Source organism: Calothrix anomala FACHB-343, from assembly GCF_014696435.1.
Lineage (GTDB): Bacteria > Cyanobacteriota > Cyanobacteriia > Cyanobacteriales > Nostocaceae > Aulosira > Aulosira anomala_A.
Genome location: NZ_JACJQG010000028.1, coordinates 1 through 101,991, shown reverse-complemented (window position 1 = coordinate 101,991; position 101,991 = coordinate 1). Strand labels below are relative to the sequence as shown.

General features: G+C 40.8%; 79 protein-coding genes. 53 read left to right on the top strand and 26 right to left on the bottom strand.

Annotated elements, in window-relative coordinates; genetic code table 11:
* Positions 1-453 precede the first annotated feature (453 nt).
* Together H6G08_RS17590 and tilS are read left to right on the top strand one after the other, a co-directional pair.
* Complete coding sequence (locus H6G08_RS17590) at positions 454-762, top strand: hypothetical protein (protein ID WP_190545197.1); 309 nt, start codon at positions 454-456, stop codon at positions 760-762.
* Between the two features lie 107 nt (positions 763-869).
* A complete protein-coding gene (gene tilS / locus H6G08_RS17585) occupies positions 870-1,856 on the top strand; it encodes a tRNA lysidine(34) synthetase TilS (RefSeq protein WP_190545195.1) in 987 nt (328 codons plus the stop codon).
* A 29-nt stretch (positions 1,857-1,885) separates the two neighbouring features.
* Here tilS and hmpF read toward each other — a convergent pair whose 3' ends face one another.
* A complete protein-coding gene (hmpF, locus tag H6G08_RS17580; protein WP_190545193.1) occupies positions 1,886-3,658 on the bottom strand; it encodes a pilus motility taxis protein HmpF in 1,773 nt (590 codons plus the stop codon).
* 679 nt (positions 3,659-4,337) lie between these two features.
* Here hmpF and H6G08_RS17575 point away from each other — a divergent pair.
* From H6G08_RS17575 to H6G08_RS17545, 7 genes are all read left to right on the top strand, one after another.
* Positions 4,338-5,522: a response regulator gene (locus H6G08_RS17575; protein ID WP_190545209.1), complete on the top strand. Its 1,185-nt coding sequence runs from the start codon at positions 4,338-4,340 to the stop codon at positions 5,520-5,522.
* Between the two features lie 223 nt (positions 5,523-5,745).
* Positions 5,746-6,111 (top strand): response regulator transcription factor, encoded by a 366-nt coding sequence (locus H6G08_RS17570; RefSeq protein WP_096642543.1) that lies wholly within the window; start codon positions 5,746-5,748, stop codon positions 6,109-6,111.
* 13 nt (positions 6,112-6,124) lie between these two features.
* Entirely contained in the window at positions 6,125-6,655 is a 531-nt protein-coding gene (locus H6G08_RS17565) for a chemotaxis protein CheW (protein ID WP_190545192.1), read from the top strand.
* Positions 6,656-6,671: 16 nt separating this feature from the next.
* A complete protein-coding gene (locus H6G08_RS17560; RefSeq protein ID WP_190545189.1) occupies positions 6,672-9,545 on the top strand; it encodes a methyl-accepting chemotaxis protein in 2,874 nt (957 codons plus the stop codon).
* Between the two features lie 76 nt (positions 9,546-9,621).
* Positions 9,622-17,376, top strand: a complete 7,755-nt coding sequence (locus H6G08_RS17555) for a hybrid sensor histidine kinase/response regulator (RefSeq protein ID WP_190545210.1) — start codon at positions 9,622-9,624, stop codon at positions 17,374-17,376.
* A gap of 502 nt (positions 17,377-17,878) precedes the next feature.
* Entirely contained in the window at positions 17,879-19,999 is a 2,121-nt protein-coding gene (locus tag H6G08_RS17550; RefSeq protein WP_190545207.1) for a prolyl oligopeptidase family serine peptidase, read from the top strand.
* A 204-nt stretch (positions 20,000-20,203) separates the two neighbouring features.
* Positions 20,204-22,417, top strand: a complete 2,214-nt coding sequence (locus tag H6G08_RS17545; RefSeq protein ID WP_190545187.1) for a phosphoketolase family protein — start codon at positions 20,204-20,206, stop codon at positions 22,415-22,417.
* Positions 22,418-22,919: 502 nt separating this feature from the next.
* On the opposite strand, the gene H6G08_RS17540 is transcribed toward H6G08_RS17545, so the two are convergent.
* The gene (locus H6G08_RS17540; protein ID WP_190545184.1) at positions 22,920-23,315 is read right to left on the bottom strand and encodes a lecithin retinol acyltransferase family protein; all 396 of its coding nucleotides are present in this window, start codon (positions 23,313-23,315) and stop codon (positions 22,920-22,922) included.
* A 510-nt stretch (positions 23,316-23,825) separates the two neighbouring features.
* On the opposite strand from H6G08_RS17540, the gene H6G08_RS17535 reads away from it, so the two are divergent.
* The 8 genes from H6G08_RS17535 (at position 23,826) to mltA (ending at position 30,686) form a co-directional block, all read left to right on the top strand.
* Entirely contained in the window at positions 23,826-24,089 is a 264-nt protein-coding gene (locus tag H6G08_RS17535; protein WP_190545182.1) for a type II toxin-antitoxin system ParD family antitoxin, read from the top strand.
* Between the two features lie 5 nt (positions 24,090-24,094).
* Positions 24,095-24,418: a type II toxin-antitoxin system RelE/ParE family toxin gene (locus H6G08_RS17530; protein ID WP_190545206.1), complete on the top strand. Its 324-nt coding sequence runs from the start codon at positions 24,095-24,097 to the stop codon at positions 24,416-24,418.
* A gap of 205 nt (positions 24,419-24,623) precedes the next feature.
* Positions 24,624-25,016, top strand: coding sequence for a hypothetical protein (locus H6G08_RS17525; protein WP_190545180.1), 393 nt, complete (start codon positions 24,624-24,626; stop codon positions 25,014-25,016).
* A 156-nt stretch (positions 25,017-25,172) separates the two neighbouring features.
* Complete coding sequence (locus tag H6G08_RS17520; RefSeq protein WP_190545178.1) at positions 25,173-25,766, top strand: Uma2 family endonuclease; 594 nt, start codon at positions 25,173-25,175, stop codon at positions 25,764-25,766.
* A gap of 473 nt (positions 25,767-26,239) precedes the next feature.
* Complete coding sequence (locus tag H6G08_RS17515) at positions 26,240-26,830, top strand: LemA family protein (protein ID WP_242046179.1); 591 nt, start codon at positions 26,240-26,242, stop codon at positions 26,828-26,830.
* A 6-nt stretch (positions 26,831-26,836) separates the two neighbouring features.
* A complete protein-coding gene (locus tag H6G08_RS17510; protein WP_190545176.1) occupies positions 26,837-28,744 on the top strand; it encodes a M48 family metalloprotease in 1,908 nt (635 codons plus the stop codon).
* Between the two features lie 430 nt (positions 28,745-29,174).
* Entirely contained in the window at positions 29,175-29,429 is a 255-nt protein-coding gene (locus H6G08_RS17505; protein WP_190545174.1) for a hypothetical protein, read from the top strand.
* Positions 29,430-29,432: 3 nt separating this feature from the next.
* Complete coding sequence (gene mltA / locus H6G08_RS17500; protein WP_190545202.1) at positions 29,433-30,686, top strand: murein transglycosylase A; 1,254 nt, start codon at positions 29,433-29,435, stop codon at positions 30,684-30,686.
* A 169-nt stretch (positions 30,687-30,855) separates the two neighbouring features.
* Here the strand turns inward: mltA and H6G08_RS17495 are convergent, their stop codons facing one another.
* Positions 30,856-31,725 (bottom strand): DUF5895 domain-containing protein, encoded by an 870-nt coding sequence (locus H6G08_RS17495; protein ID WP_190545172.1) that lies wholly within the window; start codon positions 31,723-31,725, stop codon positions 30,856-30,858.
* A 436-nt stretch (positions 31,726-32,161) separates the two neighbouring features.
* On the opposite strand from H6G08_RS17495, the gene H6G08_RS17490 reads away from it, so the two are divergent.
* The 4 genes from H6G08_RS17490 to H6G08_RS17475 all read left to right on the top strand — a co-directional run bounded on the left by H6G08_RS17490 (position 32,162) and on the right by H6G08_RS17475 (position 37,271).
* Positions 32,162-32,644: a nucleotide exchange factor GrpE gene (locus tag H6G08_RS17490; protein ID WP_190545170.1), complete on the top strand. Its 483-nt coding sequence runs from the start codon at positions 32,162-32,164 to the stop codon at positions 32,642-32,644.
* A 92-nt stretch (positions 32,645-32,736) separates the two neighbouring features.
* A complete protein-coding gene (locus H6G08_RS17485) occupies positions 32,737-33,510 on the top strand; it encodes an ABC transporter permease (protein ID WP_190545167.1) in 774 nt (257 codons plus the stop codon).
* 232 nt (positions 33,511-33,742) lie between these two features.
* The gene (gene ccmA, locus H6G08_RS17480) at positions 33,743-34,636 is read left to right on the top strand and encodes a heme ABC exporter ATP-binding protein CcmA (protein ID WP_190545165.1); all 894 of its coding nucleotides are present in this window, start codon (positions 33,743-33,745) and stop codon (positions 34,634-34,636) included.
* A gap of 679 nt (positions 34,637-35,315) precedes the next feature.
* Entirely contained in the window at positions 35,316-37,271 is a 1,956-nt protein-coding gene (locus H6G08_RS17475) for a choice-of-anchor Q domain-containing protein (RefSeq protein WP_190545163.1), read from the top strand.
* A 468-nt stretch (positions 37,272-37,739) separates the two neighbouring features.
* Here H6G08_RS17475 and H6G08_RS17470 read toward each other — a convergent pair whose 3' ends face one another.
* The gene (locus H6G08_RS17470) at positions 37,740-37,994 is read right to left on the bottom strand and encodes a hypothetical protein (RefSeq protein WP_190545161.1); all 255 of its coding nucleotides are present in this window, start codon (positions 37,992-37,994) and stop codon (positions 37,740-37,742) included.
* Between H6G08_RS17470 and H6G08_RS17465 the strand changes: the two genes are divergently transcribed.
* Positions 37,984-38,667, top strand: a complete 684-nt coding sequence (locus H6G08_RS17465; protein WP_190545159.1) for a phosphoribosyltransferase — start codon at positions 37,984-37,986, stop codon at positions 38,665-38,667. The two genes, H6G08_RS17470 and H6G08_RS17465, sit on opposite strands and share 11 nt — an antisense overlap.
* A 25-nt stretch (positions 38,668-38,692) precedes the next feature.
* Here H6G08_RS17465 and msrB read toward each other — a convergent pair whose 3' ends face one another.
* Positions 38,693-39,190: a peptide-methionine (R)-S-oxide reductase MsrB gene (gene msrB, locus H6G08_RS17460; RefSeq protein WP_190545157.1), complete on the bottom strand. Its 498-nt coding sequence runs from the start codon at positions 39,188-39,190 to the stop codon at positions 38,693-38,695.
* A 316-nt stretch (positions 39,191-39,506) separates the two neighbouring features.
* Here msrB and H6G08_RS17455 point away from each other — a divergent pair, with 316 nt between their 5' ends.
* Positions 39,507-40,730 carry a serine hydrolase gene (locus H6G08_RS17455; protein WP_190545154.1) on the top strand — a complete coding sequence of 408 codons (1,224 nt, stop codon included), beginning with the start codon at positions 39,507-39,509 and terminating at the stop codon, positions 40,728-40,730.
* Between the two features lie 110 nt (positions 40,731-40,840).
* Here H6G08_RS17455 and H6G08_RS17450 read toward each other — a convergent pair whose 3' ends face one another.
* From H6G08_RS17450 to H6G08_RS17430, 5 genes are all read right to left on the bottom strand, one after another.
* On the bottom strand, positions 40,841-41,758 hold the full coding sequence (locus H6G08_RS17450; RefSeq protein ID WP_190545152.1) for a hypothetical protein: 918 nt from the start codon (positions 41,756-41,758) through the stop codon (positions 40,841-40,843).
* A 30-nt stretch (positions 41,759-41,788) separates the two neighbouring features.
* Entirely contained in the window at positions 41,789-42,727 is a 939-nt protein-coding gene (locus tag H6G08_RS17445; protein ID WP_190545150.1) for a nuclease A inhibitor family protein, read from the bottom strand.
* 171 nt (positions 42,728-42,898) lie between these two features.
* The gene (locus H6G08_RS17440; protein WP_190545148.1) at positions 42,899-46,903 is read right to left on the bottom strand and encodes a hypothetical protein; all 4,005 of its coding nucleotides are present in this window, start codon (positions 46,901-46,903) and stop codon (positions 42,899-42,901) included.
* 141 nt (positions 46,904-47,044) lie between these two features.
* The gene (locus H6G08_RS17435; RefSeq protein WP_190545146.1) at positions 47,045-47,989 is read right to left on the bottom strand and encodes a hypothetical protein; all 945 of its coding nucleotides are present in this window, start codon (positions 47,987-47,989) and stop codon (positions 47,045-47,047) included.
* Positions 47,990-48,123: 134 nt separating this feature from the next.
* On the bottom strand, positions 48,124-52,188 hold the full coding sequence (locus H6G08_RS17430; protein WP_190545144.1) for a hypothetical protein: 4,065 nt from the start codon (positions 52,186-52,188) through the stop codon (positions 48,124-48,126).
* Positions 52,189-52,544: 356 nt separating this feature from the next.
* Here H6G08_RS17430 and ptsP point away from each other — a divergent pair, with 356 nt between their 5' ends.
* The 3 genes from ptsP to H6G08_RS17415 all read left to right on the top strand — a co-directional run bounded on the left by ptsP (position 52,545) and on the right by H6G08_RS17415 (position 59,912).
* Entirely contained in the window at positions 52,545-55,025 is a 2,481-nt protein-coding gene (ptsP, locus tag H6G08_RS17425; protein WP_190545142.1) for a phosphoenolpyruvate--protein phosphotransferase, read from the top strand.
* Positions 55,026-55,436: 411 nt separating this feature from the next.
* Positions 55,437-57,362, top strand: a complete 1,926-nt coding sequence (locus H6G08_RS17420) for a transglycosylase domain-containing protein (RefSeq protein ID WP_190545140.1) — start codon at positions 55,437-55,439, stop codon at positions 57,360-57,362.
* A gap of 1,176 nt (positions 57,363-58,538) precedes the next feature.
* Positions 58,539-59,912 (top strand): cytochrome P450, encoded by a 1,374-nt coding sequence (locus tag H6G08_RS17415; RefSeq protein WP_190545138.1) that lies wholly within the window; start codon positions 58,539-58,541, stop codon positions 59,910-59,912.
* 46 nt (positions 59,913-59,958) lie between these two features.
* Here the strand turns inward: H6G08_RS17415 and H6G08_RS17410 are convergent, their stop codons facing one another.
* Positions 59,959-60,114 carry a hypothetical protein gene (locus H6G08_RS17410; RefSeq protein ID WP_190545136.1) on the bottom strand — a complete coding sequence of 52 codons (156 nt, stop codon included), beginning with the start codon at positions 60,112-60,114 and terminating at the stop codon, positions 59,959-59,961.
* A gap of 323 nt (positions 60,115-60,437) precedes the next feature.
* On the opposite strand from H6G08_RS17410, the gene H6G08_RS17405 reads away from it, so the two are divergent.
* Positions 60,438-60,704: a hypothetical protein gene (locus H6G08_RS17405; protein WP_190545134.1), complete on the top strand. Its 267-nt coding sequence runs from the start codon at positions 60,438-60,440 to the stop codon at positions 60,702-60,704.
* 272 nt (positions 60,705-60,976) lie between these two features.
* On the opposite strand, the gene hetL is transcribed toward H6G08_RS17405, so the two are convergent.
* From hetL to H6G08_RS17390, 3 genes are all read right to left on the bottom strand, one after another.
* Positions 60,977-61,690: a heterocyst differentiation pentapeptide repeat protein HetL gene (hetL, locus tag H6G08_RS17400; RefSeq protein WP_190545132.1), complete on the bottom strand. Its 714-nt coding sequence runs from the start codon at positions 61,688-61,690 to the stop codon at positions 60,977-60,979.
* Between the two features lie 67 nt (positions 61,691-61,757).
* Positions 61,758-62,852, bottom strand: coding sequence for an NAD(P)H-dependent flavin oxidoreductase (locus H6G08_RS17395; RefSeq protein WP_190545130.1), 1,095 nt, complete (start codon positions 62,850-62,852; stop codon positions 61,758-61,760).
* A 131-nt stretch (positions 62,853-62,983) separates the two neighbouring features.
* Positions 62,984-63,361, bottom strand: coding sequence for an ArsR/SmtB family transcription factor (locus H6G08_RS17390; RefSeq protein ID WP_190545201.1), 378 nt, complete (start codon positions 63,359-63,361; stop codon positions 62,984-62,986).
* 420 nt (positions 63,362-63,781) lie between these two features.
* On the opposite strand from H6G08_RS17390, the gene H6G08_RS17385 reads away from it, so the two are divergent.
* The 14 genes from H6G08_RS17385 (at position 63,782) to crtO (ending at position 78,494) form a co-directional block, all read left to right on the top strand.
* Positions 63,782-64,621, top strand: coding sequence for a Pvc16 family protein (locus tag H6G08_RS17385; RefSeq protein WP_190545128.1), 840 nt, complete (start codon positions 63,782-63,784; stop codon positions 64,619-64,621).
* Between the two features lie 146 nt (positions 64,622-64,767).
* A complete protein-coding gene (locus tag H6G08_RS17380; RefSeq protein ID WP_190545126.1) occupies positions 64,768-66,429 on the top strand; it encodes a phage tail sheath family protein in 1,662 nt (553 codons plus the stop codon).
* 183 nt (positions 66,430-66,612) lie between these two features.
* Entirely contained in the window at positions 66,613-67,074 is a 462-nt protein-coding gene (locus H6G08_RS17375) for a phage tail protein (RefSeq protein ID WP_190545124.1), read from the top strand.
* 265 nt (positions 67,075-67,339) lie between these two features.
* The gene (locus H6G08_RS17370; protein WP_190545121.1) at positions 67,340-67,834 is read left to right on the top strand and encodes a phage tail protein; all 495 of its coding nucleotides are present in this window, start codon (positions 67,340-67,342) and stop codon (positions 67,832-67,834) included.
* Positions 67,835-67,850: 16 nt separating this feature from the next.
* On the top strand, positions 67,851-68,177 hold the full coding sequence (locus tag H6G08_RS17365; RefSeq protein ID WP_096643395.1) for a hypothetical protein: 327 nt from the start codon (positions 67,851-67,853) through the stop codon (positions 68,175-68,177).
* Between the two features lie 206 nt (positions 68,178-68,383).
* On the top strand, positions 68,384-68,764 hold the full coding sequence (locus H6G08_RS17360; RefSeq protein WP_190545119.1) for a phage tail assembly protein: 381 nt from the start codon (positions 68,384-68,386) through the stop codon (positions 68,762-68,764).
* A complete protein-coding gene (locus H6G08_RS38525; protein WP_096643393.1) occupies positions 68,710-68,913 on the top strand; it encodes a DUF6760 family protein in 204 nt (67 codons plus the stop codon). Before H6G08_RS17360 ends, H6G08_RS38525 begins: the two co-directional genes overlap by 55 nt.
* Complete coding sequence (locus tag H6G08_RS17355; protein WP_190545117.1) at positions 68,910-71,267, top strand: FHA domain-containing protein; 2,358 nt, start codon at positions 68,910-68,912, stop codon at positions 71,265-71,267. Before H6G08_RS38525 ends, H6G08_RS17355 begins: the two co-directional genes overlap by 4 nt.
* A gap of 483 nt (positions 71,268-71,750) precedes the next feature.
* On the top strand, positions 71,751-72,674 hold the full coding sequence (gene thrB / locus H6G08_RS17350; RefSeq protein ID WP_190545114.1) for a homoserine kinase: 924 nt from the start codon (positions 71,751-71,753) through the stop codon (positions 72,672-72,674).
* 9 nt (positions 72,675-72,683) lie between these two features.
* Positions 72,684-73,193, top strand: coding sequence for a hypothetical protein (locus H6G08_RS17345; RefSeq protein ID WP_190545112.1), 510 nt, complete (start codon positions 72,684-72,686; stop codon positions 73,191-73,193).
* Between the two features lie 57 nt (positions 73,194-73,250).
* Positions 73,251-73,403: a hypothetical protein gene (locus H6G08_RS17340; protein WP_190545110.1), complete on the top strand. Its 153-nt coding sequence runs from the start codon at positions 73,251-73,253 to the stop codon at positions 73,401-73,403.
* Positions 73,404-73,776: 373 nt separating this feature from the next.
* On the top strand, positions 73,777-75,390 hold the full coding sequence (locus H6G08_RS17335; protein ID WP_190545107.1) for an NAD(P)H-quinone oxidoreductase subunit 4: 1,614 nt from the start codon (positions 73,777-73,779) through the stop codon (positions 75,388-75,390).
* 574 nt (positions 75,391-75,964) lie between these two features.
* On the top strand, positions 75,965-76,726 hold the full coding sequence (locus tag H6G08_RS17330; protein ID WP_190545105.1) for an LmeA family phospholipid-binding protein: 762 nt from the start codon (positions 75,965-75,967) through the stop codon (positions 76,724-76,726).
* A 73-nt stretch (positions 76,727-76,799) separates the two neighbouring features.
* Positions 76,800-78,494, top strand: a complete 1,695-nt coding sequence (gene crtO, locus H6G08_RS17325) for a beta-carotene ketolase CrtO (protein ID WP_190545103.1) — start codon at positions 76,800-76,802, stop codon at positions 78,492-78,494.
* Between the two features lie 56 nt (positions 78,495-78,550).
* Here crtO and H6G08_RS17320 read toward each other — a convergent pair whose 3' ends face one another.
* A complete protein-coding gene (locus H6G08_RS17320) occupies positions 78,551-80,032 on the bottom strand; it encodes a site-2 protease family protein (protein WP_190545101.1) in 1,482 nt (493 codons plus the stop codon).
* A 188-nt stretch (positions 80,033-80,220) separates the two neighbouring features.
* Here H6G08_RS17320 and H6G08_RS17315 point away from each other — a divergent pair, with 188 nt between their 5' ends.
* Complete coding sequence (locus H6G08_RS17315) at positions 80,221-80,883, top strand: MBL fold metallo-hydrolase (protein ID WP_190545099.1); 663 nt, start codon at positions 80,221-80,223, stop codon at positions 80,881-80,883.
* A 108-nt stretch (positions 80,884-80,991) separates the two neighbouring features.
* Here H6G08_RS17315 and ctpA read toward each other — a convergent pair whose 3' ends face one another.
* Positions 80,992-82,248, bottom strand: a complete 1,257-nt coding sequence (gene ctpA / locus H6G08_RS17310) for a carboxyl-terminal processing protease CtpA (protein ID WP_190545098.1) — start codon at positions 82,246-82,248, stop codon at positions 80,992-80,994.
* Positions 82,249-82,614: 366 nt separating this feature from the next.
* Between ctpA and petB the strand changes: the two genes are divergently transcribed.
* From petB to H6G08_RS17295, 3 genes are all read left to right on the top strand, one after another.
* Positions 82,615-83,262, top strand: coding sequence for a cytochrome b6 (gene petB / locus H6G08_RS17305; protein WP_045867444.1), 648 nt, complete (start codon positions 82,615-82,617; stop codon positions 83,260-83,262).
* A 218-nt stretch (positions 83,263-83,480) separates the two neighbouring features.
* Positions 83,481-83,963 (top strand): cytochrome b6-f complex subunit IV, encoded by a 483-nt coding sequence (petD, locus tag H6G08_RS17300; RefSeq protein ID WP_096643383.1) that lies wholly within the window; start codon positions 83,481-83,483, stop codon positions 83,961-83,963.
* Positions 83,964-84,411: 448 nt separating this feature from the next.
* Positions 84,412-84,849, top strand: coding sequence for an ATP-binding protein (locus H6G08_RS17295; protein WP_190545095.1), 438 nt, complete (start codon positions 84,412-84,414; stop codon positions 84,847-84,849).
* A 56-nt stretch (positions 84,850-84,905) separates the two neighbouring features.
* Here the strand turns inward: H6G08_RS17295 and tsaB are convergent, their stop codons facing one another.
* Positions 84,906-85,571, bottom strand: a complete 666-nt coding sequence (tsaB, locus tag H6G08_RS17290) for a tRNA (adenosine(37)-N6)-threonylcarbamoyltransferase complex dimerization subunit type 1 TsaB (RefSeq protein ID WP_190545093.1) — start codon at positions 85,569-85,571, stop codon at positions 84,906-84,908.
* 171 nt (positions 85,572-85,742) lie between these two features.
* A complete protein-coding gene (locus H6G08_RS17285) occupies positions 85,743-85,991 on the bottom strand; it encodes a Ycf34 family protein (RefSeq protein ID WP_096602505.1) in 249 nt (82 codons plus the stop codon).
* Between the two features lie 86 nt (positions 85,992-86,077).
* On the opposite strand from H6G08_RS17285, the gene H6G08_RS17280 reads away from it, so the two are divergent.
* Complete coding sequence (locus tag H6G08_RS17280) at positions 86,078-87,346, top strand: tRNA nucleotidyltransferase/poly(A) polymerase-related protein (protein ID WP_190545091.1); 1,269 nt, start codon at positions 86,078-86,080, stop codon at positions 87,344-87,346.
* Between the two features lie 28 nt (positions 87,347-87,374).
* On the opposite strand, the gene H6G08_RS17275 is transcribed toward H6G08_RS17280, so the two are convergent.
* The 5 genes from H6G08_RS17275 to H6G08_RS17255 form a co-directional block, all read right to left on the bottom strand.
* A complete protein-coding gene (locus H6G08_RS17275; RefSeq protein ID WP_242046178.1) occupies positions 87,375-87,575 on the bottom strand; it encodes a type II toxin-antitoxin system HicA family toxin in 201 nt (66 codons plus the stop codon).
* Positions 87,576-87,578: 3 nt separating this feature from the next.
* Complete coding sequence (locus H6G08_RS17270) at positions 87,579-87,788, bottom strand: type II toxin-antitoxin system HicB family antitoxin (RefSeq protein ID WP_190545089.1); 210 nt, start codon at positions 87,786-87,788, stop codon at positions 87,579-87,581.
* A gap of 41 nt (positions 87,789-87,829) precedes the next feature.
* On the bottom strand, positions 87,830-88,855 hold the full coding sequence (locus H6G08_RS17265) for an ABC transporter permease (protein WP_096643379.1): 1,026 nt from the start codon (positions 88,853-88,855) through the stop codon (positions 87,830-87,832).
* Between the two features lie 256 nt (positions 88,856-89,111).
* Positions 89,112-90,767 (bottom strand): ABC transporter substrate-binding protein, encoded by a 1,656-nt coding sequence (locus H6G08_RS17260; protein ID WP_190545087.1) that lies wholly within the window; start codon positions 90,765-90,767, stop codon positions 89,112-89,114.
* 10 nt (positions 90,768-90,777) lie between these two features.
* On the bottom strand, positions 90,778-90,921 hold the full coding sequence (locus tag H6G08_RS17255; RefSeq protein WP_190545085.1) for a hypothetical protein: 144 nt from the start codon (positions 90,919-90,921) through the stop codon (positions 90,778-90,780).
* A gap of 504 nt (positions 90,922-91,425) precedes the next feature.
* Here H6G08_RS17255 and H6G08_RS17250 point away from each other — a divergent pair.
* Complete coding sequence (locus H6G08_RS17250) at positions 91,426-91,752, top strand: hypothetical protein (RefSeq protein WP_190545083.1); 327 nt, start codon at positions 91,426-91,428, stop codon at positions 91,750-91,752.
* Positions 91,753-91,817: 65 nt separating this feature from the next.
* Here H6G08_RS17250 and H6G08_RS17245 read toward each other — a convergent pair whose 3' ends face one another.
* Positions 91,818-92,006 (bottom strand): hypothetical protein, encoded by a 189-nt coding sequence (locus tag H6G08_RS17245; RefSeq protein ID WP_190545081.1) that lies wholly within the window; start codon positions 92,004-92,006, stop codon positions 91,818-91,820.
* Positions 92,007-92,323: 317 nt separating this feature from the next.
* Between H6G08_RS17245 and psbB the strand changes: the two genes are divergently transcribed.
* From psbB to H6G08_RS17215, 6 genes are all read left to right on the top strand, one after another.
* The gene (gene psbB / locus H6G08_RS17240) at positions 92,324-93,853 is read left to right on the top strand and encodes a photosystem II chlorophyll-binding protein CP47 (protein ID WP_190545079.1); all 1,530 of its coding nucleotides are present in this window, start codon (positions 92,324-92,326) and stop codon (positions 93,851-93,853) included.
* 133 nt (positions 93,854-93,986) lie between these two features.
* The gene (locus H6G08_RS17235; protein WP_071989499.1) at positions 93,987-94,091 is read left to right on the top strand and encodes a photosystem II reaction center protein T; all 105 of its coding nucleotides are present in this window, start codon (positions 93,987-93,989) and stop codon (positions 94,089-94,091) included.
* Between the two features lie 461 nt (positions 94,092-94,552).
* Positions 94,553-95,569 (top strand): 30S ribosomal protein S1, encoded by a 1,017-nt coding sequence (locus H6G08_RS17230; protein ID WP_190545077.1) that lies wholly within the window; start codon positions 94,553-94,555, stop codon positions 95,567-95,569.
* 137 nt (positions 95,570-95,706) lie between these two features.
* Positions 95,707-96,441 (top strand): HAD family hydrolase, encoded by a 735-nt coding sequence (locus tag H6G08_RS17225; protein WP_190545075.1) that lies wholly within the window; start codon positions 95,707-95,709, stop codon positions 96,439-96,441.
* Between the two features lie 132 nt (positions 96,442-96,573).
* Positions 96,574-97,155 (top strand): Uma2 family endonuclease, encoded by a 582-nt coding sequence (locus H6G08_RS17220; protein WP_190545198.1) that lies wholly within the window; start codon positions 96,574-96,576, stop codon positions 97,153-97,155.
* Positions 97,156-97,195: 40 nt separating this feature from the next.
* On the top strand, positions 97,196-97,780 hold the full coding sequence (locus H6G08_RS17215) for a Uma2 family endonuclease (protein ID WP_190545072.1): 585 nt from the start codon (positions 97,196-97,198) through the stop codon (positions 97,778-97,780).
* A gap of 240 nt (positions 97,781-98,020) precedes the next feature.
* Here H6G08_RS17215 and H6G08_RS17210 read toward each other — a convergent pair whose 3' ends face one another.
* Positions 98,021-100,198, bottom strand: coding sequence for a WD40 domain-containing protein (locus tag H6G08_RS17210; RefSeq protein WP_190545070.1), 2,178 nt, complete (start codon positions 100,196-100,198; stop codon positions 98,021-98,023).
* Positions 100,199-100,542: 344 nt separating this feature from the next.
* Positions 100,543-101,559, bottom strand: a complete 1,017-nt coding sequence (locus H6G08_RS17205) for a sulfate/molybdate ABC transporter ATP-binding protein (RefSeq protein ID WP_190545068.1) — start codon at positions 101,557-101,559, stop codon at positions 100,543-100,545.
* Positions 101,560-101,991: the final 432 nt, after the last annotated feature.

The window sequence follows — 101,991 nt, the reverse complement described above, 5'->3', positions numbered from 1 at the left end:
AGCCTGCCTTCGCAGGCTAAAAGTTTGATAGCCTGCGAAGGCAGGCTTCGTATTTCTAGCCCCACCCTTATAGGGTGAGGGCGTTTTTGCACATTTGGGATGCTCCCTGTCGCTGAGTTTCGACTATGCGGTTCGAGCGAAGTCGAGATTCAACTGTCGCAAAGCCGAGGCGCTGCTCCCACTACTTTTTTCATCCGGATGCTTTTGATGAATTTCTCTAAAGTATTTATAAATTGTTGATTAAGTATTTATTTTATTTTTTGAGATTTTTCAGCAAAAAACCTTATTTTTTTGATGTTTGTTTTGTATATTTATAATAAATAATCATAAATAATCAAAAACTTAAAAAATAGAAGCAGTAATCTCATCATAGTTAATAACGCTTTTAATTCCATACAATAGGACTATCCGCTAAGGATGGAAACTAAGTAGATATTTGTTCAGGTTTATATTGTGTTATCAAATTTCAAAGCTAAGAAAAAAAATCAGCGGTTCCCAACAGATAAACCATTTTGGACTTTCAATAAAATTGTCCTAGGATTGGCTTTGTTCTTAGGTCTGCCAATTTCTACCTTTATTATCATTTATTCCTTATTCTATCCTGCAAGCTCTTCTGCCTTATTCTCTTCCTTGACATCGAACAAACAATCACCTTACGCAACATCAATACCTTGGATTGATAATGCTGCCGAATGCCAAGATACTCAAAGAGAATGGCATGATAATAAATGTTGGGATAAAGAACATAGTCCTTCTTTCTAAGCAAGATTAGAGCAGAAAATCATCAAATCCCCAGATTGCAGCGATCAAACATCGAGAAGCCACAGATAAAATAGACAACGATATGCATTCTGGGGCGCAAAATATCAATGGTATGGACTCATCTACATGCAAAAATACATCGCACAATCCGAATGCGCTGCTTATTTGAGCGGAATCAACGCCTATTAGTCGCTGTCTCTGGCGGACAAGATTCTTTATGCTTAATAAAATTACTGTTAGATTTACAAGCAAAATGGGGATGGGATTTAGCTATTGCTCACTGCGATCATCGCTGGCGTACTGACTCCCAAGCGAATGCTATTCATGTACAACAACTGGCGAAAAGCTGGGATATATTATTTTATTTAGAAACTGCTGACAAAGAGTTAACTACTGAAGCAGCAGCAAGGGATTGGCGGTACCAAGTTTTAAGCGCGATCGCTCAGAAAAATAATTACCATTGTATCGTCACCGGACACACAGCTAGCGATCGCGCCGAAACTCTTTTATATAATTTAATTCGCGGTACAGGCGCTGATGGTTTACAGGCGCTAACTTGGAAACGTCCCCTCACGGAAAACATTACCCTAGTGCGTCCACTGTTAGAAATTACCCGTACCCAAACAAAACAATTTTGTGATGAATTCCATCTGCCAATATGGGAAGATTCCACCAATCAAAATTTACAATACGCCCGCAACCGCATTCGCCAAGAGTTAATTCCATATCTGCAAACAAATTTTAACCCCAAAGTTGAATCAGCTTTAGCCCAAACAGCCGAACTCCTCCAAGGCGAAGTGGAATATTTAGAGAATGTCGCCCAGGAGTTGCGAGAAGCAGCCACAATCGGCTTAACTCCTGTAGCAATTGTTCCTGTAAGCCTCAATCGTCGCATCTTGCAAGCAGCACCCCTAGCACTGCAACGGCGTGTTATGCGTCAAGTCTTACAACAAATACTTCCAGATGCACCCAGTTTTGAACATATCGAGAAATTAACTAATTTAATTACAGCGCCTAATCGGACACAAACAGATCCTTTTCCCGGTGGTGCGATCGCTCAAGTGCAAGGTGATTTAATTTACATTTTTACTTAAATGTAAATGTCGGTAAATGTTGCCTCAATTTAAGATGCAAGCAATTCTGGTTGAGACATTAACTCACGCAGTGTCTCGCGCATTTGGGCAATAGCCTGGAGTTGATAATCACCAGTTTCTTGAACTTCAGCTAAAGATTCAACCATTGCTTGTAACTTCTGGCGTAAACCATCCAAGCAGTCTTGAATAGGTTGTAAAGACTCTTGATAAATATTCACCCGACTCCAGCATTCAGTAGTTTCTGCCCGCAGGGATTGTAGGTTTTCTTCGAGTTTTTTCAGTTCTTGACGCTGTTCTTCCCAATCATGAGTTTGATTGTCAACCATTCCTTGGGCTAAGTCAATCCCAGCTTGCATTTGTTCAATCTCGCGTTCCAATTTTTGCAACTCTTGAGACTGTTGTTGACGCTGGTTTTCAGTTTGTAACAGAATCGGCTGCAAATCAATGGAATTGTCTTGTGCTTCATTAGCAACAGTATGTCCTTGCTTTTTTAAAAGTATTGTTTGATGTTGCTTAAGTAACTTCTGACGTTGGAGCAAATTCCGGCGTTGTCCCACCAAACTTTGGTTGAGCATTTGGTAGAGGTCTTTTTCATCTGCCAGTTCCATTTCCAGATTGATCGCATCTTGGTCAGAGGCTTGATGAATCTTCTTTTCTAATGCATCGATCGCTTCTTGTTTGTATTTTAGTTCTTGTTCTTGGTCTTGAACAAAACTAGAGTCGATATCATACTTCTCCTGCAAATCTTGCACCACTTTTTGCAGTTCGTCTAAAGCCATGTTTTCTAAAGCTTTCACATCGACTTGCGCCAGCATTCCACCGCTACAGCTTCCAGAAACAGACTCGATATGTTGACATAAATCTTCTAAATTGCGTAATTGCGTCTTCAAAATTCCCGCATATTCCTGCTTGCTAGCCAGAATTGCCATATTCACTTTTAACTCAGCCTTTTGCTGGTAGAGAGAATTTTGTCCCTCTTCCCAGCTATTTTGGCGATCGCTAAAGCTTTGCACCAGGCGATCGAGTTCCTCTTGCTTTTGCGCCGCTACAGTTTTCTGTTGCTCTAATTTTTCCCAGTGTTGATTTAAAGTATCTTGCTGCTTTTCAACTAACTCAAAGGCAAAATTCAATTGTTCCCGCACTGTTTCTGTGGGTGCAACCCGACTAGAAAGGCGATCGATTAACTCCCGCAATACTCGACTTTGCTCTTCATCTAAAGTCTTCCCTTTTTGAGCCTCTGCTTGAGATTCTTCTAAACGGCGCTGTTCGCCCCGCAAATGCTCCCAAGCTCCTTCCAGTTCTTGACGATTGCGCTCAATTTCTTGTTGTAACTTTGCAATCTCTCCACGAGAGCTTTCACATTCCTGTTTTTGCGCCTCTAGTTGCTGAAAATCATTTTCCATATTTTGCAACTGTTCTAAGCGCACTTCCATTTCCATTTCCCGCCGATTCAATTCTTGTGCCTGAAATGTCAATGATTGCTTCCACTGATCGATTTCTTCTTCTTTCGACTTGAATTTTTCTAACTGCCGAGAAAAATTCTGCAAAATATTCACTAGTGGACGCCCAGCTTCTTGAATGCGTTGTACCTGGCGATTAGGAGTCAGTTCTACCAATACCAGTGCGCCATCATTTAATTTGCTGGCTTCCTCTGCCGCAATCACATCCTCTGACACAGTAGTCCAATTCTGATCGGTTCGCTGACAAGCCAGGAGTTTCAATTCAGTTTTGGAATTACTACTGAGTAAATTGGTAGTGAGTAAGTTGCCTTTTTGCTTTTGTACTTCTGCTAAATACAGCACACCGTTAGTCCTTTTGTGTACTTGATGTCCGTGATTTGAGTTATATCTTAGATATTTTTGTGAGTTTGCCTGATTTCATCCGGCAACAGAGAACCAGACAAACAAAATATACAAAACTATTTATAGAGATGACATGTCACATCTGGTTACATATTTGCTAAATATAGATGTGTGGATCGCGCCTTTATATTTTGTGCTGATGGCAATAATGATGGCTACCGTGCGATCACTAGCTTTGTCAAAGTGTATTACGAAAAATTAAGGAAAATTGCTGACCGTCCTTAATGATGGGAAATGCAGCACCAATGGTAGTTTTTCTGATTTTTGCTAGATATTTCTCTAGTCGCAATTCGCAAAAATCATATTTAGTACTCGTGGGTGTAAATCAATTACCCCGGCGAAATATCCCAAACCATGCGCAGTGCGGTTTTAAAACTGGGTAGAAGGAATTACGAATTCCGCACATTGGTACTAGTGGCACAAGTTTAAAAATTTGATGAAGCTATCCTGCTATTCCCCACAATAGGTAAATTCAGGTCGCTGCCAGCATGGAAGTTATGTTTTCCAGTCAAAAGTCAGTTAGTCAGTTAAACTTGTCAGACAAGTTAATCATAAAAACATTACTGGGCAAAATTAATAAAGTATGTAAATAGAATTACAAGGAGTACCTTTGACCTCAATGCAGGGAGATTTAAATGAAATTGATATTCCTAGTATCCTGCAATTGATTGAGTGGGGACAGCGAACTGGTCAATTGTTGGTAACAACCCATAATAGTTGCCCCTGCCAAAAATTTAGTGCAGAGGTAAACAGACACCATCATTGCTTCAGCTGCAAACCACAACAGTATTGGTTTATCTTTTTTGTCAACGGCCAGATTATCTATTGCCAACAAGGTGATGGTAGTTTATCTAGGATTGACGATTATCTCCGACATTACCGAGTCAAGCTACAGCTAAAAGACCTCAAATTAGCTTCCCTAGACTCAGTCAATGTGGCTGAGTATAGCTATCTGTGGGAACTGCTGGAGCGGAATCTGATTCAACCCAAGGTTGCTCGTGAGATTTTGTACGGTCTGGTATGTGAAACTTTGTTTGATTTGCTGAGTTTGCATGCTGGTTGCTTCAGTTTTCATCACGGGCCAGCGCTTACCCCCCAATTAACAACCTGGGAGATTAGTCCGCTCATCAAGAAAATTGTCAAGCAATTGCAAAATTGGCAGCAGATGTATCCACATATTCAGTCTCCCAATCAAGTGCCAGTAATTTCTGAAGAAGTTCAATTCCACAGTGGTTTACCAGTAGCAACAATTAATAAGCTCACATATTGGGCAGATGGTAAAACCTCTCTGCGACAGCTAGCTCGTTGTCTCAACCGCGATGTTTACACAGTCGCCAAGGCTATATATCCTTATGTGCTGCAAGGTTGGCTGCAATTAGTATATTCAAACACTTGTAATTTTGACCCCTATAGAGAAAATTCTGAGGTAGAGGTAAAGAGCAAAGTACGTATACTTAGTATCCAAGAAGCTCACAGTAGCAGTGAGACGATTAAATCTATTTTGCAACCACAAGGATATGAAGTGTTAACTTTAACAAATCCCCTAGAGTCTCTCAGTCTGATTTTTCAACTCAAGCCAGATATGATTTTTTGTGACATGGCGATGCCGGAATTAGATGGGTATGAGATTTGTGCAATGCTGCGACAGTCAACCGCATTTCGGCTATTGCCCATTATTCTACTGAGCGATCGCGATCGCTTTCTCGACCGCGTTAAAGCAAAGATGGTAGGAACTACTGATTATTTAGTAAAGCCTTTGAGAGATACTGAGTTACTGACACTCATAGAGACTTATCTGAAATAGACTATTACATGGCTATAGAAAAAAGAGACTAAACTTGTTGATCCGCTAAAAGATGGGGTAAAAAATGTTATCACAGAAACAGCCAGCCCAATCTAAGTAGTACAAATTTATTATTTAGTAAATTAGTGAAGGAATAAGGTTAATTAATACACTAAATGCTTGCGGAAAAATCAGGGAATGTTCCAAATCGGGAACGTCTACATCAGGAGGTAGATAGGCATTTATGAGTACAGTTCTGATTGTGGAAGACAGTATCGCACAAAGGGAGATGATCACAGACCTCCTGAAAGCAAGTGGCTTAAAAGTCACCCATGCTAGTGACGGAGTCGAAGCTTTGGAATCCATTCAAAGCGCACCCCCCGACTTGGTGGTCTTGGATATTGTCATGCCCCGGATGAACGGCTATGAAGTTTGTCGGCGGTTAAAATCCGACCCGAAAACCCAAAATGTCCCGGTAGTGATGTGTTCTTCCAAAGGGGAAGAATTCGATCGCTACTGGGGCATGAAACAGGGTGCAGACGCTTACATAGCCAAACCGTTTCAACCAACTGAGTTGGTAGGAACAGTCAAACAACTGCTGCGAGGATAAGGATGAAAATAACATGGTCAGCAAACCGGACTTTTTAAGTGGTGGTAGTCAAGACCACTTCCGTCCTGAATTACAAGTAGAAAGTCCTGAAGGTGAATTACATTTGCGGTTTTACATTCCTTCGCACCAGGAGTTTGCACTACCTGCAACTGGAATTCGAGAGGTTATGGAACTTAGTCCCGATAGAATCACGCCGATTCCTAATGCTTCTCCTTTACTTTTGGGTACTCTAAATTTACGAGGTCGAGTAATTTGGGTGGCTGATTTGGGTCAATTTCTCGGGGAAGCAACCGCGCTAAACACAGATCGAGCAGAAATTCCGGTAATTGCTATCGAAGATCAAGACACAATCGTGGGCTTGGCGGTAGATGAAATCGGTGGTATGGACTGGCTAGATGTCCAAAATCTCATGCTACCAACTCATGTGCTGGATACGATGGCTCCCTTTTTACGCGGTGAGTGGTTACTAGATGCTAAAAAAAATCAGTGTCTAAGACTGCTCGATCAAATGGCAATTTTGCGGAGTGCGAGGTGGGCAGGATGAAATTGGGAGGGTGGATATGGGAGCAAGTATAGAAGATTACTTAGAAATATATAAGCAGGCTTGTACGGCTTATGCGCAACAAAATTATGATGTTGCCGCTACTTTAGTTGACCAAGTAGTGCAAAATTTACCAGATGACCCTAACTCCCATTTGTTACGGGGTCACATCTACTACGTTTTACAACAGTATGATATTGCCAAAGCCGAATATCAAAAAGTTTTACAGTTAACTGATAATAAGGAAATTATTGGTTTTGCTAAACATGGAATTGAAAGTATTAATCAATACCAGGGTAATTCCAGCGATCGCCTGGTGACGCCAGAGAACTATCAGCAAATCTCTACTGAAGACTTGGCACATAGTACAACAGATCTTAATACTAACAGCTTTGACAATAAAGCTTTTGACGAGTATGAAGCAGTGGTAAATGAAATAGAAGAGCTATCTTTGGATAGTCCTTTTAATATCTCTGCAAACAGCAGTACTGATTTGAATTCTCAATCAGACTCGGCAGCATCTTTTAGTGATGACCCCTTTAAGTTGGATAATCAAGCCACAGATCAAGATTCCCAAAGTAAAAGTTGGGAAGCAGAAGCAGATCTGGAATTGCCTGCTTTTTGGCAGGAAGATGAGACAGAAAACAGTATTGAGCAGTCCAGTACAAGTAATCCTTTTGTTGATTCTGGGACAAATTCCCAGCAAGAAAATGATAGCGATTCATCTTTTGCAGAAGTTGATTTATCAACCAGCAACAGCTGGGAAATCCCCACAGAATTCTTGATTGGGGAACAATATAACCCACCAGAAGACTTAGACTTTAATAGCAATAGCCTGGAAAATGAAAATTTTGCTAAAATACCAACTTCTGTGCGGGATAATGGCGTAAAAACCAACAATTTACCCTCTAGTCATCACGAGCAGCTAGCTGAAACTACATCCCATAATTGGTTAGGCCCGATAGAAGCTGAAGATAGCTTAAAAGAAGTCTCTGCTGCTAGTAGAGATTTGCCTCCAGAAGAAAAGCTGGCGCAAAAGGGTGTCAAAGTAGAAGCAAGTAATTTAGACCTTGATGATAATTTTGATTTGGACGCTTTTGAATCTGCTTTTGGCTCGGACAGTTTCACGCCAGATGAAGAACCAGTCAATCAGCCTCAGGCAAGTAATTCCCAGAGTAATATAGAGTTTTTAGATGAATTTGATGACTTTGACGATTTAGGTAATCTTCCCGGCTTTGACATCTCAGATGCAGACTCTAGCTTCAGCGATGTGGCTATGCATTCTGGTTCCTTTGACATGGCTAGCAATTCTGACTCTCACAGTGCAGAACCTTCAATAAGTAATGAAAATAGCGATCGCGAAGATGAACTATTTTCTATCACTGGTTCCCAAGAAGCCATGCCAATTTTTACCCAAGTCGATGTTGCTAAGTTAGAACCAGTCGTCAGTGTCGAGCAAAGTTGGTTAGCACCCTTAGAGAATGCTCCCCTAGAAAAGAAACAATGGTTGATTGCCGGTAGCGTTGGTATTGTTTCCTCACTGGTGGTAGCCATCGTCAGCTTTGGCGCGACGAATTTTTCCCCGCCCCAACAACGGGAATCAGTACGCAACACAGGCTGGGCAATGTCATTAGCAGCTGGGCTAGCTGGATTTGCTACTGCTGCCTTTATGGGTAATTTTACCATCAAGCAAATTCGCCGGACTACCGAAAATTTGCAAGCGCAGTTCGATGCTGTTCGCCAAGGTAATCTCAATGTCCAAGCTACAGTCTATTCCGAAGATGAATTAGGACTCCTAGCTACTGGCTTTAATGAAATGGCACGGGTAATTTTTACTACCACTAATGAAGCCCAACGCAAAGCTGACGAACAGGAAGAAGCCAAAGAAAATCTCCAACGTCAAGTAATTCGGTTGTTGGATGATGTGGAAGGAGCAGCAAGAGGCGATTTAACAGTCCAAGCGGAAGTGACAGCCGACGTATTAGGAGCCGTAGCCGACGCCTTTAACCTGACAATTCAAAACTTGCGGGATATCGTCCAACAGGTAAAAGTAGCCGCTAAAGAAGTAACCAAAGGTGCGACTAATTCGGAAACCTTTGCTAGAGCCTTATCTAGCGATGCTTTGCGACAAGCAGAAGAATTGGCAGTCACATTAAATTCCGTACAGGTAATGACCGACTCGATTCAGCGCGTAGCGGAAGCAGCGCGGGAAGCTGAGGCGGTAGCCCGCGATGCTAGCACCATCGCCCTTAAAGGAGGGGAAGCCGTGGAAAATACGGTGGCGGGTATTTTAGAAATTCGAGAAACTGTAGCAGAAACCACCCGCAAAGTAAAGCGGTTAGCGGAATCTTCTCAGGAAATCTCAAAGATTGTGGCCTTAATCTCGCAAATTGCCTCTAGAACCAATTTGTTAGCTCTGAACGCCAGTATTGAGGCAGCCAGAGCGGGAGAAGCCGGACGCGGATTCGCCATCGTTGCCGATGAAGTGCGCCAGCTAGCAGATAAATCTGCCAAATCCTTAAAAGAAATCGAACAAATTGTGATGCAAATTCAGAGTGAAACAGGCTCTGTAATGACGGCGATGGAAGAAGGTACACAACAGGTAATTAAAGGCACTAAATTAGCCGAAGAAGCCAAGCGATCGCTAGAAAATATTATTCAAGTGGCAAATCGCATTGATATTCTGGTGCGTTCAATTACCAGCGATACTGTGGAACAAACTGAAACATCGCGTGCTGTAGCTCACGTTATGCAATCCGTAGAACTAACAGCACAAGAAACCTCCCAGGAAGCACAGCGAGTTTCTGGCGCACTCCAAAACTTAGTGGGTGTATCCCGTGACTTGATCGCTTCCGTAGAACGTTTCCGGGTAGAAACCCTGGAATCTAGATAATGTAGTCAATAGTCCAAAGTTCAAATCTTGGCTCTTGACTTTTGATGATTAACTATTGACTCTTGGCGAAAAAACTATGCTGCCGGAACAACAACAGCGCATTTTGGGTTATTTTATTGAAGAAGCAAGAGACCACCTGAATACGATTGAGCAGGGGTTGTTAAATCTCCAGAGTACCCTGAACGACCCAGAAATGATCAACGAAGTCTTCCGGGCGGCTCACTCTATTAAAGGGGGAGCAGCGATGCTTGGTTTAAATAGCATCCAGCATACATCTCACCGCCTCGAAGATTGTTTCAAAATTCTCAAAGAAAATCCAATCGAGGTCGATCAAAAGTTAGAGTCTTTGTTTCTTGGTGTTGCGGATACCCTGAAAGCGCTTTTAGAAAATTTGAGCGGCCCTTATGGGTTGTCAGAAGAGACTGCTAATAATTTGATGTCAGAAACTGAGCCGGTCTTTCAATGGCTAAATCAGCATCTAGAATTATTGGTACAACAAGCAACCAATGGTGTAGACAGCAAAGCCAAAGAAGTACGTCCAGCTTTTGCAGATAACAGCCACACATTGACAGAAATTTTCATGCAGCGGGATTTCTCCGATGCAGAAGAAGACAACAGCATTGTGTCTGGTGAGACTTCTAAGAAAGCACCCCAAGAAACAACTGCACCCACTGTAGCCAAAAAACAGCAGAATTGGAGCGAATTCCAAATCCAAGTGATGCAGACACTGCGGGAAATGTTGCAACTGTTTAAACAAGGAACAACTCCCCAAAGTCGCCAAAGTCTGCAGCAATGTTGTCAACAGTTACTCCAGTTAGGTGAGGCATTTAATTTACCTAAATGGTGTAATTTATGTAAAGCAGTGACAAATGCGATCGCGAATCCAGATAATAGTTATCTAACTCTGGCGAAAATTGTGATTACAGAAATCAAAACCGCCCAGGAGTTAGTTCTTCAAGAAAAAGATGCAGATATTGTCATTAGTCAGCAGCTAGAAGTACTGTTGAGCTTTCCAGACGTTGAGCTATTCGAGATGGAAACCACTGATTTAGTGGATACATCTGAGCCTGACTTATTTGCTGATAATGATGATAATGCGATCGCAGCAGAGCTACCTGCAACAACAAATGATGTTGTTAATGACAATACAGACAGCATCAATAACTTATTTACCCTATCTGAGCCACCTCAGCAAGAACAGGCGATTCCATCGGCAAAGGATAATACCACAACTGAGTTGCCTTTGTTATTTAATTCTATCTCCAGCAATGAAGATGATACGCCACTGAGTCATCGTCATCGCGATCCGAAAGGGCCAGAAGTTGGTATAGCTGAGTTAAATACACTTGCTGATTTATTTGAAGGTGAAACTCCAGAACTTGATGAAACTTGGCAACAAGAAGAAATTTTAGATATTAATGCTGCGAGTAATCTCGGTATTGATATTAATAGTAGCGATACTGATGATACTGATAGCGATTTAGCTGATTTACTATCTTTTGATGACGATAAAAGCATTGATTATTCCCAAAACACGATAATTCAAACAGAAGATTTTGGCGCTTTATTCGGTGAAATTTCACCAGAAAAAGAAAAATCTATACCACCTGCATCGGAAATACCAGAAAATCATCTCGTTAATCAAAACATAAATTTAGAAAATCATGATGATGAAAGTCTTGAGGAATTTGCCGACATACTTCTAGAGTATCCTGGGGATATTGCACCACCAGATGTAGTAAAAGATTTATTAGAATTGGCATTAGATGAAAACAAAATATTGCTTGATGGTGAATTAAAACAAATTAACGATGAAGCAATTACTGGTGCAGAAATATATCATAAAGAAACAACTGATTTAAATAATGTATTTTCAGATAATTTACAGGATAATTCTTTAGAAGAAATTACTCCTGTTAGAGAATCTAAACTAGATTCACCACAGCCAGAACTTTTGGCTGTAGATAATTTATTTACTGAAATTCTCGAAAATACCCAAAATTCTGCCAATAAATCAGAAATTCCAGATTTATCTAATAACTCGCCAAAAATTACCAGAGAAGTTCCATCTGCAACAGAAAATTTACCAAATTTCTGGGATGAAGATGCACAAACAGAACAACAACTAGAATTAGATGCAGCAATTGAGCAAGATGTTGCTCAAGCGTTAGAAGAAAGTTTATTTACTGCGGCTAATGACTTTTTTAGCGATAGTGAGTCACTATTATCGCCACCACCAACAACTTTTGATTTGGAAGACTTCGATCAAACTATTTTGCAAACAGATGAGCAGATAGATTTGATATTGTCAGCCGATGCAGGGATGGATTTATTTGCCAAGTTGACATCAACTGAAACAACAAATATCCCTGTTGTGAATGGGCAAGAAGAACCTGCAATAGATATTAGCAGCTTATTGGCAGAAACAAGCGATGTCTCCGACGGGCTACGCCAAAGCACAACACTTTCCTCAACCTCCCTACCTCCAGAACCTTTAGACTTTACTCCTGAATTTACTAATCAGCCTACAGAAAATTTATTGGCTAATGCTTCCAGTTCTGTTAACAATCTGGACGATGATTTGTTCAATATTGATACACCAGAAACAACTGTTGTTGATAATACGAAGGAATCAACGGTTGATAGCGCACTGGATTTTGCTGGATTAGATGGATTCGATACCCCAGAATTAACTGTTGGGGAACCTCCAGTATTAAATTTAGATAATCAAGAATCAGTCGTTGATAGCGCACTGGATTTTGGTGAATTAGATGCGTTTGCTACTCCAGCAACAACTGCTGAAACTCCAGGATTGAATTTAAATAATCAGGAATCACTTGCTGATAGCACACTAGATTTTGGTGGATTAGATGTATTTGATACTCCACAATTAACTGTTGGGGAACCTCCAGCATTAAATTTAGATAATCAGGAATCAGTTGTTGATGGCGAATTGGATTTTGGCGGATTAGATGCATTTGATACTCCAGAATTAACTGTTTCTGAAACTCCAGCATTAAATTTAGATAATCAGGAATCACTTGCTGATAGCACACTAGATTTTGGTGGATTAGATGTATTTGATACTCCACAATTAACTGTTGGGGAACCTCCAGCATTAAATTTAGATAACCAGGAATCAGTCACTGATAGCGAACTAGATTTTGGTGGATTAGATGCATTTGATAACCCAGAATTAACTGTTTCTGAAACTCCAGCATTAAATTTAGATAACCAGGAATCAGTCACTGATAGCGAACTAGATTTTGGTGGATTAGATGCATTTGATACTCCAGAATTAGCTGTTGCGGAAACGCCAGTATTAAATTTGGATAATCAGGAATCAGCAGTTGATAGCGCATTGGATTTTGGTGGATTAGATGCATTTGATAACCCAGAATTAACTATTGCTGAAACTCCAGCTTTAAATTTAGATAATCAGGAATCAGTCGCTGATAGCGAACTAGATTTTGGTGGATTAGATGCATTCGATACCCCAGAATTAACGGTTGGCGAACCTCCAGTATTAAATTTGGATAATCAGGAATCAGCAGTTGATAGCACACTGGATTTTGGTGGATTAGATGCATTTGATAACCCAGAATTAACTATTGCTGAAACTCCAGTATTGAATTTAAATAATCAGGAATCAGCAGTTGATAACGCACTGGATTTTGGCGGATTAGATGTATTTGATACTCCAGCAACAACTGCTGAAACTCCAGTATTGAATTTAAATAATCAGGAATCAGCAGTTGATAGCGCACTGGATTTTGGCGGATTAGATGTATTTGATACTCCAGCAACAACTGCTGAAAATCCAGTATTGAATTTAGATAATCGGGAATCAGTCGCTGATAGCGAACTGGATTTCGGTGGATTAGATGCATTTGATGACACTCCAGGATTGAATTTAGATAACCAGGAATCAGTCGTTGATGGCGCACTGGATTTTGGTGGATTAGATGCATTTGATAACCCAGAATTAACTGTTGGTGAACCTCCAGTATTGAATTTAGATAATCAAGAATCAGTTGTTGATACCGCACTAGATTTTGGTGGATTAGATGCATTTGATACCCCAGAATTAACTGTTGGTGAACCTCCAGTATTAAATTTAGATAATCAAGAATCAGTTGTTGATAGCGCACTGGATTTTGGCGGATTAGATGCATTCGATACGCCAGAATTAACTGTTGCTGAAACTCCAGTATTAAATTTAAATAACCAGGAATCAGTCACTGATAGCGAACTAGATTTTGGTGGATTAGATGCATTTGATACCCCAGAATTAACTGTTGGTGAACCTCCAGTATTAAATTTAAATAACCAGGAATCAGTCACTGATAGCGAACTAGATTTTGGTGGATTAGATGCATTTGATACCCCAGAATTAACTGTTGCTGAAACTCCAGTATTAAATTTAGATAATCAGGAATCAGCAGTTGATAGCGCACTGGATTTTGGCGGATTAGATGCATTTGATAACCCAGAATTAACTGTTGATGAACCTCCAGTATTGAATTTAGATAATCAAGAATCAGTTGTTGATACCTCACTAGATTTTGGTGGATTAGATGCATTTGATACACCAGAATTAACTGTTGGCGAACCTCCAGTATTGAATTTAGATAATCAGGAATCAGCAGTTGATAGCGCACTGGATTTTGGTGGATTAGATGCATTTGATAACCCAGAATTAACTGTTGGCGAACCTCCAGTATTGAATTTAGATAATCAAGAATCAGTTGTTGATACCTCACTAGATTTTGGTGGATTAGATGCATTTGATACACCAGAATTAACTGTTGGCGAACCTCCAGTATTAAATTTAGATAATCAGGAATCAGTTGCTGATGGCGCACTAGATTTTGGTGGATTAGATGCATTCGATACCCCAGAATTAACTGTTGGCGAACCTCCAGTATTAAATTTAGATAACCAGGAATCAGTCACTGATGGCGAACTAGATTTTGGTGGATTAGATGCATTTGATAACCCAGAATTCACTATTGCTGAAACTCCAGCTTTAAATTTAGATAATCAGGAATCAGTTGCTGATGGCGCACTAGATTTTGGCGGATTAGATGCGTTTGATACTCCAGAATTAACTGTTTCTGAAACTCCAGCATTAAATTTAGATAATCAGGAATCAGCAGTTGATAGCGCAATAGATTTTGGCGGATTAGATGCGTTTGATACTCCAGAATTAACTGTTGACGAAACTTCAGGATTAAATTTAGAGGCTGAATTATCAGAACATAATCTAAATGTAAATTCTGCCGAAATTTCTGATTTACAACAGTTTCCAGCTAACTTAGAGTTAGAGGAAAGTTTGAAGACGGTTGCTGATGATACAGAACTAAGTTTAATTGATGAATTCTCAGAAACCGAAAATACCCTGCAAGAATTCGCTGGACTAGAAGATTTATTACAAGAAAATACAGCGACTCCAGAAAATTCGGTTGAATTAAATTTAGAGGAACAACCTGAAGCGGAAAAAATAGCTGAACAAGATAATCTTGTTGTTGCTAATAATAATTTAGAAGTGGCATCAGAAGTTGGGGCGGTAGATGAATTTGCCGACTTAGAAACATTATTAAAAGAGGAATTTACATCCCCCATACCTGATGAAGATTTTGCAGCGCTGGAAGCATTATTAGATACACCAAAAGATGATAATAATTTGCTGATACCTGCGCCTGTTTATCCACACAAACAGCAACCAGTTACACCAGCTAATTCTAGTAACACTGTCAGCGTACCAGAAATAGAAGATGAATTTGGTGATTTAGAGAAGTTGTTAGCGGAAGCCGATCAAACAATATCGCACTCACCATCTATCAAACCAAATGCGAACAAAACACCACGCCCATCTACTCGTCGTCCAGCTAGATTTGAAGAAACGATGAAGGTTCCAGTTAAACAACTGGATGATATGAGTAATTTAGTTGGGGAATTGGTAGTAAATCGTAATACTTTAGAGCAGGATCAAGAACGCTTGCGACAATCATTAGATAATTTGCTGATTCAGGTGCAGCAGCTATCTGATGTTGGGGCGAGGATGCAAGAATTGTATGAGCGATCGCTTTTAGAAGCCTCACTGTTAGCTACCCGGAAAAATAAAGAAACTGATGTATCTGCTGGAGATTCCAATTCTGAGAGGGGTTTTAGCGAACTGGAAATGGATCGGTTTACGCCTTTCCATACTTTGTCTCAAGAAATGATTGAAATGATTGTCAGGGTACGTGAGTCAGCGAGTGACATCGACTTTGTGACGGAAGAAACTGAACGAGTAGCAAGACAATTCCGACAAGTCACTACCCAACTCCAAGAGGGATTAACTAGAGCGCGAATGGTGCCATTTTCCCAAGCTATTGACCGCTTGCGGCGTGGTGTGCGGGATAATGCGATTAAATATGGCAAGCAGGTAGAGTTAGTCATTGAAGGTGGAGACACCTTGATTGACAAGATGATTTTGGATCACCTGACAGATCCATTAACTCACATGCTGAATAATGCGATCGCTCACGGGATTGAAACGCCAGAAGTACGACAAGCAGCAGGTAAAAAACCTGTAGGTGAAATTACTATTCGCGCCTTCCATCAAGGTAACCAAACTGTCATTTCTGTGGGTGATGACGGTGCAGGTATCGATACAGAACGCATTAAAGCTAAGGCGCTGAGGCTGGGTATGCTCACGCCTGAAGAAGCAAAAGCCATAACACGCATAGAAATCTACGATTTACTCTTCCAATCTGGCTTTAGTATTAAAGACAAAGCCGATGAAATTTCTGGGCGCGGTGTGGGTATGGATGTGGTGCGCTCGGAAATTAGCGAAATTCGCGGTGCAGTTAACACCGATTCTACTTTGGGTAAAGGCACAACCTTTACAATTCGCTTACCACTCACCCTGAGTATTTGTAAAGCGCTCTGCTGCGTTTCCGATAGAGCCAGAATTGCCTTCCCGATGGACGGTGTTGAAGATACCTTAGATATCCCCGTTAAAAACATCCAAGAAACTGCTGATGGACAATCATTTATTGCTTGGCGGGATACAATCTTACCATTCCGCCCCCTCAAGGAGATTTTAGCCTTCAACCGCACACTCAGTCGTGGTAATGTTTACGGCGGTAATCGTGATGATGACATGGTTTCTGTAGTTGTAGTGCGATCGGGAAATAATATGATTGCCCTACAAATCGATCAAGTACTGAGCGAGCAAGAAATTGTAATTAAACAATTTGAAGGGCCTGCTCCTAAACCCTTGGGTGTAGCTGGTGCTACAGTCTTAGGTGATGGGCGGATTATGCCGATTGCTGACGTACTGGAAATCATCGATATCTTCCAAGGACGGATGTTGAAACAAACTGGTGGTAGTATTTGGCAACAGAAGACTACCCCACCTGTACCAGAAGTCCAAGTGGTGAAAATTGATCCAACTGTGCTGATTGTTGATGACTCAATTACAGTCAGAGAGTTACTTTCCCTCACCTTTAACAAGGCTGGTTACCGAGTAGAACAAGCCCGTGATGGACAAGAAGCTTGGGATAAACTCCGCTCTGGATTACCTTGTGATATCGTCTTCTGTGATATTGAAATGCCACGCTGTGACGGACTGGAGTTACTTTCTCGCATTCAGAAAGATAACCACCTCAACCAATTACCAATCGCTATGCTGACTTCACGGGGTGCAGATAAGCACAGACAAATGGCAATCCAACTTGGTGCTAGCGGTTACTTTACCAAACCTTACCTCGAAGAAGCTCTATTAGAAGCCGCAGTACGAATGCTCAAGGGAGAAAAGCTAATTCATGGTACTGGTGCGTAAAAGCTAGGGGTTAGGGGCTAGGGGCTAGGGCGTGTTTTCAAACCCCAAACGCCTTCAGGCTGAAGCCTGAGGCTAGACAAACAAAGCCCACCTGCGTGGGCTAAAAACCTTAATTTTTCGTAGTCCGCGCAGGCGGACTTGGTAGAGGTAGCCGCACCCTTGTAGGGTGACGGCGACTTTGAAAACACGCACTAGGAGCTAGGAAAGGGGGATTAATCAGAAATGCCCAATGCCCAATGCCCCATGCCCCATGCCCATTACACAAACCACAATTAATAATTTCATGGTCAAAGTTTTATGGACTCGACTGTTAGCTATATTTTTGGCAACAGTCATCATCTGCCGTTGGGTGCTACCTGCTGGTGTTGCTAGTGCTACAATTTCCAAACAATTACCTTCACAGGTAGTAGTTGAGAAATTCACAAATGCGGAAAATATAGATAGCTTAAATAGCAGCCAGTTCCGCCAACACTACGCCCAGCAAAGAGTCCCATCAAAAACTATGCTGACTTATCCCCCCAGCCACAAGAGCGATCGCGTCGATAACTACCACGGTACTATAGTGGCAGATCCTTACCGTTGGTTAGAAAATCCTGATTCGCCAGAAACAAAAGCTTGGATTGAGGCGCAAAATCAACTTACTTTTGCTTACCTCAATCAAATTCCGGCTCAGGAAAAAATTAGACAGCGCCTGACTAAGTTGTGGAATTATGAAAGATATAGTATCCCTTTTAAAGAAGGGGAATCTTTGGGTAATAACTCCCAGGAACGCTATTTTTATTTTAAAAATGATGGGCTACAAAATCAAAGCGTTCTCTACACTTTAAAAACTCTGGATGACCAACCTAAAGTTTTACTTGACCCCAATAAATTATCAGAAGATGGTACAGTTGCTCTTTCTGGTTTATCTATTAGTAATAATAGTCAATTTTTAGCTTACGGTTTATCTACTGGTGGTTCTGATTGGCAAGAGTGGAAAGTCCGCAATATTGAAACAGGTGAGGATTTACCAGACCAATTAAAATGGATTAAATTTTCTAGTGCTTCCTGGACAAATGATAATCAAGGCTTTTTCTACAGTCGCTACGATGAACCAAATGAAAAAAGCCAATTAGAAGCGGAAAATGCGGTCTTGGGGTCTCCCCAAGAGGAGCAATTTTCCAAGACAGATGTTAATTATTATCAAAAACTTTATTATCATCGGTTAGGGACACCACAATCGGCAGATATACTAATTTATCAGCGTCCTGACCAGAAAGAATGGGGTTTCAATGGTTATGTTACGGAAGATGGCAAATATTTAATTATCTCAGTTTGGTTGGGAACTGATTCTAAAAACTTAGTTTTTTATAAAGACTTAACTAATCCTGATGCTGGAGTTGTCGAACTAATTAATCAATTTGAAGCTGATTATAGTTTTATTGATCGTGACGATAACATATTCTATTTTCGCACAGATTTAAAAGCACCGCGTGGTAGATTAATTGCTATTGATATCAACAAACCAGCACCAGAATATTGGCAGGAAATTATCCCCCAAGCAACAGAAACTTTAGAAGATGTGAGCATACTTAATAATCAGTTTGTTGCTGATTATTTAAAAGACGCTCATAGCCAAATTAAAATTTTTGATATCAAAGGTAAATTTGTCCGTGAAGTAGAATTGCCGGGACTGGGTTCAGTCAATGGCTTTGATGGTAAGCGCTATGATACGGAAACTTTTTATAGTTTTACGAGCTTCACGACACCAGGTACTATATATCGCTATGATATGGTAACGGGAAAAAGTGAAGTTTTTCGCCAACCACAGGTAGATTTTAAGCCGGAAGATTACGAGACAAAACAAGTCTTTTACCAAAGTAAAGATGGCACAAAAGTGCCCATGTTTATTACTCACAAAAAAGGTATTAAGTTGGATGGGAATAACCCCACCTATCTTTATGCTTATGGTGGTTTTAATGCTTCAATGACACCGAGTTTTTCTGTGAGTCTTTTGGTGTGGATGGAGATGGGTGGTGTTTATGCGATGCCAAATATTCGCGGTGGTGGCGAGTATGGTGAAGAATGGCATCAAGCAGGAATGAAGTTGAAAAAGCAAAATGTCTTTGATGATTTTATTGCGGCAGCTGAATGGTTAATTGCTAATAAATATACTAAATCGGCAAAATTAGCGATCGCAGGTGGTAGTAACGGTGGTTTATTGGTGGGTGCTTGTATGACTCAGCGCCCTGATTTGTTTGGCGCTGCTTTACCAGCAGTCGGCGTGATGGATATGTTGCGCTTCCACAAATTTACCATTGGTTGGGCTTGGACTTCTGAATATGGTTCGCCCGATAACCCAGAGGAATTTAAAGCTTTATATGCTTATTCACCGCTACACAACATTAAACCCGGTACAGCTTACCCCGCAACCTTGATTACTACAGCCGATCGTGACGATCGCGTTGTCCCTGCTCATAGTTTCAAATTTGCAGCAGCTTTGCAAGCGGCTCAGACTGGTGATGCGCCAGTACTCATTAGAATTGAGACGAAAGCCGGACATGGTGCAGGGAAACCGACAACAAAGACAATTGAGGAACTAACCGATAAATGGGCGTTTTTGGTGCGAGTTTTGGGGATCTAATTGTACAGACGCGATTAATCGCGTCTCCAATGACCAATGACAGCCCTTACCAAGGATATTTCCTGACGCCAACCTGCTGAATATTGAAGCTACTTATGTTGAGGTTGCAAAATTGCAATAAACTGTTACAGCTTGAAGTTGTAAAATTTTTGTTAATTTGGACGAGCATCCACAGTTTCTCCTCATCCTTTTAAGGTATTCAGCATGACAGCAACCACGCCTAAGGCATCTTCTTCGCTTCCGAATTTTTGTGAAGGTATTCAATATTTTGGGGAAACCTTACCGGGTTTTGAAACTTATGGTGCTACCCCAGCGATAGAATCGGGCAAAGTAGCGATCGCAGATCCTACAGATGCAGCAGCCGTCTATCAAACTATACTTGCTGCGGATGCTTTGCGTTACCTGACACTACAAATCACAGGTAGTAAAGCCTCTGGACACCCTGGTGGATTTGCTAGCCAAGCGGAAGCTTATGCGGCTCTGGTCATGTTAGGGTACAAGAATATTATTACGGAAGTCGGTCACCACGCTCCCGGATTTTATAGTGCTATGTTCCTCGATCGCTCTTTAGAGAATATGGGCATTTTTACAGTCCAACAATTGCGCGATCGCTTCCGGGAAAAGCATGGACTCTTAGGTCATCTTTCCGGTTATATCCCTGGTATTCTCGCACCAGCCGGGCCTTTAGGACAAGGGCAACACTTCGCTATGTCCGCCGCACTGCTGCATAAAGACAAGCTTTTCCCCTTCACTGTTGGCGATGGTGGACTAGGTGAACCATATATCATGAGTTCAATGGCGCACTTCCACACCGCTTATCCCCAAACAACCAACTTTTTACCCGTGCTGGTATGGAACGGTTACAGCCAAGAACATCACAGTATGGTTTCCCTGAAAACCAACGCAGAAATGACAGCATATTGGCAAGGTAACGGTTTTGAGGAAGTAGTTCTAGTTGATGCCAAAGAATTTGACGACCAAAACCAAGCTGGCGATTATGTTGATAGTACCGCTTTTTCCCTAGAACAGCGTCTAGCCTTTACCAAAGCCGTACTTTTGGGAGTCGATAAAGCCGCCCGTTCCGCTTTAGGTGGTAAACTTACCGTATTCATCATTAAACAACTCAAAGGTGCCGGAGTTCACGCCAGAGGCGCAAAATCTCACAACCTTTATCCCAAAGATACGTTAGATGCTCCCCATATTGTCAGCGCCTTAAAAGAACGTGCGTTACCTGCTGAAGCTTGGGAATTAGTCAGAACCAACGCCGAACGCGCTGGTGGTGGCCCAGCTGCGAAAACAGTTGTCACAGAATTTGAATTACCATTACCAGATTTAGGTGAATTACCTTTAGAAGAATATGCGGTAGGTGGTGAACCGAAAGTTTCGACAACAGCGATGGGAAGATTAGTAGGAATTGTGGGTAAAAAAGACCCCAATTTCTTAGTAACTAATGCTGATGGAAACGAAGCATCAGGAATTGCCAATATTAACCAAGCATTGAAGATTATTCACCCCACAACCGACGATTTATATAATCAAGCACCCAATGGACAAGTTTACGAACCATTAAGTGAAGATGCTTGTGCAGGTTTAGCTGCTGGATTGTCATTAATGGGTGCAAGAACATTGTGGTGTTCTTACGAATCTTTTGCCATCAACGGATTACCAATTTGGCAAACTGTTACTCAAGCAATGGCAGAATTACGCCGCCAAACTCCCTCAACAATTACATTATTTACTGCTGGTGCATTAGAGCAAGGACGCAACGGTTGGACACACCAACGTCCAGAAATTGAAGCTTATTTTGCATCAATGATGCGCAGTGGTAATGTGTTTCCATTATTCCCACCCGATGCTAACAGTATTCAAGTTTGTTATGACTGGGCATTGCAAACAAAAAATAAGGGAATTGTCATTACTGCAAGTAAATCACCCTTACCAATTCGCACCACATTAGAACAAACTCATCAAGGTTTACGCGATGGTGCAGTACTATTGCATGAAGTTCCTGGAGATAAAAAAGTTGTCTTTGCTGTTATTGGTGATATGACATTAATGCCAGTATTTGAAGCAGCAGCTTTTCTAGAAACTGAAGGTATTGGTGCGAAGATAGTTTCTGTAATTAATCCCCGACGTTTGTATCGTTCTCATGATACCGCTTGGGATACTTGTTCTGAAGCAGATGGTGGTTTCTTAGATGATGCCAAATTTGCCGAATTATTTGATGGTGATGCGTTAATTGCTGTTACTGGTGGTGCGCCGGCGATGTTAGAACCAGTGCTTTTAAGGAGTAATTCTAAGCGCGATACTTTTGCATGGAAGCGTGGGGAAACTACAGCCAGTGCAGGTGAATTGATGGCGTTTAATGGATTGACTGCGGAAGCTTTGACGAAAAGAGCGATCGCGTTAGTGCATTAATATTTAGGCTGTAATTTTTAACCGCAGATGCACGCATAAACGCTAAATAGACTGCGTTTATATGCGTGTATTTGCGGTTTTTACTTAATTTTTTTTAAATAAAATATAGTGTTAGGTTTTAACTTTTTTTAATCTTAGTAAAATTTCTGCAAATAAAAAATAATATGGATTGTTTTAGATATGTTACTTTAGATGGAAGAATTATAAGAGAACACTGCTGCCCAAGAGGAGTAGAGTATTTTATGGCGGAATGCATAACGCACCGTCAATGAGTATGAAGTAGTAATTAAGGCGTAGGTTGGGTTGAGGAACGAAACCCAACATCTCAAAATATTGTGAATGTTGGTGTCAATGTTGGGTTTCACTTCGTTCAACCCAACCTACAACTGCAAAATATAAATTATGCCAAATTGTAGGGGCGGGGTTACCCCGCCCCTACGAGTTGCGGGTTTGGTAAGTTAATGATTGGAATATTTTTTTATTTGAAAATCCCTCAGATCTTTTAAAATATCTTTATCCGATATTTTGACATTTGTTTTTTTGCTTTTTTATATATAACTTTTGGCACTTTCGGAATAGCACCACCGACTTGTTTACTTTTATGCTTACCTGTTTTACACCATGTAGCAAAATGCTCGCAATTGTTAAAAATTAAATTATATTTATTTTCACCTAATCTTTTCTTGGCTCGCTCAACAACACGAGATGAAGAATACTCTTTCTTGTGATTTTTGATATGAATATTTTTACCGAGTGTGAATTTATTAATTTCGGTTTTCCTAACTTTATGTTTCCAATAATGAATTACTTCATCATTGCCGATATAAATACCATGATGGGTAAATTTAAATCCTGATTGATGCTTCAACCGTATATAAATATGGTCTCCAGCTTTCATATAATATTGATTTAATTTATTAGATAATTATTTTATAAATGAATTATATTTATTGTGGTTCAGTAAATTTATTGAGATAACGATATTTTTTCTTGGCATGATTTAACTATCATCCATACATAAAAATATCACCTTAGAAGGGTGGGGCTATACAAACAAAGCCCACCTTCGTGGGCTAGAAATCGGTTTTTATAACCTGCGGAGGCAGGTTTTGCTCGTGTAGCCTCAGAGGCGTAGGTTGGGTTGAGGAACGAAACCCAACATCTCAAAACCTTGTCAATGTTGGTGTCAATGTTGGGTTTCACTTCGTTCAACCCAACCTACAACTCACTGATCATGAGAATCTCAGGCATTTTACGCAAACTGATGTTTGATAAAAAACATTGCATACTAGCCTGAGTAAACTAACCCAGCATTTTCAGCTCAATCTCAAATAATATCTTCTGTGCAATGGCAGGAAATGGCAAAAACTGCCATAATATAGGAAAACAGATTCAAAAACTAACTCTCGTGAAAAGTATCAATATTTCCTTACCTGACACTATGCGAGCTTATGTAGAAGAACAGGTAGCTCAAGGCGGTTACAGCAGTGTCAGCGAGTATTTTCGTGAATTAGTGAGACACGACCAAAAACAGAAAGCTAAAGAACGTCTTGAAACAATGCTTCTGGAAGGATTAAACTCTGGCGATGCAACAGAAATGACAACTCAAGATTGGGAAAATATTCGTCAAACAATCCGGGAAAGAATTAACAAACCTCAAGGTACAGTTTAGCCGTGATGTTTGAAATCAAAAAAAGACCTCAAGTTATCCGCGACTTAATAGACTTAGCAACATACATAGCACAAGATAACTTAAATGTTTCAGATAGCTTTTTAATAGCAGCCGAAGCAACATTTAAACAATTAGCAAAAACTCCAGCTATTGGCAAAGTATGTCAGTTTACAAATCCCAATTTAGCAGATATTCGACAAATATCTATCAAAGGATTTAAAAAATATCTCATTTTTTACCGCATAACTGAATCAGCAGTTGATATTCTACGAGTCATTCATAGTGCAAGAGACATTGAATCAATATTTGATGAAAACTTAGAACTATAAACTTAGACTAAAAATAATCAATTTAACTATAATTATATTTTAGTAACTAATAATACTCGTCATTACAGCCGCATTACCGGATTACAACTCAAAAACTGGACTTTACCCTAACAACATAGAAATGTAGTGGCGACTTCATTTGTTCAGCCTTAAATTCTACTAAAATCTAAGCTGAAATGGTATGCACAAAAATCTTTAACAACTCATGTCGGCTAAGAAACTAGAAACTTTAATTAACAAGGCTGTTAAAAAGGCACTTAAAAAAGAAATAGGTAAGCTCACAAAGGAAGATTTACCGATTGTTGCTAATCAAACTAATCCGCCATTAGAGAATTTTGTAGAAACTTTTGATACATGGGAAGAGAAAAGTTCTACAGAAGAAATTATTGATAATATATATCCTGCTCGTTATGTTAGTTTACCTGCTAAGGAAGATGCAGAACTTGAGAGGAAGTTGCGAGAATTAAAGTTTAAACAAGAACTAAGAAAAGATTGGATATTATTCTTGTTAAAAGATGTAATAGTATATTCTGCTACTGTAATTTTTATATTCACTGCGGCTGGTTTTTATTTATTCACCCTAATTCAAAGATATTAAATTGCGTATTATATCTTGTACTCAGAGTTATACTTAGGGTAAGTAATCAATCATGAAATATCCTTTTCGTAAGGAATAAAAATATCAAGGTTGCTATTCAGGATTATCTTCTTGTTGCAGTAGAGTATGGCTATCTATAGATAAAACCAATAAACTATGACTCCCCAAATTATAGATAAATTGACTACGCTCCCAGAACAGCGCTTTCTGTTACCTGGCTATTACAGTTGGGAGGAATTTGAGAAGATTGAAGCGTTAACAGCAGATGCACCAGGTTTGCGGATTACTTTTCTGGATGGGTGTGTAGAATTTATGACTCTTGGTGAAGAACATGAGATGCTTAAAACCATTATTGGTTTTTTACTAGAATTTTATTTGTGTGAAATGGGCATAAATTTTATCCCTGTTGGTAGTGCTACCCGTCGAGCAAAGGAAAAGAGTGCTTCTTTTGAACCTGATGAATCTTATTATATAGGTGAGAAAAAAGAGCATCCTGATTTAGCTATTGAAGTTAATATTACTAGTGGCAGTCTCGATAAACTAGAAAAATATAAGAGATTTAAAATTACTGAAGTCTGGTTTTGGGAAAATAATCAGTTATTTTTGTATGGACTAAATAATGATAATTATGAACAAATTACTCAAAGTAATTTACTACCAGGATTAGATATAAATTTATTAGTACGTTGTGTTTTAATGCCTTCAATTATTGAGGCTAGAACAGAATTTATTAAAGGAATTCGGCAGTAATTTATTATCTTCAAATCTCTGTGTTCTCTGCGCCTCTGTGGTTAGATGAATTATAAACTGCTCCAGAGGCGAGAGGCGCAGAATTATGCGATCGCCTACAGCTGCGTAGGTTGGGTTGAGGAACGAAACCCAACATTTTCGGCAATTTGTTGGGTTTCACTTCGTTCAACCCAACCTACAATTATTCTTAACTGAACTGTATTGAATTATAAACCGTTCCAGAGGCGAGAGGCGCAGAATTATGCGATCGCACTTCAGCCAGTCTTATACACAACATCAATATCAGTAAATATTCGTAACTAATTTTACAGGCGACGAAGCAAACTTGCGGAAAGTAGACTCTTTGATATATCCACAAAAAGTTGACTGGATATGACGGCTACTTTGATGGGTAACTCTGCAAACAACTATTTTTGCTTGCTTGTCAGGGTGTTGGATTTGTCTATTCGCAAGTTTTTTGGAACTTTAAAAATATGATGGGGTTTTTAATATTTTTGGTTGCTGTAGTTGCCACTGTGGTTGTAATTATCATTAGTAGCTACAACGATTTAGTCAAGTTTCGCAATCGCTATAAGAATGCTTACGCCCAAATTGATGTGCAATTACAACGGCGCTATGACTTAATTCCCAATTTGGTGGAAACTGCTAAAGGTTACATGAAATATGAGCGCGAAACTTTAGAAGCCGTAATTGCAGCGCGGAATTCTGCACTTAATGCTAGCAGTCGGGCAATGCAAAATCCAGGCGATCCGCAAGCGATGCAGCAGTTAGGTAGTGCTGAGGCGGCTTTGACGGGTGCGTTAAGTCGCTTGATGGTGCTTTCGGAAGCTTACCCAGAACTCAAAGCCGATCGCGCTATGACTCAGGTTATGGAAGAATTATCTTCGACGGAAAACCGTATTGCTTTTGCGCGTCAGGCTTTTAATGACGCTGTGACACTCTACAACACTAAAGGCGAATCTTTCCCCAGCAATTTGATAGCGCGTAGTTTTAACTTTACTAATGCTGAATTACTCCAAGAAGCGACACCAGAAATGAAAACTGCTCCCCGCGTGTCTTTTTAGGTGTCTATGAATTTCTTTGAACATCAGGATATAGCACGCCAAAACACGCAAAAGTTAATTGGGTTATTTGCTTTATCGATCGCAGTCATGATTGTAGCAATTTATATTGCTATGTTATTTGTGTTGCGCATGGCTCCCCGGATTTGGTGGCATTCTGGCTTATTTTTCTGGGTAGCGATGAGTACCATAATTGCGATCGCTCTTGCTAGCACCTATAAAATCTTCTGTCTGCGTGAGGGAGGTAGCATGATTGCGCAGCAGTTGGGGGGAAGACTGCTAATACCAGAAATGGCGGACGAGCAAGGGCGACAATTATTAAATATTGTCGAGGAAATGGCGATCGCATCTGGTATTTCTGTTCCCGCAGTTTATCTGTTGGAATCAGAATCCGGTATTAACGCCTTTGCTGCCGGGTTTACACCTAACGATGCGGTAATTGGCGTTACCCGTGGTAGTTTGCAACACCTGAACCGGGATGAATTACAAGGAGTTATCGGACATGAATTCAGCCACATTCTTAACGGAGATATGCGGCTGAATTTGCGCTTAATGGGGCTTTTACACGGGATTTTATTTATTTACTTAGCTGGGGAATTTTTGTGGCGCTGGCGCGTGCGCAGCTCTGGCGAAGAAAAAGGTTTACCCCTGTGGGCGTTTGGTTTAGCATTAATGGCTATTGGCAGTATTGGGTTATTGTGCGGGCGCTTAATTAAAGCTGCTGTCTCTCGTCAGCGAGAATTTTTGGCTGATGCTTCAGCAGTCCAATTTACTCGCAACCCTGTGGGAATTACGGGAGTATTGCAAAAACTCCAACAAATGGATTCACGCTTAATTGCTCCCGGAGCCGAAGCCGCTAGCCACATGTTTTTTGGCAATGCCCTCAAGCTGGAATTTTGGGAAGATATGTTTGCTACCCATCCACCCTTAACAGAACGCATCCGCCGAATTGGGAGTTTAAACCCCCAAGATTTAGCCAAAATGCGATCGCCAATGGGTAATCAAAGTTATGGGGATGGGCTAGCAATGGGCTTTGCTGGTGGTGGAAATCATACAGCCATTACGCCAGAACAAATAGTTAATCAAGTGGGAAGCGTTGCGCCTGAGCATTTCGCCCATGCTCAAGCTTTGTTAGCCCAGTTACCAGAAAGCTTACGTATGGGGGTAAAGGAACAGCAAAGCGCAACTGCGATCGCTTTTGCCTTAGCTTTAGAACCAGACAACCCCGAAATTCAAGAACGACAAATAACTTGGTTAAAACAAGTCCAATCGCCGGAATTAATCGAGAAAACCCTGGAATTTAGCAGCGAAATCAACCAATTAGATCCCAGCTTGCGTTTACCTCTGGTCGATTTAATGATACCCACATTCCGGCAAACTTCCCCGAAAGAATGCCAAAGGTTATGTAAATGCGTCCAAGGTATCATTATTGCGAGGGGAAGCTTATCATTATGGAATTTTGTGTTGCAGTTAGTACTGTGGCACCGACTCGAACCTTGTATAAATCCCACAGCACACACAAAAGTAGAATTCACATCTATAGACCAAATTTGGTCAGATAGCATACTAGTACTGTCAGCATTAGCCAGAGTCGGACAAACTCAACCTGATGAAATCGCCTATGCTCTGCGTTCAGGAGTTTTTCGCCTTCCCGGAGCCGGACAGCAAGAAATACCAGATACACCAGTTAATGGTAGCTTTACTGATATCAAAAAAAGTATCGATCGCCTGCGCCTTGCAACTCCCAAACTCAAGCAAGCCCTGGTGGATGCCTGCGCTCACACCGTTTTACTAGATAATAAAGTGACACCATCAGAAGCAGATTTGCTCAGAGCGATCGCCATGACATTAGACTGTCCCATACCCCCATTTTTAAACTCTCAGCGCGGCTTTAAGAGGGTAGGAGCTAGAGGCTAGAAGGGGGACAAGGAGGACAAGGGGGACAAGGAGGACAAGGGGGACAAGGAATTTTAGATTTTAGATTTGCGATTTTGGATTCCAATCTAAAATCTAAAATCCAAAATCCAAAATTGTTTCCAATGCCCAATGCCCCATGCCCAATTTCCTGGGAACCGTATCGGGGTAAACCACCGTCATAGCCGAAAGTAAACTAATCCGCATCTAAATTGCATAACTACTAATAAGGGCTGTTAACAGTCAACAGTCAACGGTCAACAGTCAACAACCCTCACAATGGATTGTGCAACTTAAAAGCAGAAGTAGAGAGTATTGAGCGATGAACTCAAAACTCTCCATAATATCTGTAATGCTACCGTATAGTTCCCCTTCTCATTCTGGGATATGGTGGTTAACAATGGGTTGAATGTGTTTTAAATAATTCAACTTTATGCCGAGAACTCCGAATGAATACTCAGTACACCTCCTACTAGAAAGTGGTCACCGCGAAGAAGTACGTTTTCCGACTATTCAAGAGTTTCAGAAGTGGTATAGTGGCGAACTAGTGCCAAAATCTGCCTCTAATGACTTTATCAGCGTGCCGATCAAGAATATTCAAGGGGAGTATATGGTAGTACGCCCATCTCGGATTATTGCGATCCGAGTAGAACCAATTTTTAGCTCTAGTGTTGAAAGATTCAGCTAAATGATGAGAAAAACCCTTGCCTTGTGTTCCTTAAGTCTAGGACTTGCCTTTGTCAATGCAATTTGGTCAGCTGTAGCTCAGGTTCCTAATTTACCGCCGCCAGTACAACCAACGCCGGTGGTACCTATCCCCGTACCACCCGTACCTGAGGTACAGCCAGCACTTAAACCTGTGGACTTAGGGAGCGGTTGTACCCCAAAGTCTGCTTGTTTGGGTTGGGATGAGCAAATTTGGGGTAGTAGGGGTAAACGCGGCGATCGCCAAGCGCTATTAAAAGCGATTGATAACAGTCTCAGTTATTTAGAAAAAGATAAGGCGATCGCTATTTATCAACAATATCCAATTCCAGAAATTACATTGGATCGGGTACGTCGCAGCTTATTACGCTTTCGTCAATTAGTTGTGCAATCTAAGTCTGCAGCACAATTGCAAGCTGCTGTCAAGCGAGAGTTTACCTTTTACCAATCTGTAGGTAATGATGGTAATGGTACTGTTAAATTTACTGCTTATTATGAGCCTGTTTATACAGCCAGTCGTGTAAGGACTGCTCAATATAAATATCCCCTATATCGCTTACCACCAGACTTCGATAAATGGGCTAAACCGCACCCAAAACGCATTGAATTAGAAGGAAAAGACGGTTTATTGGGTGATAAAAGCCAGTTACGAGGTTTAGAAATGTTATGGTTCCGCGATCGCCTCGATGCATACATGGTTCACATCCAAGGTTCTGCCCAAATTCAGTTAACTGATGGTAAAAAAACCTCTATTGGTTACGCAGGTGGAACAGATTACCCTTGGACAAGTATCGGTAGAGAACTGGCGAAAGATGGTAAATTACCACTAGATGGATTAACGCTACCAAAGTTAGTCAGTTTCTTTAAGCAATCTCCCCAGGAGTTGAGTAACTATTTACCACGTTGGGAACGGTTTATTTTCTTTAAGGAAACCAGTGGTACGCCAGCTACGGGTAGTATTAATGTACCTGTAACACCAGAGCGTTCCATTGCTACAGATAAATCTCTCATGCCTCCTGGTGCTTTAGCCTTAGTACATACCTCTCTTCCCTATCCTAATCAGGCGGGTAAGCTAGAATACCGCAGAGTCAGCCGCTTTGTCTTAGATCAAGACACAGGTAGCGCCATTAAAGGGCCGGGTAGGGTAGATTATTTTATGGGCACCGGCAAACTAGCAGGCGATCGCGCTGGCGTTACAGGCGGCAACGGTTCATTATATTATTTATTACTCAAAGAATAGGGCATTGGGCATTGGGCATTGGGCATTGGGCATTGGAAACAATTTTGGATTTTGGATTTTAGATTTTAGATTGGAATCCAAAATCGCAAATCTAAAATCTAAAATTCCTTGTCTCCCTTGTCTCCCTTGTCCCCCTCATCCCTAACCCCTAGCCCCTAGCCCCTAGCCCCTAATAGGGCGGATAACCAAAATCATCCTCATCAGCGTAAATATAAGAACTAGAAACCCCTGCCATTTCGATTTTAGGTGTTTCTATTTTCACGGCTTCCTTACCAAATTCTTTGTAATCTTCAAAAGTTTTACAAATTATCGTAGATTCAGGCGAATCAGAAGCTATGAGATATTGCGTTAATGTGGATACTGTTGGATGTTTAAAATCTACCGTAGAAGCTACTAATACAGTATTAGGTTCAATACCCCTTTCTTCACATTCAATTATTGGTGAAAAAATCCCGTGAGCATGAAATAACTGTCCTTTTGGCGTCACAGGTTGCTTTCTGTATCCCGCATAAGCTCGTTCTAATTCAGCCACGAAACCGCTGACAACCTTACCTTGCTGATATTCGCAATAGGTTTTACTAAAACTTGCCCCGGCTGCACCATTTAAAGTTAATTGTAATGGTGTATGATGCAAGAATTTTTTATCTTCTCCAACTATAAAAATTAAATAGCGAGTAAAGGTTTTAAACTTAAGTTTATCGGCTAAAAAAGCATCGTAATTATCTTTAAGAGTACCCAATTTTAACCCAGTTTCTCTATCTTTAACTGATAACGGGCCGCGCCTGACTATTACTAAATTAGGAGTAGGAGTAATAAATATAGTTTCCACTCCAGAGCTAAATTCATGCTCTACCTGTTGCCAATTATCATCTGGTTGAAAACCTACAGCCTGCGCATTATCGAGTTTAATTGCCAAACCGTAAGATTGGATACCATCTGTGCCATACCGAGGATTAATCATCTGACACCAGGGGATGACTTGAGAAGGCGGTGCATTAAATTTTTCGTCTTCAAAGTCGAACTTAGCAGATGCTTTCATCGTTTTGGGCTATCAAAGTGGTTTGCTAAACAAGTTTATCAGTAGTCAACAGTCAGTGGTCAAGAGAGACGCGATGAATCTTAGAGACGCGATGAATCTCAGAGAGGCGATGAATCTCACAGACGCGATGAATCGCGTCTCTACAATTGTCTTTTGGTGTTTGTGTCTTTCTTGCTCGCGATCTTCTTCAATAGTAATACTTTTGTATCATTATTCGGGAATCTTGGATAGATCTAAATCTAATTTTTACAATGGTTAAGCTGGCAGCGTTGTGTTCTCCTCTACCTGACTAAGACAGATTTCCCGGAAATGGCGGAAATAATTTAAAATTTTTACAGAAATTCAGTGCATTTACAGACGCGATCGCGCATATCTCAAGCATAGACGAAATTAATCGCGAATTTAAATTAATCTTAATAAAATTATAACCAAAAATATGATTAAAAAAAAAGAAAGATTGAGATTAAGTGAGGGAGAGAGAAAGCATATTATACAAGAAATTAGCTCGCTTTTAAAAATACAGTTTAGCTTAAAACAAACTATCCAAGAACAACAACAGCAATTTAATGCAGAAGTTGAAGAATTATTTTTAGAATTAATCGATTTTTTTGATGCGTTAGAATATTTACAAAATTACATGCGCGATAATCTAGCGTATTTAGAGCCAGATGAAGAGTATTTACTTAAAACAATTGCTGATATTGAAAATCGGCTGCTGCAAATACTTGAAAAGCAAGAAATTGAAATCATAGATTTTCAAGATAATTATCCAGATTTTCGCTATTGTAAAGTTGTTGATATTGAAGTTCGTAATGATTTAGAAAATCAGACAATTACAAGAATTGTTCGGCGGGGGTTTCGTCTAGGTGATAAAATTTTACGCCCTGTGGAGGTAGTTGTCTCCAAAAGAGAAGAATAATCATCTTAAATATAACCTCCTTGTCCTCCTTGTCCTCCTTCCCTTGTCCTTTTGTTCATATACAAAATAAGATTGCTATATTAATAATGATCGTGAAATATTGGCGGGAAATTATCGCTGTAACTCAGCGTATTTTAATTGAATTATTGCGCCGCAGACGCAGCTTAATTTTTTGGATTATTTTTCCGATTTCGGTGTTAATGCTCAGTGGATTAATCTTAGCAGAAAGGGCAGAATTACCAATGAATACGGCTTTTGAATATGCTGCACCCTCAACTTTGGTAGGTGCAGCAATGTTTTTTAGCTGTTTAGGTGGAACTGTTGCTACGGTAGTTGCAGAACGAGAACAGCGAACCCTCAAACGCTTATTTCTCTCTCCCTTAAGCGGTATTTCTTATTTTTTAGGAATTTTTCTCGCCCATAGTTGCATTGGGTTAGGACAAGCAGTTTTAATTTATACTATTGCTGCTTTTTGGGGTGCGACTTTTAAGGGATCTATTTTATTAGGATTAATCGTGATTTTCATGACGATTATTGCTTATGTTGGCTTAGGTTTTATTTTAGGTACACAATTAGCACGGCGGATTGAAGATGTTAATTCACTCATCGCAGCTTTTGGCGTACCTTTGTTAATTCTAGGCGGAGCATTTTTACCTGCTGCGCTTTTTCCGCCAACTTTAATTAATATTGCTAAATATAATCCTATATATCACATGAATGAAGCTATGGTAGCAATTTCAGCTAAGGGCGAAACAATTAGCGATATAGATTCACACTTTTGGTTTTTACTAATTTTTTCCTTGCTCATGCTCTTCTGTGGATGGCTATCTTATCACCGCATGTTAATTGTAGAAAGGCGATTATGAATCAATTCAAAATTCAAAATTCAAAATTCAAAATTAAAGACAGCCACCCCTTATAGGTGGGTTTCCTACTGTTTGGCTGACGCTCACGGCGAAGCCTACCTTGGGAAACAAAGATTATTTCGTCCACCAGGGGCGAGATTTTGAACCTAGCTTTTTCCGATAAAAATAGACTTTATATTGTTGCTTATTACCCCATGCCCAATGCCCCATGCCCCATGCCCATTTATAATCTATGCTGACAATTCAAAACTTAAATAAATCCTATGGTAAAAGACAAGTTCTGAAAAATTTGAACTTGCAAATCAATTCTGGAGAAGTTTATGGCTTAATTGGTGCAAATGGCTCAGGTAAAACAACTACGATTAATATTATTTGTAATTTACTACAAGCTGATAGTGGGCAAATTAAAATTAATCAGCAATCGGTTTCCGAAGCAACGAAAAAAATTATCGGTGTAGCACCGCAAGAAAATTTACTTTATAAAAGTCTCTCTTGTGCCGAAAACTTGAAATTTTTTGCGGATATTTATGGATTGAATCGAAAAGAACGTCAGCAACGTATCTTAGATACCTTAGCATCTGTAAATTTATTAGATAGAGCAAAACAACCAGTAGAAACGCTTAGTGGTGGGATGCAAAGACGGTTAAATATTGCAGTAGCTTTAGTACATCAACCACAGCTAGTAATTCTGGATGAACCAACAACTGGGTTAGATATTGAGGCGAGATACGAAATTTGGGAATTAATCCGCCAACTGAAAAATCAAGGAATTACAGTTTTACTGACAACTCACTTATTAGAGGAAGCTGAACGCCTTTGTCAGCGCATTGGCGTTTTAAAACATGGTCAACTATTAGCTGAAGGTAGTTTAGCAGAATTAAGAAAATTAATTCCTGCCGAAGAAATTATTTTAGTACAAACTGAGTCTGAGGAACAAGCGATCGCTAGAGCCAAAGAATATGGTTTTACCCATAGGCGTTATGGTAGCGATTTGGCTTTCTGGTTACCGGAATCTTTGGATTTAAAGGAAATTATTGCCCGGTTTGATGGTATAGCTATTAATTCCATCGCGCGTCAGCCTGTACGTTTAGAGCATATTTACCTGGAATTAATGCAGTACAGCTAACAATATTTATGCCCTAATATCAGATTTTTTGTTGTTTTTGGCTATTTTTATAATTAATTGTGAATATCAATTCAATTGCAGCAGTATTTTTGATGTGTTAACATACTTTGAAGCAAAACTAGCAAACACAGCAGTAATTTTTTTCGATAAATCATAGATTTTCCAGTCGCTAATTTCTCAAATCCGAGGCTTTCATTAAATAGGAACTTGTTACCAACTACTGCTTGATTTTGTTTGTAATTACTTATCAATATCAACTTGAGCTAACAAAAAATCAAATATTTTTTTTATAAAGGTTGCATAAAGATGACAAATTGTGTAACATCTGTCTAAAGTAAATTCGTCCGGGCAAAACAACTAGATGAGGTTAAATTTGGAACTATAATCTAAGTGTAATTGCTATAGCGAATAAAGTTTGGCTGAAGTTATAACGTTTGCATGAACTGAATGCTGTTGATTTAAATCAATCGAAACAGCGATAAATTGTTGCATCTAAAAAAAAGAGGAATATCCGGCTGAATCTCGTCACTAAATTCCTCAATATCAAATTGAAATCAGAAAAGTCATCACAGCAGGGTGCTCTGAATCCCATCATCTCGACTAGTGGTGAATCACAGAAGTGGTGATTCTAGGCAAAAAGTCGGACTGAAAACCTTATTTATTTACGGGAATTCAAAGCATGACAATTATTAACGTAACTACAGCCTCTGATAGCGGTGCTGGTTCTTTGCGCAATGCGATCGCTTCTGCAAAAGCAGGAGATACCATCAAATTTTCCTCTAACCTTGCTAATAAAGTCATTAAACTCACAAGCGGGGAAATTAGCATCACCAAGAATTTGACAATTGATGGTTCGGGAGCAGCAAACTTAAAAATTAGCGGTGACGGTACAAAAAGAGTACTAAATATTGACAGACATGTTGATGCGAAGGTGCAAAACCTGACGATTGCTGACGGTTATACTAATGACGCCGGTGGTGGTATTAAGGTTGGTCAATACGGTTCGCTGATAGTAGAGAACTGTAAATTCAATAACAATCGTGGCGGTAAAGGCGGCGCAATCTTTGTCGGTTACAGCGCTAAAGCCACAGTAATCAACAGCAATTTTGATAAAAATGATGGCACTGTAACCAAATCTGGACATAGCAGTGGCGCAATTTCTACCTTTGGTTCTGGCGATCTGACTGTCAGAGGTTGTGAATTTACCAACAATAAGGGAGTCAATGGGGGTGCAATTTATAGCCTACTGGGTGGATTAAATGTAGAAAACTCAGTTTTCCGCAATAACAGTTCAGCAGGTGATTTGGGTGGCGGTGCAATCTGTACCGATGGCGCTAATGCAGTAGGATCTGGCTCCTCTGTCGGTGGTGTCATCAGAATCCGTGGTAGTCGATTTGAAAACAATCAAGCCCAAGGAGAAGGCGGCGCACTCTTGCTTTATGGTTACTCAAAAGACCAAATTCTCCTAGAAAATAGCACCGTTGTTGGTAACACAGCTAGCAGGAATGCGAAAGGAATTGCCAGAGGCGGTGGGTTACGAGGTAATAGCGCACTCACAATTCGCAATGTCACCTTTGCCAATAACACCGCAGAGAAACAAGGTGGTGGTTTGTGGTTAGATGGTGCTTCAGAGAAAAATATTATCAATAGCACCTTTTCCGGCAATAAAACGCTCACAGGTGCTGGTGGCGCAATGCTTTTGAATAGCGACAAATCTACCCCTGTGAATATTATTAATTCCACCATCGTGAATAACTATGCCGGACGGGCTTGTGGAGCCGTTTGGATTAACGATCCAGCTGCGCCTGTAACTCTAACTAACTCAATTGTGGCTAATAATAAAGCTGCGGATTTATCGCAACAACAAGTTGGATATCAACTCCAAGATGGTGGTGGTAACATTGAATTTCCCGCGCCTTCACGAGGTAGAAGAGTTGTAGCAGGTAGTCGGATTGTCGATCCGCTTCTCGGGCCTTTACAAAAAGTTGGTAATTCTTTATTGCATCCTCTGTTAGCCGGTAGCCCCGCCATTAATTCTGGGAGGACTGGTGGTATTATCCCCATAATTGATGCTATAGGAATGGCGCGAGATAGTAAACCAGATGTTGGTGCATTTGAGATATCTTCTCAAATGAACTTAACAGCTATGAACATGAGTATGTCTGGCCCGAACCTCTTACGCGGTACTAGAGGTAACGACACCATTAATGGCAGTTCTAACAGCAATATCATCCAAGGTGGTGATGGTCACGATATCCTTACAGGAGGTTCTAGTAACGATATCATTCAAGGTGGCGAAGGTAACGATGTCTTGAGGGGTGGTAAAGGTGTCGATATCTTAAGTGGTGTAGGCGGTAACGACCGATTTGTCTATAACAGTATTTCCGAAGGAGGCGATAAAATTCAATATTTTGAAGCTGCAAAAGATACAATCGATCTGCGCAAAATTATGAGTGGTGCTAACTTTAATAGTTCTAATCCTTATCAGGCATATCTTAGAAAAGAGCAGGTTGGTTCGCATACAGTTGTGAAAATTGACTCTGATGGTAGTCTCAGCGCCAATCAATTTCAAACATTGCTGACTTTGACTAACTTCAACAGTAGTAATCTGACTGAGAAAAATTTCCTGCTTTAGCTTAGGGGTTAGGGGTTAGGGCGTGTTTTCAAAACCCGAAAGTAGGTTGCAGAAAGTAGACGTAACCCAACGAAGTAACGTAAATGTTGGGTTACCCTTCGGGAAGCCCTTCGGGTTCGGCAGTTGCTTCAAGTCGGGGAACCCGCCCAACGCACTGCCTCACCGCTCCGCGTCTACGTTCCTCAACCCAACCTTGTATCTTAGGGGCTAGGGGCTAGGGCGTGTTTTCAAACTCCAAAAGTAGGTTGCTTGAGGTGAAAGCAACCCAACGAAGCGACGTAAATGTTGGGTTTCGTCCCTCAACCCAACCTACATTGAAGTCTAATTTAGGGTTTGCAAACAGTCCCTAGTGTTTGCAAAGCTCCAAAGCCTTTAGGCTCAATCTTGAGGCTTGACACCGAATTCCTGGGTAAAATGAAATTGAGAGCATTCATTCACTTTCTTTTTTAAGTCATCAGCAAGGTGTCGTTAATACTCACAAGTTTCTCTGTGTGTCATCGGCAAATAGGGTACTGGTAATTCAGGTAGATAATAACAGCCCACAGCAGGAGATATATTTTCAGAATTTGATAGATAATTACCAGAAACATTAGCAGCTTGATTACTAATGGCTATAGCTAGGCAATCGAGCAAAGAGAGTAGAATCGGCAAGCCTTCTGTATGTTCCACAGAATTAAGCGATGCGTCGCTCTCACCTGATGGAGGTAAAATTATGTCTATCAAGTTCCGTACCCGGACTGAGGCTGGTAAGTTGTTAGCTAGAGAACTAACAGCTTATGCTGACTGTAAAGATTTGTTGGTTTTAGGTTTGCCTCGTGGGGGTGTACCGGTAGCCTATGAAGTGGCAAAGGCGTTAGATGCACCATTAGATATTTGTATAGTCAGAAAAATTGGTGTACCCGGTCATCAAGAATTAGCAATGGGTGCTATTACTTCGGGAGGAATTCGCGTTTTAAATTCCGATGTCATTAATTCTTTGGCTATTACTAGTCAGACAATTAATCAAGTAGCCGCTGATGAATGGCAGGAATTGCAGCGCCGCGATCGCGTTTATCGTGGCGATCGCCCTCCGTTAAATGTTAAAAATCGTACCGTGATTTTAGTTGATGACGGTATTGCTACTGGTTCAACTATGCTGGCTGCTATTGCTTTATTAAAACAGCAAGAACCTCACCGGATAGTTGTTGCAGTTCCTGTTGCCCCGCCGGATACTTGCGAAAAAATCAGCGAAAAAGTAGACGAAGTTGTGTGCTTAAAGATGCCAGAGCAGATGTATGCAGTTGGCGTCTGGTATGAAGATTTCTCGCAAACTACTGATGAAGAAGTGCGCTATTTCATGTCTAAGCAGTCACAGTTAATGGCTGCTTTGGGCGAACCATCAGCTGCAAACAGCTGATGGTTTTGGGGAATTAAATTATTGCTTAACTAGCAATAAACTTTAAAGCCGCACCATTCATACAGTAGCGTTTACCAGTAGGTGCAGGCCCGTCATTAAAGACATGACCTAAATGTCCGCCACAGCGATGACAATGGACTTCAACTCTGGTCATAAAAAATGACTTATCTACCGATGTGGCGATCGCTTCTTCAATTGGTGCGTAAAAACTAGGCCAGCCTGTACCACTATTAAATTTAGTTTCGGAAGTAAATAGGGGTAAATCGCACCCAGCACATACATAAGTCCCTGCTGCATATTGCTTATCTAAAGGACTAGTACCAGCGCGTTCTGTACCGTGTTTACGTAATACATGAAACTGCTCTGGTGTCAAGGTTTTGCGCCATTCTTCTTCTGTTTTAGTGATTTCAAATTCATTTTTTGCAGCTGTCATAACTTCTGATTTCCTGGTGAAATATTTTGATAAAAATGCTGTACCTACAATTACTGTACTAGCTTCTAAAAAATAGCGCCGATTTTTCATTGGTGAGAGACGCGATGAATCGCGTCTGTACAATTGTCAGTTGTTTTCCTCATCTTCCTTATGGGTGGGGATTTTGAACTTGCTGATTTGGTATTATGAGCGATCGCTCTGAATTAACCCTGATAGCAAGATGAAAATCTTCTAAGAATTATAAAACTTACGCAACTGGTACGAGGGATAAAGGTTAGGATTGTCAAGAGTCAAGAGTCAAAAGTCAATAGTCCACAGTTGAGAATTTTTAACCAATGACCAATGACTGATGACTATTGAGAGGCTCAACTAAAATTTAAATTTATACTTGGCTTTTCTTCAGAATATGTTATTTGCAACTGTATTATTAACAGCCAGTTTGCTTTCATCAAATGGTATATTAATAAAATCCATAGAGCAAAATTTATCACCGATTTTCCTAGTACAATTACTTAAACAATCTGCTATGAATAAAGCGGCTTTAGAAAGACTATTAACTAGTGAAAAAGTGCTGGCTGATTGGTTTAGTTCTGAGTTTTTAGCGCATGTACCTATCTCTCAGATTGAGCAAATTATCTCTAGTTTAAAACAGGGACTGGGAGATTATCAAAAAGTAGAAGAACAAGGTGAAAATTACAGAGTTGTGTTTGCGCGTGGCTATGTACCAACGCAAATCGGCCTTGATAGCAATGGTAAAATTGCTATGCTATTTTTTCAACCGCCTGTAGCTAAGTCCCAAGATTTAAAAGAAGCGATCGCAGAATTGAAAACTTTACCGGGTCAGGTGAGTTTTCTGGTTCTCGAAGGCAAAACAGAACGCGCGGCGTTAAATGCTGATACTCCTCTGGCTGTGGGTTCGGCGTTTAAGTTGGCAGTTCTGCAAGCGCTGAAATCGCAAATTTCTGCTAAAGTGCGATCGTGGGGGGATGTTGTCGAGTTAAAATCAGGATGGAAGAGTCTACCCTCTGGGATGTTACAAACTTGGCCGGATAGTTCATTGTTAACTTTGCAGACATTATCGGCTTTGATGATTTCTCAAAGTGACAACACCGCCACTGATGCTTTAATTAATATCATTGGACGACCGATAATAGAAGCGATTACACCGCGCAACGTTCCTTTTTTGACGACTCGCGAGTTTTTTATCCTCAAAAGTGCGAAGAATCAAGAGTTACGAAAACGCTATCGTAATAGTAATGTAGAGCAAAAACGCGCAATTTTAAAATCCCTAGCTCAACAATCCTTACCCGATGTCAGTGAATTTACTGGAAACCCAGTAGCTTTAGATATTGAGTGGTTTTTTACGGCGCGAGAACTTTGTAGTTTGATAGATAAAGTTGCTGATTTACCGTTAATGAGTATCAATCCTGGGGTAGCGAATGCGGGAGATTGGGAACGAGTAGCTTTTAAAGGTGGTTCGGAATCGGGTGTGCTAAATTTGACAACTTGGCTCAAAGCGAAGAATGGAAAGCAATATTGTGTTGTGGGAACCTGGAATCATGACGCACCTTTAGAACAATCTCGGTTTATGACAATCTATAGTAGTGCGATCGCGGGTTTAAAAGACTAGCACCGCAAGGCGGAATTCAAAATTCAAAATTCAAAATTCAAAATGAATACAAGGTAAGGGTTTTGTTGATTGAGAATAGATAAATTCTTGACTCCTTGCTGTAGTTGATACTAAGGATTATATTCAAATTCACTGGTGGAACGAACGCCAATCCAATCACCGGGTGGGGTTTGTCCGACTTCGTAGGTGTAACCCATATCCCAAAAACTGATATTGTAGAGAGTGCGATCGCGCAAACACTGGTTCATAAATTGGCTGAGTTTGCGGCTATTGTCAGCATCTCTAACATATTCAAGCGTTGGCTTTTCTATTACTACCATTGTTGCGGCTTGCAATGCAAGTTCAATTGCAGATATTTTAGTTTTAGCGTATGCACCTACGAGATGATGTTCATAAGTATAGTTATATCCGCCATGATAGTAGCCGTAAATGGTAATTGGCGTGAGATGATCGAGAAATAATTGAACTTCGTTTATTAAACTTTCATCAGTTAAAGTTGCTGATTTTTCACGGACAATTTTCGTTGTGGCTGGGTTTGTTTTACGGCGATTATAGCTGACTTGATCGGGAACAGTAGGCGCAAGACATAACCAGTTATTATTTTTAGTTTCAGCTACTAGTATTGATACAGAAAAATCAGGGTGTCTCCATTCAAAATTTTGATGGTTTGTTGTGGGGATAGATAAACTATAAGCTTGCAAATTTTGACAATTTTTAGTCAGGATATGCTGAATTTTTTGATAATATTCTTGGCGTTCAGCAGCAATAGTTTCATTCCAGTTATTGTTTTTACGTTCGGAACGAGTCGGAGCATACTCACCATATTCTTTTTGATTTGTAGGCGTTCCCCATTCCTCAATATTTTGCCAATGTTCAAAAGCGAGTTCTATGTCGGTTAGGTTGACAAATCTTTGAGAAATCATCAAATTCCATAGGTTAAATTCTCCTTGGTAGATAGTTTCCCAAATAAAAGCATTAGAACAGAGGATTTCTAATGTACCGAGCAATTTTTCTGTTTCGGGGTGCATAGTGATTTGACGTAATTGTAATATTTAAAACTATGGATTATACACAAATTCGCTTTCTATGTATAAACCAGCCCAATCGCCTCCTGAAGTTTCGCCAATAATATAGATATTCTCCTGAGTCCAAAAGCTAAATCTGTACATCATTACTTCTGCAAAAGTATGATGTAAAAATTTGTTTAATTTATCGTATTTTGCATATTTTGCCTCTAAATTGTTAGCCCACCTTGGCAAGTATTCTTTCTCAGAAAAAAACTTATGAAATATGCCAATTTCTAACATTCCCGAAGCTTGTAGAGCCTGTGCCATTGCTGCTTCTTTTGTCTCAGCCGCACCATAGACGATTTGATAATCGTAATTATAGTAATATCCACCACCAATATCTCCTGCTAAATGAATGGTTCCTAGTTCTGATGTGATGGCTTGAAGTTGTGAGACTATATTGAGTGTATTTTCTCTTAATGCTTGAGCAGAGATAGGATGAATTACGGGAGAACGAGAAAGTTGTTCTTGTGGAATTTTAGTTTCTTTATAAAGAGTCTGGAAAACAGTAACCCAATCTCCATCTGCTGTTTTACCAACAATCAAACCAACTAGATCGTCTGAGGGAAAGTAAGAGGAAGTTTTGACAAAAAAAGATTCTAAATCTTGTAAATTATCTCTTATGATTTGATATAAGTTTTCTATTTTATTAGCCCAATCAGTTTGTTCGTTTTCATTTAAGTCAAAGCTATTAAAATTCCTCGCATAATCCATTGTCCGCCAACTCTTGATTGTATTCTCAATATCTGTAAGTTTTAACCAATTTTGAGAAAGGCTAAGATTGAGAATATTAAATTCACCTTTTTCGGTTGCATCCCAAACAAATGGGTAAATATATCCCCCATCTTCATGTCCTGGTAAATGAAAGCCAGATTTAGAGTCAAGAATTACTTCAATTGTTGCAAGAATTTGTTCTGTTTTTGGTTGCATAATTTCAGAGATTAGATATTAAGTATATTGAAGGTATGTTAGCAAAGTGAAACATACCTAAAATTGCTGATTTAGGAAGACACTGTAAGTAAAGCAGCTTGAAAAGCTTCTCGAACTTTAGCAAGTGTAAAATCACTGTATGGCATCTGCAACATCCTCAATTATTCACAACTAAACTTTAGCTGCTACACGAACAATGCGATTACTATCTTGCGCAAGTTTTTGGCGTAATTGTTCTGGAGTTGCGGGGTTATCTGCAACTGCGTAGCGTTCTAGCCAAGATTGAGATTGTGCTGCTTGTGTTAATATTTCTGGGGGAGTTAGGGGATGGAGTAAGGTTACTAAGCGAACAAAGGCGTTTTCGGAATTCGCATATTCTGCAAGTATGGTTGTAATGTCGTCGCTGCTGGGGTTGTAAATGCGGCTGATTCCGCGTAAGGTAGTGCTGACACTTTGTTGATTGTTGGGTTGGATAAGAAAATCACGCAGGGTTTGTTTAATAGTCGCAGGGGTATGAGGATGAAGTGCAACAGCACGACGAATTTCGATTTTTTCATCAGTTGCTAGTTGTGTCAGGATTGTTTCTGGTGAATGCGGATTATTAGCAATGGCTACACGAACAAATGCTTCTTCATCTTGTGCTAATTGTTCTAAAATCTGTACAGGTAAATTGCGATGATTCGCAACATTTGCACGCACAACTTGATCTATATCGCTGGCTAAGATTTCCAGAATATTTACAGGAGTATTTGAGTTAGCCGCAACTAACTGACGTACTTTAACTTCTGCATGGTTAGCAAGCTGTAGCCAAATTTCTGGGGTAATGTGGGGATGATTGGCGATCGCACTACAAATATTAGCATTAGAATTTTGCGCCAGTCGAGTTAAAAATTCAGCGCTGAGGCTATGATTGCGCGCTAGGTTAGTTAACACAGACTCATTTGACATCGCCATGAGTCTTTCAACAATTGTTGGTGGGAGATTTGCTTGCGCTGCTATTCGCAGATAAACCTGTTGTAGGTTACTTTCCATCAAGAATTCTAACAGGTTGGGGGGAAGTTCCCGGCGATCGCAAATTGCATGACAAATTTGTTCGTAGTCTTGATTTTTTGTATCTGTAAACCTTAATAGCAGCCTTTCGAGGAGTTGGGGGGGAGTGTCAGCACGACGCGCGATCACCCACAAAACGGGGCTATAATCATCATTAATTAAGGGTTCTAAGGCAAAAATCGGGGTATTGGGATGATGCGCTACAGCCGAACGAATCCATGATGTTTTGTAGTTAGCTAATTTTACCAATATCTCTGCTGGCATTTCGGAATTTCGCGGCTTGAGTAATTCATCTAAAGCTTTATCTCGAAATCGGAAGTCCATTTTTAAAGTGTTTTCTACAGCTTTTGCTAAAGCTTTAGCAGGTGTTTTCCCATTCCAAGGATTAACAACGCCTTTCTCTACCCCCAAAAATTCTAAAATATCCACAGGTGTATTTGGGTTACGCGCCAATGCTTCCCACACTTCTTTATTAGAGTCATTAGCCAGCTTTCTCAATAATTCCTCTGGAGTGTCAGTATTAGCAGCAACCTGCGCTCTAATTTGTGCTGATTCATCATTAGCTAAATGTTGCAGTACTTCTACAGCAGTTGGTTTATGCAGTCGCTTCCTGGCTAAACCTGCGCGAACATTTAAACTAGAGTCTTGTGTCAACTCTAATAAATTGCTGAGTGGTAAATTAGCATTTTCTGAGACTACAGAACGCACAGTTTCATCTGCATCTTTTGCGAGTTGTTGTAATACTTGAATTGGAGTTTTATGACTACGTGCGGCGGTAATTTTAGAATTGCGATCGCCTTTTTCTAAAACCTGTGCTAAAGCATAAGGACTATCAGCACGACGCGCCATTAATTGATGCGCTTCCGTAATTTCTTGTTCTTCCTCCATTGCTAATAATATCCGATGGCGTTCTCTTGCAGGCAAATGAGGATTTTTGATGACAGTTCCTCGAACAGTGGGAACATTATTATTTGTCTTTTCTACAGGTTGTTTAGCAAGTTGCAGTAAAATATTAATCGGCGTACCGGGATTTTCAGCTACCCAATTTCGTGTAGTGCTATTAGTATCTTGAGCTAATTCTGCTAATGCACTAGCAGGTGCATGAGGATTGCGAGAAACTGCTTGACGACCGACACCAGGACGAGTCATTAATTGGTTTATAATTTCTGTTGGAGTATTGGGATTTCTGGCAATTGTTTCTGGAATATAGTCCCCACTTGTCGAGAGAAGTTGCTGAAAATATTCTTTGCGTTCGGCTTCGGGAACTTGCAAATTATAAGCTAAAGCCATCCGCATATCGCAATCATTTTCGTAAGAATTTAATTTTTCTAAAGGACGAGTGAGTTGCTTTTGCAATTTTTCGCGTAAAGGTACTGGTAGACTAGGATTACCCACTAAAGCTACTGCAACAGTGCGATCGTCTTTTACCACATCTACCAGCGTATCGGGAATTTCTAATATATTAGTGATAATTTTTTGTCGTTCTGACTCTGATATAGTTGGCAGAAATTGTTTCCATTCCTCATTTACCTGTTCGTAAAAACTTTTATCTTGGCGGTATCTTCCTTGTAAATCGCCAACATAAGTATAATTTTCTAGTAATGTTGTCCATTGATAACTTTCAATTAAATTAAACCATTCCTCAACATCAATTGATATTTGATATGGAGCGAGAATTTTTCTGATTGTATCCATACAAAAATCAGCTACAGATTCTCTATTATCTGCTTCTGGATTTCTAGTTAATAGGCGGCGGAGTTTGAAGCGGAATTTATTTTGAGGTGATTCCTGTTCAACTATTTGTTCTAAAATCGCCACAGGTGTTTGCGAATCTGCGGCGATTAGCTTGAGAACATCCCTTTCTCCGGCTTTGACTAACTCCTCTAGCAACTCAATTTTTTTCGCTGGATCAATCAGAGAATTTTGGGCAACTGCTAGCTTAATATATGGATGGGGATATTGAATTAAATGTTCTAAAATTTCTAGCGAAACTTGGGGATGTTTGGCAACATCAACCAAAAACCTAATATCATCTCTAATCCATTGCTCAAAAACTTCTGGTAATGGTAGATGCGTATGCTTTGCTCGTTTCGCTACTCTTAAAGCCTCTAAATCAACTTTCGCAAATTCAGCTAAAATCCATGTAGGTGTATTTGGTTGTTGTAAAAATAAATAATGATCTCTTAACCCTTCATTAAAAAGTCTTTCTAAAATACTAGTCGGTAAATTTTCTCGTCTTTTTAAAAGTTGCTGCTGATTGGGAAATAATTGATGTAATATCTCTTCCGTTGCATTGATATGTTCGGCTACAGTTGCTTCGATTGTTTGATTTTGATATTGCGCTAATACAGCTAACACATCTGCGGGTGTTTCTGGATTCTTCGCCACTGCTAACTGAATTTTATATACCCTATCTCCAGCCAACTGCATTAAAGTTTCTGCTGTCGCGGAAGGATTTTGCGCCACCGCCAAGCGAATCCAAGCCCAACGGCTTTGTGCTAACATTGCTAATTGTTCTGCATCGGTATTCCAGTCAGATGCAATGGTATATTGTCCCTCTACTAATTCAATTAATGATGGGGGACAATTGGGGTTAAACTTCACCGCTAACCTAATAGGTAATTCTAAATCCCCTGCTAACTGCTCTAATACTGCTAAGGGTGTTTCTGGTGATTCTGCAACTTGTAAGCGTGGTTTTAAAGTCGGTTCCTGCGCCAAGCGTTCAAGTAATTGTAAGCGATATTTTAAGGGTATATGGGGATTACGCAACGCTGGAATGAGCTTTTCTGCGGGAACCCATTCGCTAAAAAAGCATGGCGGTACAGTTCCCAATTTGAGCAATTCTACAGCTAATCGGTCATTTTGCCCTAGTTCTTGTTGTTGCAGGATGGTATCTACCGCTTTTTGCCAATTTTCTGTGATTTCTCCGACATAATTTACGTGTAAGCTGGCGGTTTTTGATACTTGGCTATCAGTGCTATTAACGAGGACTTCTAAGAGCGATCGCGGTGTTTCAATGTAGTTTGCAACAGCTAATTGCAATTCTGTTGGCTGCTGTAATAACTGTTCTGGTGTATCTAAAAATGCTTGTAAATCGGCGGCGCTAACTAGCTGAAGAGGTTGCATGATAATCACACCCAATATAATAGTACACATATACTATAAAACTGACTGTAGTTTACCTACAGTCACAGTTTTTATTCCTATCTTCATAATTCCCAGAATTATGAAGATAGGAACAGAATTTGACTTCGATGAAAAAATCACTTAAGGATTAAAATCAAATTTACTTTCAATATAGATTCCTGCTAAATCTTCAGCCTTGGTTGTTCCGAGAACATATATACATTCACGGTTCCAAAAACTACATCTCAACATCTGAATATCAGAAAGTTTTTGAGTGATAAATTGATTTATCTTGTCATATTGTGGGTAAAATTCAGCAATTTCATTTTCATCCCAATTCCAAGATAAAGCTTCTATGTCAAACTTGTGAAATTTACCAATATCAAGCATTCCTGCTTGTTGGAGAGCGATTAATATTGCTTGTTCTCTAGAGTCGCTTATTGCTTGAACTAAATAATGTGGAAATCTATAATCATAGCCGCCACCATAGTAACCATAAATAGTAATCGGTTCTAATTTATTGATGATTTGCTGAAATTTATCTTTCAATTTAGCCGTATTTTCATCCAAAGATGGCTGCATAGTTAAATCAGGTAAATTAGAATATTTGATTTCTCCTTGTAATTTAGTTTCTCTGGCAACAGTTTGAGAAAAACAAAACCAATTATTTTCTTGGTCTTGACCTAACACAACATAAAATGAATACATAGGAATGCGGCTAAATTTGAAAACCTCGATATTCTGAAGGTTTTCTGAAATAGCATCAGCTAATTCCTCATATATTTCTGCTCTTGCATCAGCTAATTCCGGAGCGATAACATCTTCGTAGTCATCAGGATAATCATCTGGGTTTAAATAACCGCGCCGTTCTAATGCTTGCCAATTTTTGACAGCAACATCAATATCGGTGAGAGTTATCCATTTGCGATCGCGTCCCAGATTGAGTAAACTAAAATCGCCTTTTTCCTGGATATCCCAAACGAAAGGTTCTAAAGAAGAATGGTGATTATTGTGCAGACGAAACTCAAGGCGTTTATCAATTAATACTTCAAGAGTACCTAAGATTTTTGCGGTTTCTAAGTTCATATAAGGCTGTCATTTGTCATTTGTCATTTGTCATTCTTACAAAGTTCTGATCGGAGTAAACCTCCGCTCAGACTTTGCGCTTTGTCATGGGTAAGGGTTTTCAGTCTACGTTTTTTAACATAGTTAGGTGCAATTTAAAGATTTGCGATCGCAACTGCTTTGACAATGCGATTACTATCGTGGGTTAGTTGCTGGCGTAGTTCCTCTGGGGTTGCGGGGTTATCTGCAACTGCATAGCGTTCTAGCCAAGATGCAGATTGTGCTGCTTGTGTCAATATTTCCGCCGGAGTTTGCGGATGGAGTAGAGTTACTAAGCGAACAAAGGCGTTGTCGGAAGTTGCATATTCTGCCAGTATGCTTGTTATATCATCGCTGCTGGGGTTGTAAATGCGGCTGAGTCCGCGTAAGGTGGAACTAGTTTGCTGGGTGGTGGGTTGAAAAACTAAATCGCGCAGGCTTTGTTTAATAGCCGCCGGAGTGTTGGGATTTTGAGCAACTGCACGGCGAACTTCGACTTTTTCATCAGTTGCTAATTGTGCCAAGATTGTTTCAGAAAGATGAGGATTACTAGCCGCAGCAGTTCTGACACTGGGGTTTTCGTCGCTGGCTAAAATTTCTAAAACAGGAATTGGTGTATTAGAGTTAGTCGCTACTTGAATTTTTACCTCGCTTTGCTCATCCCGCGCCAATAATTCCAAAACGTTTACAGGTGCGTTGTTTGCAGCTCCAACTGCTTCCCGCACCGATATTGCTGTATCTTCAGCTAGGCGCAACCATAAAGCTTCTGTTAAGTTGGGATGGCGAACTAAACAAACTCGCACCTCTACGCTAGGGTCTTGAGTGAGAATGGCGAGCAGTTGTGGTGTTAAGCTGGGATTATATGCAAGCGATCGCACGATCTCATCATTCGTTGTAGGTGGAAAGAATGCTTGCGGATCTGGTGTTGCACCTAAAAACTCTCTTCTTGCCAAAATTTCTAATGCTTCAATGGGTGTGCGCGGATTCCCAGCTATGCAACGCAGCACATCATTATGATTACCGGGAAATGCACTCTTGAGCATATCCACGGTTTGATTTGGGGTATTTCCTGAATTTTGGGTACTTTGAACAATTTGGGAAAGTGCGCGAGGCGGTGTATTAGGATTGCGTGCAACGTCCAATCGCGTTGTAAAATCTGGATGGCTGGCGAGTACTTCCAATGTTTCCGGGGATGTGTTGGGATTACTGGCGACAGCGCGAACTGTAGCGACATAGGAATCTTTCGCTAACTGTCTTAAAACTGTGGCTGGGGTGTTGGGGTGCGACGCGACGCGATAACGCACTGAACTATCGGTGTGAGTTGCTAACTGTGCCAAAGTTTCCGCCGGCATTTGCGAACCTTTGACAGGATGTTTAATAAAATCAGCGAGATTTTTCCCACTCATGCTTTTAACTGCTTGAGCAAGTACAATTCCTGGTGTATTGGGATTGCGTTGACTTACGAGATTTTCTTCTAATCCCAAACGAGTCAGAATTGTTACGGGAGTGTTAGGGTTAGCAATTAGTTTTGTTTTGACTTCACGACTGGTATCGTTGGCTAACTGCACCAATATTTCCACAGATGTATCGGGATGTTCTGCAACTTTGGCTCTGATTATTGGTGATTCATCCTGTGCCAATATTTCTAATAATTGAATAGGGGTAGGTATTTTACTATGTAATGGTTTATAGGCAAGATTTAAACGTACATGAACGCTTGGATCTTGTGTAAATTCTAATAAGTTATTTAAAGGTAAATTGGCATTTTTAGAAACAGCTTGCCGGATGGCTTCATCTGCATCTTTTGCTAGTTGTTGTAATACTGGGATAGGGGTTTGATTGCTACGTGCGGCGGTAAGTTTAGAATTGCGATCGCCTTTTGCTAAAATCTGCGCTAACGCATAAGGACTACCAGTACGACGCGCCATTAATTGATGAGCTTTGGTAATTTCTTGCGCTTCTGCTTTCTCTAGTAATAATCGATAACGTTGTAAAACAGGTAAGTTAGGATGAGCAATCACTAAGTCAAACATAGTGGTATTACTATAAACTGTTTTCTCAACTTCTTCATTGAGAAAACGCAGTAATAAATCAGCAGGAGTATTGGGATTTTCTGCTAAAGTACGCCATAAATACTCTTTGCGTTCATCAGCGATGCGTCTGAGAAGGTATTCAGGTGTAGCAAGATGTCTAGCTAATTGCTCGCGGAAATTATTGCTTGTTGCCATTAATTGTTGTAAATATTCATTCCGCTCTGCTTCAAGTACAGTGGGATTAAGAGCTAGTGCCATCCGCATTTCAGCATCTTTTAAATAGCGTCCCAATTCGTCAGGACTTTTTTGGGATTGTTGCCACAATCGCTCTCTTAAAGTTGCTGGTGTAGAAGGATTACCTAATAATGCTGCCACAACTTCTAAATTACTGCGATCGCTGTTGTACGGACTATTTAATAAATGCAATATTCCATCTAGCATTTGATAATTTTCTGCTGCTTGAGAATCGCTAGGTACTGATTTCTTTCCTGAGCGATCGCGTCTTTCTGCTGTAAATCTCCCTTCCCATTTAATTGATGATTTCTGGCTAGCTAAGTATGCCAGTGTTTGCCTCTCTGATGCATTCAACGACTCGACTAAATTATCCCATTCTTTTAATATAGAGTTGCGAAATTCTTCCCCCTGTTGCAGCCAAAAAATAATTAATTCTGGTGACTGGCGGTTATCGATAAATTCTTTGATTCGGTTAAGTAATGATGGTGTAGCATCTGGGGCAATTTGCTGCAACATCTCTATCATTATATTGAGGGAAGATGATGCACCCGCTAGCTGTTCTAAAATTGCCACCGGAGTTTGGGGATTACTTGCCAATTGCAGCCGAATATTTAAATTTGAGCCTACTGCTAATTGCTGTAATAGCATATCTCGCAAGGCTTCAGGTGTTTGGGAATTTTGCGCAACAGCCAGATGTATATATGGATTAGGATATTGTGCCAAATGCTGTAATATTTCCCCTGAAACTTGGGGATGTTTGGCAACATTAGCTAAAAATATTGTCTGATCTTGAATCCATGTTTCTAAAGTTTTGATAATCGGTGAAGAATTACTTCTAGTAAGTATCTCTGCTCTCAATACTTCTAAATCAACATTCGCTAATTCAGCTAAAATCCAAGTAGGTGTATTTGGTTGATTTAAATACAAATACCGCAGTTCAGAATTTTTCCAAATAGGTTTATCTGTTGCTGCTTCATTAAAAAATTTTTCTAAAATACTAGTTGGTAAATTTTCCCGTCTTTGCAAAAGATGCTGCTGATTGGGAAATAATTGATGTAATATCTCTTCCGTCGCATTTCGATGTTCTGTTACAGTTGCTTGGATTGTTTTATCTTGATGTTGCGCTAATACAGCTAACACATCTGCGGGTGTTTCTGGATTCTTCGCCACTGCTAACTGAATTTTATATACAGTATCTCCAGCCAACTGCATTAAAGTTTCTGCTGTCGCACAAGGATTTTGCGCCACCGCCAAGCGAATCCAAGCCCAACGGCTTTGTGCTAACATTGCTAATTGTTCTGCATCGGTATTCCAGTCAGATGCAACGGTATATTGTCCTTCCACTAGTTCAATTAATGATGGTGGACAATTGGGGTTAAACTTTACTGCTAACCTAATAGGTAATTCTAAATCCCCTGCTAGTTGTTCTAATACTGCTAAGGGTGTTTCTGGTGATTCTGCAACTTGTAAGCGTGGTTTTAAAGTCGGTTCCTGCGCCAAGCGTTCAAGTAATTGTAAGCGATATTTTAAGGGTATATGGGGATTACGCAACGCTGGAATGAGCTTTTCTGCGGGAACCCATTCGCTAAAAAAGCATGGCGGTACAGTTCCCAATTTGAGCAATTCTACAGCTAATCGGTCATTTTGCCCTAGTTCTTGTTGTTGCAGGATGGTATCTACCGCTTTTTGCCAATTTTCTGTGATTTCTCCGGCATAATTTACGTGTAAACTAGCGGCTTGTGATACTTGCTTATCAGTGCTATTGACTAAGACTTCTAAGAGCGATCGCGGTGTTTCAATATAGTTTGCAACAGCTAATTGCAATTCCACAGGCTGCTGTAATAAATCTTCTGGTGTATCTAAAAATGCTTGTAAATCGGCGGCGCTAACTGGCTGAAGAGGTTGCATCACCATAAAACCTATTAAAAATTCAAAATTCAAAATTCAAAATTCAAAATTAAAGACATTTTCAGTCGGGGATTTAAACCCCAACTGAAAACCTACTACGTATAGACGCAGGGATCTTCAACCTTCGGAATTAGGACAACTTAGTACTTTTGTACCATAAAAATGACTGTAGGTAAACTATACTTACAGTTCTTATGCCTATCTTCATAATTCCCAGAACTGTCACAACGGGAACAGAATTCGACTTTGGCATATTAAAGTTGCGATTTGAAAATCAACGCTGATTTTCTGAGGAGAAAATGGAAGAATGTAAAGGTTAACTGGCTCAGGAAAAGTCTCTCAAGAGAGTTGATGGTGTTGTTGTGATTGGAATAGTCATTGTTTCTCACAGTAAACAACTCGCGCTTGGTGTACAGGAACTAGCAGCGCAAATGGTTCAGGGTAAAGTCCCGTTAGCGATCGCAGCTGGAATTGACGATCCGGAAAATCCTTTGGGTACAGATCCCATGCAAGTTTATCAGGCGATCGCTTCTATCTTCAACGATGATGGTGTTTTAGTGTTAATGGATTTGGGTAGCGCTGTGATGAGTGCAGAAATGGCGCTAGATTTCCTTAACCCACAACAACGGGAAAAAGTCCATTTATGTGCAGCACCACTGGTTGAAGGTGCGATCGCAGCTGTAGTTGCCGCCGCCGCAGGTCATAATATTCAGCAAGTTATAACTGAAGCACAATCAGCTTTAGTAGCAAAAAATACTTTGCTCGGCATAGATAGCAGCCCCGCATCAGTTATTCCTACATCTCACGCAGAATTCCCAACAAAAGAAATTCACCTCACAGTTAACAATCGCTTGGGTTTACACGCCCGTCCAGCCGCGCAATTTGTCACTACTGCCGCCCAATATCAGGCGCAAATTAAGGTAAGGAATGTTACAAGAGGTACAGATGCCGTTAGAGGTGACAGTATCAACCAAGTCGCCACTTTAGGAGTGCGTCAAGGGCATGAATTAGTAATTACGGCTACTGGTATCGATGCTGATGCTGCCTTAGCCGCCTTAGAAGTATTAATTAATAATAACTTTGGTGAAGATGATAGTACATTTGCGCCGCCAGTGGTGGAGTCAACAGAAGTTAGCCCCGCTTCTGCTGGCGAACTATCGGGAATTCCAGCTTCACCAGGAGTTGCGATCGCGCCTGTAGTCCATTATCAACTACCTGCCGTTACTGCTACACAATATCACGTAGAAGATGCAGAAGCAGAGTGGCAAAGGTTACAAATAGCCATCGCTACCGCTCAACAGCAAATTCAGACATTATTTTCTCAAGCTTCTCTGCAAATTGGCGATACAGAAGCGGCGATTTTTGTCGCTCATCTGTTATTTTTAGAAGATCCGGTACTTTTAGAAGCAGTGCGATCGCGCATTTATGACCATCATCTCAACGCCGAAGCCGCTTGGCAAGCTGTTGTTGATGAAGTCGCTTCTAGCTACCATCAACTAGAAGATGCTTATTTACAGGAACGAGTGGAAGATGTGGTTGATGTCGGACAAAGAGTACTGCGCTTACTTACCGGCGCATCAGCCAGTGCTTTAGAATTGACAGAACCAGCGATTTTAGTCGCCAGCGATTTAACACCTTCAGATACCATTGGCTTAGATCCCAGCAAAGTATTAGGGATTTGTACCACATCAGGTAGCGCCACATCTCACAGTGCAATTATCGCCCGGACATTAGGGATTCCGGCGGTTTTGGGCGTAGATCCAGGGATATTGTATCTGGAAGATGGCACAATTATGGCCCTTGATGGCGGCAGTGGTAAAGCCTGGGTAGAGCCAGAAGCAGATATTTTGAGTATATTAGAAGCGAAGCGAGAAGCTTGGCAAACTGCACAACAGGAAGCGCTAGCCAAAGCACATCAACCAGCAATTACGCGCGATGGTAAGCAAGTCAGTGTCTTTGCTAACATCGGTAGCATAGCTGATGTTCAAGTGGCTTTAGCTAGCGGTGCTGAAGGAGTAGGACTACTGCGTACAGAGTTCCTGTATTTAGGTAGGACAAGTGCTCCCACGGAAGAGGAGCAATTAGCAGTATACCAAGCGATCGCCCAAGTTTTAGATCAACAGCCATTAATTATTCGGACTTTAGATGTGGGTGGGGATAAACCACTGCCTTATATTCAAGGTGTACCAGAGACAAACCCCTTTTTAGGTTGTCGGGGAATTCGCTTTTGTTTAGAACATCCCGACATATTCACAACTCAATTGCGGGCAATTTTACGAGCTAGTACAGGACACAATATTAAAATTATGCTGCCGATGATTGCCAGTATCACCGAAGTTAGGGCAGCTAAGGAAATTTTAAATGAAGTGCAACGGGAACTCAGACAAGCAGCGATTCCCTTTGATGCCAACATTCAACTAGGTATCATGATTGAAGTCCCCGCAGCCGTAGCGATCGCAGATCAACTAGCAGCTGAGGTAGACTTTTTTAGTATCGGCACCAACGACTTAAGTCAGTATGTCATGGCAGGCGATCGCAATAACCCCCGCGTCGCTAATTTAACCGACGCATTACATCCTGCGGTACTGCGCATGATTCAGCGCACAGTGAAAGTCGCTCATGACGCCGGAATTTGGGTAGGATTATGTGGAGAACTTGCAGCCGAAACCGCCGCCACAGCAATTTTATTGGGATTAGGATTAGATGAATTAAGCGTTAATCCCCAAGCCATCCCTATTTTAAAACAAGCGATCGCCCAATTAAGTATCAGTCAAAGTCAGGCGATCGCCGCTTCCGCATTACAACTAGATTCCGCCGAACAAGTCAGACAACTTACAGCTTAACTGTTGATGATTAACCAATGTAGGGGCGGGTTCACCAATATTTTCAATGTTCAGCGATCATTCTCAATCAACCCGCCCCTACTGACTGTAATGATTCTGGGAATTTTGAACTAAGATAATTATGTCTTTTAGCAGAAGATTTGTAATTACATCTTTGCTAAACTCTACACAAAGATAGATTTTACCAATTTAAAAAAATAATGAGACAGATGTATCTGTAGGGGCGGGGAAACCCCGCCCTTTACTTCACGAAAATCCATAATCTCACACTCATTAATTAAATCGGTATTATTTAAATATCAGATGAAAATTGATTAGCCCTAGGAACTACCACCAACATAGTTGCTAACATTTAATGCTTAATTTTTCCTAAAATTTGACTTTATTTATCAGTGCGGGGGTACAAATTTCGTGTCTTCGTCAAATACTCTTTTAGACAAACAACCACAAACTCAAACTTCACCTAATATTGGGTTTTTCAAAGAAGTAGGTCAAGTAGCTGGTGTAACTCTCTTATCAATAACAATGCTAGCTAGTTCGGTGCTAGCAGGTGGATTAGTCGGTTTAGCTGTAAGTTTTCGCAATTTACCAGATGTGCGACAACTCAGAAGTTTTTCACCAGCAGAAACAACTTATATTTATGATATTCAAGGTAAATTATTAACAGCCATACATGGAGAAGCTAACAGAAAAATTGTCCCGCTAAATCAAATTTCTCCCAACTTAAAACGCGCCGTCTTAGCTAGCGAAGACAGTCATTTCTATCGTCATCATGGTGTTAATATTGGTGCTGTTGGGCGTGCAGCAATAGTTAACTTGACAGCCGGTGGTGTGCGTGAGGGTGGTTCGACAATCACCATGCAATTGGTAAAAAATATATTCCTGACTAAAAAACGCGCCTTTACTCGCAAAATTGCCGAAGCAGTATTAGCAGTTCGCCTAGAGCAAATTATTAGTAAAGAACAAATTTTAGAAATGTACCTCAATCAAGTTTATTGGGGACATAATAATTACGGTGTACAAACCGCAGCCCGGACTTATTTTAATAAATCAGCCGCATATTTGACATTAGCAGAATCGGCAATGATGGCAGGTTTAATTCAAGCGCCGGAACAATTCAGCCCCTTTGTGAATATGAAACTGGCGAAACAAAAACAAAAAGAAGTGCTGGGGCGAATGTTAGATTTAAAATGGATTAGCCAGCAAGAATATAATCAAGCTCTGCAACAACAAATTAAACTTGGTAAAATTAGATCGTTTCAAGGTAGTGCCTTGCCTTATGTTACCAATTCCGTCGCCCAAGAAATCGTGAAAAATTTTGGACGCGAGGCATTAATTAAAGGCGGAATGCGGGTACAAACTACAATAGATGCTAAATTTCAATTAATGGCGGAAGCAACTATTAAGAAATGGCATAAAACTCTTTTAGGTCGAGGATTATATAAAAATCAAATGGCTTTAGTTGCCATCGATCCGCGTACCCATTTTATTAAAGCATTAGTCGGGGGAGTAGATTCCAAAGCTGGGGAATTTAACCGCGCTACCCAAGCATTACGTCAACCTGGTTCGGCTTTTAAACCATTTGTTTACTACACCGCTTTTGCTACTGGTAAATTTACACCCAATAGCACAGTCATTGATTCTCCCGTCAGCTATCGCGATGGTGATGGGTGGTATTATCCCCGCAACTATGACGGCGGCTTTATGGGCGCAATGCCAATTCGCACCGCCTTAGCATTATCTCGCAATGTGCCAGCGATTAAAATTGGTAAAGCAGTGGGGATGAATAGAGTGATCGACACCTGCCATACTTTAGGAATTAACAGTCCAATGGTAGCTGTGAGTTCTTTACCATTAGGGGCGATTGGTGTCACACCCTTAGAAATGGCTAGCGCTTATGCCACCTTCGCTAATTATGGTTGGCGATCGCCTGCAACGGCAATTATGAGAATTACTGATAGTAGTGGTAATATCTTATTAGATAATACACCTAAACCCCAGTTAGTCCTTGACCCTTGGGCATCAGCCGCAATGTTAGATGTGATGCAATCGGCTGTAACAGAAGGAACAGGTAAAGGTGCTGCATTAGATAGGCCTGTTGCAGGTAAAACAGGTACCACTTCCGCAGAAAAAGATATTTGGTTTATTGGTACTGTACCCCAATTAACAACCGCTATTTGGGTAGGTAGAGATGATAACAAACAATTAGCCAGTGGTGCCACAGGTGGGGGAATGGTGACTCCCGTTTGGCGCGATTTTATGCAGCAAGCGCTTCAGGATGTACCAGTGATGAAATTTAAATCCCCTGCTGAATTTCCCCGCCCAAAGTCAAAGTGAAATATAGCCGTTCTCATGTAGATAAGGTTTAAATTATATCGCAATCTGTAGGGGTATAGGAATCATATTTGATTTCTGCAAAACACGTAGGGTGTGTTACCGCGAAGCGTAACGCACCGTTTTTCAAGGGTTTGGTGCGTTAGACTGAAGTCATAACGCACCCTACAAGTACCTAATTTTATTCAAAATTCAAACCGGATTCCTATATTAGTCTCAACTTAAGCTAAAAATAGCTTCAGCGTAGGCTTTCTCATTCGCCTTGGAATGAATTCCAAGGGACAAAGTCCAAGTCTACTAAAGTAGACTCAAGATTTTGAGGATATTTAGTCATCTTTAGATGACTTTGGCTATTAGCAAGGAACTTCAGTTCCTTGCGGGGCAAAATTCGCCAAATTTATCATTTACACATATTCAGTACTCATTTTTAAATTTTTCGTAAACAAAAAAGCATTTCGCTTTCTCATTTATCAAAATCAAGTACCCATTTTCTTGTTTTAGGTAAGCAAAAAGCCATTTCACCTTCTCATTAAGCCTTAACAAGTTCTCATTTTGGTGTTTTCCGCAAGTAAAATACTATTTCACCTACTCAAAAAGCCATATCACTTACTCATTTCGGTAAATCGCGCACTCATTTTAGTGTTTTCCGCAAGTAAAAAGCCATATCGCTTACTCGTTTAGGTAAATCGCGCACTCGTTTTAGTGTTTTCCGCAAGTAAAAAGTTATATTGCTTGCTCAAAAATTGCAATGCTTGACAATAAAATGCTGTGTAGCTATGCTTTGTTGTTTTTTGTGCATTACTTAATTACCAATCGCTAATTATTACTTGCAAATAGCCATTATTGCTACTTTAAATATAAATTCAATAGGATCTGTAATTTATGTATTTCATCTAGCTCCCATGCTCTGCGTGGGAGCGATGATCTGTGGGCTGCCGCCTCTTATCTGATAAATTGAGGCGGAGCCTCGCAATCCGCATTTCCAGCCGGAGGCTGGAAACGAGATTAATCGCATTACTTAATTACCAATCGCTAATTATTACTTATAAATAGCTATTATTGCTACTTTAAAAACACATTTAATATGCTCTGTATTTTATGTATTTTAAATGCAGAAATATTTAATTTTATTCGGCAAAATTCATTGGCAAAACAGAATTAACCCAACAAATTAAGCCTATGAAATTGCCTCATGTCCCAAAATCTCCAGCGCTTGTGCAAATGCTGAAGTGGATTTTCCAACCAATGCCTTTCATGACAGATTGTGCCCAGCGCTATGGTGATATTTTTACCATGCAATTAAATGCACCTGTGGTGTTTGTTAGCAATCCCCAGGCTTTAGAAAAAATGTTGACTAGCGATACAAAAGAATTTGCCGCACCTAGCGATTTCAACACGGTATTTGAACCAATGCTAGGAAAAAATTCTGTAATTACAGTTAGCGGAGAAGTACATCGCCGTCAACGTCAATTATTAATGCCGCCGTTTCACGGTGATAGAATGCGTACCTATGGACAGGTAATTAATAAAGTTACAACCCAGGTAATTAGTCAATGGGAAATAGATAAACCATTTTGTACTAGATCGGCAATGCAAATTATTACCATGCGGATAATTATGCAAGCTGTATTTGGATTATACGAAGGCCCCCGCGCCCAAGAATTAGAGGAAATTTTAGCAGTAATGCTAAATGAAAACTCGCCTTTAAGGGTTGTAGAACTGTATTTTCCCGCCTTAAGAATGGATTTAGGCCCCCGCAGTTCTTGGGGAAGATTTTTGCGTCGTAAACAGCGCGTTCACGAACTATTAAACGCAGAAATTCAAGAACGGCGAGATCATCCCGATCCATCGCGGACTGATATTCTGAGTTTACTGATGGCAGCGCGTGATGAAGCTGGTGAAGCCATGACTGATGCAGAATTGCGCGATGAATTGATGACACTGTTAACAGCAGGACATGAAACCACAGCCACAGCATTAACTTGGGCATTGTACTGGATTCATAAGTTACCATCAGTTAAGGAAAAACTATTACAAGAATTAGATACTTTAGGTGAAAATCCAGACCCCAGCAGCGTGTTTAAATCACCATATCTTAACGCTGTTTGCTGCGAATCCTTGCGAATTTATCCTGTAGGAATGTTAACTTTCCCCCGTGTAGTCAGAGAACCTGTATCTTTATGCGGTTACGATTTAGAACCCGGTACAATCGTTCTTGGTTCCATTTATTTAACTCACCAACGCGAAGATTTATATCCACAACATCAAGAATTTAAACCAGAACGCTTTTTAGAACGTCAATTTTCGCCTTATGAGTTTTTACCCTTTGGCGGTGGTGTGAGACGCTGTATAGGTATGGCATTTGCCCAGTATGAAATGAAAGTAATATTAGCAAAAATTCTTTCTAGTTGGGATTTGGCGCTAGTCGATGAGAATCTAGAGATTTATCCAAAACGGCGTGGTTTGGTAACAGGGCCTAATCGCAGCGTGCAAATTGTAGCAAAAAACCATCATCGTTTACCATCTCGGACTTTAGAGTCGAGTAATATCTAACGATTTGGCGATTTTGACAATCACCGCACTTTTAGGGAGGTGATTGTCAAATGTATATGGAAAGGGGATAAGTTTGTCGCGATCGCATTAATATGATTGTATGGTGTGAAAAAGCGATCGCATTGGGTGACGATGAGATCGCAGGTAAATTCATGAAGCGATTTTTGCTTGATGATGCGATCGCAAAATTTAAAATTTGCAAATGCTAAATATAGTTAAGGTTAAGGTAAAGTTGACTCTGATGTTGTACAACTACCTCAAAAGTAATATTTTCCAGGCTAGGTAAAGGAACTGAGGCGATCGCTTATCCAAAAATCTCGTTATTAGCTTTGGCTACACCTAAGTTATCACTTCCTCTAGGGATAATTTTGTTGTATCCTAGACTAGCTTAAGTAATTTTCAACACCAAACTTTACAACAACTTTTTACGGATTTATCTGTTAGTTTGGGAAAGACTAGATTGTGCTGTTCTTAATTCTCGCTCAGAGAATTATTTTTTTGTCAAATCATACAATTTAAACGTCAATGGATATCCAACTCATCAAAAGAATTGAAAAACCCATTCTGCCAAAGCCAGAAGTACAAGAAGAGTTATCTCAGCCGGCTTCCAGCGATGATACTTTTGAGATTCCAGAATCCACAATTCAACAACAGCCAGTACTTGATGTTAACTATCAAGAATCCACATATATTCCATTGCGCGATCGTCCTCTGATTCAATCAGTTGGTAATTCCGGCTGGCAAGTTTCAGAAATTTGGCGAGATTTAAGAATAGATAACTTTTATGATTAAACAATTGTTATCTTGCAAGAAAAACATCTAGCAATGTTCTAGATTCAGAGAACGACTTTCACAAGTGTTTGACGCAAAGAAAGTGCCTAAATTAGTATCTGTCTGGAAAATCGCCAGCCCCATCTCTTTGTGTGGTGGGGTTAATTCACCAAATTTTAGATTTTAGATTTTAAATTTTGGATTAAACAAAATTTAAAATCTAAACATGTCTGTAACCTCAAAGCAGTCACAGAATCTAAAATCAAAAATTGATTTATCTAGAGCAACCACTCTTAATCATGAACTGTACCATCGGGCATAATCGCCCCTTGAAAGTCAACATCATCAAGAATAGCTCCGGTTAAATCTGCTCCTTGCAAATTCGCATTGCGCAAAATTGCGCCATCAAGATTCGCATAGCTGAGATCGGCTCCTTGCAAACTCGCTCCGCTCAAATCTGTAGCCAAATCCCCCCACTGAAGTCTGCGGCTGAGGTTGGCGCGGCACAATTTGGCTTTATCCAAGTTAGCATGATGCATAGTAGCGGCTCTTAAGTCAGCGTAGCTCAAATCTGCCTCAGTTAAAATTGCATATCCTAAATCTGTGCGCTGATCGGAACTAGGGCGTAAGTCTGCTTGAAACAGTAGCGAACGGGAAAGTTTAGCACCTGTTAAATTCGCACCGCATAAACTAGCTTTAATTAAATTAGCTGCTGTTAAATTAGTTTGAAGTAGTTTTGCACTCGTCAAATCTGCTTCCCGCAGCAAAGCACCAGATAAATCTGCATCGCTCAAATCTGTACCCCAGAGCAGCGCTTCACTAAGATCTGCTTGTTTGAGAGTAGCTTGACTCAAATTAGTTTTGCCCAACCGTGTCTGACGTAAATCTGCATAGCTAAAATCGGCACCTGTTAAAATTGCATTTGTAAGTTCTGCTTCTTGTAAATTGACTCGTGGAAAACTGCGTTCTCCAGCGCTATAACGTTTGAGAATTTCATCCACATCCATAAATTACTCGACTTTTGATTGACAACTGGAGCGCGATCGCATCCCCTGTTAGCCATCTGTAGCAACCTTAAACCGGAATATTACAAGGCTGGGTTAATTCTGCCATCAGTTCTGCAATTGACATGATTTGCTCAGTGTACCTAACATTCGCCCCAGAAAAGATTAAACCATTCTCAACATCTCCATTTGCAGCTTTAGCTAGTGCTTGGAGAATGCAATAGGTTTTACCTGTATCCCGAAATAAACATGTCTCTAAACAGTTAGCAATGCAGCGCTGTTCTTTGCTTAAGCAGCCGTCCATAACTTCTTGGGCAAAGGTATTACGTAAAGCACGAGTCATTTTGCCTACTGGACTGGGTACGGTGACAACATCTTCTCTAAAGGCATTAAGATGATATTCTTTATAACGGCGATCGGCATCACATTCTTCTGTAGTGATGAAGCGAGTACCGATTTGTACCCCATCTGCTCCCAGCACCATCATCAAATCGATATCAGTGCGATCGCTAATTCCCCCTGTCACAATTAACGGAATCTTTACCCCTAACTTCTCTTGGCAATAATGGCGCAATTCGTAAAGCACAGTAGCCACAGAGAATCCTGGTAAATTCACGCGATCGCATTCGGTAAAATGTCCGCCAACAAACTGGCAATTTTCCACAATTAAAGCATCAGGTAGGCGGTTATATTTCTGTTGCCAAGTTTGGCAGATTAACTGCGCTGAGTAAAGGTTGGCTACACTCGGCACCAGTGCTACATCTGGATAATCAGCAGTATACTCTGGTAAAGATAACGGTAATCCGCCTCCAGTAACGATCAGATTGGCACCATTAGCCGCAGCCGTCTGCGCTAAAATAAGATAATCTCTAGTAGCAACTAATACATTTACACCAATAATCCCATCTGGGCTAATTTGGCGTACTTTGGTTAATTCATCAATCAAAGCCAGGCGATTAGCCTTAAAAAAGCTGCTGCGTTTGCGTTGCTCAAAATAAGGAGAAGATAACCCCAATCCCATTGAGGCGATCGTACCGATTCCTCCAGCATTAGCAACAGATCCAGCTAGGTTAGCACCAGCAACCCGCACAGCCATTGCGCCTTGAACTATGGGATAGCGGGCAAGATGTTTGCCAATCCGCAGAGGCGAGAGGATATCAGTCATAATAGACTTACGCATTAATTAACTAAATAACTGTGTAGTAATTTTATCACTCCAATGTAACTCACATCGCGGATGAGTTAGTCATTAGTCATTTCGCCCCCTTGTCCTCCTTGTCCCCTAGCCCCTAGCCCCTAACCCCTATTTTCAGAAAACACTGCTGTATTATCTCGCAGCGCTTTGAGACTTTCGCTTTGTTGTAACATGTGTTGGCTAATGCGATCGCACGCTAAATCGCAAAGCTCAAAAATCATCGGATCGGTAATTGCGTAAAAAGCATTAGTACCTTTCGTTTGACGCGATACCAACCCCGCTTGAGTTAACACTTTCAGATGCTTGGAGAGATTTGCTTGTCCTAAGCCTGTGGCATCCACCAAATCCATCACATTCATCGGCCCTGACTTTAAACAAGTTAAAATTTGTAGTCGGCTAACTTCTGATAGCACCTTAAAATAATCAGCAAGAGCCACAAGTACTGTTGAATTAGTCTGAGATGGCTTTGGTTCTGGCATAGGAGGTTGCATCTTCAGCACATCAATTAATTGTATAACTATTTAGTATAATAACCAGATATTTTTATTAACAAATTTTACTAAGTCAGTAAATGCTGGTGTAAAAAAAATCCACTTGATAAAAAACTCCACCCATAGTCATTGAGTTTTGTAGGGGCGGGTTTATTTGGATCTTTATGAATCAATGAAGATATCGGTGAACCCGCCCCTACTAAAAAGACTTGCTATACGCAGGTATTAGACCAGATTTTTTGAACAACTGACAACTGACACTTGTACAGACGCGATTAATCGCGTCTCTAGCAACCGACAACTGACACGCACAGCGCCATAAAAATCTCGACAAAAGTCTAATTAACTTCCCCTGGTAGGTACAGATAGTCTAGATACATCTGGATTCGCTACCAGCCAACTACCTTCATGCTTATCTTCGTTCTTCAAACTTTAGCAGAAATTCTAGCTGGAGGAACCTCACTCACCAGTACAGAGCAAATTGACTTTAGTCATCCTAGTAATCGACGGGAAGAGGGTGCAGGGCCAACTCTCAATTTGTATATTTACGACATTCGTGAGAGTAAGCAATTTCAACAATCTGGTAGACAAGTGGAACGTAAAGCTTCACGGAGTTTACAACCCACATCTGTAGGTTGGTCGCCTAATTGGTTTGATGTCTCTATGCTATTAACAGCCTGGGATCGAACCGCCTTAGGCGAACATCATTTACTCAGCGAAGCCTTAACAGTACTGCTGCGTCATCGGTCTTTGCAAGAAGACTATTTAGTTCCAGAACTGCGGGGTTACGGGAATTTAGCTCTGACAGTGGCTTTAGATCCACCTATTGAGATTGGTTCATTATGGAGTGCGCTGAATGTACCATTGCGTTCTGCCTTGTATATCACAGCCATGATTCCAGTGGAACCGCAAACCACCCTTGTACCGCTAGTTTACGAACGGATTTTCAATTTGCAAAACCAATTGAGTGAGAACGGTAACGGCACAGTAGTTACCAGGCGAGTAGCGATCGCAGGTATGGTGAAAAGTGCAGTTACTAATTTACCCCTAACTACAGCAGAAGTAACTATACAAAGAACTAAAAAATCAGCGATAAGCAATAAAGAAGGGCTGTTCTTTTTTGAAGATATGCGTCTGGGTAATTATGTCTTGACAGTCAACTGTCCCGGCTACTTACCCCAGAATGTCAATGTCTTGGTGGATAGCCAAAATTATAGCTTCAAAGAAATCTTACTAACTCCTGAATAACGAAGGCAGGAGGCAGGAGGCTTTTATGTTTCTTATATTTCACAAAGCTAACCCAAAATAATCAAATAAGGGATTTTTCCTTCTGCCCTCTGCCCTCTGCCCTCTGCCCTCTACCATTACTTTTTAACTAAATTGGAGAGACTTTTATGGCTAGACTAGATTACTTTGCACCTGGTGTCTATGTTGAAGAAATAGACAGAGGTAGTAGACCAATAGAGGGTGTCAGCACCGCAGTTGGTGGATTTGTTGGCTTTACCGAAGATATTCGTGATGGGGCTGAACTATTTAAGCCCATGTTGGTCACCAACTGGACGCAATATCTCAACTACTTTGCCCGTCCTAACTCCGATGGCTTCACCGATTTCAACGCTTATTTACCCTTCGCCGTTTATGGCTACTTTATGAATGGTGGCGGGCGCTGTTGGATAACTAGTATCGGTACACAATTACCAGGCGCACCCAAACCGCCAAATCCAGAACCAGCCAACATTCGCATAAATGGTCGCGGTAACCGTCCTACCCTCCGGTTGACATTACGCCCCGAACAAGCAGCAGGCGGTGCAATTAACATTTTCATTAGCGATAGCGGCCCTCGTGCCTTACCAGAAGGTACAGAAGGCGAACAACCACCAAATACAGGGGAATACTTTACCGTCCAAATCCGTCGGGGTGATGAAGTTCTCGAACAATATGAGAACTTAACCATGAATCGCGAAGTTCCCGGCCAAGTAGCAACTTATGCGATCGCGGCTTTGAGAGGTTCCATGTATGTCAACGTCGAAGATATTTCTCAATCTGGACAACCTTTATCTCGGCGTCCGACTAATGGCCAGTATGAACTAGCGCCCCCCATTGTCGCCCAAACAGTTGATAGATTTTCGCGAGACTTTGAAGGAGTCCGCGACGATCGCACAGGGGTAAGAGGGATTTTTGAAATCGATGAAATCACCATGCTAGCTTGTCCCGACTTAATGCGGGCTTATCAATCAGGCGTGATGAACTTGGATCAAGTCCACGGCATCATGGAACTAATGATTAGTATGTGTGAGGGTTCTGCTAGTGGCGACATTCCCAACCCACCCAACCGCATGGTATTAATCGACCCACCACCAGAACAAACCAAACCCCAACAGGTAGTGGAGTGGTTAAACAGATTTAACCGCCGTTCCATGTTTGCGGCGCTGTACTATCCTTGGATTAAAGTACCTAATCCACGCGATCGCGGTAATCCCATACTCGTCCCTCCTTGCGGACATGTCATGGGTGTGTGGTCGCGTACCGACGAAACCAGAGGCGTATACAAAGCACCAGCCAACGAAGTACCTAGAGGCGTCATCGGTCTAGGTTATGAAACCAACTTCCGCGAACAGGAACTGTTAAACCCCTTGGGAATTAACTGTATACGCAACTTCCCCAATCGTGGTATCCGCATCTGGGGCGCAAGAACACTAGTAGAACCAGATAAAACCGAGTGGCGCTACATCAGCGTCCGCCGCTTAATTAGTTATATTGAAAAATCCATCGAACTAGGTACTCAATGGGTAGTTTTTGAACCCAACGATGAAGATTTGTGGGCTAGAGTCAAACGTACCGTCAGCAACTTCCTAGAAAGAATTTGGCGTGAAGGTGCCTTATTTGGTGCATCACCAGAACAAGCATTTTATGTTAAATGCGATGAAGAACTTAACCCACCAGAAACCAGAATTTTAGGACGTTTATACATCGAAGTCGGTGTTTGTCCAGTCAGACCAGCAGAGTTTGTCATCTTCCGTATCAGCCAATGGAATGGCATAGAAGATGAAGAATAAACTTTCTTAATTCACTCGATTTTATCAGTGCAGGGCTTACGCAAAAACTCTCAAATTTTTATTAATCTGTGTCCTCTGTATTTGGTGCGGTTTATTTCTCCCTCAACCATGCGTAAGCCCTGTTTATATCCTCAATTTTGGATTAAAAATCCACCAGCCACAATCATAAATAGGAGTTAAATCATGCCCGGTCAACCAGAATTATTAGCTGCTTGTCTATTTTATTTTGAAGCAGATGGAGTTACAGAGAAATCTATTAAAGAAATTAGCGGGTTAGGTGTAGAAAACACCCCAGCCCAAGAAGTACATGGTTCGAGTAAAAGCGGTAAAATTTGGCGACAAGCAACTCCTACCGTTACCAAATTTACGAATATTACCCTGAAAGTAATTGCCACCGCCGATGTAGACCTTTATCAATGGTACCAAAAGTGTAACGAGGATATGGGTACACCTCGTCAATGGGATCAAAATCGGAAATCAGCTTCTGTAGTTGCTTATAATCAACAACTCACAGAAGTAGCGCGCTGGAATATTGTCAATTGCTATCCTGTGAAATATACAGGCCCAACATTAACAGCTTCTAGTGGTGATATGGCTACAGAAACAGTCGAATTAGTTCATGAAGGTGTTAAACGTGTTAAATAAATTTCCCTAATTCATAGTTTCTCATTTAGGGCTATTTACAATCTTTGTGAAACCTGATTGTTGAGGTTTTCTAAAGCAGCGTGAAAAGTCAGTTTTGACAGGGAGGAAAATAAACTACTGCATTTTACACCAATTCACTAAAATCATGAAACAGATCCAAATACAGGAACCATAGCAAAATATGGATTTCTGAATTTTGAATTTTGAATTTTGAATTTTGAATTGGTATTACTCCCTGTCCTCTGTCTTGATTTGGTAAAAAAAAGTGGCTCAAGCAACTGAAAAACTTCCAGAAATTCTTGCTACCCATAGGTTCTATTTAGGATTGACATTAGACGGTCAAAAAGATAATAGCGATTGCTACTTTTTAGAATGTCAAGGTTTTAAAAGAACCCAAGATGCCATTGAAGTCTGTGAAGTTACCCCTAACAAATGGGGAGTAGCAGCTAAAGGATTAGTAGTCAGAACTAAAATACCGGGAAATGTCAAAAGTGGCAATATAACTCTCAAGAGAGGGACAATTGCTAACTCTATGGTTTTTTGGAAATGGTTTGAAGAAGTGCAAAATGGTAAATGGGCAAATCAGCGAAAACTCATGGCTTTATCTATTTATAATCAAGCCAGTCAAGAAGAAGCGAGATTTGAATTAGCAGGTGCTTGGCCTGCTAGTTATAAAATAGCTGATTTAAACGCCCGCAGCACTGACTTACATATTGAAGAACTGGAGATTGCTTTCGAGGAATTTAAGCGAGTGAAGTGAAGTAATCAGGAGAATTATGTTCCCGACAGAGTTTGAATTTACATTACCCAAGGGGTATCTAGACGCAGAAGGTAACCTCCATCGCCAAGGTATCATGCGTTTATCAACAGCGATAGACGAAATCGCACCACTGCGCGATCCTAGAGTTAAAGCTAACGAAGCTTACGCTACCATTATTATCTTGTCACGTGTCATTACTCGCTTGGGCGCTCTCTCGGAAGTAAATCCTGCGATCGTGGAAAATTTTTTCTCCCAAGATTTAAATTACCTCCAAGATTTTTATCGTCAAATCAACGGTTTAGAAACAGCAAATTCTCCAGCAGTTCTAGTCAATAGTCAATAGTCCATAGTCCATAGTCTATAGTCTATAGCTCATAGTTAAATATCCAATGACAAATGACCATTGACCAATGACCATTGACAAATGACCAATGACCATTGACAATCTTAAATTCCCGACTTCTAACCTCAAAGGACTAAAAAAGAAGCCGGGACTTTGCCCTAACTGCTCAAAATCTATACAATCTATAATCTAAAACTAAAATTGGTATGGGTCGTAAGCAAGATAATCTCGTTACTGAATTTAACTTTATTCTTCCTAGAGGATTGATTGATAGCCAAAACCGAGTTCATCGTCATGGAGTGATGCGTTTAGCTACCGCCAAAGATGAAATTGTCATCCAACAAGAACGCAAAGTTCAAGAGAATCCAGCCTATGGTACTTTGGTAATGTTAGCACGAGTTATTACCCGCTTAGGTAGCTTAAACTCTGTTAGTCCCGATTTATTAGAAGGTCTACTCTTGCATGATATTGCTTATCTGAGAGAATTTTATAATCGTATTAATCAACAAGGAAATGTCGAGATACCCACACAATGTCCTCATTGCAATACTCAATATTCAGTCGAGCTAAAACTCGCGGGGGAGTAGTCAGCTACCCCTCTGATACCTTATATGAGGAGGTAGCTTTCATCGCTTATCACTTCCACTGGTCACAAGATGATATTTTTAATTTAGAGCATAAAACCCGTCAACGCTGGGTTACAGAAATTAATAAAATTAACCAAAAATTAATATGAAAATAAAAGTTAACTACTCACCAACCCTAAATGAAGTTAACGAACTTGATTTAGCATTAGCAACTACACCAAAAGGAGAATGCATTATCGGTCGTTCTCCTGATTGTGATGTAGTTCTAGACAGTCCTGATGTTAGTAGAATACACGGTAAATTCTTTATTCAAAGTGGAAATTACTATTTCTGCGACCTTGGTAGTAGAAATGGCTCAATCATTAACGGTAAACTAGCGGAAAAAAATAGCCCCTTCTTATTAAAGGATAAAGACATTATTCGCATTGGCGATTACACGATGATAGTGGAAGATATAATTCCAGCATCAGAACAATTGGCAGAAACAGTATTTAGAACGATAGATCCAGCAATATTTTCTGGGCGACTTAGCGCTAATCAAACTCCAGAGGTAGTCAGTCAATCTGAAGTAGAAGTTAGTCAAACACAAAACGAAGTAGAAGCTACAGAATTAGAAGAAGCAATTAATGCTCTAGAAAATATCTTAGAAACCTCAGAAGAAACTGGTGAACTAGAAGCTGATGTAAGTACACCAACAGCAGAAGAAGAAGTTACTTTTATACAATCCCAAGATGTTGATGTTATTACACCAACACCAGAAGCGGTAAGTGAAATTCCTGGGACTATTAATCAAGAAAGTGTCGCTACCCCAGAACCCGAAGAAGTCACTTTTATACAACCTCAAGATATCATTACGCCAACATCAGAAGCGGTAAGTGAAGTTCCTGGGACTATTGATCAAGAAAGTGTCGCTACCCCAGAACCCGAAGAAGTCGCCTTTATAGAACCTCAAGATGTTATTACGCCAACATCAGAAGCGGTAAGTGAAGTTCCTGGGACTATTGATCAAGAAAGTGTCGCTACCCCAGAACCAGAAGAAGTCACCTTTATACAACCCCAAGATGTTATTACGCCCACACCAGAAGCGGTAAGTGAAAATCCTACAACGATAAATGAAGAAAGTGTTGCAACATCAAATGAAATTCCTGGGGATATTAACGAGCAATATCTTGATGAAGATGCAGAAATTTTGCGAGAATTCACAATAGTTCAACCACGAGATATTGCCAGCCACTCATATCAGAGATTGAGCGAAGTTACTCCAGATATTAATGAACAAAATATCGTGGAAGAAGAGGAAATTCTCCAAGAATTTACTAATGTACAACCGCGAGATATTCTTGCTCAAACGCCAGAATCAACTAGTGAAGTTCCCGCAGATGTGGCGGAAATTTTACAAGACTTCACTATTGTGCAACCGCGTAATGTAAATCTACCCTTTGATTCAATTAGCGATACTGACGAAAGTATTAGTAGTGAAGATAGTGTAAATGAGGTTAAGGTAGATATTGCACCAGTAGAAGCCCCAGAATTTGTTGATAACTTTACGCCAGAGTTTAGTCACGATGAAGAAGGTACATTTACAGAAGATGTGCTGATTGTCTCCGGCTCTATAGTTAGCGGTTCATCCGATATCGTGAGTGAAGTTCCTGATATTAGTGCTGATGATGCATCAATAGTTGAAACACCAACCGAAGTAGTCAGCGAAGTTAGTCAATCAGCAGATATCAGCGATCGAGAAGTTAATTTGACTGCAAATAATACAGAAGAATTAGTTGCAGATATTGGAAATTTAGAAACTGCACAAGATGTTGATGCTGTACCTGCAACAGTTAATGAAGTTGCGGAACCAACTAATATTGAATCTTTAGAAGAAGTAGAAGAATTAGTTGTTACTTCTAAATCTGAACCTGAAAGTGCAGAAGATGAAACAACGCCAGAATTAGTTGTTACTTCTAAATCTGAACCTGAAGGTGCAGAAGATGAAGTCATGCCAGAATTAGTCAGTAATCAAACTTCAGAATCAATTAGTCAAACGTTTGCCGAAATTTTTGGCACAGAAAAAACACTATCTGATGAAATAGCCGAACAACAAATACCTGTAAGTGAGCCACAGCCAATGATCAGTCAAAAAAATATAGTTCTTATAGCTCACGACAGCAAAAAATCAGAATTAGCTGAGTTGGTGAATCAACACAAAGAGTTTTTCTCACAGAGTCTGACTGTTGCTTGGCCATCTATCAGTGAAGTTTTAAGTCAACAAGCAGGTATCACTATTAGTCAACAAATTCCAGCCGCCACATCTGGAGGATATCAAACTATTAATTCCTTGGTAAATTCAGGAGAGGTTTTAGCAGTAATTTTCCTCAGAGATTTTCTCGTACCTCAGCCTGGTCAAGCTAATGAAGAAGCATTCTTAAGAAGCTGTAACATTAACCAAGTTCTCCTTGCAACTAATTTACCAACCGCAGAGGCGATCGTGCATTATCTCAAACATTTGTAGATCAGCTATTCTGCTTTTAAGTTGCACAATCCATCATGAGGGCTGTTGACTGTTGACAGCCCTTAGGGACTTCCAAATAAAAAAACATCCCAATCATTAACTTACTAAGCCCGCAACTCGTAGGGGCGGGGTTACCCCGCCCCTACAATTTGGGATAATTTATTTTCTGGAGTTCCCTTATTAGTAGTTATGCAATTTAGATGGACATTAGTTTATACCAATTCTCTGTGAAGCTGCACATAAACGCCCGCAGGCTAGAAGCCTGGGGCTAAACAAACAAAGCCTGCCTACGCAGGCTAAATTATATGCATCTTCATATTAAATTGGTATTACATGCATCAAGCACAGGAGTAGGCGCAAAGAAAAAATAGCTAATCCTCAATGCCCCATGCCCCATGCCCCATGCCCAATAACAATTAACAAAAAATGCGCAAATCAATCATTTACATGGGATGCTGGTTGATTGATTAGTGAGATTTGCAGATGTCTGTTGTTTCTGGTGTAACTGTTACTGTTCCCGCCACCACTGCTAATTTGGGGCCTGGTTTTGACTGTATCGGTGCAGCTTTAACGCTGTACAACGTGTTTAATTTCAATCGTCTGGATGAAGGCGGGTTAACTATTCATGTCACGGGTGAGGAAGCTGATGGGGTACAAACTGATGAAAGTAATTTGCTCTATCAAGCTTTTGTGAAGCTATATCAATATATAGAGCAGATACCGCCGAGTGTGAAAATTGAAATTCAGCTAGGTGTACCGTTGGCGCGGGGTTTGGGTAGTTCGGCGACTGCAATTGTTGGGGGTTTGGTTGCGGCTAATCAACTAGCTGGGGAACCTCTCTCGCAGTTGCAAGTGATGGAATTAGCGATCGCAATGGAAGGACATCCGGATAATGTAGTCCCGGCTTTATTAGGCGGATGTCGTCTGGCGGCTAGCAATGGTGCAGCTTGGGAAATTTGTGATGTACCTTGGCAGGAAAATATTATTCCAGTCTTGGCGATTCCTGATTTTGAACTTTCTACTTCCGAAGCGCGGCGAGTTCTCCCTACGGAATTTAGCCGTGCTGATGCCATTTTCAATACCGCCCATTTAGGATTATTGCTGCGAGGTTTAGCAACTGGTAAGGGAGAATGGTTAAAGACAGCTTTGCAAGATAAATTACATCAGCCCTATCGTAAAGCTTTGATTCGTGGTTACGATGCCGTGAATATGGCGGCTGTAGCGGCTGGTGCATATGGCATGGTAATTAGTGGTGCAGGGCCGACATTATTAGCTTTAGCCGATGCAGAACATGCTCAAGCTGTAGAAGCGGCGATGAGGACTGCTTGGCAAGCAGAAGGAATTACAGCTGTAGTGAGATCGCTTTCTCTGGATAACCAAGGCGCGAGAAGCGTTAAACAAGGATAAACAGGAATTATGCAGCAAATTGTCTCGGAAATAGCAGCCATTCGCCAGCACATTCAAGCTCTCGAACAAGAACGCGCTAGTTTCACTGTAAATAATATAGTGCCCAGCGAGCATAATTCACCCAGCGCGATCGCCGAAGCTTACCGTCGCTTTGCCAGAGAAAATGCCCAACTAGCGGTAGAAATTAAAGGTATTGATGATGCGATCGCCGCCTTGGAACTTCAGCTAGAACAAAAACAAGTAGAACTTGCAAATTGGCATATTAATTCTAAACAACTCACCCTCCAGCAGCAGCTAGAAGAAGCTAGAAGCGTCGCCCAAGTTCATGCGCAACGCATTAATCAACTCGCTGGCGAACTAGCAACCGAAATCCGCCTGCTGAAATCTTGCGCCGATGAGCTAAGTCCCTTGTATTGGCAAGTTTATTACAAGCCTTTCATTACCGGCTTCAAAACAATCTCCGTTCCTCACGTGCGCTCCGATGGCGATGTGTGGACAATTGTCAACCGCATTGTTTAACCTCAGCCGCCATCAATATATATAGCGAATTGCAAGTTGGTGAGGTACAGATAATCGTTGATTGTAGGGGCATTGGCACTGCCATGCCCCGAAGCGCGTACCATCATTTACCTCAAATATGCTGTATATAGTGCTTGCTACAACATTGAACCCACAAAGGTGGGCTTTGTACTAAGAGCCAGTGGCTTGCAGCCAGTGGGCGCTCTATAGGGTTTGTAGCCATCCTCAAAAGCACCCCTTAATAATGTCGCGAGTAATCACTCACTACAAATCGTTACCAATTTATTTACAAACAGTTATTTATTATTCAAACCAAATTTCTAAATTTAACTTTTGCTATAAGCCTATCAGTGAGTAGCTTTCAGCCCATCCGCAAAATTCTGGTTTGAAATTTACAAAAAAATAGACCACACATTGACGTTGCAAAACTTTACAATTAGAATGGTGGACGGCAAAATGATGAGTATTTATCTCTATCCAAATCTTAAGATTTACTCTCGTAGGGATAAATTACGTTTACAAATCTACAAGCTCGTTCATATACTGTAATCAAAAGAAAATTGTAAATCAATTGTCAAAAGTGATGAGTCTTATTCAAGTTCCTTGGCTAACGGCCATAATACTCTTGCCCCTGATGGCATCCCTAGCCATCCCGTTGATTCCCGACAAAGAAGGTAAAACCGTTCGCTGGTATGGTTTAGGAGTAGCACTAGCAGACTTTGCCCTCATGATTTATGCCTTTTGGCATCACTACGACTTCCAAAACTCCGGCTTCCAACTAGTAGAAAAATATTCTTGGATACCACAGTTAGGATTGAACTGGTCTGTAGCAGTAGACGGTTTATCAATGCCTCTAGTGTTACTAACCGGCTTAATTAACACCCTAGCAATCTTCGCGGCTTGGAAAGTAACCAACAAGCCGCGTTTATTTTATGCATTAATGCTGGTGATGTACAGCGCCCAGCTTGGCGTGTTTGTTGCCCAGGATTTACTATTGTTCTTCTTAATGTGGGAAATCGAGTTAGTACCTGTATACTTACTAATTTCCATTTGGGGTGGTGCAAAACGCCGCTATGCTGCGACTAAGTTTATTATCTACACTGCTGCCGCATCAATATTTATTCTGATAGCTGGTTTTGCAATGGCATTTTCTGGAGATACCGTCACCTTTGACATGGCGGCTCTAGGAATGAAAGATTATTCTACAGCCTTTGAACTATTAGTTTACGCAGGTTTCTTAATTGCCTTTGGCGTGAAAATGCCAATTTTCCCTCTACATACTTGGTTACCTGATGCTCACGGTGAAGCCTCTGCACCTGGTTCCATGATTTTGGCTGGTGTATTGCTGAAAATGGGTGGCTATGCACTCATCCGCTTCAATATTGAAATGTTACCTAATGCCCATGTGACATTTGCCCCAGTATTGGCAATCTTGGGTGTAGTAAATATTGTCTACGGTGCTTGCTGCGCCTTTGCTCAAACTAACCTCAAACGTCGTTTGGCTTACTCTTCAATTGCCCACATGGGGTTTGTATTAATTGGGATTGCTTCCTATACAGAAATTGGGATTAGCGGTGCAGTTCTCCAGATGGTTTCTCACGGTTTAATTGCTGCTAGCTTGTTCTTCCTCTCTGGTGTAACTTACGAACGTACCCACACCTTGATGATGGACAAAATGGGCGGTATGGGTAAAGTAATGCCCCGTACCTTTGCTCTATTCACAGCAGGTTCAATGGCTTCCCTCGCTTTACCAGGAATGAGCGGATTTGTCGGTGAATTGATGGTATTCCTGGGTATTTCTAGCAGTGATGTTTACAGTTCTAGCTTCAAAGTTGTAGTTGTATTACTCTCCGCAGTTGGCGTAATTTTGACTCCGATTTACTTACTGTCGATGTTGCGTCAAGTATTCTACGGTAAGCAAAACGAAGAGTTACATCTCGATAAATTCATCCCTGATGTTAGACCCCGCGAATTGTTTATCACCGCTTGTCTTTTAGTTCCCATCATCGGTATTGGTTTATATCCCAAGTTAATCACCCAAACTTATGATGTCAAAGCAGTACAATTAGCTGCTCATGCACGCCAAGTTCTACCAGTTGTTGCTCATCAGCAACCATCAAGCCTCTACTCTCGTTTGTTGAAAGCTCCAACATTGGCTGCTTCTCCAGTTGAAAATTTGGTTAATATTACTGACTAATTATATTTTTCACTAAGGGTGCTGCAAGTAAATTCTAAATATGAGGGGAAAATAGGTGGTTGCAAGACCACCTATAATTTTATGTATTTTTGCCCAAGAATTAGCTGAAAAGCAGACTATAAGATACCTGGTTAATTTTGAGCTTGCATTAAATTATTGATTTAACGAATTTATTTGTTTTGGCGGTGCATTACGCTTCGCGGTAACACACCCTACTGGACTGTCTAAGCTAAAATTTTGCAATAAATTTCTTCTTTTCTCTCTGTGTTCTCTGCGCCTCTGCGGTTTATTAATGTACTACTTTAGCTTAGACACGCTACTACCTGTTATTCAAAAATAAAATAGTAATCTTGATATTAGTTTCTATAGCAATCCTATCTGAGTTGTGAAAATATTTTTTTAATGAACCGCCAAGTACGCCAAGGATATGAGAAAAGAACTGAGAGTTTGTCAGTTTCATAAATAATTTCGATTGCTATATCTTCCCAGTTACATATACCGTACTATAGATACCATCCTGAGCCTTCAAAGACTAAATTTAGTAGGTAAGCGGATACTAGGAGTATAGAAACTCATGCCAGATAAACCAAGGCTGGAGGAGCAAATAATATCACAAGCAGCAGAAAATACCTTAGCTAACCGACTGGATGAAGTAGAACAAATAGACGTAGATGTGCGCACAGACTTGTTGAAAGTCGCTCAGGGACAAGTGGAAGAAGTTTCCCTAACTGGTAAAGGTTTGGTGCTGCAAAAAGATATTCGCGTACAGGAAATCAAAGTCAAGACAGATAGCATTGCTGTCAATCCTTTAAGTGCGATTTTTGGGCAAATAGAACTAAATGAACCAGTAAATGCGATCGCGCGTATAGTCATGACAGAGGTTGATATTAACCATGCACTGTCCTCAGATGTAGTTAAAAGCCAAGCACAAATTTGGCAATTAAATGTAGATGGTGAAATTGTCAGTTTTCATCTGCAACAAATCCAAGTATTACTGCCAGGTAGCGGTAAAATGGAATTTATCGGCAATGTTTTAATTGAAGAAAAAGGACAAAGCCGTCCGTTAAGTTTTACCGCAAGGGTTAGCCCACCTACAAATTCACAGCCCTTGATGTTAGAAAGTTTTAACTGTACTCAGGGAGAAGGCGTTTCCGTCCCTCTAATTGCAGCTTTAATGCGTAAGTTGAAAGAATTGCTGCAATCATCTTATTTTGCATGGGACAATATGATGTTACGCATCAAAGATATAGAGGTTAAAAAAGACAATCTCATACTTTTAGTCGAAGCCCATGTAAAGCAAATCCCCTCTACAGAAAATCTACCTTTGAGTAAGTAAATTCTGCATCCAAACAATCAAAATTTACTTACTATTTTGGCTGTCAATCTCTTTAATTCTCTAATTTCCGAATATGCAAGAATACGATGTTGTAATTATTGGTGCAGGACATAACGGTCTAGTTTGTGCTGCTTATTTACTCAAAGCTGGCTATAGTGTATTACTACTAGAAAAGCGTTCTGTTCCTGGTGGTGCAGCGACAACAGAAGAATGTTTACCCCAAGAAGCACCAGGATTTAAATTTAATTTGTGTGCTATCGATCACGAATTTATTCATTTGGGGCCAGTTGTAGAAGAATTAGAACTAGAAAAATACGGTTTAGAATATCTGGAATGCGATCCAGTAGTTTTCTGTCCTCATCCTGATGGTAAATATTTTTTAGCTCATAAATCTCTCGAAAAAACTTGTGCAGAAATTGCACGTTACAGCGAACGTGATGCTAAGAAATATGCCGAATTTACCGACTATTGGCAACGAGCATTAGGGGCAATGATTCCCATGTTTAATGCGCCACCAAAGTCAATTATAGATATTCTCGGCAACTACGATATTACAAAAATCAAGGATTTATTTTCTGTCATTGGTTCGCCTAATAAAACGCTGGATTTTATTCGCACTATGTTAACCAGCGCCGAAGATTTACTAAACGAGTGGTTTGATGAAGAATTTCTCAAAGCACCCCTAGCAAGATTAGCCGCCGAACTTGGCGCACCACCATCACAAAAAACTATTGCTATTGGTGCAATTATGATGGCGATGCGTCACAATCCTGGTATGGCTAGACCTCGCGGTGGTACTGGCGCACTTGTCAAAGCTTTGGTGAATTTAGTCACTAGTAAAGGTGGCGTAATTCTCACAGATCAGCATGTAGAAAAAGTGTTGATTGATGATAAAAAAGCGGTAGGTGTGCGGGTTGCTGGTGGTAAAGAATATCGAGCTAAATATGGCGTTATTTCTAATATTGATGCCAAGCGTTTATTCTTACAAATGACTGATAAAAGTGATATTGATGCAGTCGATCCGGATTTATGGGAAAGATTAGAACGGCGAATTGTTAATAACAACGAAACAATTCTCAAAATCGATTTAGCCTTAGATGAACCATTACGCTTTCCTTACCATGCACATAAAGATGAATATCTAATTGGCTCTATTTTGATTGCTGATTCTGTTGCTCATGTAGAACAAGCTCATAGTAAATGCACTTTAGGAGAAATTCCAGATTCCGATCCATCAATGTATGTTGTTATGCCCAGTGCTTTAGATCCATCTTTAGCACCACCGGGTAAACATACGCTGTGGATTGAATTTTTTGCTCCTTACCAAATTGCAGGTGCAGAAGGTACAGGTTTAAAAGGTACTGGTTGGACAGATGAATTAAAAAATCAAGTTGCAGATAAAGTTGTTGATAAGTTAGCAACTTATGCGCCAAATGTCAAAAATTCCATTATTGCTCGGCGTGTAGAAAGTCCAGCAGAATTAGGAGAAAGATTAGGCGCTTACAAAGGGAATTATTACCACGTTGATATGTCTTTAGATCAAATGGTATTTTTCCGTCCTTTACCAGAAATAGCCAACTACAAAACACCAATTGATAATCTATTTTTAACTGGTGCGGGAACACATCCCGGTGGTTCTATTTCTGGGATGCCGGGACGTAATTGTGCTAGGGTATTTTTACAAACCAAACATCCAATCGCCCAGACTTTAAAAGATGCGAGAGATTCCATTAAGTCTACTGTCGGTTCTGTGTTTGGAATTATGTAGTTGTTATCTCAAAAGGCAAAGATATGAAGGAAAATTTTATATCTTTGCTTTTATCTTTATATCTGTAAGAGATTAGCGATCGCTTGCGGTAACGGCAGTACAATTATCACCAATAATGCCATTGATAATAAACCTAAAATATCCCGTTTATTATCTAGTTCGGTGACATCATTAAGGGCAGGTTCATCAACTAAGGGTATGAGTAATAGTATGATTGCCCAAATGAAATATTCTGATTGGATAAAAGACAGTAATAACAGCAATAAACGCGCTATTTGCCCAATAGCGATCGCAGTTCTTTGACCAAAGATAGCGTGAACAATATGACCGCCATCTAATTGGCCTACAGGCATTAAATTTAAGGCGGTGACAATTAATCCTAAAAATCCAGCGATCGCAACTGGATGTAAGTTAATAGCTGACGTTGCAGTTAAACTATTTCCTAATGCTAATTTGGCAAGTAATGCTATCAAAATAGAATATTTAGGATTCAGCGCCTCTGGATTTAACATGCCAATTTTTGGGTTTAAAGCCACCACTTCCGAATGAGCTAAACCCCAAATTAACAAAGGTAAAGTGACAATAAAACCAGCAATTGGCCCGGCAATACTGACATCAAATAAAGCTTTACGATTAGGAATTGGACTCCGCATTTGAATAAATGCGCCAAAAGTACCTAAGAAAAAAGGCACGGGGATAAAATAGGGCAATGTGGCGCGGATTTTGTAGTATCTAGCTGTTAAATAATGACCGAGTTCATGGATACCCAAAATTGTCATTAATCCTAAAGCATAGGGCAATCCTTGGAATAAAAGCTGGGGATTGGATTGTAATGCTTTGGGAGTGACACCAGCAATTGACGAGCCAACTAAGGTAGTAGTTACTAAAGTAGCGAGTAACAGCACCAGTGCTACTACTGGGCGGGTTAATTTTTCTTGTTTGGGAGAATTAACCTGCTTTGCTGCTTGATTGTTGGGAACAAGGACAAAGAAAGGTTTGCTGTTGATACCTTCTTGAAATATCAGCAAAAAGCGATCGCCAAATTGGGCTTCGATATTAGACTTAATTTGCTGATAAGCCTGAGTGGGTGAAGTTCGCAATTGACCGCGACAAATCACCGCCTGGGGTCGATACTCAATGTTTTGAATGTAGTATGTAGACCAGGGAAAGCAATTTCGCAGTTGGGTTTCTTCCGTTGGTTCGATGGGACGCACTGTCACTGGTTCTGCGGTAGGATGGATAGCCGATTGTGTTGCTTCTATAGCTTGTGGTTCTGTTTGTTTCTCTCTGGGCGATCGCCTTCCCCATTGAAATAACAGCCAGTATAACAAAATACAGATTATTGATGACCACAGGATCAGCGATGCTGGCGGCGGTACTTTTGTCCCATACCGCAGCGTCCATCCACTCAATAAAAATGCTGGGGTCATTAAAACCAGCCACAATAACCAGACGGGTGTCTGGGTGCTATGGGCGACAACACGCTGCACCATTAGATAAGTAGCTAGTCCCAGTAAAAGGAGAAACCAAAATGTCATTTGCTCTTCGGTAATTGGAAACAATGTCTTACTAGTAGGGTTAGCACCACATCTGTGACTACTAGCCAGACTTAAAAAACCCCATTTTTTCCCCAAAGGTTAACAACAGTTGTTAACTCTCCAGCTTGTAGCCTGCTGCAGTTTAACTGTGTAACGATTGATTACAACTCCTCAGTTTCGGTTTTTTTATGTGTCCCTTACCTCAACAGCCAAGTCATACAGTTAAGCCACCAAGGGCTGTACTTGATAGTATTTATGCTTTTCCACCAAATCGGGACACATTAGGGGGAACCTCTTATTTTATTGTAAGAAATGAAAGTAATATCCTCATTGATTGTCCGGCTTTAGAACAGACAAATTTAGATTTTGTGCGATCGCATGGTGGTGTTCGCTGGTTATTTATCACTCATCGCGGTGCGATGGGGAAAACAGCAGAAATCCAGCAAGAATTAGGTTGTGAGGTCATAATTCAAGAGCAAGAAGCATATTTATTACCAGGCTTAACTGTAACTACCTTTGCTCAGGAACTGACTTTAGATAGCAGTGCCCAAGTATTTTGGACACCAGGACATTCACCTGGCTCATCTTGTCTTTATTACGATCTTTTGGGCGGCGTGCTATTTTCCGGTCGTCACTTAGTTCCCAATCTTCAAGGAGAGCCAGTACCATTACGGACAGCAAAAACCTTTCACTGGCCGCGACAACTAAAAAGCCTCAAGTACATATTAGAACGCTTCACCCCAGAAACCCTAGAATACCTTTGCCCCGGTGCAAATACTGGTTTTTTACGGGGCAAAGGTGCGATCGCGCAAGCTTATCAGAGTCTGGCTCGATTTCAGGAAGAGGGATGAGGGAAGGGAAGGGAAGGAAGACAAGGAGGACAAGGAAGACAAGGGGGACAAGGAGGACAAGGGAGATAAATCATAAATGCCCATGCCCAATGCCCAATGCCCAATACCCTATGCCCTATTCCCCATTCCTACTACTACTTGATTTTTCGTCAAGATTTCCACAGCAGCTTGATATTGTTGATCTGCTTCTGTACCAATTTGTTCGCGGGTAATTACATCTTGGGGAATGATTTTGTCTGGTTTGATACCTAGTTTGTTAATATCTCGGTGTTGGGGCGTCTCATATTTAGCAATGGTGACTGCCAAACCAGAACCATCTGATAATTCAAACAAGGATTGAATTAAGCCTTTACCAAAGGTGGTTTCCCCTACGAGTTGGGCACGACCATTATCTTGGAGTGCGCCGGCGAGAATTTCGCTGGCACTGGCAGTACCTTGATTGACTAGAATAACTAAGGGATCTGATGTCAGAGCTGGGCCAAAAGCCTCAAAACTGCCTTGAATGCCTTGGCGATTGACGGTGTAGACTATAGTGCCAGAATCTAGCCACAGGCGAGCAATTTCAATTCCGGCTTGTAATAGCCCCCCTGGATTATTGCGTAAATCTAAAATGTAGGCAGCCGCACCCTTTTTTTCTAAACTATTAATGGCATGTGCCAGTTCCATTGAGGCGTTGGCATTAAATTGATTGAGGCGTAAATAGCCAAGGGGTGTACCTTGGGGGGTGACGCGCAATTCTGAGATAACAGGATTTAAAGCAATGCGATCGCGTACTACCCTAAATTCTTGCTCGTCTACACCCTCTCGTTCGATTAATAGGGTGACGAGACTGCCAATCGGCCCGCGCATTTTAGCCGCAGCTTCATCTAGGGTAAGATTTTCTGTGGAAACACCTTCAATTTTCAGGATGCGATCGCGCGGTCTAATTCCGGCTTTATCTGCTGGCGAACCTGCGATTGGTGCAACGACTTCTAACTTACCGGTTTGAGAGTCTAGAGCAATTTGCAAGCCTACCCCGGTGAGTTCTCCAGAAGTATTTACCTGTAAACTCCGGTACTGTTCCGGGTCTAAAAACCGGGTAAAGGGATCGTCTAAGCTTTTGAGCATATTCTGAATCGCTGCATAAGCTGCTTCCTGACTTTTCAGAGGTTTCTCTAAAGCCTTTTGCCGCACCGATGCCCAATTTTGATGATTAAACGTTTCATCTAAATAATTTCGATTGACTATTCGCCAAACTTCTGATACTAATTTCTGTTCTTCCGTCAAAGCCGTTGCTGGTTGAGGAATTGCGCCCCAAGCCAGCCACAGCGCCATCAGCAATGAAAATACCCGTCTCAAAACCTTTTTGTCCATGAACAAGCCCATGTTTAATTCCACCTCAAGCCGAATTGCCTAGAACTGCCCAGTTGCTTTGTTTTTGATGAAATCTATCTCTCGATTATGTTACTTTTTTTATAGAAGTGGTGCATTAGTCTTAATCAAGTTGTTAAGTCAGCCGATCGGCTTGCATCCCACTCAACAAACGATAAGATCTACTTTGTGCCCATAATTTAGTGTTGGTTTGCCTCACAAACGCAATACATACCATGTTTACAGAGTGTTAAGTTTATTAAAAGTCTTATCACTCTGACGCCTTAAAAGCAAACGACCACAAACCTCTTTGCTAAAATCCCAAAATTGCTAATTGGGAGATTTATCAACCGCACCCGATTTTTAGGAACTTGAGATTGTATGGCCAACGTTTACGACTGGTTTGAGGAACGCTTGGAAATTCAAGCGCTAGCTGACGACGTTACTAGCAAGTACGTTCCTCCCCACGTCAATATTTTCTACTGCTTGGGTGGCATTACCCTGGTTTGCTTTCTCATCCAGTTTGCTACTGGGTTTGCCATGACCTTCTACTACAAGCCAACTGTTGCTGAAGCTTACTCTTCAGTGCAGTACATCATGACGGAAGTAAACTTCGGCTGGCTGATTCGCTCCATCCATCGTTGGTCTGCCAGCATGATGGTGTTGATGATGATTTTGCACGTTTTTCGCGTGTACCTCACTGGCGGTTTCAAAAAGCCCCGCGAATTGACCTGGGTAAGTGGTGTAATCCTGGCTGTAATCACCGTTTCTTTTGGTGTAACCGGCTATTCACTACCTTGGGATCAAGTAGGATATTGGGCTGTGAAAATCGTTAGCGGCGTTCCCGAAGCAATTCCTGTGGTTGGTGTACTAATCTCTGATTTGCTGCGTGGTGGTTCCAGCGTCGGCCAAGCTACCCTAACTCGCTACTACAGCGCTCACACATTTGTGCTGCCCTGGTTGATTGCGGTATTCATGCTATTCCACTTCTTGATGATCCGCAAACAAGGCATTTCTGGGCCTTTGTAATTTCCGCCTAAAACCTAACAGGCAATGGCGATCGGTTTCAAGATTGAGTTGTTTGTTTTAAACTGATGAACAATGAGACAAAAACTTGATATTTGAAGCTGAAAGTTAAAGAAACCCGCCTGCGCAGATTATTTCATATCCGCAGGCTAGGGTTACCTGATAGCTGATGGCTTTTACAAATGCTTTAACTCAACTTAAGCAGGAGAGCATATTTAAAAATGGCAACACAGAAGAAACCCGATCTCAGCGATCCTATCCTTAGAGCCAAGCTGGCTAAAGGTATGGGCCATAACTACTATGGCGAACCAGCTTGGCCTAATGACCTACTGTATGTGTTTCCAGTGGTAATCATGGGATCTTTCGCTTGTGTCGTGGCTCTAGCAGTGCTAGATCCCGCCATGAACGGCGAACCAGCAAATCCCTTTGCGACACCATTGGAAATTTTACCAGAGTGGTACTTGTACCCTGTATTCCAAATTTTGCGATCGCTTCCTAACAAACTCTTAGGAGTATTAGCGATGGCTTCAGTACCACTGGGACTAATTCTCGTTCCCTTTATTGAGAACGTTAACAAGTTCCAAAACCCCTTCCGTCGTCCCGTTGCTACCACAGTGTTCCTCTTTGGTACACTTGTAACTCTGTGGTTAGGTATTGGTGCTGCTTTACCTTTAGACAAATCTTTGACTTTGGGCTTGTTCTAAATTAGTCACCAAACAGCAGTTTGACGCCTGTGATTTTCCCTTGCATGTAACGAATGTATGATGTATGACAATCTGCCTATATTAGCTGGCAGTTATAGTTCATAACTTTCGTAATATATGCTTGTGAAAAATAATTCACAGGCGTCAATTTATATATATTAGGTTGCATCTTAAATATTTAGTTTTAAACTTAACTGGCTTTTAATCAGCAATCTTCCACAATATCTTGATTTTCTTGATGTTGATTTATTCAGATACTACTCTTCCTTGGTACTGGGATAATGTACTAAAATATGTCCGGTGTGATAGCCAATTATCAATTTTTTTTGGCTGCTAACTCCATCCACAATCCCTTTGACCTGCTCTACCAAAATATCAAAACCCAGGAAGATCAAAAATATAAATTGTCAACAAATCCTCACTTATTAAATAATTCAAGTCACGGTCAATGCTTAGCATAGTGCAGCGAGACCATCTGACGGTGAAGAGCGAACTTAAGCTCTTAAACCAAGTACAACAATGGTTTGAAAAATTCTGTCGGCAAAATTTATCGGAAATAAGCTGGTTAGAAAACCAACTCTATCGGCTGAACTTGGCGTTAGCAGAAGGCTTTACTAACGCAGTTCGTCATGCGCATTCTGCTTTACCGCCGGACACAATTATCGAGATTGAAGTTTGTCTGTGGATGGACAAACTAGAAATGCGAATTTGGGATTATGGGCAACCTTTTAATCCAGATGCGATCGCCGAACCAAAACCTGGTACTCTTCAAGTAGGCGGTTACGGCTGGTTTCTCCTACGCCGCCTAGCCGATCGTGTGGTTTACGAACGTGGTTCCGATGGGCGAAATTGTTTGGTAATTGTCAAACATGCGACAGAGCAGTAGTCAATAGTCAATAGTCAATAGTCAACAGTCAACAGTCAACAGTCAATAGTCAACCGTCAACAGTTAACATTCTCTACTGGATGTTGACCATAATAAGGCAAAGCTTCTGCCCAATGAGGACGCTTACCTTGTTGCCAATCTAGGTAAGCTAGTGACAAAATGCTAGTGACTGTGGCTGCTAAGTCAGATTTAGCTTCAATTAATTGATAATTAGTCTGCCAATTTGCTAGAGTTTCTTGCCAAGCTTCTGGTGTAAATACTGTATCTGGTAATAAAGCTGTTAATCCTAAATTATCGGGCTGAAGTTGATAAATCCCGCCAAAAACTTGACCTCTTTGCGCCGCCATTTGAATAGCGATCGCATCAGCATTTTGATTTCTACTAATTTCTGTCCAAGCAACTGCGGCTAAAGTAGAAACCGCGAATACCGGAATTTCTAACTGTTGTCCTAAAGTCCGTGCGAGAACTACCCCAATCCGCGTACCTGTAAAACCACCAGGCCCTTTGGCGACTGCCAGAAATGCCAAATCCGACCAAGTTTGTGGTTGAATAAATTCAATTAAGTATTGATGTATCAGGCTAGATAAATCACGCCCTAAATTCCATACCCCAGAGCGAGAGTCACCTGCAAAATTATTAATTGCTAAACCTAATTCAGGTGTTGTGGTGTGCAGTGCCAAACCGTATTTTGTAACGGCGAGATGTTCTAGTTCAGTAGTCAAAATAAATTTAAATATGTTGCTTTTATCACTTTAGAAAAAACCATATTTAAAAGTCAACTGAAGCAAAAAATTAAGTTACAGCGTAGAAGAACGAGTGGATGGGAAATATCTGCAAATTTACAAATATTCCCAAACTCCTCGCCCCATAAAAGCTTATACTTCATCACATCGTCAGGTTGGGACTAGTTCACCCGGACGCAATTTCGCCCATTTACCAGTTTCTTGCTTAAAGCTGAGACAACCGACTACATCCCATTCCATTTCAATGATTTCCCCTTTAGTGCGGATATTGACATTGATTGAGGGTTCATTGGGGTCAAAAGTGGGTGTTTCTGTTAAATGGGGTTGTTGATGCTGCGTTTCTACGGCATGATAGGTTAAACATCGGTCTACATAGTGGCAATTCACGCAAATACACATAATAGAGCCAACTCCAGGAACCTTTATTGTTAATCTAGCTTAAGCCAAAGTTATATTCACTAGTTTCTGGGTTGATTTTTATTACAATGCATAATTTAGTTTCTTCTACCTTAGCTCCAGAAAATTGGCCGTTTAGCATAGATTTATTACCACAACCAGCATATATGGTAGGTGGTGCGGTTAGGGATGCTTTATTAGGTAGAAGTCGGGAATACTTAGATTTAGATTTTGTTATTCCTACAGATGCAGTTAAGGTAGCACGCGCGATCGCGCATCATTATCAAGCAGGTTTTGTTCTTCTCGATCCGCAACGACAAATTGCGCGTGTAGTCTTCCCCAACGCTACAGTTGATATTGCTCAACAGGAAGGCGCGAGTTTAGAAACCGATCTGCACAGGCGAGATTTTACCGTGAATGCGATCGCCTATAATCCCCATAGTCAAGAAATTATCGATCCGCTACAAGGTTTGGCTGATTTAGAAACGCGAGTTTTGCGGATGGTTTCGCCAAAAAATCTAGAAGACGATCCTTTACGTTTACTGCGAGGCTATCGACAATCAGCCCAACTTGGTTTTACTATCGAACCCAATACCCAGAAAACAATACGTTCTTTAGCTTCACACATCACCACAGTAGCCGCAGAACGAGTTAGGGTAGAGATTGGCTATTTGTTAGCAAGTCCTCAAGGTAATCATGCGATCGCCTCTGCTTGGTTAGATGGTGTACTCACACCTTTCTTTAAAAACGCCACCAGCCAAAGCTTTGAGAAACTCACCACAGTTGACAAAGCCGCCGAATATATTGCCAAAAATTGGCAACCTCTGGGGGTTGAACTGCAACAATACATCCGCGATACTATCAAAACCACGCGCTTAGGTATCGCGAAACTTGCTTGTCTTGTCCACCCTCATCCAGAAGCTGCGGAAATTGAGCTAACGGAACTCACCTACAGCCGTGCCGAAATCCAATCTGTGACTACAGCCCTCAGACTGTTCCCAAGGCTAAAAACACCTGATATGTCTATTAGAGAACAGTATTTTTTCTTTCAGGAAGCGGGCACTGTATTTAGTACTGCTGTAGCGCTGGCCTTAGCTTTTGATAATCTGGTAGGGGCGATATCTGGAGATAAATCGCTCTGCGTTTACGCACCTTTAATCGGCCGCTACCTGAACCCTGATGATCTGGTCGCTCATCCCGCTCAAATTGTGAGTGGGAAGGAGATTATTATAGCATTAAATCTTTCTCCGTCGCCATTAATTGGTAAATTGCTTACAGAAATTGCCATAGCTCAGGCTGAAGGAAAAATATCTACTCCAGAAGAAGCGATCGCTTTTGCCGCTCGTGCGATCGCTTAGTAACTTTAAAGCAACTCCAACATTTATTCTACTGTGACATTAATATCGCTAGCAATTTGACGTAGTAACCTTGGTGAAATATCGCGCCTTTGTGAAACGGAACAGTTGTTCCACGTCCATCCTCATGACGAAATTGTTTATGTAAACCCCTTTGACGCACTTCCACAAAACCTAATTTTTCTAGAATACGTACAACTTCTTGTGGTTTCAATATGGGAATATTACTCATAATTTATTGCAACACAATCTGCTGCGTACCCACAAACTCAGTAGTTAAAGAAATATTTTCATCTTCTAAAAGCATTTCAATTACTTCGCGCAGATTTTGCTGTAATTCATCTAATGTTTCGCCTTGAGAATGCGCTCCTGGAAATCCGGGAACATAACCTACATAAAGATTTGTTTCTGTATCTCGCTCGATGATTGCAGTAAAAATTTTCATCTTGATTAACTTCCCAAGATTTTGCTTGATATCTAAAAATACTAATAACGAATTCGCGGATCGACGTAAGCATTTAAAATATCAATTAAAATACTGGCGCTAACAACGATCGCGCCGAAAAATACCAACACGCCTTGGACAATGGGATAATCGCGATCCGCGATCGCTTGATACAATCTATTAGCTAACCCAGGCCAAGAAAATGTGACTTCAGTTAAAATTGCTCCACCTAATAAAGAAGCAAAAGTTAGCCCCAAAACTGTAATTACTGGAATCAAAGCATTTTTTAAAGCATGGGCAACTAAAATTTTACCTTCAGGAATACCTCTGGCTCTAGCAGCTTCTACATAATCTGCTTGTAGAGTTTGCTTTAAATTAACGCGGACAATTCGCTCAAAAATTCCACTTAATAAAATACCTAAAGTTAAGCTAGGAAGGGCAATATGATGCAATGCTATGAAAAAATGACTGAAGTTACCCGCAAGTAAACTATCAAGAGTATACAAACCAGTAATATGAGTGGGTGCGGTAAGGTTCGGCGGAAAGCGATTAGAGTTAGGAAACCAACCTAGTTGTACTGAAAAAATTAACTGAAGAATCATTCCCGCCCAAAACATTGGGAGTGCATAAGTTACTATGCCAAATAAACGTCCTCCCACATCCACAACTGTACCCGGACGAGAAGCGGAAAGTGTGCCGACGAGAATACCAACAATCAGCGCCACTGCCATACTAAATACAGCTAACTCTACTGTCGCTGGGAAATATTGTCCGATAATTTCTCCTACATTTTGTCCCCGACTAGTTAAAGAAGTTCCTAAATCAAATCGCAGTAAATTTCCTAAATAATTTAAATATTGCAACCACAAAGGTAAGTCTAAACCCAATTGTTGACGCAGTTCCGCCTTTGCACTTTCTGGCGCACGCCCACCTAAAATTGCATCGGCTGGATCTCCTGGTGTAGCTCTCAATAAGAGAAATACAATCGTGACAATTGTAAATAGCTGAAGTGGTGCTAAAAGTAACCGGGAGACTATGTAATATTGTAGAGCTTTGGAGCGAGACATATTTAGTTAAGAGTCAATGGTTAATCGTCAATAGTTAATGGTCAATAGTCATTGGTCATTGGTCATTTGTCAAGATAAACGCCCGCAGGCTGTAAGCCTGGGGCTATAATACGAAGCCTACCTACGCAGGCTATGACTGTTGCTAGCCTGCGTAGGCAGGCTTTGTTTGTGTAGCAATACCCTTGAGGGTATTGATTAAAAAAGCGAGATGCTCCCTTTGACTGTTGACTATTGACTTTGGACTATTGACTAAAAACTACTTTTTAATTGGCTTGTAAACTAAATTTTGCGTGGGATCGAGTTGGACGTTACTCACACCTTTTTGTGCAAAAACATAGTCTTTATTTTGCCATAAGGGAACGTAAGGCACATCATTTGTTACCTGTTCTTGAATTTGGGTAAATATTTGCTTACGTGCTTCTGGTTTTTGTTCTTTGCGTTGTTGGTCGATGAGCTTATTGATGGTTTCATTGTAATAGAAAGAACCTTGAGTTTGACTGCCGCCATCTTCACAGCCTTTAGCAACAGAACCTTTCTGACAAGATAAGAATGGTTGCACGTAATTATCAGGATCTAAAAAGTCTGGATACCAATCAAGTAAAGCGGCTGGATATAAACCCTTGCTAATGTCTTTAAAGAAAGTCGCACCTTCTACGGTACTAATTTCAAATTGCAAGATTCCATCCATTTTTTGATCGACTAGTGATTTGAGTGTTTGGGCGACTAAACTGCGAGTAGCAGAACTTGAAGGATACCAAACTTGTACTTTGGCGGGATTTTCTTTAGAAAAACCAGCGCCAGTTAAGAGTTGTTTCGCTTTATCAAAGCTAGCATCACCATATTTATCTTTAAATAAAGGCGCAGACACATTAAATGTGGTGGGAATCATGCTGTAAAGCGGATCGGCTTGATTAAACAACACGCGCTGATTTAACAGTGGACGATCGATTAAGGATGCGATCGCTTGTCTGACTTCTGGTTGATCCAACGGTTTCTGATTCCGGTTCAAAACCATGTAACTCACTACACTACCTTGAGCGCTAATCGCTTGCCAATCTCCTTTCTTCGCCCCTTCTTCTAAGTTACGGATTTGATCGGGCTGTAAAGAAAGATAAGCTACATCAACTGCACCTGTACGGAAGGCGTTAAACAAGTTCACTGGGCTAGTTTGAATTTGGACGTTAATTCCTTGATTCGCTGGTTTTTCGCCCCAATATTTATCAAACACATCCAATCTTAAGGAATCAGTACCATATTGGGCTAACTTATAAGGCCCGGTTCCCACAAATGTCCCCGGCTTAAATTTCCCCGCACCGATTTCGTAAGCTTTTGGTGAAACTGGACATACACCAGAAAACGCCAGTAGTGAAGGAAACGCCGCAAACGGTTTTTTCAGCTTGATAGTTAACTCGTTCTCAGATGCAGCTGTGACAGAATCGACAATATCAGCTAGTAAAAAGGAAGGTTTACCTTTATTTTCAATGAAGCGCTTGATAGTAAAGGCCATTGCTTCCGCATTAAAGGGAGTCCCATCATGGAAAACGACTCCTTGGCGTAAGGGGATGGTGTAGGTTAAACCATCTGCGCTGACTTTGGGTAATGCTGTCGCCAGTTGGGGTTTAATTTCTGTGCTACCAGGCTCATAAGTATAGAGGCGATCGCTCATATTAAACACTAAACCCAACGATGCCAATTCATAAGCATCAGCCGGATCTAAAGTTCTGGGTTTGCTTGTCGTCCCGATAGTAATCCGTCCATCACCTGTACCTGTAGCCGGAGTTCCAGGATTATTTGGTGTGGATGTTTGTTGACGAGGAGCGCAACTCACAACCAAAACTAAACATAGACAGAATAAAGACAGGAATTGCGTCATCCGTCTCCATCGTCTAACTGATAAGGTAAACCTGGTCATATCTGGAAAATTATTGAGGTAGGCGGTGAGTCATTTTACTATACGTTGGTGAATTGCCTACATAAAAATAGCAATCTTTACGACAAAAATCCGCCAAAAATCCATATCCTGAGATTAAATACCCAGATAATTGCGGATTTGACTCATTGGGCATAGGGCATAGGGCATGGGGTATGGGACAGGGGAAAGACAGATTTTCATGCTTGGTTGTGCCAAAACCTGGCGTGAATGGCTAGCCTGAAAATAGGGGTTAGGTAAGAGATTTTTATGTTTGGTTGTGAGATTTTCTCGTGATTGACTGTCTTGAAATAATAAGTATTACAAAACGTAAATACCCTTGAAACTTTTACCAATGCTCAATGCCCAATGCCCAATGCCCAATGCCCAATGCCCCACTTGAAAATCTGATTAACTTGAGTAGAAAAATAGACATTTATTAAGATTTACAACAGTAATTGATTTTGTCGTCACGGTGAGAAGCGATCCAAAATATTTGAGATAGTTTAGCCTTGAGCAAAGGCCAAGTAGTGTCAATCAAAAATCAGCCATTTACTGCCTAGCTTTGCTGACAATAATATTGCGCAATATACATCAGCCCGGAAGGCGATCGCGATATCGTAATCAGCAGGATTAATAGTCTAATAGTGAGACTAAGAACGTGAAATATTTTTTCCTCTCGGAAGGTTGGACAGTTTCTAGAGTCTGGGCGTCTGATGGACTCTGGCAAATCACCGCATGGCGTCGCCAACCGGATATTCAGAAACTGAATGTTTGTTTGGTAGAAAATAACGAGTTGTTGTGGCTATATCGTGTAGAAGAAGCTGTTTTAACCGTAGAAGTAAAGCCAACAACAGCCGCACCGACAAATACCACCATCGGACAAGTAGTGCTGAAGCGTTTGATCACAGCAGAACAGGTAATCGAACGCTTGGGTACTGCTGAAGCCAAATGTCAGCTGCACAACATTCAAGCCTTCGCGCAGTAAATTAGGGCATGGGGCATTGGGCATTGGGCATTGGGCATTGGGCAGAGACGCGATGAATCGCGTCTCTACAATTGTCCTCCTTGTCCCCCTTGTCCCCTTCTCGATTCCTCCAGAAGAATACGTAAATTAGATGTATGACCGGGATTGGTAGCGAAAAATATCATAGATGCTACGCGATCGCATCTATTTACACGCTTGCAAAGCGTTCCATCAATAGTTACACTTTTTAAAATATTCTCATTTTTGCTTGGCACTTGCCTAGCACGCTTAACTACCCAAATGTCTTTCAAGACATTTAGCTGATTCTCCAAGAATCAGGAAGAGTTTTCGTAAGAGAACTTTTAGGTAGTGAAAAATCATAGAGCGATCGCTACCCAAACGGGTAAAGAGCGCCCAGCGTGTCAGCACTGCCAGAGCAACCACACTATTTGTCTAATAAGACTAGGCTGTGGTAAGAAATACCCTGGCAATAACAAAAACAACAGAGAAGCAAGAGCGGTAAATTTTGCCGCCCATAACTTCCGTAAGAAAATTGCTTTGTAAACTAACTCATCGAGGAGGAGCGTAGTCGATGGGACTACCCTGGTACCGAGTACACACAGTCGTTCTGAACGATCCAGGGCGACTGATTTCTGTACACTTGATGCACACAGCTCTAGTGGCAGGCTGGGCTGGTTCGATGGCATTGTACGAACTAGCTATTTATGACCCCAGCGATCCGGTTCTTAACCCAATGTGGCGTCAAGGGATGTTCGTGTTACCCTTCATGGCACGTTTGGGCGTCACTCAATCTTGGGGTGGTTGGAGCGTTACTGGCGCTCCCGCAACAGATCCTGGTTTCTGGTCATTTGAAGGCGTTGCTGCTGCTCACATTGTCCTTTCTGGTTTGTTGTTCTTAGCAGCCGTATGGCACTGGGTTTACTGGGATTTGGAACTCTTTAGAGATCCTCGTACTGGTGAACCTGCTCTCGACTTGCCAAAAATGTTTGGCATTCACCTATTTTTATCTGGTTTACTCTGTTTTGGCTTCGGTGCTTTTCACCTCACTGGACTATACGGCCCGGGTATGTGGGTTTCCGATGCCTTTGGAGTTACAGGTAGCGTCCAACCAGTAGCACCCGAATGGGGGCCAGGTGGCTTTAACCCCTTTAATCCTGGTGGTATTGTTGCTCACCATATAGCTGCTGGTATCGTCGGCATTATTGCAGGCTTATTCCACCTCACAGTTAGACCACCCGAACGGCTTTACAAAGCCCTACGGATGGGTAACATTGAAACCGTACTTTCTAGCAGTATTGCTGCGGTATTCTTTGCTGCCTTCGTAGTCGCTGGTACCATGTGGTACGGTAACGCAGCTACACCAATTGAACTGTTTGGCCCTACCCGTTACCAATGGGATCAAGGCTATTTCCGTCAAGAAATTAATCGCCGCGTTCAAACCAGCGTGGCTAATGGTGCCAGCCTTTCTGAAGCTTGGTCACAAATTCCTGAAAAACTGGCCTTCTACGATTACGTTGGTAACAGCCCTGCTAAAGGCGGTTTATTCCGTACAGGGCCAATGGTTAAGGGTGATGGTATTGCCCAATCTTGGCAAGGTCACGCAGTATTCAAAGATTCTGAAGGCAGAGAATTGACCGTGCGTCGTCTGCCCAACTTCTTTGAAACCTTCCCAGTTATTTTGACCGACAAAGATGGTATCGTCCGCGCTGACATCCCATTCCGTCGGGCAGAATCCAAATATAGCTTTGAACAATCTGGTGTAACCGTTAGCTTCTACGGTGGCGATTTGAATGGTCAAACATTTACAGATCCCGCCGATGTGAAGAAATACGCCCGTAAGGCTCAAGGCGGCGAAATATTTGAATTCGACCGGGAAACCTTGAACTCTGATGGGGTATTCCGCACATCTCCTAGAGGTTGGTTTACCTTTGGACACGCTGTATTTGCTCTGTTATTCTTCTTTGGTCACTTGTGGCATGGTTCACGTACCATCTACCGCGATGTATTCGCTGGTGTGGAAGCGGATCTAGAAGAGCAAGTAGAGTGGGGTCTATTCCAGAAAGTGGGTGATAAGACAACCCGCCGTAAGGAAGCCCTCTAGTTATTAGGGACTAGGGACTAGGGGAACCAGGGCTAGAAAAGTGTTTTCTCAGTACTTAATACTTAGTTCCCAGTCCCCAATCCCCTAGCTTGCTACAATAATATTACTGGCTGGATAGGCAGGAACTTGTAATATGGAAAGCGTTGCGTACATCTTAATTTTCACTCTGTGTATCGGAGTTCTCTTCTTTGCGATCGCATTTCGTGAACCCCCCCGAATTGCGAAAAAAGACGACTAGTTCGCTATTCCCAGATTGTTAATACCATCGAAAGCTAAATATCTGCTGGTAACTTTGTAGTATCAGCAGATATTTAGCTTTAAAGCCTAGAGAATTAGTTTGCCGAGTAAAAATTAAACTATCTGCCATTACTTTAATTAGCGATAATTCCTGATAATCCTGAATAATTGGGGAAGACTTTGGTGTAAGCTAGATGCTGGGTCAAAGACTCTAATTATGAGTAATTTGATAACGAATTATGAATACTTAGGGTGAAAAACCCTGGACGATAAACACCAACTTCCGATAAATGACTTGTCATCAGGCATTATGATATAATCTTCTATCTGGAAGTTAATATGTGTTGTTACTAGCTTTTCTACGCTAGGATGAAATAGGTTTAGACTAGCAAGATAAGCGCTTGTCTAATAATTCCACTTGCGACAAAAAATTACGGAGACTAGAACCAGGAACAAATTAGCATGGTCAATCAGAATTTAACCGCTACAGAAATTGGATTTACTCACGAAGATTTCGCTGCTCTACTTGATAAGTACGATTACCACTTTAGCCCTGGCGATATTGTACCAGGAACCGTTTTCAGTATAGAGCCGCGCGGCGCTCTGATTGACATAGGTGCTAAAACCGCAGCATATATACCTATACAAGAAATGTCAATTAACCGGGTCGATGCCCCGGAAGAAGTATTACAGTCTAACGAAACAAGGGAATTTTTCATTCTCACCGACGAAAACGAAGATGGTCAGTTGACTCTCTCGATTCGTCGGATTGAATATATGCGGGCTTGGGAGCGTGTACGTCAGCTACAAGCTGAAGATGCTACAGTTCGTTCTGGTGTATTTGCTACTAACCGTGGTGGTGCATTAGTGCGGATTGAGGGATTACGCGGGTTTATTCCCGGTTCCCACATCAGCACTCGTAAACCCAAAGAAGAATTGGTAGGTGAAGAACTACCATTAAAATTCCTAGAAGTAGATGAAGAACGTAATCGCTTAGTTCTGTCTCACCGTCGGGCGCTAGTTGAGCGGAAGATGAACCGCCTCGAAGTTGGTGAAGTTGTAATTGGTACAGTGCGCGGTATTAAGCCCTACGGTGCATTCATTGATATCGGCGGTGTGAGCGGTCTATTACACATCTCGGAAATTTCTCACGAGCATATCGATACACCTCACAGTGTATTTAATGTTAATGATGAAGTGAAAGTGATGATCATTGACTTAGATGCAGAAAGAGGTCGGATCTCCTTATCAACTAAGCAGCTGGAACCAGAACCAGGTGACATGATTAAGAACCGCGATTTGGTTTACGATAAAGCAGAAGAAATGGCTGCTAAATATCGCGAACAGTTGCTAGCAAAACAACAAGGTATCACTGCTGTTGCTGCTGATGCTGTAGTTGAAGAAGAAATTCCTTCAGCAACAGAAGAAGATATCCCAGCAGCTATTGAAGAAGAAATTCCAGCAGCTATTGAAGAGTAATACACTTCTATATTGTCTGTAATTAAAAAGATGAAAGTTTTGCAAAAAGGGGGATTTTCCCTCTTTTTTTATGGGATTATAGCAATTCTAAATTGTGATTTTTAGAAATTTTTTATTGATATCCAGGGGTGAAGATTTTGGTAACTATTAAATGTAGAAATATCACATTTACCAATATTCAGGCGATTTTGTTTGATAAAAACGGTACTCTAGAAGATTCAGAAGCGTATTTGCGATCGCTCGCTCAAAGAACAGCCAGGTTAGTAGATGCACAATTCCCTGGTATTGGCGAACCCTTACTCATGGCTTTTGGTGTCAATGGAAATAGCCTCGATCCAGCAGGTATTATGTCAGTCGCCAGTCGCCGCGAAACAGAAATCGCCACCGCCGCATATATTGCGGAAACTGGTAAGGGATGGTTTGAATCTTTAAAAATTGCCCGTCAAGCCTTGGATGAAGCCGAGAAATACATCAGTCAGACTCCTTCGCCACTATTTGCAGGTAGCGTGGAGGTGTTGAAGTTACTTTCCGAAGCAGGATTAAAACTCGGTATTGTCTCAGCAGCCACAACTCAAGAAGTCCAAAACTTTGTCGCACATCATCAACTAAGCGATTATATCCAGCTAGAAAAGGGAGTAGATGAAGGGCCGAGTAAACCAGATCCCATACTATTTTTACAAGCTTGCCAAGCCTTAGAAGTAGAATCAAGCGCTACATTAATGGTAGGTGATTCTGTCGGTGATATGCAAATGGCAAAGAATGCTCAAGCCGCAGGTAGTATTGGGATTACTTGGATTAATAAATTAGATCATGTCCAAGGTGCGGATGTGGTAATTAATCGGCTTGATGAAATTCAAATTATTGAGGTTTAAGTAGGGCGAGGCAAATGCTAACTGGTGGGGATTGTCAATAGTCAATAGTCAATAGTCATTTGGAATAGTATTCATGAGACGGCTGAGAGAAATCCGCTAAACTTACATTAAAACTCATCATGAGAAACTATGATGCTACCAGTTAAACATCAATTTCAAACCTTTGAAGAATACCTATCTTATGATGATGGCACAGAAAAACTCTATGAATTGTTTAATGGAGAGTTAATCGAGATGCCTCCAGAATCTGGAACTAATGTTCAGATTGCAAATCGTCTTTTCTTAATTTTTGCAATGATTGTAGGAATTGATCGAGTTCGAGGACATGGCTTAGAACTGGAAGTTAGAGGAGAACCCAGAAACCGTTATCCTGACTTGACTATTATTCGGGAAGAACATATTCAGCAATTAGCAAAACGTAATACTATTCGCTTATCAATGCTACCTCCACTACTAGTAATTGAAGTAGTCAGTCCAGGAGAATTACAACGAGATAGAGATTTTATTGCCAAGCGCGGACAATATCAAGATTGTGGAATTCCTGAATATTGGATCATTGACCCTGAAAATAAAACTGTCTTGGTTTTAGAATTAACTGGAAATATTTACACTGAGGTGGGTAACTTTTCAGGTGATGAAGTGATTCTCTCTCCACAATTTAATCAAATGAATGTCAAAGTATCACAACTATTTGATGCAGTAACTCAGGATTAAAATAGGATATTAATTAACCTTCAGCTTTGCTAAACAAACCATGCAAAACACAGACACAACATTACAGCTTCGCCTGTGGACTGTGGATGAATACCACCGAATGGCTGAGGCTGGAATTTTCGCTGATGATGAACGTGTAGAACTTTTAGAAGGAAAGATTATTTGGATGATTGCAAAAGGGACAGCCCATCGTTCATCTCTGGGGAGGACAGATTATTTATTAAAAAATAGATTAGCAAATCGGGCTTGGGTATCGATTCAAGATCCAGTAAAGTTAAATGAACGGTCTGAACCAGAACCTGATATTGCTGTAGTTAAAATAGACCCACTAGACTATGCAGATCATCATCCTACACCTTCAGAAGTTTATCTAATTATTGAAGTAGCAGATAGCAGTCTTAAACTAGATTGTGAAACTAAAGGAAAAGCTTATTCAAAAGCAGGAATTGCAGATTATTGGGTATTAGATGTAATTGGGCGTCAATTACATGTATTTCGAGAACCAACTGAAGATGGCTATCAAAGTGAAGTGATTTTGGCAGAAAATGAGACTATTTCGCCTCTACAGTTTCCTGATTTACAGATTGCGATCGCTGAAATGTTACCACTTTTAAGAGGGTCTTAATAAAGAGCGATCGCACTTTCAATCACTCTACATTAAAATACAGTTCAGTCAGTGCCAAAAACCTTAAGCTGCGTAGGTTGGGTTGAGGAACGAAACCCAACATTTCCAGGGGTTTGTTGGGTTTCACTTCGTTCAACCCAACCTACAATTATCCTTAATTTTTGAGAGAGTCTTAATAAAGAGCGATCGCACTCTCAATAACTCTACATGAAAAATAGCTCTGTCATACCCCTCTCAATATTACTCACAACGCCAAATTTTAATTGTTTTGTCCTTGCTACCACTAACAATCGTTTTTCCATCCGGACTAAAGGCGATTGAGCCTATATCTGATGCATGTAATGAAAGAGTATTTATCAACTCTTTTGAGCCTAAATGCCAAAGTTTAATTTTACTATCAACGCTGGCACTAGCTAAAGTTTTCCCATCAGGACTAAAGGCAACTGAGCTAACAGTATTTATATGCCCAGTAAATGTGTGGATAAGGTTCCCAGTTTGAAGATCCCAAATTTTAACAGTCTCGTTAAAGTGACCACTGGCAATAATCTTACCATCAGGATTAATAGCAACACTTCTAACTGAACTTGAGTCTGCTTTAATCGTATGAATGACTGCTTTTGTTTTCAAATCCCATATCTTAATAGTGTCGTCAATACTACCGCTAATTAATGTTTCTCCATTCACAGAAAATACAACAGACATAACAGCGTATTTATGTCCATAGAATGTATAAATTAACTGATTATTTTTTAGATCCCATATTTTAATTGTTGTATCTGCACAACCACTAGCTAATATTGTACCATCAGGGCTAAAGGCGACTGCAATCACATTATCTGAATGTCCTGTTAAAATCTTACTTACAAAAGCATTTTCCGTGATAGAAGACCAGAGTTTAACTGTATTATCATTGCTACCACTCGCAAGAATCAGCCCATCAGGGCTAAAAGCAACCGATCTAACTGGATATGAATGCCCATTCACAGTAGTGATAATCTGACCATTACTTAGATTCCACAAATTTATAGTACCATCTCCACTGCCACTAGCTAATTTTTTACCATCAGGGCTTATGGTAACAGAATTAATCCAATGACTATGCCCAGAAAGAGTTTTTATACATCGCCATATCTGATTTTTTTTGTTTTGCAAATCTGCTTGTAATTCTAACTTATGGAACTTCCAACTAAAAAAATCTCCCATCGCTGTGTAGGCAGGGGAGGTAGAGGAAGCAGAGGAGGAAGAATCCAACCTTTTTCTTCTTGGATAATGTATTTTCTGGAATTCCCCATCTTTATCAACTTCTCTCTGGCATATTTGAGTTTTTTGGTTTGGTAAATCTGCTAGTGCTTTCAACTCATTGTCATAAATTTCTCTATACTGTTGCCTAATAGAAGTCAGTTTTTCAATAAGCGTTGATTTCCACTCGTCAGGGATATCTGACTCTATGTTAAATAACTGAGGTTCATAATTTGGATTAATATTCAGATAATACCAATCAGCTAAAAAGGCTGCTAACAGTTTATGTAAAGTGACAATTGTTTGTCTAATTACCCGAAGACTTTGTTTTTCATCATTACCAGCTTCTTCAAGTTCTTTTTTGACTTCTTCCCAATTCCAAGGTTCAAAAGATAAAGATACTGGCTCTTGCAATCCCCAAAACCGAACATTAAAATAAACTTCGTGGTCTGTAACATCCGTGTAAATTATTGCTGTTGGTACAGCAGATAAAATTGTTTCTAACTGCTTAATTTCTGCATCGAATACCGAACGCTCAAAATATTTACCGTAAAATTCCACTGGGCATAAATCACCCTGAAGTGAATAATACTTTTCTAAAAATATTTTTAATTGATTGCGAATTTCTTTATTCAAACTGTCGCGAAATGATATCGGGAAATCCTCGCTGATATCTGGTGGTGGAACTAACATTAATAAGCGTGGTTTCTTTTGTTCATCAATAAAAATTCTCTGGGCTTCATCACGACTTAAAACACCAGGCCACCTTTGTTGGTCAAAAATCGCTTGAATTTCCTTTTGTTGGAGTTCAATTTCTTTAGCTGTTTTCTCGCGAACTAAATCTAAATACAAGGCGCTTAACTTGCGCTTGTCTTCTAATTCTTCTTGCTTTAATTGCAGCGCCCTTTCTTCTCGTTCTGCTTTTGCGGCTGCAATTTGTATATCTGCTTTGAGGCGTAATTCTTGAATTTGTAGTAATTCTTTTTCTCTAACTTCTCGACGGTTATAATAGTCTATTTCTGCCTGTCTTATACGCTGATCTTGTCTAATTTCTTGAACTTTTACTGGTAGATTACGTTTATCTTCTTTACTAAATTTATGGTCAATAAATGCTGAAATAATTTTTTCAGCAGCAGGAATAACAAAGTTGACTACTGCACCGATGATATTAAATCCCATACAATTTTAAACATTGAGAAAATCAATACTTGTATCTGTTTTAACCTTTAATTTTCTCAATGTCTCTGAAAATTGACGGGTAGCGGCGATTTATCTGGAATTTACAGCCATTTTTAGGTTAAAAATCATGCCCTCAGGATTAGCCTAATCATTACCCATATCTTTTTAATCTCCCGCTTCGTTGTTATTCCGGCTAGGAATGAATTCCCAGCCTCATAGCTCAAGTCTACTGAAGTAGACTAAACTTCATCCTCAGTCCACTTGAGTGGACTTCAGCTATGAGCCAAGAACTTCAGTTCTTGGCGGAATATGCACAAAAATGTGGGAATTAAAACTAAGTCTCTTTAAATCGAATAAGACAAGGGGAAAGATTTAGCATCCTTGGGCTTGACATAAACCCGTTGTTGTGGTTCTAATTCTAATTCTTTATAGCGATCGCGTGTTAAATGCGCCATCACCACTTGCCCTTCATCTAAGCTTAATTCTACTTGAATTTCCCAGCCTAAATGTATTACTCGGCTCACGGTTGCTGGTGTAGTTGCACCGTTGGCATGTTTCTCGACAATCACATCTTGTGGGCGTAAAAATACTTCTGGATGGGGAACTTCAAATTCGCTGCTTGTGAAAATCCGCGAAGAACTAGGTAACACGTTTACCGGGCCGATAAAACTCATCACAAAGGAACTAGCAGGATGATCGTAAATTTGCTCTGGAGTTCCTACTTGTTCCACGCGCCCTTTATTCATCACCACAATTTCGTCGGAGACTTCCATTGCCTCTTCTTGGTCGTGGGTAACGAAAACAGTGGTAACATGAACTTCATCATGGAGGCGGCGTAACCATGCGCGTAAATCTTTCCGCACTTTCGCATCCAGCGCCCCAAAGGGTTCATCCAGTAATAACACTTCTGGTTCTACAGCCAAAGCCCTAGCTAAAGCTACCCGTTGTCTTTGTCCGCCAGAAAGTTGTGAAGGATAGCGATCGCCTAATCCGGTCAATTGTACTAATTCTAGTAACTGTTCTACCCGCCCTTGAATTTTCTTGGCGGGAACCTTGCGAATTTCTAAGCCAAAAGCAATATTCTGACGTACAGTCCTATGCTTAAATAGAGCGTAGTGCTGGAAAACAAACCCAATATTGCGATCCTGCACGCTTTGATAGGTGGCATCTTTACCGGTTAAAAAGATTTTGCCACTATCTGGTAACTCTAAGCCTGCAATTAACCTTAGCAGGGTGGATTTCCCAGAGCCTGATGGGCCAAGCAAGGCAACAAGAGAACCAGTTTTTACCTCTAAATTTACCCGATCGATAGCTTGGAAACTTCCAAAATTCTTGGATACATTTTCAACTAATATGCCCACTGCTCTTCCCCTGCCAATAATCTACGAATAATTGCTAGGATTACCGTATTACATATATACCATAAGACCATTACTTTTGAACTACTGAAAAATAAAATTATTTAGTTAGCCACAGCTACCACAATCCAGGAAGCTACAATCAGCACCACTACAATCTAAAGCACTGCAATCTAAAGCATGACAATCAAGGACACTACAATCAGGACTCATGCTCACAAATTCAGCACAATTGCAGCCTAAATCCGCGCAATCAACGCAGTAAGTACCGTCATTACTGTTGAAGGAAGATTTATTACCATTGCTCGCGATCGCTTTTTTTGGGTTTTTGGGGAAGAGCTGGCGAAGCTGTTACCAAGTGCAAACTAAACAGTTTAGTTTAAAAACCAAGCGTAACCATAGAGGTTTATCTTTCTTCAAGGCGATTTGTTGGGA

Bases quoted from the DNA above. Each gene is read 5' to 3' on its own strand.
- tilS (WP_190545195.1), top strand. From the start codon at position 870: ATGGTATGGACTCATCTACATGCAAAAATACATCGCACAATCCGAATG.
- H6G08_RS17575 (WP_190545209.1), top strand. From the start codon at position 4,338: ATGCAGGGAGATTTAAATGAAATTGATATTCCTAGTATCCTGCAATTG.
- H6G08_RS17570 (WP_096642543.1), top strand. From the start codon at position 5,746: ATGAGTACAGTTCTGATTGTGGAAGACAGTATCGCACAAAGGGAGATG.
- H6G08_RS17565 (WP_190545192.1), top strand. From the start codon at position 6,125: ATGGTCAGCAAACCGGACTTTTTAAGTGGTGGTAGTCAAGACCACTTC.
- H6G08_RS17560 (WP_190545189.1), top strand. From the start codon at position 6,672: ATGGGAGCAAGTATAGAAGATTACTTAGAAATATATAAGCAGGCTTGT.
- H6G08_RS17555 (WP_190545210.1), top strand. From the start codon at position 9,622: ATGCTGCCGGAACAACAACAGCGCATTTTGGGTTATTTTATTGAAGAA.
- H6G08_RS17550 (WP_190545207.1), top strand. From the start codon at position 17,879: ATGCTGACTTATCCCCCCAGCCACAAGAGCGATCGCGTCGATAACTAC.
- H6G08_RS17545 (WP_190545187.1), top strand. From the start codon at position 20,204: ATGACAGCAACCACGCCTAAGGCATCTTCTTCGCTTCCGAATTTTTGT.
- H6G08_RS17540 (WP_190545184.1), bottom strand. From the start codon at position 23,315: ATGAAAGCTGGAGACCATATTTATATACGGTTGAAGCATCAATCAGGA.
- H6G08_RS17530 (WP_190545206.1), top strand. From the start codon at position 24,095: ATGTTTGAAATCAAAAAAAGACCTCAAGTTATCCGCGACTTAATAGAC.
- H6G08_RS17525 (WP_190545180.1), top strand. From the start codon at position 24,624: ATGTCGGCTAAGAAACTAGAAACTTTAATTAACAAGGCTGTTAAAAAG.
- H6G08_RS17520 (WP_190545178.1), top strand. From the start codon at position 25,173: ATGACTCCCCAAATTATAGATAAATTGACTACGCTCCCAGAACAGCGC.
- H6G08_RS17515 (WP_242046179.1), top strand. From the start codon at position 26,240: ATGATGGGGTTTTTAATATTTTTGGTTGCTGTAGTTGCCACTGTGGTT.
- H6G08_RS17510 (WP_190545176.1), top strand. From the start codon at position 26,837: ATGAATTTCTTTGAACATCAGGATATAGCACGCCAAAACACGCAAAAG.
- H6G08_RS17505 (WP_190545174.1), top strand. From the start codon at position 29,175: ATGCCGAGAACTCCGAATGAATACTCAGTACACCTCCTACTAGAAAGT.
- mltA (WP_190545202.1), top strand. From the start codon at position 29,433: ATGAGAAAAACCCTTGCCTTGTGTTCCTTAAGTCTAGGACTTGCCTTT.
- H6G08_RS17495 (WP_190545172.1), bottom strand. From the start codon at position 31,725: ATGAAAGCATCTGCTAAGTTCGACTTTGAAGACGAAAAATTTAATGCA.
- H6G08_RS17490 (WP_190545170.1), top strand. From the start codon at position 32,162: ATGATTAAAAAAAAAGAAAGATTGAGATTAAGTGAGGGAGAGAGAAAG.
- ccmA (WP_190545165.1), top strand. From the start codon at position 33,743: ATGCTGACAATTCAAAACTTAAATAAATCCTATGGTAAAAGACAAGTT.
- H6G08_RS17475 (WP_190545163.1), top strand. From the start codon at position 35,316: ATGACAATTATTAACGTAACTACAGCCTCTGATAGCGGTGCTGGTTCT.
- H6G08_RS17465 (WP_190545159.1), top strand. From the start codon at position 37,984: ATGTCTATCAAGTTCCGTACCCGGACTGAGGCTGGTAAGTTGTTAGCT.
- msrB (WP_190545157.1), bottom strand. From the start codon at position 39,190: ATGAAAAATCGGCGCTATTTTTTAGAAGCTAGTACAGTAATTGTAGGT.
- H6G08_RS17455 (WP_190545154.1), top strand. From the start codon at position 39,507: ATGTTATTTGCAACTGTATTATTAACAGCCAGTTTGCTTTCATCAAAT.
- H6G08_RS17450 (WP_190545152.1), bottom strand. From the start codon at position 41,758: ATGCACCCCGAAACAGAAAAATTGCTCGGTACATTAGAAATCCTCTGT.
- H6G08_RS17445 (WP_190545150.1), bottom strand. From the start codon at position 42,727: ATGCAACCAAAAACAGAACAAATTCTTGCAACAATTGAAGTAATTCTT.
- H6G08_RS17440 (WP_190545148.1), bottom strand. From the start codon at position 46,903: ATGCAACCTCTTCAGCTAGTTAGCGCCGCCGATTTACAAGCATTTTTA.
- H6G08_RS17435 (WP_190545146.1), bottom strand. From the start codon at position 47,989: ATGAACTTAGAAACCGCAAAAATCTTAGGTACTCTTGAAGTATTAATT.
- H6G08_RS17430 (WP_190545144.1), bottom strand. From the start codon at position 52,188: ATGGTGATGCAACCTCTTCAGCCAGTTAGCGCCGCCGATTTACAAGCA.
- H6G08_RS17415 (WP_190545138.1), top strand. From the start codon at position 58,539: ATGAAATTGCCTCATGTCCCAAAATCTCCAGCGCTTGTGCAAATGCTG.
- H6G08_RS17405 (WP_190545134.1), top strand. From the start codon at position 60,438: ATGGATATCCAACTCATCAAAAGAATTGAAAAACCCATTCTGCCAAAG.
- hetL (WP_190545132.1), bottom strand. From the start codon at position 61,690: ATGGATGTGGATGAAATTCTCAAACGTTATAGCGCTGGAGAACGCAGT.
- H6G08_RS17395 (WP_190545130.1), bottom strand. From the start codon at position 62,852: ATGACTGATATCCTCTCGCCTCTGCGGATTGGCAAACATCTTGCCCGC.
- H6G08_RS17390 (WP_190545201.1), bottom strand. From the start codon at position 63,361: ATGCCAGAACCAAAGCCATCTCAGACTAATTCAACAGTACTTGTGGCT.
- H6G08_RS17385 (WP_190545128.1), top strand. From the start codon at position 63,782: ATGCTTATCTTCGTTCTTCAAACTTTAGCAGAAATTCTAGCTGGAGGA.
- H6G08_RS17380 (WP_190545126.1), top strand. From the start codon at position 64,768: ATGGCTAGACTAGATTACTTTGCACCTGGTGTCTATGTTGAAGAAATA.
- H6G08_RS17375 (WP_190545124.1), top strand. From the start codon at position 66,613: ATGCCCGGTCAACCAGAATTATTAGCTGCTTGTCTATTTTATTTTGAA.
- H6G08_RS17365 (WP_096643395.1), top strand. From the start codon at position 67,851: ATGTTCCCGACAGAGTTTGAATTTACATTACCCAAGGGGTATCTAGAC.
- H6G08_RS17360 (WP_190545119.1), top strand. From the start codon at position 68,384: ATGGGTCGTAAGCAAGATAATCTCGTTACTGAATTTAACTTTATTCTT.
- H6G08_RS38525 (WP_096643393.1), top strand. From the start codon at position 68,710: ATGTCCTCATTGCAATACTCAATATTCAGTCGAGCTAAAACTCGCGGG.
- H6G08_RS17355 (WP_190545117.1), top strand. From the start codon at position 68,910: ATGAAAATAAAAGTTAACTACTCACCAACCCTAAATGAAGTTAACGAA.
- thrB (WP_190545114.1), top strand. From the start codon at position 71,751: ATGTCTGTTGTTTCTGGTGTAACTGTTACTGTTCCCGCCACCACTGCT.
- H6G08_RS17345 (WP_190545112.1), top strand. From the start codon at position 72,684: ATGCAGCAAATTGTCTCGGAAATAGCAGCCATTCGCCAGCACATTCAA.
- H6G08_RS17335 (WP_190545107.1), top strand. From the start codon at position 73,777: ATGAGTCTTATTCAAGTTCCTTGGCTAACGGCCATAATACTCTTGCCC.
- H6G08_RS17330 (WP_190545105.1), top strand. From the start codon at position 75,965: ATGCCAGATAAACCAAGGCTGGAGGAGCAAATAATATCACAAGCAGCA.
- crtO (WP_190545103.1), top strand. From the start codon at position 76,800: ATGCAAGAATACGATGTTGTAATTATTGGTGCAGGACATAACGGTCTA.
- H6G08_RS17320 (WP_190545101.1), bottom strand. From the start codon at position 80,032: ATGACATTTTGGTTTCTCCTTTTACTGGGACTAGCTACTTATCTAATG.
- H6G08_RS17315 (WP_190545099.1), top strand. From the start codon at position 80,221: ATGTGTCCCTTACCTCAACAGCCAAGTCATACAGTTAAGCCACCAAGG.
- ctpA (WP_190545098.1), bottom strand. From the start codon at position 82,248: ATGGGCTTGTTCATGGACAAAAAGGTTTTGAGACGGGTATTTTCATTG.
- petB (WP_045867444.1), top strand. From the start codon at position 82,615: ATGGCCAACGTTTACGACTGGTTTGAGGAACGCTTGGAAATTCAAGCG.
- petD (WP_096643383.1), top strand. From the start codon at position 83,481: ATGGCAACACAGAAGAAACCCGATCTCAGCGATCCTATCCTTAGAGCC.
- H6G08_RS17295 (WP_190545095.1), top strand. From the start codon at position 84,412: ATGCTTAGCATAGTGCAGCGAGACCATCTGACGGTGAAGAGCGAACTT.
- H6G08_RS17285 (WP_096602505.1), bottom strand. From the start codon at position 85,991: ATGTGTATTTGCGTGAATTGCCACTATGTAGACCGATGTTTAACCTAT.
- H6G08_RS17280 (WP_190545091.1), top strand. From the start codon at position 86,078: ATGCATAATTTAGTTTCTTCTACCTTAGCTCCAGAAAATTGGCCGTTT.
- H6G08_RS17275 (WP_242046178.1), bottom strand. From the start codon at position 87,575: ATGAGTAATATTCCCATATTGAAACCACAAGAAGTTGTACGTATTCTA.
- H6G08_RS17270 (WP_190545089.1), bottom strand. From the start codon at position 87,788: ATGAAAATTTTTACTGCAATCATCGAGCGAGATACAGAAACAAATCTT.
- H6G08_RS17265 (WP_096643379.1), bottom strand. From the start codon at position 88,855: ATGTCTCGCTCCAAAGCTCTACAATATTACATAGTCTCCCGGTTACTT.
- H6G08_RS17260 (WP_190545087.1), bottom strand. From the start codon at position 90,767: ATGACCAGGTTTACCTTATCAGTTAGACGATGGAGACGGATGACGCAA.
- H6G08_RS17255 (WP_190545085.1), bottom strand. From the start codon at position 90,921: ATGCCCAATGAGTCAAATCCGCAATTATCTGGGTATTTAATCTCAGGA.
- psbB (WP_190545079.1), top strand. From the start codon at position 92,324: ATGGGACTACCCTGGTACCGAGTACACACAGTCGTTCTGAACGATCCA.
- H6G08_RS17235 (WP_071989499.1), top strand. From the start codon at position 93,987: ATGGAAAGCGTTGCGTACATCTTAATTTTCACTCTGTGTATCGGAGTT.
- H6G08_RS17230 (WP_190545077.1), top strand. From the start codon at position 94,553: ATGGTCAATCAGAATTTAACCGCTACAGAAATTGGATTTACTCACGAA.
- H6G08_RS17220 (WP_190545198.1), top strand. From the start codon at position 96,574: ATGCTACCAGTTAAACATCAATTTCAAACCTTTGAAGAATACCTATCT.
- H6G08_RS17215 (WP_190545072.1), top strand. From the start codon at position 97,196: ATGCAAAACACAGACACAACATTACAGCTTCGCCTGTGGACTGTGGAT.
- H6G08_RS17210 (WP_190545070.1), bottom strand. From the start codon at position 100,198: ATGGGATTTAATATCATCGGTGCAGTAGTCAACTTTGTTATTCCTGCT.